The sequence below is a fragment of the Microbacterium hydrocarbonoxydans genome, from assembly GCF_011752045.1.
Classification (GTDB): domain Bacteria; phylum Actinomycetota; class Actinomycetes; order Actinomycetales; family Microbacteriaceae; genus Microbacterium.
Genome location: NZ_JAAKXW010000003.1, coordinates 512822 through 594609 on the forward strand (window position 1 = coordinate 512822; position 81788 = coordinate 594609).

The 81788-nt window shown below is 69.7% G+C and carries 77 protein-coding genes and 2 tRNA genes (1 of these 79 cut by a window edge); 46 read left to right on the top strand and 33 right to left on the bottom strand.

Translation table 11 applies throughout. From position 1 onward, the window contains the following. A protein-coding gene (gene pknB, locus G6G98_RS13420; RefSeq protein ID WP_164234014.1) for a Stk1 family PASTA domain-containing Ser/Thr kinase crosses the window boundary here: on the top strand, positions 1-1308 show its 3' portion. 387 nt of this gene lie to the left of the window's left edge; the window shows 1308 of its 1695 coding nt (coding positions 388-1695); its start codon lies beyond the left edge, outside the window; its stop codon occupies positions 1306-1308. A 3-nt stretch (positions 1309-1311) separates the two neighbouring features. On the opposite strand, the gene G6G98_RS13425 is transcribed toward pknB, so the two are convergent. Genes G6G98_RS13425 through G6G98_RS13435 form a run of 3 tightly spaced genes read right to left on the bottom strand, consistent with a single transcriptional unit; the run spans position 1312 to position 2918 of the window. Beyond that, positions 1312-1947, bottom strand: a complete 636-nt coding sequence (locus G6G98_RS13425) for an anthranilate synthase component II (RefSeq protein WP_164234013.1) — start codon at positions 1945-1947, stop codon at positions 1312-1314. Then, a complete protein-coding gene (locus G6G98_RS13430) occupies positions 1944-2099 on the bottom strand; it encodes a hypothetical protein (protein WP_166706104.1) in 156 nt (51 codons plus the stop codon). The genes G6G98_RS13425 and G6G98_RS13430 overlap by 4 nt, the downstream gene beginning before the upstream one ends. A 24-nt stretch (positions 2100-2123) precedes the next feature. Next, positions 2124-2918: a class E sortase gene (locus tag G6G98_RS13435; protein WP_164234012.1), complete on the bottom strand. Its 795-nt coding sequence runs from the start codon at positions 2916-2918 to the stop codon at positions 2124-2126. An 83-nt stretch (positions 2919-3001) separates the two neighbouring features. Here G6G98_RS13435 and G6G98_RS13440 point away from each other — a divergent pair, with 83 nt between their 5' ends. Further along, on the top strand, positions 3002-3241 hold the full coding sequence (locus G6G98_RS13440; protein ID WP_067356962.1) for a cell division protein CrgA: 240 nt from the start codon (positions 3002-3004) through the stop codon (positions 3239-3241). Positions 3242-3527: 286 nt separating this feature from the next. Here G6G98_RS13440 and G6G98_RS13445 read toward each other — a convergent pair whose 3' ends face one another. Together G6G98_RS13445 and G6G98_RS13450 are read right to left on the bottom strand one after the other, a co-directional pair. Continuing rightward, positions 3528-4418, bottom strand: coding sequence for a rhomboid family intramembrane serine protease (locus G6G98_RS13445; protein ID WP_164234011.1), 891 nt, complete (start codon positions 4416-4418; stop codon positions 3528-3530). A gap of 21 nt (positions 4419-4439) precedes the next feature. Next, a complete protein-coding gene (locus tag G6G98_RS13450; protein WP_067356969.1) occupies positions 4440-4997 on the bottom strand; it encodes a peptidylprolyl isomerase in 558 nt (185 codons plus the stop codon). A 143-nt stretch (positions 4998-5140) separates the two neighbouring features. Between G6G98_RS13450 and G6G98_RS13455 the strand changes: the two genes are divergently transcribed. Further along, positions 5141-5641, top strand: coding sequence for a DNA helicase (locus G6G98_RS13455; protein WP_067357353.1), 501 nt, complete (start codon positions 5141-5143; stop codon positions 5639-5641). A gap of 50 nt (positions 5642-5691) precedes the next feature. Beyond that, entirely contained in the window at positions 5692-6153 is a 462-nt protein-coding gene (locus G6G98_RS13460; protein WP_208321502.1) for an aminoacyl-tRNA deacylase, read from the top strand. Positions 6154-6176: 23 nt separating this feature from the next. Here the strand turns inward: G6G98_RS13460 and G6G98_RS13465 are convergent, their stop codons facing one another. Further along, the gene (locus G6G98_RS13465; protein ID WP_164234010.1) at positions 6177-7556 is read right to left on the bottom strand and encodes an APC family permease; all 1380 of its coding nucleotides are present in this window, start codon (positions 7554-7556) and stop codon (positions 6177-6179) included. Positions 7557-7579: 23 nt separating this feature from the next. Next, a complete protein-coding gene (locus tag G6G98_RS13470) occupies positions 7580-9232 on the bottom strand; it encodes an amidohydrolase (protein WP_164234009.1) in 1653 nt (550 codons plus the stop codon). 104 nt (positions 9233-9336) lie between these two features. Between G6G98_RS13470 and G6G98_RS13475 the strand changes: the two genes are divergently transcribed. Continuing rightward, the gene (locus tag G6G98_RS13475) at positions 9337-9975 is read left to right on the top strand and encodes a TetR/AcrR family transcriptional regulator C-terminal domain-containing protein (RefSeq protein ID WP_164234008.1); all 639 of its coding nucleotides are present in this window, start codon (positions 9337-9339) and stop codon (positions 9973-9975) included. Positions 9976-9988: 13 nt separating this feature from the next. On the opposite strand, the gene G6G98_RS13480 is transcribed toward G6G98_RS13475, so the two are convergent. Then, the gene (locus tag G6G98_RS13480) at positions 9989-10411 is read right to left on the bottom strand and encodes an NUDIX hydrolase (protein WP_164234007.1); all 423 of its coding nucleotides are present in this window, start codon (positions 10409-10411) and stop codon (positions 9989-9991) included. A gap of 127 nt (positions 10412-10538) precedes the next feature. On the opposite strand from G6G98_RS13480, the gene G6G98_RS13485 reads away from it, so the two are divergent. Continuing rightward, entirely contained in the window at positions 10539-10985 is a 447-nt protein-coding gene (locus G6G98_RS13485) for a hypothetical protein (protein ID WP_164234006.1), read from the top strand. A gap of 194 nt (positions 10986-11179) precedes the next feature. Continuing rightward, complete coding sequence (locus G6G98_RS13490) at positions 11180-12256, top strand: 3-deoxy-7-phosphoheptulonate synthase (protein WP_164234005.1); 1077 nt, start codon at positions 11180-11182, stop codon at positions 12254-12256. Between the two features lie 3 nt (positions 12257-12259). Here the strand turns inward: G6G98_RS13490 and G6G98_RS13495 are convergent, their stop codons facing one another. Further along, positions 12260-12535 (bottom strand): hypothetical protein, encoded by a 276-nt coding sequence (locus G6G98_RS13495; RefSeq protein ID WP_067356990.1) that lies wholly within the window; start codon positions 12533-12535, stop codon positions 12260-12262. A 44-nt stretch (positions 12536-12579) separates the two neighbouring features. Here G6G98_RS13495 and G6G98_RS13500 point away from each other — a divergent pair, with 44 nt between their 5' ends. After that, the gene (locus G6G98_RS13500) at positions 12580-13695 is read left to right on the top strand and encodes a M24 family metallopeptidase (RefSeq protein WP_208321496.1); all 1116 of its coding nucleotides are present in this window, start codon (positions 12580-12582) and stop codon (positions 13693-13695) included. Positions 13696-13728: 33 nt separating this feature from the next. On the opposite strand, the gene G6G98_RS13505 is transcribed toward G6G98_RS13500, so the two are convergent. Continuing rightward, complete coding sequence (locus G6G98_RS13505) at positions 13729-14859, bottom strand: aminotransferase class V-fold PLP-dependent enzyme (RefSeq protein ID WP_164234003.1); 1131 nt, start codon at positions 14857-14859, stop codon at positions 13729-13731. 134 nt (positions 14860-14993) lie between these two features. Continuing rightward, a complete protein-coding gene (gene ilvD / locus G6G98_RS13510; protein ID WP_164234002.1) occupies positions 14994-16895 on the bottom strand; it encodes a dihydroxy-acid dehydratase in 1902 nt (633 codons plus the stop codon). 76 nt (positions 16896-16971) lie between these two features. Between ilvD and G6G98_RS13515 the strand changes: the two genes are divergently transcribed. The 6 genes from G6G98_RS13515 (at position 16972) to ptsP (ending at position 23779) form a co-directional block, all read left to right on the top strand. Beyond that, positions 16972-17799: a helix-turn-helix transcriptional regulator gene (locus tag G6G98_RS13515; protein WP_164234001.1), complete on the top strand. Its 828-nt coding sequence runs from the start codon at positions 16972-16974 to the stop codon at positions 17797-17799. Positions 17800-17922: 123 nt separating this feature from the next. Beyond that, the gene (locus G6G98_RS13520) at positions 17923-18684 is read left to right on the top strand and encodes a DeoR/GlpR family DNA-binding transcription regulator (RefSeq protein ID WP_164234000.1); all 762 of its coding nucleotides are present in this window, start codon (positions 17923-17925) and stop codon (positions 18682-18684) included. After that, on the top strand, positions 18681-19634 hold the full coding sequence (gene pfkB / locus G6G98_RS13525; RefSeq protein ID WP_067357005.1) for a 1-phosphofructokinase: 954 nt from the start codon (positions 18681-18683) through the stop codon (positions 19632-19634). The genes G6G98_RS13520 and pfkB overlap by 4 nt, the downstream gene beginning before the upstream one ends. A 36-nt stretch (positions 19635-19670) precedes the next feature. After that, positions 19671-21770 (top strand): PTS fructose transporter subunit IIABC, encoded by a 2100-nt coding sequence (locus G6G98_RS13530; protein WP_164233999.1) that lies wholly within the window; start codon positions 19671-19673, stop codon positions 21768-21770. Between the two features lie 48 nt (positions 21771-21818). After that, complete coding sequence (locus G6G98_RS13535) at positions 21819-22088, top strand: HPr family phosphocarrier protein (protein WP_067357012.1); 270 nt, start codon at positions 21819-21821, stop codon at positions 22086-22088. 2 nt (positions 22089-22090) lie between these two features. Then, on the top strand, positions 22091-23779 hold the full coding sequence (gene ptsP / locus G6G98_RS13540; RefSeq protein WP_164233998.1) for a phosphoenolpyruvate--protein phosphotransferase: 1689 nt from the start codon (positions 22091-22093) through the stop codon (positions 23777-23779). 249 nt (positions 23780-24028) lie between these two features. On the opposite strand, the gene G6G98_RS13545 is transcribed toward ptsP, so the two are convergent. From G6G98_RS13545 to G6G98_RS13565, 5 genes are all read right to left on the bottom strand, one after another. After that, positions 24029-24101, bottom strand: a tRNA-Ala gene (locus tag G6G98_RS13545). A gap of 25 nt (positions 24102-24126) precedes the next feature. Then, positions 24127-24200 (bottom strand) — tRNA-Ile (locus G6G98_RS13550). Positions 24201-24297: 97 nt separating this feature from the next. Next, positions 24298-25242 carry a DUF4097 family beta strand repeat-containing protein gene (locus tag G6G98_RS13555; RefSeq protein WP_164233997.1) on the bottom strand — a complete coding sequence of 315 codons (945 nt, stop codon included), beginning with the start codon at positions 25240-25242 and terminating at the stop codon, positions 24298-24300. After that, positions 25239-25943, bottom strand: coding sequence for a LuxR C-terminal-related transcriptional regulator (locus tag G6G98_RS13560; protein WP_164233996.1), 705 nt, complete (start codon positions 25941-25943; stop codon positions 25239-25241). Before G6G98_RS13560 ends, G6G98_RS13555 begins: the two co-directional genes overlap by 4 nt. Then, positions 25931-27196, bottom strand: a complete 1266-nt coding sequence (locus G6G98_RS13565; protein WP_164233995.1) for a sensor histidine kinase — start codon at positions 27194-27196, stop codon at positions 25931-25933. Before G6G98_RS13565 ends, G6G98_RS13560 begins: the two co-directional genes overlap by 13 nt. Positions 27197-27354: 158 nt before the next feature. Between G6G98_RS13565 and G6G98_RS13570 the strand changes: the two genes are divergently transcribed. Next, the gene (locus G6G98_RS13570; protein WP_067357025.1) at positions 27355-28065 is read left to right on the top strand and encodes a VIT1/CCC1 transporter family protein; all 711 of its coding nucleotides are present in this window, start codon (positions 27355-27357) and stop codon (positions 28063-28065) included. Positions 28066-28227: 162 nt separating this feature from the next. Here G6G98_RS13570 and G6G98_RS13575 read toward each other — a convergent pair whose 3' ends face one another. The 7 genes from G6G98_RS13575 to dnaA form a co-directional block, all read right to left on the bottom strand. After that, complete coding sequence (locus G6G98_RS13575) at positions 28228-28632, bottom strand: DUF3566 domain-containing protein (RefSeq protein ID WP_067357028.1); 405 nt, start codon at positions 28630-28632, stop codon at positions 28228-28230. Next, entirely contained in the window at positions 28629-31184 is a 2556-nt protein-coding gene (gene gyrA, locus G6G98_RS13580) for a DNA gyrase subunit A (protein ID WP_067357031.1), read from the bottom strand. The genes G6G98_RS13575 and gyrA overlap by 4 nt, the downstream gene beginning before the upstream one ends. A 56-nt stretch (positions 31185-31240) precedes the next feature. Next, positions 31241-33328: a DNA topoisomerase (ATP-hydrolyzing) subunit B gene (gyrB, locus tag G6G98_RS13585; protein WP_164233994.1), complete on the bottom strand. Its 2088-nt coding sequence runs from the start codon at positions 33326-33328 to the stop codon at positions 31241-31243. 118 nt (positions 33329-33446) lie between these two features. Beyond that, positions 33447-33950, bottom strand: a complete 504-nt coding sequence (locus G6G98_RS13590; protein WP_067357034.1) for a DUF721 domain-containing protein — start codon at positions 33948-33950, stop codon at positions 33447-33449. After that, the gene (gene recF, locus G6G98_RS13595; protein ID WP_164233993.1) at positions 33943-35133 is read right to left on the bottom strand and encodes a DNA replication/repair protein RecF; all 1191 of its coding nucleotides are present in this window, start codon (positions 35131-35133) and stop codon (positions 33943-33945) included. Before recF ends, G6G98_RS13590 begins: the two co-directional genes overlap by 8 nt. Positions 35134-35475: 342 nt before the next feature. Continuing rightward, positions 35476-36618: a DNA polymerase III subunit beta gene (gene dnaN, locus G6G98_RS13600; RefSeq protein WP_164233992.1), complete on the bottom strand. Its 1143-nt coding sequence runs from the start codon at positions 36616-36618 to the stop codon at positions 35476-35478. A 513-nt stretch (positions 36619-37131) separates the two neighbouring features. Further along, positions 37132-38607 (bottom strand): chromosomal replication initiator protein DnaA, encoded by a 1476-nt coding sequence (dnaA, locus tag G6G98_RS13605; protein ID WP_432207076.1) that lies wholly within the window; start codon positions 38605-38607, stop codon positions 37132-37134. 237 nt (positions 38608-38844) lie between these two features. Here dnaA and rpmH point away from each other — a divergent pair, with 237 nt between their 5' ends. The 10 genes from rpmH (at position 38845) to G6G98_RS13655 (ending at position 47183) form a co-directional block, all read left to right on the top strand. Then, a complete protein-coding gene (rpmH, locus tag G6G98_RS13610; RefSeq protein WP_022879826.1) occupies positions 38845-38982 on the top strand; it encodes a 50S ribosomal protein L34 in 138 nt (45 codons plus the stop codon). Positions 38983-38989: 7 nt separating this feature from the next. Further along, the gene (gene rnpA, locus G6G98_RS13615) at positions 38990-39334 is read left to right on the top strand and encodes a ribonuclease P protein component (RefSeq protein WP_084788459.1); all 345 of its coding nucleotides are present in this window, start codon (positions 38990-38992) and stop codon (positions 39332-39334) included. Further along, on the top strand, positions 39331-39681 hold the full coding sequence (yidD, locus tag G6G98_RS13620) for a membrane protein insertion efficiency factor YidD (RefSeq protein ID WP_164233991.1): 351 nt from the start codon (positions 39331-39333) through the stop codon (positions 39679-39681). Before rnpA ends, yidD begins: the two co-directional genes overlap by 4 nt. 3 nt (positions 39682-39684) lie before the next feature. Then, on the top strand, positions 39685-40752 hold the full coding sequence (gene yidC, locus G6G98_RS13625; RefSeq protein WP_067357052.1) for a membrane protein insertase YidC: 1068 nt from the start codon (positions 39685-39687) through the stop codon (positions 40750-40752). Further along, positions 40749-41240, top strand: a complete 492-nt coding sequence (locus G6G98_RS13630) for a protein jag (protein ID WP_067357055.1) — start codon at positions 40749-40751, stop codon at positions 41238-41240. Before yidC ends, G6G98_RS13630 begins: the two co-directional genes overlap by 4 nt. Before the next feature lie 34 nt (positions 41241-41274). Beyond that, positions 41275-41898, top strand: a complete 624-nt coding sequence (rsmG, locus tag G6G98_RS13635; protein WP_164233990.1) for a 16S rRNA (guanine(527)-N(7))-methyltransferase RsmG — start codon at positions 41275-41277, stop codon at positions 41896-41898. 1411 nt (positions 41899-43309) lie between these two features. Next, complete coding sequence (locus G6G98_RS13640; protein ID WP_164233989.1) at positions 43310-44230, top strand: ParA family protein; 921 nt, start codon at positions 43310-43312, stop codon at positions 44228-44230. Beyond that, positions 44230-45207, top strand: coding sequence for a ParB/RepB/Spo0J family partition protein (locus G6G98_RS13645; protein WP_084788460.1), 978 nt, complete (start codon positions 44230-44232; stop codon positions 45205-45207). The genes G6G98_RS13640 and G6G98_RS13645 overlap by 1 nt, the downstream gene beginning before the upstream one ends. Positions 45208-45332: 125 nt before the next feature. Continuing rightward, positions 45333-46793, top strand: coding sequence for a sugar porter family MFS transporter (locus tag G6G98_RS13650; protein ID WP_164233988.1), 1461 nt, complete (start codon positions 45333-45335; stop codon positions 46791-46793). Positions 46794-46853: 60 nt separating this feature from the next. Then, on the top strand, positions 46854-47183 hold the full coding sequence (locus tag G6G98_RS13655; RefSeq protein ID WP_164233987.1) for a tryptophan synthase subunit alpha: 330 nt from the start codon (positions 46854-46856) through the stop codon (positions 47181-47183). A gap of 165 nt (positions 47184-47348) precedes the next feature. On the opposite strand, the gene trxA is transcribed toward G6G98_RS13655, so the two are convergent. The 4 genes from trxA to G6G98_RS13675 all read right to left on the bottom strand — a co-directional run bounded on the left by trxA (position 47349) and on the right by G6G98_RS13675 (position 52527). After that, the gene (gene trxA / locus G6G98_RS13660; protein WP_067357070.1) at positions 47349-47672 is read right to left on the bottom strand and encodes a thioredoxin; all 324 of its coding nucleotides are present in this window, start codon (positions 47670-47672) and stop codon (positions 47349-47351) included. 67 nt (positions 47673-47739) lie between these two features. After that, positions 47740-48714, bottom strand: a complete 975-nt coding sequence (trxB, locus tag G6G98_RS13665; RefSeq protein WP_067357073.1) for a thioredoxin-disulfide reductase — start codon at positions 48712-48714, stop codon at positions 47740-47742. Between the two features lie 86 nt (positions 48715-48800). After that, positions 48801-50417 (bottom strand): murein biosynthesis integral membrane protein MurJ, encoded by a 1617-nt coding sequence (murJ, locus tag G6G98_RS13670; protein WP_164233986.1) that lies wholly within the window; start codon positions 50415-50417, stop codon positions 48801-48803. Further along, complete coding sequence (locus tag G6G98_RS13675; protein WP_164233985.1) at positions 50410-52527, bottom strand: DUF6049 family protein; 2118 nt, start codon at positions 52525-52527, stop codon at positions 50410-50412. Before G6G98_RS13675 ends, murJ begins: the two co-directional genes overlap by 8 nt. Before the next feature lie 98 nt (positions 52528-52625). Between G6G98_RS13675 and G6G98_RS13680 the strand changes: the two genes are divergently transcribed. The 5 genes from G6G98_RS13680 (at position 52626) to G6G98_RS13700 (ending at position 59011) form a co-directional block, all read left to right on the top strand. Continuing rightward, positions 52626-54152, top strand: a complete 1527-nt coding sequence (locus G6G98_RS13680; RefSeq protein WP_208321497.1) for a DUF7059 domain-containing protein — start codon at positions 52626-52628, stop codon at positions 54150-54152. Positions 54153-54304: 152 nt separating this feature from the next. Further along, positions 54305-55750 carry a S8 family peptidase gene (locus G6G98_RS13685; protein ID WP_164233983.1) on the top strand — a complete coding sequence of 482 codons (1446 nt, stop codon included), beginning with the start codon at positions 54305-54307 and terminating at the stop codon, positions 55748-55750. 112 nt (positions 55751-55862) lie between these two features. Next, positions 55863-56921 (top strand): LLM class flavin-dependent oxidoreductase, encoded by a 1059-nt coding sequence (locus G6G98_RS13690; RefSeq protein ID WP_164233982.1) that lies wholly within the window; start codon positions 55863-55865, stop codon positions 56919-56921. 238 nt (positions 56922-57159) lie between these two features. Beyond that, complete coding sequence (locus G6G98_RS13695; RefSeq protein ID WP_067357088.1) at positions 57160-57444, top strand: hypothetical protein; 285 nt, start codon at positions 57160-57162, stop codon at positions 57442-57444. A gap of 139 nt (positions 57445-57583) precedes the next feature. Further along, entirely contained in the window at positions 57584-59011 is a 1428-nt protein-coding gene (locus G6G98_RS13700) for a CCA tRNA nucleotidyltransferase (protein WP_067357091.1), read from the top strand. A gap of 237 nt (positions 59012-59248) precedes the next feature. Here the strand turns inward: G6G98_RS13700 and G6G98_RS13705 are convergent, their stop codons facing one another. After that, on the bottom strand, positions 59249-60319 hold the full coding sequence (locus G6G98_RS13705) for a hypothetical protein (protein WP_164233981.1): 1071 nt from the start codon (positions 60317-60319) through the stop codon (positions 59249-59251). After that, complete coding sequence (locus G6G98_RS13710) at positions 60319-60669, bottom strand: PadR family transcriptional regulator (protein ID WP_067357097.1); 351 nt, start codon at positions 60667-60669, stop codon at positions 60319-60321. The genes G6G98_RS13705 and G6G98_RS13710 overlap by 1 nt, the downstream gene beginning before the upstream one ends. A 181-nt stretch (positions 60670-60850) precedes the next feature. On the opposite strand from G6G98_RS13710, the gene G6G98_RS13715 reads away from it, so the two are divergent. From G6G98_RS13715 to G6G98_RS13725, 3 genes are all read left to right on the top strand, one after another. Further along, positions 60851-62176 (top strand): GAF domain-containing protein, encoded by a 1326-nt coding sequence (locus G6G98_RS13715; RefSeq protein ID WP_164233980.1) that lies wholly within the window; start codon positions 60851-60853, stop codon positions 62174-62176. Between the two features lie 313 nt (positions 62177-62489). Beyond that, complete coding sequence (exaC, locus tag G6G98_RS13720; RefSeq protein ID WP_067357103.1) at positions 62490-64040, top strand: acetaldehyde dehydrogenase ExaC; 1551 nt, start codon at positions 62490-62492, stop codon at positions 64038-64040. Between the two features lie 64 nt (positions 64041-64104). Next, complete coding sequence (locus tag G6G98_RS13725) at positions 64105-64494, top strand: DUF779 domain-containing protein (RefSeq protein WP_164233979.1); 390 nt, start codon at positions 64105-64107, stop codon at positions 64492-64494. A 220-nt stretch (positions 64495-64714) separates the two neighbouring features. Here the strand turns inward: G6G98_RS13725 and G6G98_RS13730 are convergent, their stop codons facing one another. Further along, positions 64715-65836, bottom strand: a complete 1122-nt coding sequence (locus G6G98_RS13730) for a DUF898 domain-containing protein (protein ID WP_164233978.1) — start codon at positions 65834-65836, stop codon at positions 64715-64717. Further along, positions 65833-66801 (bottom strand): hypothetical protein, encoded by a 969-nt coding sequence (locus tag G6G98_RS13735; protein WP_067357112.1) that lies wholly within the window; start codon positions 66799-66801, stop codon positions 65833-65835. The genes G6G98_RS13730 and G6G98_RS13735 overlap by 4 nt, the downstream gene beginning before the upstream one ends. A 70-nt stretch (positions 66802-66871) precedes the next feature. Here G6G98_RS13735 and G6G98_RS13740 point away from each other — a divergent pair, with 70 nt between their 5' ends. Continuing rightward, on the top strand, positions 66872-67441 hold the full coding sequence (locus G6G98_RS13740; protein WP_164233977.1) for a GNAT family N-acetyltransferase: 570 nt from the start codon (positions 66872-66874) through the stop codon (positions 67439-67441). Between the two features lie 7 nt (positions 67442-67448). Next, entirely contained in the window at positions 67449-67808 is a 360-nt protein-coding gene (locus tag G6G98_RS13745; RefSeq protein ID WP_243842127.1) for a hypothetical protein, read from the top strand. Between the two features lie 14 nt (positions 67809-67822). Here the strand turns inward: G6G98_RS13745 and G6G98_RS13750 are convergent, their stop codons facing one another. Continuing rightward, positions 67823-68362 carry an Lrp/AsnC family transcriptional regulator gene (locus G6G98_RS13750; RefSeq protein ID WP_164233976.1) on the bottom strand — a complete coding sequence of 180 codons (540 nt, stop codon included), beginning with the start codon at positions 68360-68362 and terminating at the stop codon, positions 67823-67825. A 197-nt stretch (positions 68363-68559) separates the two neighbouring features. On the opposite strand from G6G98_RS13750, the gene G6G98_RS13755 reads away from it, so the two are divergent. The 5 genes from G6G98_RS13755 to G6G98_RS13775 are packed head-to-tail and all read left to right on the top strand — an operon-like array spanning position 68560 to position 73819. Continuing rightward, positions 68560-70146 carry an ABC transporter substrate-binding protein gene (locus G6G98_RS13755; protein ID WP_164233975.1) on the top strand — a complete coding sequence of 529 codons (1587 nt, stop codon included), beginning with the start codon at positions 68560-68562 and terminating at the stop codon, positions 70144-70146. Positions 70147-70159: 13 nt separating this feature from the next. Next, positions 70160-71221, top strand: a complete 1062-nt coding sequence (locus tag G6G98_RS13760; RefSeq protein ID WP_164233974.1) for an ABC transporter permease — start codon at positions 70160-70162, stop codon at positions 71219-71221. Continuing rightward, positions 71218-72129, top strand: a complete 912-nt coding sequence (locus G6G98_RS13765; protein WP_164233973.1) for an ABC transporter permease — start codon at positions 71218-71220, stop codon at positions 72127-72129. The genes G6G98_RS13760 and G6G98_RS13765 overlap by 4 nt, the downstream gene beginning before the upstream one ends. Beyond that, complete coding sequence (locus G6G98_RS13770) at positions 72126-72983, top strand: ABC transporter ATP-binding protein (RefSeq protein ID WP_164233972.1); 858 nt, start codon at positions 72126-72128, stop codon at positions 72981-72983. Before G6G98_RS13765 ends, G6G98_RS13770 begins: the two co-directional genes overlap by 4 nt. Continuing rightward, positions 72980-73819 carry an ABC transporter ATP-binding protein gene (locus tag G6G98_RS13775; RefSeq protein WP_067357134.1) on the top strand — a complete coding sequence of 280 codons (840 nt, stop codon included), beginning with the start codon at positions 72980-72982 and terminating at the stop codon, positions 73817-73819. The genes G6G98_RS13770 and G6G98_RS13775 overlap by 4 nt, the downstream gene beginning before the upstream one ends. Positions 73820-74173: 354 nt before the next feature. Here the strand turns inward: G6G98_RS13775 and G6G98_RS13780 are convergent, their stop codons facing one another. Beyond that, positions 74174-74875 carry a hypothetical protein gene (locus G6G98_RS13780; RefSeq protein ID WP_164233971.1) on the bottom strand — a complete coding sequence of 234 codons (702 nt, stop codon included), beginning with the start codon at positions 74873-74875 and terminating at the stop codon, positions 74174-74176. A gap of 225 nt (positions 74876-75100) precedes the next feature. Between G6G98_RS13780 and rpsF the strand changes: the two genes are divergently transcribed. The 6 genes from rpsF to G6G98_RS13810 all read left to right on the top strand — a co-directional run. Next, entirely contained in the window at positions 75101-75466 is a 366-nt protein-coding gene (rpsF, locus tag G6G98_RS13785; protein WP_067357141.1) for a 30S ribosomal protein S6, read from the top strand. 5 nt (positions 75467-75471) lie between these two features. Continuing rightward, complete coding sequence (locus G6G98_RS13790; RefSeq protein WP_067357144.1) at positions 75472-75981, top strand: single-stranded DNA-binding protein; 510 nt, start codon at positions 75472-75474, stop codon at positions 75979-75981. Positions 75982-76031: 50 nt separating this feature from the next. Next, complete coding sequence (rpsR, locus tag G6G98_RS13795) at positions 76032-76286, top strand: 30S ribosomal protein S18 (protein ID WP_029146075.1); 255 nt, start codon at positions 76032-76034, stop codon at positions 76284-76286. Between the two features lie 11 nt (positions 76287-76297). Continuing rightward, positions 76298-76750: a 50S ribosomal protein L9 gene (rplI, locus tag G6G98_RS13800; RefSeq protein ID WP_067357146.1), complete on the top strand. Its 453-nt coding sequence runs from the start codon at positions 76298-76300 to the stop codon at positions 76748-76750. Between the two features lie 339 nt (positions 76751-77089). Next, complete coding sequence (locus tag G6G98_RS13805) at positions 77090-78145, top strand: hypothetical protein (protein WP_164233970.1); 1056 nt, start codon at positions 77090-77092, stop codon at positions 78143-78145. Between the two features lie 100 nt (positions 78146-78245). After that, positions 78246-81788: beta strand repeat-containing protein (locus tag G6G98_RS13810; RefSeq protein WP_166706108.1), on the top strand; the 3543-nt coding region annotated here is incomplete at its 3' end.

The window sequence follows — 81788 nt, forward strand, 5'->3', positions numbered from 1 at the left end:
GACTATTCGCACCGCGCCGGCGTCGTGCACCGCGACATCAAGCCGGGCAACGTGATGGTGACCGACAAGGGTCAGGTCAAGGTGATGGACTTCGGCATCGCCCGTGCCGTCTCCGACTCCTCGTCCACGGTCGCCGAGACCACCCAGATCATCGGCACCGCCGCCTACTTCTCGCCCGAGCAGGCCAAGGGCGAGCCGGTCGACGCCCGGGCCGATCTGTACTCCACGGGTGTGGTGCTCTACGAGCTCCTCACGGGGCGCCAGCCCTTCCGCGGCGAGTCCCCGGTGGCGGTCGCGTACCAGCACGTCAGCGAGACGCCGGTGCCGCCGACCGAGGTGAACGAGGCGTCCCCTCGTGCCCTCGACCCGATCGTGCTGCGGGCGCTCGCGAAGGACCCGTATCAGCGCTATCCCGATGCTGCGCACTTCCGCGCCGCACTCGACGCCGCCGTCGCCGGCCGCGCGCCGAGTCGCAAGGAGATCGGTGCGCTCACCAGCGAGCTCTACGGTCCGAGCCCGCGCCAGGCGCAGGAGACCGCGCGTTCGCTGCGCCAGCTCAGCACCGACACGACGATGGCGCGCACCCAGTCGGGACCGCCGGTCGCCTGGGTCTGGGCGGGCGTGGCCCTGCTCATCGTGCTGCTCGCCTCGATCCTGTTCTGGGTCGTCACCATCAGCATGCGCCCGGACGTGCCGACGACAGCCCGCATCGTCCCCGACCTCGCAGGCGTCTCCGCCGAGCGCGCGCAGGAGGACCTGGGCGAGCTCGACCTCACCGCGAAGCTGGTGCTGGAACCGAGTTCCGAGATCGTGGAGGGCAACGTCATCCGCACCGACCCGGAGGCGGGTACGTCGCTGGAGGAGGGGGACTCGGTCACGATCTACGTCTCATCCGGCAAGGAGACGGTGGTGGTGCCGACCCTGGAGGGCCTGTCGCTCGAAGCGGCGAAGGCGGCGCTGAAGGAGGCCGGGCTCGAACCGGGCACGGTGATCCAGCGCAGCGACAAGAGCCTCGCCGCGGACACGGTGATGGAGGCCAGCGAGGAGGCCGACTCCGAGGTGGAACCCGGGACGGTCGTGAACCTCGTGGTCGCGAGCGGCAAGGTCACGCTGACCGACGTCACCGGCTGGACCCTGGACGCCGCGAAGGCGGAGGTCGAGAGCATCGGCCTCACGGCCGCGCCCGTCGAACTGCAGGACTGCACCGCGACCAGCCCGCCGACGATCGTGTCGATGTCGGCGGCGCCGGGAGATGTGCCCATCGGCTCGACGATCGAGCTGCGCTACTGCGCCGCCGCCGCCGGCTGATCCTCAGCGCCCGCGCAGCGGATCGAGGTGCGCGGAGCGGGCGACGGCATCCGCGTCCCCGCAGATCGCGAGCCAGTTCGCGAGGAGCCGGTAACCGCCCTCGGTGAGCACGCTCTCGGGGTGGAACTGCACGCCGAGGATGGGCAGCTCGGCGTGTGCGAGCGCCATCACGGTGCCGCCCTCCGCGCGCGCGGTGACCACGAGCTCGGCGGGCAGTGCGGAGGAGGCGAGGGCCAGCGAGTGGTAGCGGCCCACGTCGAAGGGGGAGCGGATGCCGTCGAAGAGCGCCGAGCCGTCGTGGCCGACCGACGACACCATCCCGTGCATGAGCTCCGGGGCTTCGGTGACGGGGGCGCCGAAAGCCTCGCCGATGGCCTGGTGACCGAGGCAGACGCCGAGCAGCGGCATCCGCCGCCGGGCCGCGATCCGCACGGCCTCGACGGACACCCCGGCGTCCTTCGGCCTCCCGGGGCCGGGGGAGAGCAGGAGGGCGTCGAACGCGGGGAGCAGGGCCTCGAGGCCGTCGGCGTCCGTCGCGTCCGATTCGATGAGCTCGACCTCGGCGCCGAGCTCGCGGAGGTACCCGACGAGGGTGTGCACGAAGCTGTCGTGGTTGTCCACGACGAGGACCCTGGTCATTCGAGATCCACCTCGCCCGGCGTGACCAGCGGACTCACCCAGGGGAAGACGTGGAAGAAGAGCCCGTAGAGCACTGCCGCGACGAGCGCAAGCAAGATGAGCAGCCGCACCCACCAGGGTCCGGGAAGCAGGCGCCAGAGCGCGGCGTACATCGTGTTCTCCTTCGTCGCTCGGGTCTACACCGAGGGGGCGGCCGGGGGCGGGGGCGGGTCGGTGAGAGACGCGGGCGGTCCCTCGGCCCTGGGCTGGAAGCTCTCGAACACGCCATACGCGACGATGCGCTCCGCGAGGGAGTACAGCGGAGAGCAGGCGGTCAGCGTGATGTAGCGCTCCCCGGTCGAGACGCCGGGCATCTGCGGCACGTCCAGCAGCACGTCGACCTGGCTCGGCTTGACGTACTCCAGGGTGCGGAACCGGTATGTGTACCAGCCGTCAGGGGTCTCGACGACGATCGCGTCGTTCAGGTGCAGCTTGTCGAGCTGGTTGAACGGCTTTCCCCACGTCGTGCGGTGGCCGGCGAGGGCGAAGTTGCCCACCTCTCCCGGCATCCTCGAGTCCTTGTAGACGCCGATGCCGAGCTTGTCCAGGGTGCGCGCCCGGCTGGTGCCGCCGAACACCCCGACGTTGTAGTCGGCGCCGAAGCGGGGGATGTGCATCTGCGCGAGCCATTCGGCATCCGCCGGAGGCTCGGGGATCACCGGCTCGTAGTAGGTGGTGCCGTCGTCCTTCTCGATCAGGGGCGGCGGCTCGGGCGCCGGAGCCTCGGCCAGCTGTCGGGAGATCGCGGCGCCCTCCTCGTTCTTCTGGGCGGCGATGATGATGTCCCCGATCCACATCTGCCACGCCACGAAGAGCAGGAGGACCACTCCGAACGTGAGCAGCAGCTCGCCGAGCACGCTGGTGACGGTGGCGCGCGACCGCAGCCGGGCGCGGCGGGCGCGCCGGATGCCGGAGTCCACAGTTGCGGTCATGGCGCGATCCTATCCCGCGGCGCTGCGCCGGAGCGGGCGCGGGGCGCTCGGTGGCGCCGGACCGTCACGGGTATGATGTCGGCATGGCACGAGACCGCAAGACCGAAGAACCCGAAGCGCCGCGCAGCGAAGGCGAAGCCGCGCCCAACGCCGTGTGGTTCAAGCCGGTGATGATCGGCTTCATGCTGCTGGGGCTCGCGTGGATCCTCGTCTTCTACATCTCCGGCATGCAGTTCCCGATCCCGGGCCTGGACAACTGGAACCTGGCGATCGGCCTCGGCATCGCCCTCATCGGCTTCCTGATGACCACGCGCTGGCGCTGACCGGCATCCGACTCTTGTGAAGGGCCTCCGCATCGCGGGGGCCCTTCTTTTTGTGTGCAGCGAGCCCTGACCTCGTGCGACCGAGGACGGAGGGATGTTCCCGGAGTGAGCATCGGGAGGGGCCCGCGAAGCGGGAGGGAACCCGCTCTGCGAACAAAGGGAACATCCCGGAGTCCGACCCACGCAGGTCATGCCGAGCGAGAGTTATCCACAGTTCTATACACAGCTGGGGAGAATTACACCGGTGTTATTCACAGGGGTTGAGAACTCTGTTAACAACTCTCGATCAGGCCAAAAGAATCAGCGGCGGAACGACGAACACCACGACTGTCAACAGAATGGTGATAACTCCGAGCAGGATGATCTGCCAGATCCGCTGCTCGCGGCGCCGGGTGCGCGTGAGGGCGAAGGCGATGAGGGCTCCGGTGATCGCTCCGCCGAGGTGCGCCTGCCAGGAGATGCCGCCGGCGAAGAAGCCGAACGCGAAGTTGATGCCGAGGACCACGAGGATCCCCGTCACGTTGGCGCCGAGGTGGCGGCCGATGATGAGCAGCGCGGCCATGAGTCCGAAGATCGCACCGGAGGCGCCGACCAGTCCTGTGAGAGGGGCGAGGCAGGCCGCCATGACCGAGCCGCCGAGCCCGCTGATCAGGTAGAGCGCGAGGAAGCGGGCGCGGCCCAGCATCGGCTCGAGAGTCTGCCCCAGCATCCACAGCGCGAGCATGTTCAGCGCGAGGTGGATGAAGCCGCCGTGGACGAACACTGCGGTGAGCAGACGCCACGGCTCGAACGGGAACACGGAGAGCTGCGGGAAGAGGTACGGGGCGGCGAAGTAGAGCTGATCGGTGATGGCGTCGCCGACGCCAGGGATCAGCTGGAGCAGCCCGATGAACGAGGTCACAGCGAGGAGCGTGTAGGTGACGACGGGCCTGCCGTGGCGCACGGCGGCGATGGTGCCGCCGCTTCCTCCCCAGCGGCGGGCGGCGCGCTTCTGCGCGGGGGTGCGGTTCTTGCGCTCCTCTTTCATGCACTCGGGGCAGATGACCCCGACCGGGGCCTGTGTCTGGCACTCCGGGCAGATCGTGCGGAGGCACCGCTGGCAGAGCACGAAGCTCTGCCGATCCGGATGCCGGTAGCAGAAGTTGTCGCGGTTGTCCGCGAACTCAGGCGTCGTCATCCGGATCGGCCAGCCGCGGCGTCAGGCGGCGACGATGTCGATCGACTGCAGGACGACCGGCTCGACGGGGCGGTCGCCGGCGGCGGTCGGGACGGCCGAGATCGCGTCGACGACGGCCTTCGAGGCATCATCCGCGACCTCGCCGAAGATGGTGTGCTTGCCCTGCAGCCACGGGGTCGGGTCCGTGGTGATGAAGAACTGCGAGCCGTTGGTGCCCTCCGCCTTGCCGGTGATGGCGTTGCGACGAAGGCCGGCGTTGGCCATGGCGAGGATGTACGGGGAGTTGAAGTTCAGCTCCATGTTGATCTCGTCGTCGAAGTTGTAGCCCGGGCCGCCGATGCCCTGGCCGAGCGGGTCGCCGCCCTGGATCATGAAGTTCGGGATGATGCGGTGGAAGATGACGTCCTTGTACAGGGGGCCCTCGCCCGGCTTGCCGGTGGCGGGGTCGGTCCACTCCTGGGTGCCGTCGGCGAGGCCGACGAAGTTCTTGACCGTCTTCGGGGCGTGGTCGCCGAAGAGGTTGATGACGATGTCACCGTGGTTGGTGTGCAGGGTTGCGACGTGAGAAGCGTGAGGCATGCCCACATTCTCGCAGAGCTTCCGGTGAGTCGGCCGGATGTACCCCTTCGCGGGCGATGACGCAAGGGGCGGCGATTCCCTCCCCCCATCCAGGCAGGCGTGGCAAGATGGTGAACCCGTACTCCAATGGACAGGAGAGCATCGTGAGCCTCAGCCGCAAGCGGAAGAAGGAACTGCGTCGTCTTCAGGATGACGCCACCCACCTCTGGGAGGCGCAGCAGGTGCTCGTCGGGCACGCCGCCGATGTCGCCCGCGAAGCCGGTCGTCAGCTCGGCAACTTCGGCCGCGAGCAGGTCGGTCCCGTCGTCCAGGACACGATCAACCGTCGCGTCGCCCCCGTCGTCGACCAGGGCGTGCGCTTCGGCAGGCACGTCGTCGACGACAAGGTGGTCCCGATCGTCGGCGGTGTCGTCGGCACCGCGCTCTCGGCCTGGGACGTCGCCAACGCCAAGCGCCACGGCGTGGTGAGGACGGTGCGCAAGGCCGCCGTTCCCGAGAAGAAGGGTCCGGGCCTCGGCTCGGTCGTCGCCCTCGTCCTCGGCGCGGCCGCGGCGATCGGCGTGCTCTACGCCGCCTGGCAGACGCTGCGCGCCGACGACGAGCTCTGGGTGGCGGACGACCCGCTGGCCGCGCCCGACGCGTGAGCACGGAGGCCCTCGCACCGGCCCCTGAGCCCGTCGAGGGGCACACCAGGGTGACGGATGCCGCGGCATCCCGCGGCCTGGAGATCGAGATCCGCGAGCGGCCCGCCGCGCGCAGTCTCGTCGAGGCCGCCGAGATCCTCGGCATCCCGCCGTCCGGCATCGTGAAGACCCTCGTCGTCAAGCGCTCGGACGACACCTACCTCTTCGCACTGGTCCCCGGCGGACGATCCATTTCGTGGCCGAAGCTGCGCGCTGTCGTCGGCGTGAACAAGCTGCGGCTGCCGGAGCCGGAGCTGGCGCTGGCCGCCACGGGTTACGAGCGCGGCACGATCGTGCCGATCGGCAGCACCACCGACTGGCCGGTGTACGCCGACGAGTCCATCGTCGGACAGCGCATCGCCATGGGCGCGGGCGCGCACGGGTACAGCCTGTTCGTGGACGCCGACGCGCTCATCGCAGCGTACGGCGCGACGGTGGCCGACATCACCGTGCCGGAGGAGGATCGCTCCTAGGCGCTCCTCCTCCGGATCGGGGACTACTCCTTCAGGTCGAGCTTCGGCGTCGGCCGGCGGAATCCGCGGGTGACGATGGCCAGGATGACGACGCCGAGCGCCAGCCACGACAGGCCGACGATGAACGTCCGTCCCGACAGGCTCGTCCACAGCCACATCGTCAGTCCGAAGCCGATCAGCGGCAGGATCAGGTTCCTCAGCAGCAGGATGCCCGCGCGCTCCCCGCGGTCGATGAAGTAGTGCTTGATCACCGAGAGGTTCACCGCAGAGAAGGCGATGAGGGCGCCGAAGCTGATCATCTCGCTGAGCAGGGTCAGGTCGAACACGAGCGCCAGCAGCGACACCGCGGAGACGATCAGGATCGCCACGACTGGGGTGCCGTAGCGCTTGTTCAGACGGCCGAAGACGGCACGCGGCAGGACTCCGTCGCGACCCATCGCGAAGAGGATCCGGGAGACGGACGCCTGCGAGGTGAGCGCTGAGCCGAGGCAGCCCGCGACATAGCCGGCGACGAACAGGCTGGCCAGCAGCTGACCGCCGACGGCGGTGACGACGTCGATGGATGCCGTGTCGACCGACGCGAAGTCGTTCGACGGGAAGCCGACCTGGGCCGCGTACGCGAGCAGGATGAAGAGCAGCCCCGCGGAGATCGTCGCGATCATGATGGCCCGCGGGACGGTGCGCGTCGGGTCCTTCGCCTCCTCGGAGAGGGTGGAGACCGAGTCGAAGCCGAGGAACGACAGGCAGAGGATCGCGGCACCGGAGAAGAGCGGGGCGAGTCCGTCGACGGTGCCGTCACCGGCGAACGGAGCGAGCGGGTCGACGCCGTTGCCCGCCGCCGCGGCGAACGCGAAGGCGAGGAAGAGCGCGATGAAGACCACCTGCACGAAGATGATCACGAAGTTCGCGCGGGCGATCGAGACGATGCCCACGATGTTCAGGACGGTGACGATCGCGATCGCGCCCACGACCCACAGCCAGGACGGGATGCCGGGGAACGAGGCGCCCATGTACAGCCCGAGCACGAGGTAGTTGATCATGGGCAGGAACAGGTAGTCCAGCAGCAGCGCCCAGCCCGCGAGGAAGCCGACGGCGCCGCCGAAGCTCTGCTGCGTGTACGCGTAGGCGGATCCGGCGAACGGGTACGCGACCGACATGCGGGCGTAGGAGCGGGCGGTGAAGATCATCACCACGAGCGTGATGATGTACGCCGAGGCCACCCGTCCGCCGGTCAGCTGGGTGACGATGCCGTAGGTCGTGAACACGGTGAGCGGCACCATGTAGACGAGCCCGAACAGCACGAGCGATGGCACGCCGAGCACGCGGCGGAAGCGGCCGGCTGTGACCTGGGCGGTCGCCTCGGTCGCCGGCGTCGGCGCCGGGGGAATCGGTTCCTGGGACATGGCGGATCCTTTCTGGCGCACCACTACGGTGTGGCGCGGTATCGGGCTTCTCCTGCGAGGTATGTGGCGATGATGCCGACGGCGGCGAGCTCAGCGGCCGGGAGATCCCGCGGATCGCGGGCGAGGTGCACCAGGTCGGCGCTCGCACCTGGCTCGATGCGCCCCCAGCTCTCGCGTCCGTGCGAGGCGTCGTCGGCGAAGGCCTGGTGGGCGACCGCCGTCGAGTACGCGTCCAGCGCGACCGGGACCGGGACGATCTCGTGCGGCGTCCAGCCGCCGTCGGGCACGCCGTCCGCGGTGCGTCGTGAGACGGCGATGGCGAGGCCGTCCAGGGGCGCGCCCGAGCTGACCGGCCAGTCGCTGCCGAACGAGAGCAGCGCCCCCGTCTCGTCGATCGAGCGGAGCCGGTACTGCCGGTCTGCGCGCTCCTGGCCGAGCCTCGGCACGGTCAGCACGGTCATCAGCGGGTCGAGCTGCGCCCACAGCGGCTGCATGCAGGCGATGACGCCGAGTTCGGCGAAGCGGCGGAGATCGGCGTCGTCGACGAGCTGCGCGTGCGCGATCACCGGGCGCCGGTCGCGCGGTCCGTTGACTTCGATCGCCCGCTCGATCGCATCCAGCGCCTGGCGGACGGCCGCGTCGCCGATCGCATGGATGTGGACCTGGAAGCCCGCCGCGTCGACGGCCCGCACGGCGTCCTCGAGTGCGGAGCCCGGCCAGACGGACATGCCGTGATCGTGCATCCCGGAGCAGTACGGCTCGAGGAGCGCGCCGGTGCCCGACTCGATGACGCCGTCGGCGAAGAACTTCACCGTGTGCGCCGTGAGCATCGGAGAGCCGAGCTCCTCCACGCGGCGGCGTGCGTCGCGCATCGCGGGCAGCTGCGCCGGGAAGCGCCGCGGGTCGGCGTACAGGGCCAGGTTGAACCGCACGGGGAGGAGTCCGCGCTCGGCGGCGGCCAGGTAGGTGTCGACGTCACCTGGCTCGACCCAGGCGTCCTGCACCCAGGTGACCCCGCGCTCGAGGTAGTAGGCGCCGGCGCGCTCCAGCGCCCGCATCCGCTGCTCCCGCGGCCGGGGCCCGGCGGCGTCCAGCACGAGGTCCACGGCACCCCACTCGCGCAGCGTGCCCAGCGGGGTCCCGTCCGGCCGGCGCGGGATCTCGCCGAGCACGGGCTCCGGCGTGGCGGCGTCGATGCCCGCGAGCTCGAGCGCCCTCGAGTTCACCCACACCGTGTGGTAGTCGTGCGCGCGCAGCACGACCGGCCGATCGCGCACCGCCTCGTCGAGCCACCGCGCATCGAAGAGTCCCTCCTCGACGATGGCCGGATCGTAGGAGGCGCCGAAGATCCAGCCGTCCCCGGGGTGCTCCTGCGCGTACCGGGCGACGGCCTCCTGGATCCCGGCGACGGTCGTGCAGGTGCTCACCGCGGGTCCCTCGGCCTCGAGTCCGCCGAACAGCGGATGCGCGTGCCCGTCGCCGAACGAGGGCATCAGGAAGCCGTCCGCGAGATCGACCGGCTCGACGGCGCCCTCGGCCCGTCGAAGGGCCTCGGCTGCGGCATCCGCCTCCTCGTCGAGCGCGACGATCACGCCGTCGCTCACGAGGAGGGATCTCGCGGGGGCGTTGCCGGCCCCCCGCCAGATGGTTCCGCCGGAGAAGTGGATCGCGGTCATTGCGTCGCTCTCGATCGATGGGCTTCCGCCGTACGAACAATGTTCGTACGATGGACGCGAGGTTACACTCTCCACTGCCGCAGGGGGAAGAGCCGAGGGGGAACATGTCGACCGTCAATCGCGAGCAGCTCGTCACCGCCGCACTCGCGATCGTCGACGAGCACGGCAGCGAGGCGCTGACCATGCGCTCGCTCGCGGCGAGGGTGCACCGCCAGGTGTCCTCGCTCTACAACCACGTGGGCAGCCGCGAAGAGCTGATCGAGTTCATGCGCGGCAGGATCGTCGAGAGCATCGACACGTCCGCGTTCTCGGTGCAGGCTTGGGATGCCGCGCTGGAGAGCTGGGCGCGCTCGTACCTCACGGCGTTCGCCGCGCACCCGAACCTCATCCGCATCCTCGCGACGTCCCCGATCCGCGACATCTCGACGTTCGCGATGTACGACGTCGTCATCGGAGCCCTGATCGCCGCGGGCTGGCCGCTCGGCGACGCGGTCGCGGTGATGCGCACGGTCGAGGCGCACGTGCTCGGCTCGGCGCTCGACATCGTCGCACCGAGCGACATGCTCGCCCAGTCGTCGGTGCCCGGCGAGCTCACCATGGTGCACGCGGCCCTCGCCCCGGAGCACGAGGAGTCCACCAGTGCCGTCGCCTCGTTCGAGCTCGGCTTCGCCGCCCTGCTCGACGGACTGCGCCTCCGCCATGCCGCCGTGGTGGGCGGCGCGGCGGGGAGATCCTCGTCGTGAGCTGACGGCCGCGTCAGAAGATGCCGGCCATCCGCAGCGCGATGTCGACGAGCTTCACCCGCTGCAGCTCGGCCACCGCGCTGCGCGAGAACCACTCGGCCATGTCGGTCGACCCGTCCCGCTCGAAGCGCAGCCGTCCGCCGGTGACCGTGGCGCGATAGACGATCCGGAGCGTGTGCAGCGGCTGATCCGAGGTCGTCACCCGCTGCGTCGCCGGGATCACCCGGGAGTGGATGCCGAGCAGCTCTCCGACCTTGACCGTGTAGCCCGTCTCCTCGCGGAGCTCGCGTCGCACGGCCGCCTCGGGGTCCTCGCCGGGTTCGAGTCCGCCCCCCGGCATCGTCCACGCCACCCGGCGCCCCTCGGTCCAGCGGGCCAGCAGGATCCGGTCGGCGTCGTCGGTGACGACCGCATATGCCGCGACGCGCATGTCCATGGCTCACACCCTATCCGCCCGCGAGCACAGGCCCGGCCGCAGTCGCACGGCATCGATCAGGAATCGAGAAGCACCCGGTGGAGCGGCATCCGTAGTCTGAGGACGACACCCCAGGAAAGGACTCCCCATGGCCGACCACGAGAAGAACTTCACCGCCGAGGAGCGCGACGCCATGAAGGCCGCCGCCGCGGAGAAGAGGACAGCGCGCTCGCGCGCCAAGAAGTCGCCGGAGGAGGTCCGCGCCGAGGGCGAGACAGACATCAAGGCGGCGATCGAGAAGCTCACCGCTGCCGACCAGGCCATCGCCACCGGGCTGCACGAGCTCGTCTCCGAGGTCGCCCCCGAGCTCGTCCCGCGCACCTACTACGGCATGCCGGCGTGGGGGAGGGACGGCAAGGTGCTCTGCTTCTTCCAGCCGGCGAGCAAGTTCAAGACCCGCTACGGCACCTTCGGCTTCGAGCAGCAGGCGAACCTCGATGACGGCACCCTGTGGCCCACGGCCTACGCGGTGCTCGAGCTCACCCCCGAGAACCGGGAGTTCCTCGCCGAGCGCATCCGTCATGCGGTGAGCTGAGGTCCGCGCGATGGGGTAGGGTCTTCTTCCATGACCCGTTGGTATGCGTATTTCGAGTCGGCTCTGGAGGGGCCGTCGCGGGACTGACGCGTACCGACACCTTCAGAGCCGACAGGGCAGAGCATCCGCTCTGCCCTTCGCCGTTTCGGCGGGCTCTGCATCGGGTCCGCCCTCATCAGGACAGGACCCACAGCATGAACCAGCCCGCCACGCTCGACGCCACCGCCGACCTGCACGTCGCGAGCTTCACCACCATCCCGTCTCCGGCCGAGATCGAAGCGGAGCTCCCCGTCGGAGATGAGCGCGCCGCTCTCGTCTCCCGCACCCGCGACGAGGTCCGCCGGATCATGGCCGGTGAGGACGACCGTCTCCTGGTCGTCGTCGGCCCCTGCTCCATCCACGACCCGGAGGCGGGACTCGAGTACGCCGGCCGCCTGGTGCGCGAGGCCGAGAAGCACCGCGACGACCTGCTCATCGTGATGCGCACCTACTTCGAGAAGCCCCGCACCACGGTGGGCTGGAAGGGCCTGATCAACGACCCGCATCTCGACGGCAGCCACGACATCCGGGCCGGGCTGCGGATGGCGCGGGCCTTCCTCCGCGACGTGACCGCCCTCGGCCTGCCGTGCGCCACCGAGTTCCTCGAGCCGATCAGCCCCCAGTACACCGCCGACCTCATCAGCTGGGGTGCGATCGGCGCGCGCACCACCGAGAGCCAGATCCACCGTCAGCTCGCCTCGGGCCTGTCGATGCCGATCGGGTTCAAGAACGGCACCGACGGCGGACTCCAGGTCGCGCTGGATGCCGCCGCCGCGGCATCCGCTCCACAGGCGTTCCTCGGCATCGGCGCCGACGGGAGGGCGAGCCTGGTGACGACGACCGGCAACCCGGACGCGGGGATCATCCTGCGCGGCGGAGCGGACGGGCCGAACTACGACGCCGAACACGTGCGGCGGGCCGCGGAGCGTCTGTCGGCGTCCGGACTCGCAGACCGGCTCGTCGTCGACGCAAGCCACGGCAACAGCGGCAAGGATCACCTGCGCCAGGCGGAGGTCGCCGCCGAGCTCGCCGAGCAGATCGCGGTCGACGGCGCTGCGGTCGCCGGCGTGATGCTGGAGAGCAACCTCGTCGCCGGCGCCCAGAAGCTCGACGTCACGCGGGGCCCGGCCGGCCTGGTCAGGGGGCAGAGCGTCACCGACGCCTGCATGGGCTGGGATGCCACGGCGACGGCGCTCGCACAGCTCGCCGAGGGGGTGCGCCGGCGGCGCTGAGCGTCAGGCCTTCCGCACGTTCAGAAGCTGCCAGCCGTCGGGAACCTTCGCGAGAAGGGCGTCCAGGTCCTCGGCCTCGACCTCGGTGACCTGGTCGCGGCGGGCGAAGGTGCCGACGGCCTTCAGCACCGCGGCGCCCTTGATCATCTCCACCGGGGACGACACGATGTCGAAGCCCTCCGGCCGCTGCGCCTCGAGCTGCGCCTGGATGTCAGCGAGATCCGTTCCCTCGACGGAGACGGACTGGACTTCGACGGGACGCATCAGACCGATCAGCACCCTCCGATCCTACGGGCGACGCCGGCGGGGGTAGCGTTGTGCCGGTGAGCACACCGCCGTTCCCCGCCTCCGTGTACGCCGCCCGGCTCGACCGCGCCGCCGCCCTCGCCGCGCAGGCGGGGCTGGATGCGATCGTCGTGGGACCGGGCCCCGACCTGCAGTATCTGGTCGGCGTCGAGGGCGACACCATCGAGCGCCTCACGGCGCTCGTGCTCGGCCCCGGCATCCGTCCGGAGGTCGTGGTGCCGCGCATGGAGCTGGCGAAGGTGCGCAGCACCGCCGTGGGCGAGCTCGGTCTCGCCGTGTCCGACTGGGTGGACGGCGAAGACCCGTACGAGCTCGTCGCCGCCGTGGTCGGCGCGGTCTCCCGGGTGGGCGTCTCCGACGCGCTGCCGGCCCTGCACGTCATCCCGATCGGCGACCGCCTCGGGGTCGGCCTCGAGCTCGCGACGCCGGTGCTCCGCGAAGGCCGGATGATCAAGGACGCCGCCGAGATCGCGGAGCTTCGTCGCGCCGGCTCTGCCATCGACGCCGTGCACCGCCGAGTGCCGGAGTGGCTGCGGGCCGGCCGGACCGAGCGCGAGGTCGCCGCCGACATCGCCGAGGCGATCGTCGCAGAGGGCCACCGCACGGTGGAGTTCGTCATCGTCGGTTCGGGCCCGAACGGCGCAGACCCGCACCACGAGGTCTCCGACCGGGTGATCGAGGACGGGGATGTCGTGGTCGTCGATATCGGAGGCGCCGTGCCCAGCGGCTACAACTCCGACAGCACCCGCACTTACGTCGTCGGCTCCGCGGACCCGGAGGCGGCCGAGCGCATCGCCGTGCTCGTGCGCGCGCAGCAGGCCGCCGTGGATGCCGTGCGCCCAGGGGTGACCGCTGCGCAGGTGGATGCGGCCGCCCGTCAGGTGCTCGCGGATGCCGGGCTCGCCGAGGCCTTCCTGCACCGCACCGGTCACGGCATCGGCGTCTCGGTGCACGAGGAGCCGTACATCGCCCCCGGCAACGATCTCGTGCTGCGCGAGGGCATGGCGTTCAGCGTCGAGCCGGGCATCTACTTCCCCGGCCGGTGGGGTTCGCGGATCGAGGACATCGTCGTCGTCACCGCCGAGGGCTGCGAGCGGCTGAACACCGTCGCGCACGGGCTCACCGCGGTCTGAGCATCCCCCAGCCGGTCGCGACGACGTGCGGACTCAGCGACCGATCGCGTCGAGGGCGGCCCCGAGCCGGGCGACGGTGCCGTCGACGTCTCCGAGCTTGTCCAGCCCGAACAGGCCGACGCGGAACGTGGAGAAGCCCTCCGGCTCGCCGCAGTGCAGCGGCACGCCGGCGGCGATCTGCAGCCCCTGCTCGCGGAAGCGCGCGCCGTTCTTCAGCGCCGGGTCGTCGGTGTGCACGACGACCACGCTTGGTGCGGCGAACTCGTGTGCGGCGACGGAGGGGAGTCCGCGGGCCGAGAGCAGGGCGCGCACCCGGCCGCCGAGGTCGATCTGCGCCTCGCGGAGGATGCCGAACCCGCGATCGCGGGTCTCGATCATCTGCGCGAGGTTGCGGGTGATCGAGTCGGTCGGCATCGTCGCGTGATAGCCCGCGGAGCCCTCGCGGTAGCCGTCCGAGATCGACAGCCACCGGCCGAGATCCATCGCGAAGCTCGTCGCAGTGCCCGCCTCGACGGCGGCGCGTCCGGCGGCGCTCAGCATCACGTAGCCGGCGCCCGGCGTGCCGGACCAGCCCTTCTGCGGGGCGCTGATGAGCACGTCCACGCCGAGCGCGCCCATGTCAACCCACATCGCGCCGGAGGCGATGCAGTCGAGGACGAGCACGCCGCCGACCTCGTGCACGGCATCCGCCAGCGCGCGCACGTACTCGTCGGGGAGGATCATCCCGGCGGCGGTCTCCACGTGCGGGGCGAACACGACCTCGGGCTTCCCGGCGCGGATGGTCTGGACGACCTCCTCGATCGGCATCGGGGCCCACGCGGACTGCAGCCCGTCATCTGCCGGGCGGGCCTGGCAGACGGTCGTGGCCGCACTGATGCCGCCCATCTCGAGGATCTGCGACCACCGGTACGAGAAGAGCCCGTTGCGCACGACGAGCACTCGCCGCCCGGTGGCGAGCTGACGCGCCACCGATTCCATCGCGTAGCTGCCGCCGCCGTTCACGATCGCCGCGCTCTCCGCCCCGTACGCCTCGCAGAGGATGCCGAGGGTCTGCTGCATGACGCCGATGAAGCGGGCGGACATGTGGTTCAGCGACCGGTCGGTGAACACGACCGAGTACTCCAGCAGTCCGTCGGGATCGATGTCGGCGTGGGGAAGGCTCATGTGCCCAGTCTGGCAGTGACCGTGGGGAAAGAGGAGGCCGCGACATCCCTCGGCCCGGGAGGAGAAGTCCCGTTCGGGCTGGGGAATCCGTGCGGATGCTCCTCCCGAGCGGGCGTTCTCCTCCCGAGCGGGCGTCAGACGAGGGCGGCGGCGCGGAGCTCCTGCTCGCGCATCGCGCGCTCGACGGCCTCGACGTCGCGCACGGCGCCGCGGTCGGCCGAGGTCGCCATCGCCGCGTACGCGCGCAGCGCGAGAGACACCGGGCGCTGCCGCTCGACCGGGCGGTAGCCGCCGTTCTCCAGCAGGCGCGCGCGGCGCTCCTCGAGCACGGCGTCGTCGACGCGCAGGCTCATGCCGCGGTTCGGGATGTCGATGTCGATGATGTCGCCGTCCTCGACCAGCGCGATGATGCCGCCGCTCGCCGCCTCCGGGGAGACGTGGCCGATGGAGAGACCCGAGGTGCCGCCGGAGAAGCGGCCGTCGGTGACGAGCGCGCAGACCTTGCCGAGACCGCGGCCCTTGAGGAACGAGGTCGGGTGCAGCATCTCCTGCATGCCCGGGCCGCCCTTCGGGCCCTCGTAGCGGATGACGACGACGTCGCCGGGCTGCACCTTCTTGCCGAGGATCTTCGCGACGGCCTCCTCCTGCGACTCGCAGACCACGGCGGGGCCGGAGAACACGAGGATGGACGGATCGACGCCGGCGGTCTTCACGACGGCGCCGTCGACCGCGAGGTTGCCGCGCAGCACGGCGAGGCCGCCGTCCACGGAGTAGGCGTGCTCGGCCGAGCGGATGCAGCCGCCCTCGGCATCCGTGTCCAACTCCGCCCAGCGCTCGGACTGCGAGAACGCGCTCGACGAGCGCACGCCGCCGGGAGCCGCGTGCCAGAGGTCCTGCGCGGTCTCGGTCGCCGTTCCTCCGCGGATGTCCCAGTCGGCGAGCCAGCTCGCCAGCGACTCGGAGTGGATCGAGGAGACGTCCTCGTTGAGGAGTCCGGCGCGGTGCAGCTCCCCGAGGATGGTGGGGATGCCGCCGGCGCGGTGCACGTCCTCCATGTAATACATCCGGCCGTACGCCGGGTTCGGGGCGATCTTCGCCAGGCAGGGGACGCGGCGCGAGATGGCGTCGATCTCGTCGAGGCCGAAGTCGATGCCGGCCTCGTGCGCGGCGGCGAGGAGATGCAGGATCGTGTTCGTCGACCCGCCCATGGCGATGTCGAGGGCCATGGCGTTCGCGAAGGCGGCGGGGCTCGCGACGGCGCGGGGGAGCACCGAGGCGTCGTCCTCGTCGTAGAACGCCTTCGTGATCTGCACGGCGACCTCGCCGGCCTTCTCGTAGAGCGCGCGGCGGGCGGTGTGGGTAGCGAGCACCGAGCCGTTGCCGGGGAGGGCGAGGCCGAGCGCCTCGACGAGGCAGTTCATCGAGTTCGCCGTGAACATGCCGGAGCAGGAGCCGCAGGTCGGGCAGGCGTTCTCCTCGATGCGCTGGATGTCGGCATCCGACACCGTGTCGTTCGCGGCCTCGGAGATCGCGTCGACGAGGTCGAGGGTGCGCACGGTGCCGTCGACGAGGGTCGCGCGTCCGGACTCCATCGGGCCGCCGGAGACGAACACCGTGGGGATGTTCAGGCGCAGCGCCGCCATGAGCATGCCGGGGGTGATCTTGTCGCAGTTGGAGATGCAGACGAGCGCATCGGCCTGGTGCGCGTTGACCATGTACTCGACGGAGTCGGCGATGAGGTCGCGGGAGGGCAGCGAGTAGAGCATCCCGCCGTGGCCCATCGCGATGCCGTCGTCGACGGCGATGGTGTTGAACTCGCGCGGGATGCCGCCGGCGGCCGAGATGGCGTCGGAGACGATGCGGCCGACGGGCTGCAGGTGCGTGTGGCCGGGGACGAACTCGGTGAAGCTGTTCGCCACGGCGATCATCGGCTTGCCGAAGTCGGCGGCGTTCACGCCGGCGGCACGGAACAGGGCGCGGGCACCGGCGGCGTTGCGGCCGTGGGTGACGGTGCGGGAGCGAAGAGGGGTGGGCATTCTTCCACTGTGGAGCGTGGTCGGTGACGGGGGAAGTCGGCGTTGATACTAGTAGTGAGAGCACTAGGTTTGTGTCATGGCCACCGACGAGCAGCAGCGCAAGGAGCTCGGCGCCTTCCTGCGCGCTCGGCGCGAGAAGCTCGACCGGGCCTCGTTCGGCCTCCCGCCGGCGGGGCGCGGGCGCACGGTCGGCCTGCGTCGCGAGGAGATCTCGTTCCTCTCCGGCGTGAGCGTCACCTGGTACACCTGGCTCGAGCAGGGACGCGACATCAACCCGTCACGGCAGGTGCTGGATGCCGTCGCCACGACGCTGCACCTGACCGTCGCCGAGCACGACTACGTGCTCACCCTCGCCGGCTTCGCCCCCACCAGGCCGGGCGCGGTGACCGCGGTCGAGACGGCGCCGGCGCATGTGCAGCGGTTCCTCGACGCGCTCGATGAGCATCCGGCCTACGCGCTCGCGCCGGACTGGGGGATCGCCGGCTGGAACTCCGCGTACGAGGCGCTGTATCCCAGCGTCGGCACGATCGCACCCGAGGACCGGAATCTGCTCTGGCTCATCTTCACAGACCCCGCGGTGCGGGAGCTGCTCGACGACTGGGACGACACCAGCCGCCGGTTCCTCGCCGAGTTCCGCGCCGAGGCCGGTCCCCGGCTGGGCGACCCCCGCTATCGCGACCTCGTCGGCCGGCTCATGGAGGCCAGCCCCGAGTTCCGCGAGCGGTGGGAGAGCCACGGCGTGGGCGGCTTCGAGTCTCGCGAGCGCGTGTTCCGGCATCCGTCGCTCGGCCGTCTCGTGTTCGAGCACCACCAGCTGCGCCCCTCGGACCTCGCCGATGTGCAGCTCGTGGTGTACGTGGCGGATGCCGGCACGCGGGAGCGGTTCGCGGCGCGGAATCGCTGACCTCCAAACCAACACAAACAAACTTCTGAATTTCTTTACTTCGGTTTGAGTGTGTGTCACAATCGTGGCTACGGCGGCCGCGATCACCGAAGACGCGGCGCCGACAGGACGAAGGGGCCCGGAATGTACGCAGCCGAGCGACAGCAGCGCATCCTCGAGATGGCGCGCGCTGCGAGCCGCGTCGAGGTGGCCGGCACGGCCGAGGCCCTGGACGTCACCCCGGAGACCATTCGCCGCGATCTCTCCGCGCTCGAGCGCCGCGGACTCCTGCGCCGCGTGCACGGCGGAGCGATCCCGGTCGAGCGCCTCGAGGCCGAGCCGACGTTCGACGCACGCCTCGGCCGGCGCACCGAGGCGAAGCGGCGCATCGCGACTCGCGCCCTGGAGGAGATCGCCGAGGGGGCGACCGTGCTCCTTGACGCCGGATCCACCACGCTCGCGATCGCCGAGGCGCTGCCGCCGGGACTCGCGCTCACCGTCGTGACCAACAGCCCGGCGATCGGCGCCCTGCTGGCCGCACGGCCGTCGATCGAGCTGCTGCAGCTGGGCGGTCGCGTCCGTCCGACCACCGGTGCGGCGGTCGGACCGTGGACCGAGACGGCGCTGGCAGGCCTCCGCGTGGACGTGGCCTTCCTCGGTGCGAACGGCTTCGGTGCGACAACCGGCGCGACCACCCCCGACCACACCGAGGCGGCCACCAAGAGCGCCATGCTCCGGGCCGGTCGCACGACCGTCGTCGTGGCGGATTCCAGCAAGGCCGACGCGGTGCAGCTGCACTGCTTCGCCACCCTCGAGGAGGTCGACGTGCTCATCACCGACGCAGAGCTCGACGCCGACATCGCCGAGGAGATCCGCGCCGTCGGCCCGAAGGTGGTGCTCGCATGATCGTCGCGCTGACCCCCAATCCCAGCATCGATCGCGCGGTCGCCGTCGATGCGCTCACGCGCGGCAGGGTGCTGCGCGCCGAGTCCAGCCGCATCGACCCGGGAGGCAAGGGCGTCAACGTCGCACGCGCGCTGACCGCCATGGGCGCGGATGCCGTCGCCGTGATTCCGGTCGGCGGTCCCGAGGGCGCACTCCTCGACGCCCTGCTGGATGCCGCCGGAGTGGCGCGCCGCGCCGTGACCGTCTCCGGCGCGATCCGCATGAACACGAGCATCCTCGAACCCGACGGCACCACCACCAAGCTCAACGAGCCGGGTCCGCTTCTCACCGCCGCCGAGGCCGACGCGCTGCTCGACGCCACGCTCGACGAGGCGGTCGCACGCGGGGCCTCCTGGGTCGCCGGCTGCGGCAGCCTGCCCCCCGGCGCACCGGCGGACCTCTACGCGGGGCTCGTCGAAAGGGCGCGCGCCCGCGGCATCCGCGTGGTCGTCGATTCTTCCGGTGAGCCGTTCGCGGCCGCCGTCGGCGCCCGCCCCACCCTCGTGAAGCCCAACCGCGAGGAGCTCGCCGAACTGGCCGGCCGCGAGCTCGACACCCTCGGCGCGGTGATCGACGAGGCCAGGCGGCTCATCGCCGGCGGCATCGAGCTCGTCGCCGTGAGCCTCGGCCGCGACGGCGCCGTGCTCGTCGGCCCCGGCGTCCTCGCGCATGCGCGTGCCGTCATCACCGACCCCGTCTCGACGGTCGGCGCCGGCGACTGCATGCTCGCGGGCCTCCTGCACGGCCTCGAATCCGGCCTCGCACCCGCCGACGCTCTCGCCGAGGGCGTGCGCTGGGGCGCGGCCGCCGTCCGGCTGCCCGGCAGCCAGGTGCCCTCGCCGGCCGATCTCGACGGCATCCACGTCGAGCTCGCCCACGACCTCGACCCCACGCTTCCCGTCCGCGACTGACCGCGGGCCGCACTCTCCCCCACGAAAGGAACCGAAATGCCACTGATCGAAGAAGAGCAGGTGGTCCTCGAGCTCACCGGCGCCGACCGGCACGAGGCCACGCGAGCGCTGGCCGAGCGCCTGGTCGCCACCGGCCGATGCACCGACCTCGAGGCGTTCCTCGCCGACGTCCGCGAGCGCGAGACCAAGATGGCCACCGGACTCCCCGGCGGCATCGGCATCCCGCACGCCCGCAGCGCCGCGATCACCGAGCCCTCCCTCGTGTTCGGCCGTACCCTCGACGGCATCGACTGGGGAGCGAAGGACGGCCCCGCCCGGCTGGTGTTCCTCATCGCCGCCCCGGTCGACGGCGGCGATGCGCACATGCAGATGCTGCCGAAGCTCGCCCGCGCGCTGATGCGCGAGGACTTCCGCGAGGCCCTGCTCGGCGCGACCACCGAGGCCGAGGTCGTCGAGATCGTCGGACAGCACGTCCAGCTCGACGCACCGAAGGCCGCGGAGCCGAAGGCGGCGGAGACCCCGGCGTCCGAGCCGGTGGCGGATGCCGCGGCCCCCGCTGCGCCCTCGGCCGCTGGATCCACCTCTCGCCCGCTTCGCTTCGTCGGGGTGACGTCCTGCCCGACCGGCATCGCGCACACGTACATGGCGGCCGAGGCGCTCGAGCGGGCCGCCGCGGCGGCAGGGCACTCGATCAAGGTCGAGACGCAGGGCTCGGCAGGCTCGACCCCGCTGACCGCGGCGGAGATCGCCGAGGCGGACGCCGTGATCTTCGCCCACGACCTCGAAGTGAAGGACCGCGGTCGATTCGCCGGCAAGCCGACCGTCGACGTCGGCGTGAAGCGGGCCATCTCCGACGGCCCCCAGCTCGTCGCGCAGGCGGCCGACCTCGCGGCCGAGTGGGCCGCCGACCCGTCCAAGGCCGCCGCGGCGAGTGCCGGAGCCGCCGCCTCGGCCGGAGGACTGACCACCAAGGTCGACGAGGGCGCCAAGTGGGGCACGAAGCTGCGGCAGTGGCTGATGACCGGTGTCTCCTACATGATCCCGTTCGTCGCCGCCGGCGGCATCCTCATCGCCCTCTCGTTCATGCTGTCCCAGATCGCCCTCGGCGAGCAGGGCGCCATCGAGATCGTGAAGTACAACCTCACCTCCGGTGACGCGTACGACATCGCGCAGAACTTCAACCCGGTGAGCCTCACCTCGTGGGCCGCACTGCTCTTCGTGATCGGCGCCGCCTCGTTCGGGTTCCTCGTGCCGATCCTCTCCGGATTCATCGCCTTCGGCATCGCCGACCGCCCCGGCCTCGTGCCGGGCATCGTCGGCGGCGCCATCGCCTCGACCATGAACGCCGGCTTCCTCGGCGGCATCGTCACCGGTCTGCTCGCCGGTTTCGTCGCCCGCTGGATCTCGAGCTGGAAGGTCCACAAGGGCGTCCGCGGCGTCATGCCGGTGGTCGTCATCCCGCTGCTCTCCACCCTCATCATGGCGGGCCTGTTCATCACCCTGCTCGGCCGCCCCATCGTCGCTCTGATGAACGCCATGAACGACGGGCTCAACGGCCTCACCGGCGGCGGCGCCCTCGTGCTCGGGCTCATCCTCGGCGCGATGATGGGCTTCGACCTCGGCGGGCCCGTCAACAAGGTCGCCTACGGCTTCGCCACCGCCGGGCTCGCGAGCGCCGGTGCCGCGACCGATGCCCCGCAGCTCAAGATCATGGCAGCGGTCATGGCCGCCGGCATGGTCGCCCCGCTCGCGATGGCCCTCGCGACGACCCTGCGGGCGAAGCTCTTCTCCGAGCCGGAGCAGGAGAACGGCAAGGCGGCGTGGCTGCTCGGCGCCTCGTTCATCTCGGAGGGCGCGATCCCGTTCGCGGCCGCCGACCCGGTGCGCGTCATCGTGGCGTCCGTGATCGGCTCGTCGGTCACCGGCGGCCTGGCGATGCTGTTCGGCGCGACGCTGCGCGCCCCGCACGGCGGCATCTGGGTGCTCCCGCTGATCGGACAGCCGCTGCTGTTCCTCCTCGCCCTCGTCATCGGCGTGGTGATCATGGCGGTCATCGTCATCGCGCTGAAGTCGCTCGCGCAGAAGCGGGCGATCGCCACGGCCCGCCAGGACACCGCCGAGACTGTCGCCGCCTGATCCGGCGGCACTACGATTCGATTCACTGAACCTCAAGGAGACATCATCATGGCAACCCGCACCGTCACCATCGCCTCGTCCGTCGGTCTGCACGCCCGTCCCGCCGCGCTCTTCGTCGAAGCTGCCGCGGAGTCCGGCCTCGACGTCACGATCGGCCGCCCCGGCGAAGAGGCCGTCGACGCCGGCAGCATCCTCGGTGTCATGGCGCTCGGCGCCACGCACGGCGAGGAGGTCGTGCTGACCGCCGAAGGCGACGGCGCCGACGCCGTGCTCGACCGGCTGGTCGAGCTGCTCTCGACGGACCTGGACGCGGAGTAACGATGTCGGCGACCGGCTCGGGGCTGCGGCAGGGCATCGGGGTCAGCCCGGGCAGCGCGTACGGTCCGGTGGTGCAGGTCGCACCGCCGGTCCGGCCGCCGGCGAACGAGCCGGCGCCCGCCGATGCGGACGCAGCCCGCGACCAGGTCACGGCCGCCTTCGCTTCGGTAGCCGCCGCGCTGGACGAGAAGGCCGGCCGCGTGCACGACACCGCGCAGAGCATCCTGAAGGCGACCGCGATGATCGCCCGCGATCGCTCGCTGCTGAAGTCCGCCCACGCGCAGCTCGAGGCCGGTCGCGGTCCCGCCACGGCGATCGCGGCGGCCGTCGAGGAGTTCGCGGCGAAGTTCGAGGCCCTGGGCGGGTACTTCGCAGAGCGCGTCGCCGATCTGCGCGATGTCGGCTCCCGGGCGATCGCCACGGTGCTCGGCGTACCCGTGCCCGGGGTTCCCGACTTCGACGAGCCGAGCATCATCGTCGCCGAAGACCTCGCCCCCGCCGAGACGGCCACGCTGGACCGCGCCCTCGTGGCGGGGATCGTCACCCAGGGCGGCGGGCGCACCAGCCACACCGCCATCCTCGCCGCGCAGATGGGCATCCCCGCCGTCGTGCAGCTGGCGGGTGCCACCGAGATCGACGCGGGGACGCCGATCGCGATCGACGGAGACTCCGGCGAGGTCATGATCGCCCCCGACCCGGAGTTCGTCGAGGCCCAGCGCGTGCGCCGCGAGCGCCGGGCGGCGGCCCTCGCCGCCTCCTCCGGACCGGGTCGCACGGCCGACGGCCTGCACATCGCGCTGCTGGCCAACATCGGCGGGGTGGAGGATGCCGTGCTGGCGGCGGCCCAGGACCTCGAGGGAGTCGGCCTGTTCCGCACCGAGTTCGTCTTCCTGTCCGCCGATCGGGCGCCGACCGTCGAAGAGCAGACCGAGATCTACCGGCAGGTGTTCGAGCCGTTCGGCGAGCGGCGCGTCGTCGTGCGCACGCTCGACGCGGGCGCCGACAAGCCGCTGACGTTCGCGGATCTCGGCCCCGAGGAGAACCCGGCCCTCGGCCGGCGCGGCCTCCGGCTCTCCGCCGAGCGTCCCGAGCTGCTCGATGCCCAGCTCGAGGCCCTCGCGAACGCCGCGCGCTCCACCGGTGCCGACGTGCGCGTGATGGCGCCGATGGTCGCCACGGTCGAGGAGGCCGCCTGGTTCGCCCGCCGCGTCTACGAGAACGGGCTCGCGAAGGCGGGCGTCATGATCGAGGTGCCCGGGGCCGCGCTGCGCGCCGCCCACGTGCTGGGAGAGGTCGACTTCGGCAGCCTCGGCACCAACGACCTCGCGCAGTACACGATGGCCGCCGATCGGATGCAGGGGGAGCTCTCCGACCTGCTCGATCCGTGGCAGCCGGCGGTGCTCGACGTGATCGCCGCCGCGGCCGAGGGTGCCAGGGGCGCCGGGAAGCCGATCGGCGTGTGCGGAGAGTCGGCCGGAGATCCGCTGCTGGCGCTCGTGCTCGTCGGTCTCGGCGTGACCAGCCTCTCCATGGCGCCGGGGAAGGTGCCGGCCGTGCGTCTCGCGCTGGCCGCGCACTCGCAGCTCGAATGCCAGCGTCTCGCCGCGGCCGCGCGCGAGGCCCGCACGGCCGCCGAGGCACGGGAGGCTGTGCGCTCGCAGGCATCCGCCGCGGTCGCCGAGCTGCTCTGACGCGCCGGGTCGCGGCAACCGCCTTCTCGTCGTTCGGGAGGAGAACACGCGTTCGGGCTGAGGAATCCCGAGGAATCCTCCGCCCGAGCGTGCGAACTCCTCCCGAGGTGCGTTCAGGACGCGGATGCTCACGAGGGGCGAGGCGAACCTCTTCGTCAGAGTCGAGGCCAGGCGCCCGGTGGTCGCGCCCCCCGAAGACGAGAAGGCCCCGCACACGGCGGGGCCTTCTCGAACTGTCTCAACACAGTGTGGAGCCTAGGAGATTCGAACTCCTGACATCCTGCTTGCAAAGCAGGCGCTCTACCAACTGAGCTAAGGCCCCGGAGGGGATTTCTTGAGTTACAGGGTGGGGCTACCAGGACTTGAACCTGGGACCTCTTCATTATCAGTGAAGCGCTCTAACCGCCTGAGCTATAGCCCCGTCAACCTCCAAGACTTTACCGGAAGATCGCGAAGAATCCCAATCGAGGAGGGTGCACGACGGATGCCGGGCGTTTCGTCCCGGCATCCGTCCCCGTTCAGCTGCCCGGACGCAGCGTGACGGTGCCTGCGGAGACCGAGACGTCGATGGTGCGACGGGAGTCGGAGTCCTGGTCCAGCTCGTTGTCGAGGGTTCCTGCGGAGACGCTCTGCGTCACCCTGTAGCCGCCCTCCGGAACGGTGAGGTCCAGCTCGCCGGCGCTGACGTCGATCGTGGTGTCCGTGGGCGCGGTTCCGGTGAGCTCGACCGCGAGGTCTCCCGCCGAGACGCCGAAGACCGCGGTCTTCACGCCGTCGAGGAGGATGTCCGCGCCGCCCGCGCTGAGCTGGGCGTCCAGCACGGTCGCCGCTCCGTCGACGGTGAGATCCCCGGCCGTGACCTCCACGTCGAGCTCGTCGAACGTCCCGGAGACGGTGAGGCTCCCCGCGTTCAGCGTCAGCGACGCGTCGAGGCCGCCATCCTGCAGCTCCTCGGGGAGGGTCAGCACCACGGTCTCCTCGTCGTCGAACCAGTTCCCGAACCACCAGCCGAACCGCGTGTCCGGGCTGCGGACGAGGAGCTCGTCGTCGTCGCGCTCCAGCGTCCAGATGCGGCCCCGGCCGCTGGTGACCGCGAGCTCCGCCTCGGAGACGTCGCCGAACTCGACGCGGACATCGGACGCGTTGACGTCGAGGTCGAGACCGGAGATGCCCGTCACGTCGAGCGTCTGCACGGTGTCGGTGCGCACGAGGTCTCCGGACGCGGCCACCGCCGCCGTGGCTCCGGAGCCGAGCAGCGCGATCCCGCCGATCACCGCCGTGACGACGGTGATCGCCGTGGCTCCGGGGATCCGCGAGGCGGACGCAGGATCCGCCGGGAGCGGCGGAGTGGCCGGCGGTGCGGACGGGGCCGGCGGGGTCGCCGGGGTCGCCGGCGGCGGGGTCAGCGGAGTGTGCCCGCCCTGCGTGCCGGTGACTTCGGGGGTCTGGTCTTCGGTGCTCATCGTGTGGCTCCTGTCTGGCCGGCGGGAGGAGTGGTCCCGCCCGTGTTCTCGATGTGGGCGAGGGCGGCGAGCACGCGGCGGTTTCCCGACTCGTCCGGCTCGAGGCCCAGCTTCTGGAAGATGGAGGTGATGTGCTTCTCGACGCTCGCCTCGGAGAGGAAGAGGAGCGCGGCGATCGCCTGGTTCGACTTGCCCTCGGCGATGAGTGCGAGCACGGTGCGCTCGCGTTCGGTGAGCCGCAGCATCCGATCGTCCCGGTTCCGCCGCGTCAGCAGCTGCGCGACCACCTCGGGATCGAGCACCGTCGCCCCCTCGGCGATCCGCTGCACGGAGGCGAGGAACTCCGAGACGTCGGCGACCCTGTCCTTGAGCAGGTAGCCGAGAGGTCCGCTCTGCGCCGGTCCGCTCTGGGAGGCGATGAGATCCGAGGCGTAGCGCTCCTCGACGTACTGCGAGAGCACGAGGAGGGGGAGCGCCGGGTTCGACGCTCGGAGGGCGAGCGCCGCACGGATGCCCTCGTCGGTGAAGGTCGGGGGGAGCCGCACGTCGAGGATGCAGAGCTCGGGCCTCTCCTCGGCGACCGCCTCGGTGAGGCCGTCGGTGTCGGGGAGGGCGGCGACGACCCGGTGGCCGGCGTCCTCGAGGAGGCGGACGAGTCCTTCCCGGAGGAGGACGCTGTCTTCGCAGATCAGGATGCGCATGGCACGTTCACCTCCAGGCTCGTCGGCCCGCCCTGCGGGCTGTCCAGCCGGAACGTGCCGCCGGCCGCGAGGATGCGGTTGGCGATGCCGTCGAGTCCTCCGCCGGGCTGCACCTGCGCGCCGCCCATGCCGTTGTCCTCCACCCGGGCCCAGAGGGTGTTGCCCTCCCGGATCCGCACGGTGACGCGCGCCTCGCTGGCACGGGAGTGCTTGGCCGCGTTGGTGAGGGACTCGGCGATGGCGAAGTAGACGGCGGCCTCCGCCTCACGGCTGCAGCGCCCGTCCATCCGGACGTCGAGGTTCACGGGGATGTGCGAGCGGCCCGCGAGCGCCGACAGTGCGGCGTCGAGACCGCGGTCGTCGAGCACGGAGGCGTGGATGCCGCGGGCGAGCTGCCGCAGCTCGGTGATCGCGGCCTTGGTGGAGGTGTGCGCCTCCGCGATCAGCGCCTTCGCGGTCTCCGGGTCGTCCTCGATCTTCTGCTGGGCGAGGCCGAGGGTCATCCCGACGGAGACGAGACGCGGCTGGACGCCGTCGTGCAGGTCCCGCTCGATGCGGGTGCGCTCCAGGTCGGCGGCGCGCACGGCGCCCTCGCGCTGCGCGGTCGTGGTGCGGACCCGCTCGGTGAGCTCGGCCTCGCGGCTGGGGACGACGATGGCGAGGGAGAGCACGCGGTGCAGCAGGGCCACCCCGATGATGCCGGCTGCTGCCGCCGCCGCGCCGAGGATGCCGACGAGCGGCGCCCACGCGGTGGCGATCACGCTGCCGAACGGACCGGCGACGGTGCTCTCGCCGCTGAACGGTGCGAAGGAGATGATCGCCGACCAGATCATGCTCCAGAACAGTCGCAGCACGATCGCGCCGCCGAGGCAGGCGAGGGCGAAATTCGCGATCGCGCGCCACATGCGCCCGTCGATCGACTGCCGCCCGAGGGAGCGGAGCCAGCCGCTGAAACCGGGGCGGCCGCTCGATCGCAGACCCAGCGGGGCGAGCGGCACGCGGTACAGCGCGCCGACCCGTGCCACCTCGAACCAGCCGACGCCGAAGAGGGCGTAGACGAGGCCCACGAGGAGGATGACGCCGACCCCGAAGGCGAAGAGGAGGCCGAGGCCGGCGCCGAGGAGTCCGCCGAGCATCCCGAGGATGGCGCCGCCGATGACGCCGAGGGCGGCGAGGTGCAGGATCGTGAGGAGGATCCGCAGGGGCGGTCGTGCCGCCTTCGGCTGCTGTGTGATCGCAGTCTGTGTGGTCATAGTCCCAAGGTACGGGCGGCGGTACCGCGGCGACACGGAGCCATCCGGACAACGCGCTTCGGGTTTTCCCTACCGTTCGAATCGCTCATGTTGCGGTCACCGGACCCGCCTCGGGGTCATTCGCGCGATTCGAACGCGAGGAGGGGGACACTGGGGTCATGAGCGCACATGATGGAGAAGAGCACGGCGCAGGGATCGGCCAGCGCCTCAACTGGCTGCGCGCCGGCGTCCTCGGCGCGAACGACGGCATCGTGTCGGTCGCGTCCCTGGTCGTCGGCGTGGCCGGTGCGACGACGTCCAGCGCGGCGCTGCTCACCGCCGGACTCGCCGGGCTGGTCGGCGGCGCGATCTCCATGGCCCTCGGGGAGTATGTCTCGGTGAGCAGCCAGCGCGACAGCGAGCGCGCGCTCATCGCGAAGGAGCGCGAGGAGCTGCGGACCATGCCGGATGCCGAACTCGCGGAACTCACCTCCCTGTACCGCGACCGCGGTCTCAGCGAGGAGACGGCTCACAGGGTCGCGGAGGAGCTCACCGCTCACGACGCCCTCGCCGCCCACCTCGAGGTGGAACTCGGCATCGACCAGCACGACCTGGTGAACCCGTGGCACGCGGCGCTCTCCTCAGCGGTCTCGTTCACCCTCGGAGCCCTGCTGCCGCTTCTCGCGATCCTGCTGCCGCCGCCGGAGTGGCGGGTGCCCGTCACCTTCCTGGCGGTGCTCATCGCCCTCGCCGCCACCGGCGCGGTCTCCGCGCGCATCGGAGGCTCCCGGCCGCTGCGAGCATCCGTCCGCCTGGTCATCGGCGGCGGGCTCGCCCTGCTGGCCACCTGGCTGATCGGCACCCTCCTCGGCACCACCGGCATCGTCTAGCCCCATACCTCAGAGCAGCTGCCTCGGCGGCTGCGAAGCCATGCCTCCCTACGGATGCGGAGGGCGCAGTGATGCCCTCTTCAGATGAATCGGGGTAGGGGTCCCCGCTCTTCATCTGAAGAGGGCATCACGGAGTCCGACCCACAAGGGCCGAACGAGAGACTAGTTCGACATGAAGCCGACGAGCAGCCCGCCCGTCACCTTCACCGCGACGTTGTAGATGCCCGCGACCACGGCGCCGAGCACCGTGAAGACGATGAGGTTCAGGATCGAGACGACCGCGGCGAACGCCATCACCTGCGGGAGTCCCGCCACCTCGGAGAGCTTCACCGCGTCGTCGGTGAGCGTTGCGATGAAGCCGTCGGCCTGGGTCAGGATGCCGGTGGCCTGGAGCACCAGGTAGATGAGGAAGAACGACACCATCGTGACGATGGCCAGGGCGACCGCTCCCAGGAAGGAGAGCTTCACGGCCGACCAGAAGTCGACGTAGACCAGGCGCAGCCGGACCTGCTTGCCACTGGTCTTCCGCGTGGACTTCTTCGCCAGCTTGTCGGCCACTGTGCTCATGCGTCTGCTTCCTCAGGGTTCTGTGTGGTCTCGGAGGCGTTCGGGTCGGCCTCCGCCTCACCCGGTTCGTCTTCCTCGGTGAGGCCCCGCTCGCCGTTGCGGGCGATGGCGAGGATACGGTCGGCTTCCGTCGTCCGTGCGAACACCACTCCCATGGTGTCTCGGCCCTTGGCGGGCACCTCGGCCACGGCAGAGCGTACCACCTTGCCGCTGGACAGAACCACCAAGACCTCGTCGTCCTCTGCCACCATCAGACCACCCGCGAGAGTGCCCCGATCGTCGTTGAGCTTCGCGACCTTGATGCCGAAACCGCCACGACCCTGCACGCGATACTCCTCGATCGCCGTGCGCTTCGCGTAGCCGCCGTCGGTGACGACGAACACGTACTGGCCGGGGGCGGCGACGGATGCCGAGAGCAGGCTGTCCCCCTCGCGGAACTTCATGCCCTTCACGCCGGCGGTCGCGCGGCCCATCGGCCGCAGCGCCTCGTCGGTCGCGCTGAACCGCACCGACATGCCCTTGCGGCTGATGAGGAGGATGTCGTCCTCCGCGTTCACCATCAGCGCGCTGACCAGCTCGTCCTCGTCGTTGAGACGGATCGCGATGACGCCGCCCTGACGGTTCGTGTCGTAGCTGGACAGGGTGGTCTTCTTGACCAGGCCGTCACGGGTCGCGAGAACCAGGTAGTCGGCGACCTCGTAGTCCCGGATGTCGAGGATCTGCGCGATCTTCTCGTCGGGCTGCAGCGCGAGCAGGTTCGCGACGTGCGTGCCCTTCGCGTCGCGGCCCGCCTCCGGCACCTCGTAGGTCTTGGAGCGGTAGACCCGGCCCTTGTCCGTGAAGAACAGCAGCCAGTGGTGCGTGGTCGTCACGAAGAAGTGCTCGACGATGTCATCCGCCCGCAGCTGCGCGCCCTTCACGCCCTTGCCGCCGCGATGCTGAGAACGGTAGTTGTCGCTGCGCGTCCGCTTGATGTAGCCCTCACGGGTGACGGTGACGACCATCTCCTCTTCGGCGATGAGGTCCTCCATCGAGACGTCGCCGTCGAAGCCGTGCAGGATGTGCGTGCGGCGCTCGTCGCCGAAGCGGTCGACGATGCCGGTGAGCTCCTCGCGGATGATGTCGCGCTGGAGCGCCTCGTCGACGAGGATCGCGTTGTACTGCGTGATGAGCGCCTCGAGCTCCTCGGCCTCGTCGAGGATCTTCTGCCGTTCGAGGGCGGCGAGGCGGCGCAGCTGCATCTGCAGGATGGCGTCGGCCTGGTCGTCGTCGATGTCGAGCAGCGCCTTCAGTCCGACCCGGGCCTCGTCGACCGTGGGAGAGCGGCGGATCAGCGCGATGACCTCGTCGAGGGCGTCGAGCGCCTTGAGGTAGGCGCGCAGGATGTGCATCCGCGCCTCGGCCTTGGCGAGGCGGAAGCGCGTCCGGCGCACGATGACCTCGAGCTGGTGGGTGATCCAGTGCGTGACGAACCCGTCGATCGCGAGGGTGCGCGGCACGCCGTCGACGATCGCGAGCATGTTCGCGCCGAAGTTCTCCTGCAGCTGGGTGTGCTTGTACAGGTTGTTGAGGACGACCTTCGCGACGGCATCCCGCTTGAGGACGACGACGAGACGCTGGCCGGTGCGATCCGAGGACTCGTCGCGGATGTCCGCGATGCCCGTGATCTTGCCGTCACGGGCGAGGTCGCCGATCTTCACCGCGACGTTGTCGGGGTTGACCTGGTACGGCAGTTCGGTGATGACGAGGCAGGTGCGGCCCTGGATCTCCTCGACGTTCACGACCGCGCGCATCGTGATCGAGCCGCGCCCGGTGCGATACGCCTCGTGGATGCCCTTGGTGCCGAGGATCTGCGCGCCGGTCGGGAAGTCCGGCCCGGGGATGCGCTGGATGAGGCCGTCGAGCAGCTCCTCCCTGCTGATGCCGGGGTTGTCGAGCGCCCAGAGCGCAGCCGCCGACACCTCGCGGAGGTTGTGCGGCGGGATGTTGGTGGCCATGCCGACCGCGATGCCGACCGAGCCGTTGACGAGCAGGTTCGGGAAGCGGGCCGGCAGGACGGTCGGCTCCTGGGTCTGGCCGTCGTAGTTGTCGGTGAAGTCGACCGTGTCCTCTTCGATGTCCCGCACCATCTCGAGCGCGAGCGGGGCCATCTTGGTCTCGGTGTACCGGGGGGCGGCGGCGCCCATGTTCCCGGGGGAGCCGAAGTTGCCCTGGCCGAGGGCCAGCGGGTAGCGCAGCGACCACGGCTGCACGAGGCGGACGAGGGCGTCGTAGATCGCCGAGTCGCCGTGCGGGTGGTACTGGCCCATGACCTCGCCGACGACGCGGGCGCACTTGGAGAACGACTTGTCGGGGCGGAACCCGCCGTCGTACATGCCGTAGATCACCCGGCGGTGCACCGGCTTCAGGCCGTCGCGGACGTCGGGCAGAGCGCGACCCACGATGACGGCCATCGCGTAATCGAGGTAGCTGCGCTGCATCTCCGACTGCAGATCGACCTGGTCGATCTTGCCGTGGTCGTGTTCCGGCTCGGGGCGGATGTCGTCAGTCATGTGTTCTCTTCAGTTTCCGGTCGTTGAGCGAGCGAAGCGAGACGAAACGCTCTCGTTCAGATGTCGAGGAAGCGGACGTCCTTGGCGTTGCGCTGGATGAAGCCACGGCGGGACTCGACGTCCTCGCCCATCAGCACGCTGAAGATCTCGTCGGCCGCCGCCGCATCGTCGATGGTGATCTGGCGGAGCGTGCGCGTGGTGTGATCCATCGTGGTCTCCCACAGCTCCTTCGGGTTCATCTCGCCGAGACCCTTGTAGCGCTGGATGCCGGCATCCTTCGGGATCCGCTTGCCGTTCTCGAGCCCGTGCTTGAGCAGGGCGTCGCGCTCGGCGTCGCTGAACACGTACTCGTGCGCGGAGTTCGACCACTTCAGGCGGTACAGCGGCGGCATCGCGAGGTAGACGAAGCCGGCCTCGATCAGACCGCGCATGTACCGGAACAGCATCGTCAGCAGCAGCGTGGTGATGTGCTGGCCGTCGACGTCGGCATCCGCCATCAGCACGATCTTGTGGTACCGCGCCTTCTCGATGTCGAAGTCCTCGCCGATGCCGGTGCCGAAGGCCTGGATCATCGCCTGGACCTCCTTGTTGCCCAGCGCCTTGTCGAGGCGGGCGCGCTCCACGTTGAGGATCTTGCCGCGGAGAGCGAGGATCGCCTGCGTGTGCGGGTCGCGGCCCTGCACGGCGGAACCGCCTGCGGAGTCACCCTCGACGAGGAAGATCTCGCTGATCGACGGGTCCTTGCTCGTGCAGTCCTTGAGCTTGTCGGGCATCGCGGCGGACTCGAACACGCTCTTCCGGCGCGCGGTCTCCCGTGCCTTCCGTGCCGCGAGGCGGGCGGTCGCCGCGTCGATCGCCTTGCGGATGACGTTCTTCGCCTGGCTCGGGTTGCGCTCGAACCAGTCGCCGAGCTGATCGCCCACGACCTTCTGCACGAACGCCTTCGCCTCGGTGTTGCCGAGCTTGGTCTTCGTCTGGCCCTCGAACTGCGGCTCGCCGAGCTTGATCGAGATGACGGCGGTGAGGCCCTCACGGACGTCGTCGCCGGAGAGGTTGTCGTCCTTCTCCTTGAGGAGGTTGTTCGCGCGGGCGTACTTGTTGACCAGCGTGGTCAGGGCCGCGCGGAAGCCCTCCTCGTGGGTGCCGCCCTCGTGGGTGTTGATCGTGTTCGCGTAGGTGAACACGTTCTCCGTGTACGAGGTGGTCCACTGCATCGCGACCTCGAGGGAGATCTTGCGCTCGGTGTCCTCCGAGTCGAAGGCGATGATCTCGTCGTTGACGACCTCCGCGTGACGCACCTTGTTCAGGTACTCGACGTAGTCGACCAGGCCGCGCTCGTAGAAGAACACGTCGTTCGGCTGCTTGAGGACGGTCTGCCCCTCGACCTCCACCTCGTAGGCGGCTCCGGGTCGCTCGTCGTGCAGCTCGATGCGCAGCCCCTTGTTCAGGAACGCCATCTGCTGGAAGCGGGTGCGGAGGGTGTCGTAGTCGAACTCGACGGTCTCCTGGAAGATCTCGGCATCCGGCCAGAACGTGATGCTCGTGCCGGTCTCCTCGGTCGCCTCGCCCTTCTCCAGCTGCTGCTGCGGGGCGCCGCCGTTCGCGAAGCTGTGCCGCCAGACGAAGCCCTTCTGCTTGACCTCGACCTCGAACCGGGTCGACAGGGCGTTCACCACCGACGAGCCGACGCCGTGCAGGCCGCCCGAGACCGCGTAGGCGCCGCCGCCGAACTTGCCGCCGGCGTGCAGGATCGTCAGGACGACCTCGACCGTCGACTTCGTCGGGTCGGAGGAGTGCGGGTCGACCGGGATGCCCCGGCCGTTGTCGATGACGCGGACGCCGCCGTCCTCCAGCAGCGTCACGAGGATCGTGTCGGCGTAGCCGGCGAGAGCCTCGTCGACGGAGTTGTCGACGATCTCGTAGACGAGGTGGTGCAGACCGCGCGGACCCGTGGATCCGATGTACATGCCGGGGCGCTTGCGCACGGCCTCGAGACCCTCGAGGATCTGGATGGAGTCGGCGCCGTACTCGGCGTGCTCCTTCGCGGGTGCTTCCGATGCGGGCTGGGTCCCTGAGCCCGCCTGCGGGGCGGGGGTTCCCCCGATGTTCGATTCCGTCTCGTCAGCAGGGGATTCAGGCGTCATCAGAGGGCATTCTCCACATCGATATCACGAACTCCCAGTCTAGCCGGGTTTTGTCGCGAGATGCGGCTCAGAAGCCGCGTGTGGCCCTCTGAGCGTGTCAGACCCCTTGCGTGGTGTCCTACCCGTAGGTATCGCGCGGGCCCCGCCCTGGAACGACTCTGGGACCCCATTTCCAGGAGGGGACGTCCGGTCCGATGAAGCGGAGGTTCTCGACACCGGCATCCGGATACCTCCGGCCGATCTCGGTGAGGATCGTCGCACGCATGTACTGCAGGTTCTTCGCCCAGGCCGTCGAGTCGCACTTCACGGTGAGCAGTCCGCGCTCGAGAGACACCGGTTCGGAGTGCTTCGCGGTGTCTGACCCGGCGAGATCCGCCCACTGGCGGACCAGATCCTCCCTGGCGAGGGTGATCTGCCATCCGGAGTCGCGGCTGAGCTTGTCGAGGACGGCGCCGAGCGATCCCGGGTCCCGCCCCGGCGTGAAGGGCGCGTTGTCGTCGTCGGTGACGATGCGTCGCTTGCGCTTCCAGTTCTTCGAGCTCGGCTGCAGCCCGCGCAGACGCAGGTAGGTGGCGACGGTCTCCGGCGCGTCGGATGCCGGGGGCGTCGTGATGTCACTCATCCTGACCCGGTTCCTGAGCCGCTCGAACGGCCCGCTCGTCGCTGATCGTGCCGGCGCTGATCCGCACCACGTGCGCATGCAGCACCTCGGGGATATCCTCCTCCACCGCGGCGGTCACCACCACCTGCTCGTAACCCGCGGTCAGCGCGGCGAGACGCTGGCGACGATCGGCGTCGAGCTCGGCGAAGACGTCGTCGAGGATGAGGACGGGGTCGCCGGCCGGAGACTCCGACCGCAGCAGCTCGGCCGAGGCGAGCCGGAGCGCGAGGGCGACCGACCACGATTCGCCATGGGAGGCGTACCCCTTCACCGGCAGGTCGCGGACCCTCAGGATCAGGTCGTCGCGGTGCGGACCGGTGAGCGTGAGCCCCCGATCGAGCTCCTGGCTGCGCTTCGCGAGCAGCGACGCGCGGAACATCGCCGCGATATCCGCCTGATCAGGCTGAGAAGCGGATGCCGCCTCCTCGCCTTCTTCCGGGTCACCGCCTCGCACGGACAGCGCCCATTCCAGCTCCGGACGGTGATCGGCGCCGGCGATCGCGGCGTAGGCGTCGGCGACGGGCTGCTGGAGGTCGGCGGCCAGCCGCTGCCGCGTGGCGATGATCTCGGACCCGAGCGCGACGAGCTTGTCGTCCCACACGTCGAGCGTGCTCAAGCCCTCACCGCGGATGCCGCGGGCGCGCGCGGACTTCAGCAGCGCGGTGCGCTGCTTGAGCACGCGGTCGTAGTCGCCGAGCACGGCAGCCATGCGCGGAGTGCGCTGGATCAGAAGCTGATCGGCGAACCGCCGGCGCGACGACGGATCGCCGCGGACGATCTGCAGATCCTCCGGAGCGAACAGCACCACGTGTGCGTACCGGGGGAGCTCGCTCGTCTTCGACGGCGAGCCGTTGATGCGCGCCTTGTTCGATCCCTGACGGTTGAGCTGCACCTCGACGAGCACCTTCCGCTCGCCGTGCGAGAGCCGGGCGCGGATGATCGCGAACTCCTGACCGTCGCGCACCATCGGGGCATCCGAGGACACCCGGTGCGAACCCAGCGTCGCGAGGAAGACGACCGCTTCCGCGAGATTCGTCTTGCCCTGGCCGTTGCGGCCGACGAGGACGTTCGGTCCGCGGTGCAGGGCGAGTTCAGCGGTCGCGTAATTGCGGAAATCGAGCAGGCTCAGGTGTTCCACAATCACGGGAGTCAGCCTACCTTCGGGGTCCGACAGTCGCGTGGTGGGCGGTGCGGGGCTTCGCGAACGGGGCTCCGGGATGCTCTCTTCGCTCGCAGAGCGGGGACCCTCCCGCTTCGCGGGCCCCTCCCGATGCTCGCTCCGAGAGCATCCCTGCGCCCTGACGAGCGCGGAACATCCGGGTGAGACCGGTGTGAGCAACCGCGATCGTTCGGATTATGGGGGTGGCAGCGTCTCGCTTCGCTCGACGGCTGCGGGCGGTCAGATTGTGCGGGACTTCAGCAGACTCCGAGACGCGGTGACGTGCGCGCGGACCGGGTCACGGCATCCGCTCGTGAAGATCCGAGATCAGCGGAGGAGGAGGTTGGGCTGGAGGAGGTACTTGAACGAGTCGAGTCCCGCCTGGTCCACGGAGGTCTGGCTCGTGATCAGGACGGGGCTCAGCTTGTTCGCGTTGTCGCTCGACGTGAACGTGATGCGCACGAACTCGCTCTTCACCGCCCCGAGCGCCTCGGTGAGGTACTGCGGGTTCAGTCCGAGAGTGACCTCGTCGCCGCCGGACAGGATCGCGTCGACGGACTCGGAGGCGCGGGCGTGCTCGCTGCCCGAGGCGTCCATCGTGACGCTGTCGCTCGTGAACGTGAAACGCAGCGGCGCGGACCTGTCGAGCACCAGCGACACACGGCGGACGGCCTCGATGAGGTCGGCGGTGTTGACGACCGCGTAGTGGTCGGTCTGCTCCGGGAACAGCCGGCGAACCGGCGGGAAATTGCCCTTGATCAGGAGAGAAGTCACGGTTTTGTTGCCCGCGGTGAAGGCGATGATCTCGCGGTCGCCGGCACCGGAGAACGCGATCTGGATCGTCCCTGCATGGCCGAAGGTCTTTCCGACCTCGACCAGGGTGCGAGCGGGGACCAGGGCGGTGGTCTCCACGGTCTCGCCGTCCCACGGGACGTCGCGGAGCGAGACCCGGTAGCGGTCGGTGGCGACGAGGCTGAGGCTCTGACCTGAGACCTCGAGCTGAACGCCGGTGAGCACCGGGGTGACGTCGTCGCGCGAAGCGGCGAATCCGACCTGCGAGATCGCCGTGCCGAATTCGTCGGCGGGAACGACGCCGGAGGACCCGGAGACCTCCGGGATCGACGGATATTCCTCGACCGGCATGGCGGCCAGCGTGAAGCGCGCGGAGCCGCAGGTCACCGCGATGCCGCCGTCGTCCTCGACGGCGATCTCGATCGGAGCGTTCGGAAGGCGGCTGGCGATGTCGGAGAGCAGGCGTCCGTGCACGAGGATCGTGCCCGGAGTGTCGACGGTGGCCTCGATGGTCGTGCGCGCCGATGCCTCGTAGTCGAAGGCCGACAGCGTGAGCCCGGATCCGTCGGCCTCGATCAGCACTCCGGCGAGGATCGGCTGCGGGTTCCGCTGCGGGAGGAGCTTGACGACGAAGGACACAGCCTCGCTGAAGACATCGCGGTTGACCTGAAACCTCACGGGTGCTCCTCGTCGCTCTCTCCGTCACGTCGTCACGAATGACACGACGCGCTCGCTCCTGCCGGTGCAGGGCTTCCCATGCTAGCCCCCAACTCCGCGGTATCCCTACGCTCGGCGGGTTTTGGGATTCCGGGGCCGCTGTCCCCACGGTCTGGTGATCGGATCGCGCCTGAAACGGGTTAACTCCTTAACGGTGTTAACAACTGTGGATACTGTGGATAAGTCGGTGGAAAGCAGACGCGAGTAGGGAACTACACGGCTGTCACTTGTGGAATCCCTGAGGAATCCGCGGGTTCGCGGCATCCACAGCCAGTTCGGGTTTCTCGTGGTTATCCACAGGTTCCACCGTTTCGCCCACATCCGTCCCGACCGGATCCGGATTCATCCACAAGTTATCCACATGTGCAAAGTGGCATTTACCGGATGCCTCCGAGACGGGTCAAGTCAGCCGAAAGGGGGACACGGCCCCCGAACGGATGCCGTGTCCCCCTTCCAAGGAGACGAGAAGCGCGGTCAGCGACGACCCAGCTGTGTGGTGATCTCGGTGACCTGGTTGTAGATCGACCGGCGCTCCTTCATGAGCTCGCTGATCTTCTTGTACGCGTACATGACCGTGGTGTGGTCGCGGTTGCCGAACAGCTGGCCGATCTTCGGGAGGGAGAGGCTCGTCCGCTCCCGGCACAGGTACATGGCGATCTGCCTTGCCGTGGCGATCTGCTGCGACCGGCTCGATCCGTAGAGGTCGTCGACGGTGAGCTTGAAGTACTGCGCCGTCGCCGTGATGATGTCGGTCGGCGAGATGATGTTGTCCTCGGCCGTGTCGATGATGTCGCGCAGCACCGTCTGGGCGAGGGAGATGTCCAGCGCCGACCTGTTGAGGCTGGCGAAGGCGGACACCCGGATGAGAGCACCCTCGAGTTCGCGGATGTTCGACGAGACCACGGTCGCGATGTACTCGAGCACCTCGTCGGGGATGTGCAGCGACTCGCTCTGCGCCTTCTTGCGGAGGATCGCGATGCGGGTCTCCAGGTCGGGGGCCTGCACATCGGTGATCAGGCCCCACTCGAACCGGCTCCGCATCCGGTCTTCGAAGCCGGTGAGCAGCTTCGGCGCCACATCGCTGGTGATCACGACCTGCTTGTTGTGGTCGTGCAGCGTGTTGAAGGTGTGGAAGAACGCCTCCTGCGTCTCCGCGCGTCCCTGGAGGAACTGGATGTCGTCGATGAGGAGGATGTCGACCTCGCGGTATCGCGCCTGGAAGGCGGCGCCGCGGTTGTTCGCGATCGAGTTGATGAAGTCGTTCGTGAACTCCTCGCTGGAGACGTACCGCACCTTCACCCCGGCGTAGAGGGACTGCGCGTAGTCGCCGATCGCGTGGAGGAGGTGCGTCTTCCCGAGTCCGGAGTCGCCGTAGATGAAGAGCGGGTTGTACGCCTTCGCCGGCGCCTCGGCCACCGCGACCGCAGCGGCGTGCGCGAAGCGGTTGGACTGACCGATGACGAAGTTGTCGAAGGTGTACTTCGGGTTCAGCCGCGATTCATGCCGGATCGGGGTCGGCTGCTGCTCCATCGGGGATTCCGTGCGGGACTGATCCTGGCGGCCGAAGTCGGGAACGGCGATCGGGGAGTTCGGCTGCTCGGCGAGCTCGTGGTTGACGACGACGCGATAGGAGGTGACCTCGTCGCCGACGTGGGACAGCGCCTCCATGATCGGCAGGCGCAGGCGCTTGTTGATCTGCGCGGCCGTCAGGTCGTTGGGCACCTCGAGGTAGAGCGTCGCCGCCATGACGCCGGCCGGGACGGCGAGGCTCAGGAAGCCCTGGAGCTGCGGGGTGACGCGGTCGTCCGCCTCGAGCAGCTCCTGCACCGTGGTCCAGATCGGAACGTCGGGCTGGGCAGGTGAGGACATGACGCTCCGGGCGGGGGATCGCGGAGGGCCGCCGTGGAACACGTCCCCCCTGTGGATAACTTCGGATGCCACGGTAGTCATCCCGGCTGTGAACGGCAACCTGCCCTTGAAAATCCGCGCGCGTGTTGTACGCGCGACGGGGGATGAGGTTGTGGATAATGGCTGTGCGGTAAGCGGCGGAGAGAGCACCGGGCAGCGCGCAGATTTGCTCTGCGCGCCGGCAGGACGTACCCTTAATCGGTTGACTTATGCCTGAACGGCAGTTCCCTATGTCTCCGGTCGAAATGGTTCCGGTGGCAGCATTCCCGGAGTGATTCCATGAGCAAGCGCACCTTCCAGCCCAACAACCGTCGTCGCGCCAAGAAGCACGGCTTCCGCGCCCGTATGCGCACCCGCGCCGGCCGCGCCATCCTCTCGGCACGCCGCGCGAAGGGCCGCACCGAGCTCTCCGCGTAATTCCGCTGTGCTCGCCCGCCCGTTCCGGCTGACCCGCGGGAGCGACTATCGACTGGTCGTTCGACGCGGTTCGCGGTGTGGAGGGGCGCGCGTCGTCACCTCGATGCTGACGACGGGCGAGAGCAGAGCCGCGAGGTTCGGATTCATCATCAGCAAGCAGGTGGGTGGCGCCGTGGTGCGCAACACCGTCCGCCGGCGGCTCAAAGCCGTCTGTGCGGAGGCGCTGCCGCGGGTTCCCGAGGGCACGGATGTCGTCATCCGTGCCCTTCCTGCATCCGCGACGGCGACCTACGCCGAGCTCAGCGCCGATGTGAACCGGTGTCTCGGTCGTCTGACGCGGGTCTCGCCGTGACCGCGCTCCCCGCTTCGTCGGTGGGAACGGCCCGGCTGCACGGGGAGGATCTCCTCCGAAGCATCCCGCTGATCCCGCGGAATCTGGTGCTGGGCTTCCTGGCCGGGTACCGCCGGGTGATCTCCCCGATGTACGGAGACGTCTGCGCGTACTACCCCTCCTGTTCCGCCTACGCTGTAGGTGCGGTGCAGCAGCACGGCGCCGTGCGGGGCGCGCTGCTCTCGGCATGGCGCATCCTGCGCTGCAATCCCTGGACTCGAGGCGGCGTCGACGACGTCCGCCCGCATGAACATTTCCGCTACGACCTGACCGCACACGGTTTCGTCGTCCCTGCCCGAAAGGACTGATCGGTGGGTCTTGACCTTCTGTTCGCTGAAACCACGCCGTCTCCCGACGCTGGCGGTGGTTTCGACCTGATCGGGACCATCCTCTGGCCTCTCAAGTGGCTGGTCGAGCTCGTGCTCGTCGCCTGGCATTGGCTGCTCACCACGGTGGGGATGCCGGCGGCATCCGGCCTGACCTGGGTGCTGTCCATCGTCGGCCTTGTCATCGTCGTGCGCGCGGCACTGATCCCGCTCTTCGTGAAGCAGATCAAGAGCCAGCGCAAGATGATGGAAATTGCTCCTGAACTGCGAAAAGTCCAGGAGAAGTACCGCGGCAAGAAGGATCAGCTCAGCCGTGAGGCGATGAGCCGAGAGACCATGGCGCTGTACAAGAAGCACGGCACCACACCCATGTCGAGCTGTCTGCCGCTTCTCGTCCAGATGCCGGTGTTCTTCTCGCTCTACAGCGTGCTCAGCGATGTGAGCAAGCATGCCAGGGACGGTATCGGAGGCGTCGGCTTCCTGACGCCCGAGCTCACCAAGGAGTTCTACGACGCCAAGCTGTTCGGCGTCGCCTCCCTGCACCAGACCCTCGGTGACGCGGTCGACGCTCAGAACATGACGGCGATCATCATCCTGGTCACGCTCGTCGTGCTCATGATCGCCTCGCAGTTCATCACCCAGCTGCAGATCATCTCGAAGAACCTGTCGCCGGAGGCCAAGACCGGTCAGGCGTACCAGATGCAGAAGATCATGCTCTACGTCCTGCCCCTGGGCTTCATCTTCTCCGGTGTGTTCTTCCCGCTCGGCGTCGTCATCTACTGGTTCATCTCCAACCTGTGGACCATGGGCCAGCAGTTCCTGGTCATCCGTGAGATGCCCACTCCGGGTTCCGAAGCGGCCAAGGCTCGTGAAGAGCGACTGGCTCGCAAGGGCAAGGCGATCAGCGCCTCGGGCAAGGTCGTTCCGATGTCCGTCTACGAGGCGGAGCAGCAGCGCCTGGTCGAAGAGGTCGAGAAGGCGAAGGCTGAGGCACCGAAGCGTCAGCAGCCGGTGGGCAAGAAGCGTGCGAAGAAGAAGGGCGGCGCGGCATGAGCGAGCACATCACGGAGACCGCCGAGCCGACGGTCGCTCAGCTGGAGCACGAGGGGGATGTCGCTGCCGACTACCTCGAGGAACTGCTGGACATCGCGGACATCGACGGAGATCTGAACCTCGACGTCCGACAGGGCCGTGCGTACGTGTCGGTCGAGGCGGAGGGGGACTCCCTCGCGCTTCTCTCCGCGCCGGACACGGTCCAGGCGCTGCAGGAGCTCACCCGCCTGGCGGTGCAGAACAAGACCGGTTCGTTCTCGCGACTCATCCTCGACATCGGCGGCTCGCGGGACGCCCGGCGCCGGCAGCTTGAGACCCTGGTGAACGCGGCGGCGAGCAAGCTCGATGAAGGAGCCTCGCAGGCGTCTCTGCCTGCGATGTCCAGCTACGAGCGCAAGCTCGTGCACGACATCGCCGCGGAGCGTGGTCTCGTCTCCGAGTCCTACGGCGAGGGTGCGGACCGTCACACCGTCCTGCGTCGCCGCTGACGTTTCACGTGAAACATTCGTGGAAGGGATGTTCATGAGCCCTGTCGAACCCGAACCGGAGAACGCTGCGGAACTCTTCGGCGACCGTATCGATGTCGCCCGCGCGTTCACCGCGGCTCTCGCGGATCAGGGTGAGGAGCGCGGGCTGATCGGTCCGCTCGAACTGCCGCGGCTCTGGACACGTCACATCCTCAACAGCGTCATCGCGGCACCCCTGTTCCACGGCTCCGTCGCGGACATCGGCTCTGGCGCAGGGCTGCCCGGACTGGTCCTCGCGATCGCCCGACCCGATGTGCAGTGGACCCTCATCGAGCCGATGGAGCGCCGCGTCACCTGGCTCAATGAACAGGTGTCCTCGCTCGGCCTGTCGAACGTCGAGGTTCTCCGTGCGCGCGCCGAAGAGGTGCGTCGGCCGGAGGGATTCGACGTGGTCACCGCTCGCGCGGTCAGCGCACTGCGCACACTGATTCCGATCACCGCGCCGCTCGTCCGCGATGGGGGAGAGCTCACCCTCCTCAAGGGCATGAACGCGGCGAACGAGATCGACGCGGCGCAGAAGCAGATCAAGAAGTTCCGGCTGTCGGATGTGCGCGTCGAGGTTCTCGGTGAGGGAGTCCTGCCGGAGACGACCCGGGTGGTTCGGGCCACGGTGCGGTAGTTCCGCCTACGGAGTGTTTCACGTGAAACATTCGTGGGTGTGGGGGGCAGCGTCGTGCTTCGCTCGACGGCTGCGGTTCTAGGGATTCTGCGGTGGCGGGCTCCGGGATGCTCCTCCTCATTCGCAGAGCAGGTTCCCTCCCGCTCCGCGGGTCCCTCCCGATGCTCATTCGGAGGACATCCCTGCGCCCTGACATCCCGAGCATCATGATGCTCTTCGGTGATCAGTGACTGCACCCTCCTCTCTTGGAGATATGGGTAGGGCAGCGTCTCGCTGCGCTCGACGACTGCGTGCGTAGACACGCAGACGTTGCGTGGGTAACCCTCGCTTTTGAAGCACTGAGTGCGGGCATTCTGGGAAGGTCGGGCTTTGAGTGAGGGGAGGAGCGAGGAACGCCCCGGGGGTGATGTGTTTCACGTGAAACATTGAGGCATTGGGCTCGATGCTCGTTGGTATGCGACCGCAGTAGAGATCATGGTGCGGCTGGCGGGCCGGTGCTGAATGTGGGTGTGGGGGAGAGGGGATCGTGTTTCACGTGAAACATCGGCAGGATGAGTGCCGTGGAGTATCTGAAGATCGCTGTCCCTGCGGGCCTCTGGACACGAGTGGACAGCTGTGTCGACAACACGATGGCGACCGATGTCGTTGAGCTGAATATGGAGTCCGTGATCAACGGTGCCTGTGTGCGAGATGTGGGCTGGAGAGCATCGGCTGCTTTCGACGGTGAACGCGATGAATGGGGCCTGCCTCCCCTGGACCATCTGCTCCCGGTCGTCCTTCAGCGTTCCCACTGGGAGTGGACCATCGAACAGCTGGACAGATGGATGATGTACGAGAGTGACAAGACGCTGGTCCGCGCGCGACCACGTCCTCAACGCCCTCCGCTCACTCTGACTCCACGCGAATCTTCCCCGGTCGTATCCCTCGAAAGACGCGAGGAGAGTCATACCGTCGGGCACTCCATCGCCTCACATGCCGACCCGTCAGGCGCCTGGGCACACGAGGGCACCGCAAGTCCATGTTTCACGTGAAACATGACACCGTGGGCCGACTCGCCTCCTCCGGCCCACCCAACGACCACGAGCTGTTCGCACGCAGTCGTCGAGCGCAGCGAGACGCTGCCCACCCATACTTCCAAGGGAGGGTGTAGTCACTGATCACCGAAGAGCATCATGATGCTCGGGATGTCAGGGCGCAGGGATGTCCTCCGAATGAGCATCGGGAGGGGCCCGCGGAGCGGGAGGGAACCCGCTCTGCGAATGAGGAGGAGCATCCCGGAGCCCGTCACCGAGATTCCCTGGAAACCGCAGCCGTCGAGCGAAGCACGACGATCCCCCCGATCGCCACCCACTCACCGCTCAGCAACGTCCTCAACAGCGATTAGAGTGGAACACGGCCCCGAAAGGAGTGGATGTTTCACGTGAAACAGTCCGAAAAGGCATCACCGAACACCTTCGGGATGGACACACCCCTCGCACGGGAGCTCGCAGACCTCTCCGCCCGCCGAAAAGTGCTGGAGTCGGTCACCGTGGAGTTCTCCGGCGAGACCCGGGTGCTGACCGTCTCCAACCAGAAGGGCGGGGTCGGCAAGACGACGACGGCGGTGAACATCGCCTCGGCCCTCGCCTCCCTCGGCGCCAAGGTGCTGGTCATCGACCTCGACCCGCAGGGGAACGCATCGACAGCGCTGGGAGTTCCGCACAGCGGTGACATCCCCAGCGTCTACGACGTGCTGATCGAGGAGTTCCCCCTCGCGGACATCGTGCAGCAGAGCCCGGAGAGCGAGAATCTCTTCTGCGCGCCGAGCACCATCCACCTCGCCGGCGCCGAGATCGAGCTCGTGGCGCAGGTCGCCCGCGAGCACCGGCTCCGTCGGGCGCTGCTGGACTACCTCGAGACCTACCCGATGGACTTCGTGATCATCGACTGCCCGCCGTCGCTGGGGCTCCTCACGATCAACGCCTTCACGGCGGCATCCGAGGTGTTCATCCCGATCCAATGCGAGTACTACGCACTGGAGGGGTTGAGCCAGCTGCTCGGCAGCATCCAGATGATCCAGAAGCACCTGAATCCCGCACTTCACCTGTCGACGATCCTGCTGACGATGTACGACGGTCGGACCCGTCTCGCGCAGCAGGTCGCCGACGAGGTCCGCAATCACTTCCCGACCCAGGTGCTGAACACCGTCATCCCGCGCTCGGTGCGGGTGTCGGAGGCGCCGAGTTTCGGGCAGACCGTGATCGCCTACGATGGGCAGTCGGCCGGCGCTGTCGCGTACCGCGAAGCCGCCGTCGAGATCGCGTCGCGTGCGACGCAGAGCAAGGAGAGATGATGGCCAAGCGCACAGGACTGGGCCGGGGGATCGGCGCCCTGATCCCGACGGCCGATCAGGCGGAGCGTCCCGTCGACGTGTTCTTCCCGGGGGCGAACCTCCGGCCGGTCCCGGACGGGCCCGCAGCCGAGACGACCGTCGCAGAGGAGGAGCCCGCACTCGAGAGCGTGCCCGGCATCCATCTCATCCAGGTCGATCCGCTCAAGATCGTGCCGAACCCGCGACAGCCGCGTACGCACTTCGACGCCGAGGACCTCGCTGAGCTGGTGCACAGCGTCCGCGAGTTCGGCGTCCTGCAGCCGGTCGTGGTCCGCAGGAACAACGACGGCGACTATGAGCTCATCATGGGTGAGCGCCGCACGCGCGCCGCTCGGGAAGCCGGGCTCGACCTCATCCCGGCGATCGTCCGCGACACCGCCGACGAGGACCTCCTTCGTGACGCGCTGCTCGAGAACCTGCACCGCTCGGAGCTGAACCCGCTGGAGGAGGCGTCGGCGTACCAGCAGCTGCTCGAGGACTTCGGCATCACGCAGGAGGAGCTGGCTACCCGGATCGGACGCTCCCGACCGCAGATCAGCAACACGATCCGTCTTCTCAAGCTGCCCGTCCCGGTGCAGCAGCGCGTCGCCGCCGGAGTGCTCACCGCCGGACACGCGCGCGCGATCCTCAGCCTTGAGACCCCCGAGGCCATGCAGCGTCTGGCCGACAAGGTCGTGAACGAGGACCTCTCGGTGCGTGCCACCGAGGTGGCGGCGAAGACCGAGCCGACCTCTCCCGGTCGCAGCGCGAAGGCGACTCCCGGTGCACGCCGCGCCTACCTCGACGAGGTGGCCGGCAAGCTCGGCGACCGGCTGAACACGCGGGTCCAGATCTCTCTCGGCGCTCGGAAAGGCCAGGTCAAGATCGATTTCGCATCGATCCAGGATCTCAATCGCATCCTCGGCGAGCTCGGCGAGGAGAGCTACGGCCGCGGCTGACGGCATCCGCTCGATCGAAGAACCGCGTGTCGCAGATCCCTGTGGCGCGCGGTTCTTCGTTGTGTCAGGGTGTTGACCACCGGCGTCTCGCCGATGGTCGACGAAGACTGATCGGAGGGGTGGCGATGGCCGGACACGGAGGGGCAGCAACCGAAGAGGAGTCGATCTTCGAAGAAGAAGGGGACTCGCGCAGCGCGGGGGTCATCCGGATCGCCGTCGTGGCGGCGCTGGGTGGATTCCTGTTCGGGTACGACAGCGCGGTGATCAACGGGGCGGTGGCCGCGGTCGAGAAGACATTCGAGGCGGACCCCATCGCGCTCGGGTTCGCCGTGGCATCCGCTCTCATCGGCGCCGCCGTCGGCGCACTGATGGCGGGCCGCATCGCCGACCGGGTCGGCAGGCTCGCCGTCATGAAGATCGCGGCGGTGCTGTTCCTCGCCTCGGCGATCGTCACCGGGCTGGCGCCCGATCTCTGGGTGCTCGTCGCCGGGCGCATCGTCGGCGGTCTCGGAGTCGGGATGGCGTCGGTGATCGCGCCGGCCTACATCGCCGAGATCGCTCCGGCGCGCATCCGCGGCCGGCTGGCGTCGCTGCAGCAGCTGGCGATCGTCACCGGCATCTTCGTCTCGCTGCTCGTGGACTTCCTCATCGCCACAGCGGCCGGTGGCTCCGCTGAGCCGTTCTGGTGGGGGCTGGACGCCTGGCAGTGGATGTTCCTCGCGATGGCCGTGCCCGCGATCGTCTACGGGGGACTGGCCCTCACGATCCCGGAGTCCCCGCGCTACCTGGTCGCCAACCACCGGGTGGAGGAGGCGAAGGCCGTCCTGTCGAAGCTGATGGGGCCGGACAAGATCGAGACGACCGTCATCCGCATCCGGGAGACCATGGAGCGCTCGACGAAGCCCTCCTGGGCCGATCTCAAGACTCCCGGCGGCAGGATCGCGGGCATCGTCTGGGTGGGTCTGCTGCTGTCCGTGTTCCAGCAGTTCGTCGGCATCAACGTGATCTTCTACTACTCGAACATCCTCTGGGAGGCCGTCGGCTTCGACGAGTCCCAGGCGTTCGTGATCACCGTCATCAGCGCGGTGATCAACATCCTCACGACGCTCATCGCGATCGCGACGATCGACCGGTTCGGTCGCAAGCCGCTGCTGCTCATCGGATCGATCGGCATGACGGTCACGCTCGCCACGATGGCCGTGATCTTCGGGACGGCCCCTGTCGTGGACGGCGCGCCCGTGCTCGACGGCGCATCCGGACCGATCGCCCTGATCGCGGCGAACCTGTTCGTGATCGCCTTCGGCATGTCGTGGGGACCCGTCGTCTGGGTGCTGCTCGGCGAGATGTTCCCGAACCGGATGCGCGCGGCGGCGCTGTCCCTCGCGGCGGCGGGGCAGTGGGTGGCGAACTGGGTCATCACGGTGTCGTTCCCCGGCCTCAAGGACCTGTCGCTCGGCCTCGCCTACGGCCTCTACGCGACGTTCGCTCTGCTGTCGCTGCTGTTCGTCTGGCGGTTCGTGCAGGAGACGAAGGGCAAGTCGCTGGAGGACATGACGGGGAGCGTCGCGGCGCCTGGCAGCCATTGAGCACAGAGCGGATGCCGAGGCGGTGGACCCCGGCATCCGCTCTGCACGTAGGCTGGAACCATGAGCGAGTCCGTTCCCCGCCGCGCCAGCCTCGAGGTGCTGCGCGCCGAGGCGGCCGACGAGCTCGCGGTGCTCATCCAGGAGCGCCTGCTCGGGGGAGAGGACCCCTGGGAGTTCATGGAGGAGCTGCCGAGCGTCGACGAGCTCGTCGTCTACCTGCTCCGCGCCGACAACATCGCTGCGAACGACGGGGTACGGCCGAACGAGGCCCGTCACTACCGGGTGCTGCGGCAGATCGCGCTCGAGTACCCGGAGCTCACGCCCGCGGTGTGGGGGCTACTCGACGAGAAGCAGCGGCACCGTCGCTGGGATCCGACCGTCGCCTCCTGAGCCCATGCCGCGGATGCTCGTCGGATCGGAACCTCGGACGCCAGGTCGAGAACCGCATCCGACCCGACCGGTGTCGGACAAGGGCTGAACGACGAAAGGGCCGTCACTTCCCCGGGAAGTGACGGCCCTTCGCTTCGCCGGGCTCGACGGCCCGCGGGAAGACGCTCAGCCGATGTAGGCGGCGAGATCCTGCTCGAGGGCGAACTTCGGCTTGGCGCCGATGATGGTCGTCTTGACCTCTCCGCCCTGGAAGACCTTCATCGCAGGGATGGAGGTGATCTGGTACTGCATCGCCAGCTGCGGGTTCTCGTCCACGTTCAGCTTGAGGATGGTGATCTTGTCGGGGTTGTCGGCCTGGATCTCGTCCAGCACGGGCGAGACCATGCGACACGGTCCGCACCACTCGGCCCAGAAGTCCACCAGCACGGGACCCTCGGCCTTCAGGACGTCCTGCTCCCAGGTCGCCTGGCTCGTCGCCTTTGCACTCATCAGAGTTTCTCCTTGATTCGAGGTTCGCCAGCTACAACAGCCGGCGGGAGGAAAGTGTTCCCCGTCGTCAGGCGGTGAGGATCTCCGCTGCCTCGGCGGCCGGGACCTCCACCGAGGCGTCTTCAAGATCCGCGAGGAAGTGCTCGGCGTCGAGGGCCGCGACGGTGCCGGAGCCGGCGGCGGTGATCGCCTGGCGGTAGGTCGGGTCGATGACGTCACCCGCGGCGAACACGCCGGGGACGGAGGTGCGCGAGGAGCGGCCGTCGACCCGGATGGTGCCCTCCGCCGTCAGCTCGAGCTTGTCGTGCACGAGGTGCGTGCGCGGGTCGTTGCCGATCGCGACGAACAGGCCGTCGAGAGGGAGGTCGCGCAGCGATCCGTCGACCGTGGAGCGCAGCTGCACGCCGGTCACCGCCGTGTCACCGAGGATCTCGGCGACCTCGGAGTTCCAGATGAACTCGATCTTCTCGTTCGCGAACGCGCGCTCCTGCATGATCTTCGAGGCGCGCAGGGTGTCCTTGCGGTGGATGACGTACACCTTCGACGCGAATCGGGTGAGGAAGGTCGCCTCCTCCATCGCCGAGTCGCCGCCGCCGACGACCGCGATGGTCTTCTCGCGGAAGAAGAAGCCGTCGCAGGTGGCGCACCAGGAGACGCCGTAGCCGGAGAGGCGCTCCTCGCCCTCGATGCCGAGCTTGCGGTAGGCGGAGCCGGTCGCGTAGATGAGAGTCCGGGCCTCGTGCGTCGCGCCGCTGCCGAGGGTGATCTTCTTGACGGGACCTGCGACGTCGAGCTCGGTGACGTCGTCGTAGACGACCTCGGTGCCGAACCTCTCGGCCTGCTCCTGGAACTTGGCCATCAGCTCCGGACCCTGGATGCCCTCGGGGAAGCCGGGGTAGTTCTCCACCTCGGTGGTGTTCATCAGCTCTCCGCCGACCTCGACCGAGCTCGCGATGAGCAGCGGCTTGAGGTTCGCCCGCGCCGCATAGATGGCGGCGGTGAAACCGGCGGGGCCGGAGCCGATGATGATGACCTGACGCATGTGCTCTCTCTCTTCCCTGAAAAGGGGTTCGGCTGCTTCAACCAATGGTAACCGCGGGCCATTCCCGCGCGACGGCCGGTGACGGATCAGCGTCCGGGGAGGAACCGCCGCACGAGGGCGCCGGCGACCGCGAGCTCGGGGGCGCGCAGGAGAGCGAGGATGCCGAGGTAGACGACGACCACGACGGCGGCGACGATCCCCGCGCCGACCGCCCCGAGAACCTGCCCGCTCATGGTCCAGCCCGACGCGCCCCCCAGGAGCAGGAAGACACCCCAGCCGGCGAGGCCTGCGGGGATGGCTGCGACGGCGAACCGCAGGATCGACCGCATCCAGGTGCGGATCTGCAGGCCGCCGATCTTGCGATGCAGCAGCCAGGTCGCGACGATCGTCTGCAGGATGCTGGCGATCGACTGCCCGAGCGCGATCGCCGCGGCGAGGGAGGTCAGCGGAAGCACGCCGGCCTCGAGCAGCGCCCACGCGCCGAGAGCCGTGGCGACGATCACCCCGCACTGGAAGATCGTGAACCAGAACGGCGTGCGGGTGTCGTCGTAGGCGTAGAAGGTGCGCTGCACGATGAACAGGATCGTCAGCGGCAGGAGCCCGAGCAGGTAGCAGAGCAGCACGAGAGCGGCCGCCTGCGCGTCATCGGCCGAACGGGTGAAGACGCGGGAGGCAGGGACCGCGGCGGCGGCGACGGCGGCGATCGAGGCCGCGATGAAGAAGAGCAGGGTGCGGATGCTGCGCGCGATGTCGGCGCGCACCTCGTCGTCGCGCCCGGCGTGGGCGTGCTCGCTGATCTGCGTGAAGTACGGGGTGCCGATGGACAGCACGATCACCGAGTACGGGAGCATGAAGATCAACCACGCGTTCGCCGTCACGGTCACCGAGGCGCCGGCGCCGGAGGCCTCGCTGACGATGAAGCCCTGCAGCACTCCTGCGGCGAGGCTGGCGAACGCCATCAGGAAGGTCCAGCCCGCGAGCCGGCCGACCTGGCCGAGCCCGACGCCGCGCCAGCGGAAGTCGGGCCGCAGGGAGATCCCGGTGCGTCGCCAGAACAGCAGGAGCACCAGGGCCTGCAGGGCGATTCCGCCCGTCGCGGTGGCACCGAGGACGGTGATCATCTCGGGCGTCCAATCGGCCGCCCGCGTCGACACCGGTCCGAAGAGCGCACCGAGGGCGAGGAAGCCCGCGATGGACACGATGTTGTTGATCACCGGCGCCCAGGTGAACGGTCCGAAGATGCGGCGGGCGTTCAGCGCCTCGCCGAGGAGCGCGTAGAGGCCGTAGAGGAGGATCTGCGGGAGGCACCAGTACGCCAGCGCGGTGGCCAGCGCGAGGACGTCCTCTTTCGCCCGCCCGGCGACGAGATGCACCAGCCAGGGGGCGGCGGCCGTCGCGAGGGCGGTCGTGACGACGAGGACCACGGTGCCCAGCGTGAACAGCTTCGAGATGAAGGCGCTGCCGCCGTCGGCATCCGCCGCCGCCTTGACGATCTGCGGCACGATCACGGCGGTGAGGACGCCCACCGAGATGAGCTGGAACACGCTGTTCGGCAGCTGATTGGCGAACGTGAACGCGTCGGCGGCCTGCGAGCTCACCGAGCCCAGGACCCCCACGAGCACGATGCTACGCAGGAGTCCGGTGAGTCGCGACACCATCGTGCCGGCGGCCAGGACGGCGCTCGCGCGCCCGAGGCTACCCATGCGACTCCTCGCCGGTCTCTTCGGCCGTCGCCCCGTCGGCATCCGCTTCCTGCCGCTTGCGGCGCACCGTGCGGTACACGCCCAGGCCGAGCAGGATCACGATGAGGCTGCCGAAGACGACCAGCCCGATGGTCTCCCACTCGGCGCGGACGGCGACTCGCACGACGTCGTTCGGCCCGATCGGCACGCCCGTGGAACTGGTCAGAGACAGGCGAAGGTCGACCTCGCCGCTCCCGACGCGCGCCGACACGGGCACCTTCACCCGGGTGTTCGTGTTACCCGGGATCACGGCCTCGGTCACGCGCTGCACGTCGAGACGGGGGTCGCTGGGGGAGACGTGCAGCAGCACCGTCACCGGCCAGGGAAGGTCGTTGCGGACCTGGAAGGGGAGGTCGGCGTTCGCCGTGAGCAGCTGGATGGTGCTGGACGGGGGGATGGCGACGGCGTCGAGGATCTCGCGCGTCTCCGCCTCGTCGGCCGCGACGAACGCGTCGAACTCGGCGTCCGACGGGCCGACGCCGATCGTGCGGAGCAGCTCGATGCGCTCCGGGCTCAGCAGGACCTGGGGATCCGTGAGGATGCTCGAGAAGCTGACGAGTGTGGTCTCGTCGGCGAGCAGCGACTGCAGGACGGCTGCGCGCGTGGTGTCCGGCTCGGAGGTGAGCGCGGCCTCTGTCGCCGGGGCGGCGCGCAGAGCGGACAGGCCGAAGCCCGGGCTGTCCGCCGCCTCGATCGCGTCGCGCAGCGCCTCCTCGGTGCGGCTGTCATCCCGGTCGAGCGCGACGAGGAGCGGAACAGCGGGGGCCGCCTGCTCGGAGAGGTACAGGTGGGCGACGGCTTCGGCGAGGGCCTGCTGGCGTCCGGCGGCGGAGACCGTGCCGGCGGCGTCGGAGAGAGCGGCCGACGCCGCGGCGTGCGCGATCAGCACGTCGTGCCCGCCGATCGTGGCGTGCCCGCCGGGCGGGCCGCTCACGGAGGAGGAAGGCAGGATCGTCGTGGCCTCCCCGCCGAGATAGCCGGCGAATGCCGTGAGGTTCTCGGTGGATACGTCCCCGCGAGGCCAGAGGATGCCGGTGGTCTCGCCGTCGACGGCGCGGAGCATCGCGTCGTCCGGGAGCTGCGGACCTGCGGTGGGGGCGGGCGAGGGGGTCGACGAGGGCTCCGGAGTGCCCTCCGGCGCCGCAGCGAACCGTGCCGGGTCGAGGAAGTTCGCGAGAGTCGTGGGCTGCAGCAGCTCGGGCAGTCCGGCCTGCGCCTGGGTGGCGGCATCCGCGTCGCCGAACTGCAGGGCGAAGCGCTCGTTCGGCAGTGCGTCGAAGCGGCTGAGCCACTCGACGGCGCTGGCGGGAGCCGCCGAGCCGAGCACCCTGATCGCCGCGGGGATCGACGGGTCGATCGCGATCACCGCGGAGGTGCCGGCGATCCCGTCCAGCTGCGCGGTGAGCGCGCCGTCGGCCGCGGTGAGGGCGGCGAGCTCCTCGGCACCGAGCAGGGCCGCCCCGTCGGCGGGCGTCGCGGTGATCGGGACGATCACGGCCACCGGCGTGGTGGACGCCGGCGAGACCACGAGGACGCTGGTGGCGGTGATGTCCCGGGAGGCGCGCTCGTCGGCATCACCGCCGGTCGTGTCGCTCAGGGTCGCGCGCAGCGGGTAGACGCCCGGCTGCAGGGCGGTCAGGGCCTCCTGCGGCACCGGGACGCTCGTCGACCCGGATCCGCCCGCGTCGATCGGCTCAGTGGTCTCGGAGCCGAGCGCATCGAAATCGCCGGTCGCCTCGCCGTCGCCGAGCCAGGCGGCCAGCGCCGTCTCGTCGGAGAGAGGCGAGTGTCCGATCTCGACGAGCACACGGCCGTCGGACAGATTCGTGGTGGTGTCGTTGCGCACCGTCACCGCGGCCGTGGTCGAGGAACCCGGAGCGACCGTGCCGGATGCGCCGGCGGAGACGAGCAGCTCGACCGCGCCGTCTTCGGCATCCCCTTCCGCCGCCATCGCGCCACTCGCGCCGATGCCGGTGCTCCACGCACTCAGAGCGATCGCGAAGACCACGGTCCCGCGGGTGAGGCGCTGCACGCGCGCGCGGAAACCGCTCTCGGGGGTGGTCACGGTCATCAGAAGTCTTCCTCGAACGCCCGGATGCCGGCTGCTCGTGAGTGTTGACCTTGTGATTCTAGGTGTCCGGGGAGAGGAGAACCCTGAAGACGCGTAGAGTGACGGCCGTGTCCGACGCCCCCGCCCCCGTGCCGGAGCCGCTGCTGTGCAGTGCGCTCGCCGCTGATCTCGACGCCGCCGACCTCCGATCGGAGCCGCTCCGGCGCCTCTGGGGAGAGGAGGCGGACGACGCTCTCGCCCGCGGCCTGCGGGAGCCGATCCTGCGAGCGGTCGCCGGCGACGACGGCGTCCTCGCCACCCTCGGACGTCTGCTCGTGCTCGGCATGCCGCAGCCGCGCGACGCCGTGGCCGCGGCGCTGCCGCGGCTCGGGGTCGACGGCCTGGTCGGACTCGGCCTCGCGGCCGCGGAAGGGGACGCCGTGGTGCCCCGCTCCCTGCTGCGGCCGCAGTCCTTCGTCGATGCGGAGGGCATCGGCGAATGGTGGATCGCCAGCGACCTCGACGAAGTCGCCCTCGACGGCCCCCTGCCTGCGGACCACGTCCTCGGCGTCGGCGGCGCCTCCCGCACGCTCGCCGAGATCGTCATGCCGATCGAGGTGGACCGTGCCCTCGATCTCGGCACCGGCTGCGGCATCCAGGCGCTGCTCGTCGCACGGCACGCCGGCAGCGTGATCGCGACGGACATCTCCGCGCGGGCCCTCGCCTACGCCGAGCTGAATGCCCGCGTCAACGGCGTCTCGAACATCGAGTTCCGCGAGGGCAGCATGTTCGAGCCGGTCGCGGGGGAGGCCTTCGATCTCATCGTCTCGAACCCGCCGTTCGTCATCACCCCGCGGGCCGAGGGCGTTCCCGAGTACGAGTACCGCGACGGCGGGCTCGTCGGCGACGCGCTCGTCGAGCAGTTCCTCCGCTCCGTGCCCGACTTCCTCACCGCGGGCGGCGCCGCTCAGCTGCTCGGCAACTGGGAGTCCCGCGCCGATGGCGCCCGCAGGGCGGGCCTGGACCGCGTCGCCTCCTGGGTTCCCGAGGATCTCGACCTGTGGGTGATCGAGAGGGAGCAGCTGTCCCCGCTCGCCTACGCCGAACTGTGGATCCGCGACGGCGGCACCACCCCGCGCGACGCCGCCTTCACCCCTCTTCTGTCCGCCTGGCTGGACGACTTCGCCGCCCGCGGGGTCACCGCGATCGGCTTCGGCTACGTGCTCGTCCGGCGAGGTGCCGGCGCGCCGCTGCGTCGTCTCGAGCGCCTGCCGCAGCCTGTGTCGAACGTGGGCGGGGCGCTGCGACACGGCCTCGCCGCGCACGACCTGCTCGCCGACGGCATGCCGGCGACCTTGGTCACGGCATCCGACGTCACCGAGGCGCGCCACCTGCTGCCGGGCAACGACGACCCCAACGTGATCGAGCTGCGGCAGGGCGGGGGCTTCGGTCGGACGATCTCCGTCGACACCGCGCTCGCCGCCTTCGTCGGGGCCTGCGACGGCGAGCTCACCGTGGTGCAGATCGCGTCCGCCCTCGCCGACATCTTCGAGGTGCCGCTCGCCGACCTGTGGGCCGACCTGGAGCCGCGCATCCGTCAGCTCGTGCTCGACGGGCTGCTGGTGCCGGCGGAGACTGCCGAGTAGCCCTGGTCGGGGGGTGCCCGGTCGCAATAGGATCGCGAACATCGGCCGGGCGGTGGCGACGATGCCATCCGCTGTCTCGTGAACAGCGAGTCGGCCGGTCCCGGTCGGCGACGTCGGCCGAGCATCCATACCCACTCGAACGGAGACAGGGAATGAATCGCAAGGTGATCGGGACGGCATGTGCCGCCGCCCTCGCCATCGGACTGCTGAGCGGGGCCGGCATCCCGGCCGCGGCGGCAGGTCCGGAGCACAGTTATCTCGTGGTCGGCCAGAACGGCGCCAGCACGGCGCGCGCGCAGGAGCGCGTCGCGGCGGCCGGTGGCACCGTGGTCGCCGCCTACGACCAGATCGGCGTCCTCGTCGTGAGATCCTCGGCCGCGGACTTCGCGTCGCGCGTCGGCGGCGGCCTGCAGGTCGCGTCGACCGAGGGCCTCGGCACGACGCTCATCGACGACGAGGCATCCGTCGCCGTCGAATCCGCCACCGTCGAGGCGAGCGGCGACCCGACGGGCGAGCCGCTGTGGGCCCAGCAGTGGGACATGGCCCAGATCGACGTGGCCGAGGCGCACGCGGTCACGACCGGCGATTCCTCGGTCGTCGTCGGAGTGCTCGACTCGGGCATCTCCTCGACCCACCCGGACCTCGCGTCTCAGATCGCCTTCGACCAGAGCGCCTCGTGCCTCGGCGGCGTCGTCGACACCAGCGAGGCGGCGTGGAACCCGACCACCTCCGACCACGGCACGCACGTCGCCGGCACCATCGCCGCGGCCATCAACGGCGTCGGCATCGCGGGTGTCGCGCCCGGGGTGAAGGTCGCCTCGGTGAAGGTCGTGAACGACGACGGCTTCATCTATCCGGAGGCCGCCGTCTGCGGGTTCCTCTGGGCGGCCGACCACGGGATGCCGGTGACGAACAACAGCTACTTCATCGACCCGTGGGAGTTCAACTGCGTGAACGACCCGCGCCAGCGGCCCGTGTGGGAGGCCGTGCAGCGCGCGATCCGCTACTCGGCGGAGAAGGGCACTCTGAACGTCGCCTCGGCGGGCAACAGCAACGTCGACCTGCAGCACAAGTTCGTGGACTCCGGAAGCCCGAACGACGGCAGCTACCCCGTCGAGGACCGCACCATCACGGGCGCCTGCCGCGATCTGCCCGCTGAGGCGCCCGGGGTCGTGACGGTCTCGGCCGTCGGCCCGACCGAGCAGAAGAGCTACTACTCCTCCTACGGCCAGGGCGTCGTCGACGTGACGGCACCCGGTGGCGACACCCGCTTCCGCACCGGCGGCGCCTCGTCGACGATCACCGACGCGGTGCTCTCGACGACCTGGAGCCCGACGACGGGCGACGGCTGGGGCTACAAGCAGGGCACCTCGATGGCGGGGCCGCATGCGGCCGGCGTCGCGGCACTCGCCCTGTCGGCGCACCCCGGCATGAAGCCCGGTGAGCTCGCCTCGTTCCTCGAGCGCACCGCGACCGCTCTGACGTGCCCCGACGGCGTCTACGAGCCCCGTCCCGGCTGGCCGGCGACCTGCACGGGGGGCGCGCGCAACGGGTTCTACGGCGCGGGCAACGTCAACGCGTTCAACGTCGTGAAATGAGGCGATGACGCATCCGACCGTGGGGCCGGGTCCTGTACCCGGCCTCACGGTCGGTCCCGGCGCCGCGTCACACCGCGGAATAGCGCCCGGCATCCATGCGTTCGAATAGATCATGAAGGCTTTCGGATTCCTCTCGTTCGGGCACTACGGCGACGTGCCCGGTTCGGCGACCCGCACCGCGGGGGACATGCTGAACCAGACCATCGCCATCGCCGAGGGCGCCGACGAGATCGGGGTCAACGGCGCGTACGTGCGCGTGCACCACTGGGCGCGCCAGGCGGCCTCGCCGATGCCGCTGCTGTCGGCGATGGCGGCGAGGACGACCCGGATCGAGGTCGGCACCGGCGTGATCGACATGCGGTACGAGAACCCGCTGCAGTTCGCCGAGGAGGCCGCGGCGCTCGACCTCATCGCGGGCGGGCGCATCGCGCTCGGCGTGAGCCGCGGGTCACCCGAGACGGCGCTGCGCGGCTACGAGACGTTCGGGTACGTCGACCAGGAGGATCCGGAGCGCGGCAGCGTGCTCGCCAGGGAGAAGTTCGACATCTTCCTCGCTGCCATCGAGGGCGAGCGCATCGCCCCCGGCGACCCCCGCATGGTCGGTGCGGGCCGCTACCTCGCGATCGAGCCGCAGTCGCCGACGCTGCGCGACCACATCTGGTGGGGCGCCGGCTCCCGTGCGACCGCCGAGGAGACCGGCCGCAAGGGGCTCAACATGATGAGCTCCACGCTGCTCACCGAGGCCACCGGCCAGCCGTTCCACGAGCTGCAGCGCGAGCAGATCGACCTGTTCCGCGCCGCCTACAAGGAGGCCGGCCACACCGGCAGCCCCCGCGTCTCGGTCAGCCGCAGCGTCTTCCCGCTGGTGTCCGACATGGACCGCGCGTACTTCGGCCTGCGCAGCGAGGAGAGCGCCGATCAGATCGGCGTCATCGACGGGTTCCGCTCCACCTTCGGCAAGACCTACGCCGCCGAGCCCGACGTGCTCATCGAGCAGCTGCGCGCCGACGAGGCGGTCATGGCCGCGGACACCCTCATGCTCACCATCCCCAATCAGCTCGGCCCGGACTACAACCTGCACGTCCTCGAGTCGTTCGCGAAGCACGTCGCCCCGGCGCTCGGCTGGAAGCCGAACACCGAGGGGCCGGTGCGGGGCGAGCCCGTCGCCTGACGCGGGCGGTGGGGCGCCGTCGGCCGGGCCGGCGGCCGCATCCGCCCCTTGGTCCGCGCCCTCGTCCGCACCTGGCGTGCGAAAGGTCGGAGTTCCGGCGCGCGACGCCGGTGACGGATGCCGCCGCGCGGCGTGTCGCGCATCCGCTCCGACTTTTCGCACGTGCGGCGCAAGCGCGAGACCCCCGACCGAGGCGGCGGACGACAGGACACGGACACGCCCCCGGTACCGTGGAGACATGAGCTACCCCGGCGAGTCCACGGTCGATGCCCGCGTCCGCGCTGTCGAGCAGGAGTATGCCGCCCGTCAGGCGAGGCTGTTCCTGCGGTTCGCGCTGATCGAGGCCCCGCTGCTGGCGGCCGGGATCGCCGTCTACGCCTTCGTGGACGCCGACCTCGGACGGGCCGTCCTGGCCGGCATCGCCGTGCTCGGCGGAGTCATCCTTGTGCTTCTCCTCAGAAAGCACACGAAGGACCGCGCGGCCGCCGTCGCGCAGGCGCGCGGCGAGAACCCGCTCTTCTGACCTCCCGCCCCCGGGAGCACAGCTTCGGAGATGGCGGCCGGCACGCCGGCGGCAAGGGGGGATGCCGCGGCGTGTCGCCGTCGTCATCCGCAGCCGTGCACGCGGAAGCCCCCGGTCCCCGGCCGGTACGCTGGAACCCATGCTCAACATGGCTGACGGCCTCGCCCGTCTCGGCGCGCTCGCCGAGAATCCGGTCGTCCGCACCCTCGCCGAGGCGTTCGCGGCCGCCGGCTTCGACCTGGCCGTCGTGGGAGGACCGGTGCGCGACGCGCTGCTCGGCCGCACGACCCACGACCTCGATTTCACGACGAACGCGCAGCCCGACGACATCCTGGCGGTCGTCAAGCCGATCTCGACCGCGCACTGGGACATCGGGCGCGCGTTCGGCACGATCGGCGCGCGCGTGCAGGGCGAGCAGGTCGAGATCACCACGTATCGCGCCGACAGCTACGACGGCGTGACCCGCAAGCCCACCGTGGAGTTCGGCGACACGATCGACGGCGACCTGCTGCGCCGCGACTTCACCGTCAACGCCATGGCCCTTCAGGTGCCGGCCGTGAAACTGATCGACCCCACCGGCGGCGTCGAGGACCTCGTCGCCGGCATCCTGCGCACGCCCACCGACCCGCATGTGTCCTTCGGCGACGACCCGCTCCGGATGCTCCGCGCCGCCCGCTTCAGCGCCCAGCTCGGCTTCGCCATCGACGACGCGACAGCCGGCGCGATCGCCGAGCTGCGGGAGACGCTGAAGATCGTCAGCCCCGAGCGCATCCAGTCCGAGCTCGTGCGCCTCATGCAGACGGACGACCCTGTGCGCGGCATCCGCGCCCTCGTCGACACCGGCCTCATCGAGGAGTTCCTCCCCGAGGTCAGCGCCCTGCGCCTCGAGGTCGACGAGCACCACCACCACAAGGACGTCTACGAGCACTCGCTCACCGTGCTCAGTCAGGCCATCGAGCTCGAGCAGGCGCGGCATCCCGGTGCCGAGCCCGACGTCGCGCTGCGCATCGCCGCATTGCTGCACGACATCGGCAAACCCCGCACCCGCAAGCTCGAGGCCGGGGGAGCGGTCACCTTCCACCACCACGACGTGGTCGGCTCGCGCATGGCCCGCAAGCGGATGCAGGCGCTGCGGTTCGACACGGCCACCACCGACTCCGTAGCGATGCTCATCGAGCTGCACCTGCGCTTCTTCGGCTACGCGGAGGGCGCCTGGACCGACTCCGCGGTGCGCCGCTACGTGCGCGACGCGGGGGAGGAGCTGGAGCGGCTGCACATCCTCACCCGCGCCGATGTCACCACCCGCAACAAGCGCAAGGCGGCCCGTCTCGCCGGAGCCTACGACGACATCGAGTCGCGCATCTCGGCGCTCCGCGAGCAGGAGGAGCTCGACAGCATCCGTCCCGAGCTCGACGGCAACCAGATCCAGCAGATCCTCGGCATCACGCCCGGCCGCGAGGTCGGAGAGGCCTACCGGTTCCTGCTCGACCTGCGCCTCGACGAGGGCGTCATCGGACCGGATGCCGCCGAGCAGCGGCTCCGCGACTGGTGGGCCGCCCGCGGCTGAGCCGGCCGGCGACCTGCGCCCGCGGCATCCGTCCGTTCCCACGTTCCGTTGCAGGATCGATTCACGGATGCAGGTCGAAGAAGCGCTTTCTGGACCTGCATCTGTGGATTCCGCCTGCGATCCGCACCCGGAAGGTCACTCCTCCGGGTCGTCGGGTTCAGGGTGCTGCTGTGCCAGCGCGGCTGTGACGAGGTGAGTGATGTCGATCGAGATGATCCTGTCGGCCATGTTCGCCCCTCACGGCGCCGGGGTCTCAGTGGGCTGCGGCTCGGTGACGCCGGGAGTGGGCGTGGGACTCGGTGCAGTCGAAAGGATGCTCGGGGCCTTCTGGAAGGGAGGCTCGGGTTGCCGCTTCGTCGACATCTTCGGAAGACCGCGGGTGTTGTCCATCTGTGCTTCGTCGAGCGGGTAGACGTTCCAGATGGCCTGACCGCGGTAGTCCTCCAGCGGGATCGTGGCGAGTTCCCCGTTGTCCTGGGTGCCGAACTCCGACATGGTGCCGTCACCGAAGATCGTGTTGGTTCCATCGGCACCGTATAGGTTGAGCGGCGTTCCCTTGCCCGTGAACAGCTGGACCTGGTCTATGGGATTCCCGTCGGCGTCGTAGGCGAAGATGTTGTTGACCTGGACGCCGTCGAGAAGCAGGCCTTGCGGCATGTATCCGCCGTCGTCGACGTACTCGACCCGCGGACTGAAAGCTGCGACGAGGGCGAAGGGAAGAACCAGGACAGCGACGACGCTCGTGACCGTGCGGACGTGTCGGAGCCACATGCCGGGGAGCCAGTTCCCGCGACCCCACTGGACGCTGGTGATCACCAGAGCGAGCAGCGGAAGCCAGCCGAGAGGCGAGGATGGCAGGACTCCGTACTGATCGCTGCCGAACGGGTACCCGAATGGACTGATGCGCAGGAGACCGCCGAGCGCTGCGAACATGCCGAACCCACGCAGCACCCACCACACCGGCCGCAGCGACACGAGCAGGTCGAGCAGCCAGGCGCCGAACGGATTGCGCCGGATGCCGTCGGCGATCCCGCGCCGCCACGCCGTGAACCGCTCGCCGAACGGGGGACGCTTCACGGCCTCGCCGCGCGGCGGGAACCCGGCCGCGCTGCGCAGCTCCTCCGCGTAGTCCGCCGGATCGCCCAGCTCGAGGACACCGCCGTTGTCGGCGGCCTGCTCGGCGAGGTCGGCGGTGAGACCGCCGAGGATCTCGTCGAGCTCGTCCTCGGGAAGGTCGTCGAGGTGCCGCCGGACGGAGGCGGCGAACGAGCGGATGCGCTCGTCGATGGAGACGTCGGTGTCGTTCATCAGTTCTCTCCGTTCACGGATGCGCCGGCGCGGTTCTCATCGAGGAGGGCGGACATCGCGCCGGCGAAGTCCAACCAGGTGACGGTCTGGGATTCCAGGGCGCTGCGGCCCTGAGCGTTGATCGCGTAGTACTTGCGGTGCGGTCCGCCGTCGGACGGGACGACGTAGCTGGAGAGGCTGCCCGCCGCGTACAGGCGGCGGAGCGTGCCGTACACGGATGCGTCGCCGACGTCGCCGAGTCCGGCATCCCTGAGCCTGCGGACGATGTCGTAGCCGTAGCCGTCCTCGGTGCGGAGCACGGCGAGCACGGCCACATCGAGCACGCCCTTGAGCAACTGCGTGGTGTCCATCGGACCTCCTTCGATGCAGTGCACACTACCACGCAGTGCACAGTAGTGCGCGAAGTGTGGATCCGGCGCGCCGCGGCATCCGCTCCGAACCACGCGCACCCGAGCGCAGGCAGGCGCGGTTCCGCCCGCATCCCCCTGCTCGTACACTGGGAACGCTCCCCCGCCGACGATCGGAGACGCTGTGGCCGCGCCGTGGCATGCCTCGGGTGACGCCGATCCGAAGGCGTCCCGGCTCCTCATCGAGCGCGCCCACGAGGAGCTCATCGCCGGCAACCTCGACGACAAGAGGCTGCAGCAGGTGCGTCCGCTGATCCGGGAGTCCTGGGAGCGATCGTGGCGTGGCCGCGTCGGCCCGGAGGGCGCGCCCCCGCTCGAACTCGTCACCGAGGAGCTGGAGGCGTACCGGCTGTCGCACCCGCTCGCCTCCGTCATGGACATGATCCGCGCCCTGCTCCTCCCCGGCTCCGGGGAGGACTCCGGCGTCGTCATCGCCGTCGGCGATCAGGCCGGACGGCTGCTGTGGGTGGAGGGCGACCGGCAGCTGCGCTCGCTCACCGGCGACATGGGCTTCGTCGCGGGCGCGAACTGGGCCGAGGACGCCGTCGGCACGGCCGCACCCGGAACCGCTCTGGCCCTCGGCCAGTCGGTGCAGATCCGCGGGGCCGAGCACTACAACCGGCTCGTGCATCCGTGGTCGTGCACGGCGGCTCCGGTGAGGGACCCGGAGACGCAGCGCGTGCTCGGCGTGATCGACATCACCGGCGGTGAGGAGGTGGTCTCGCACCAGGCGCGGCTCCTCGTCGATGCCACCGCGCGTGCCGTCGAGTCGGAGCTGCTCGTCGCCCGGCTCCGGGAGCGCAGCGAATCGCATCGCACCTCCGCGCCGGCGCCGCGCGCGAAGCCGACGGCACGCGCCACCCTTCACGTGCTCGGCCGCGACCGTGCCCGACTGGAGACCGAGACGGCCCTCGAGGAGTCGGTCATCGAGCTCAGCGCCCGGCATGCCGCCATCCTGCTCATGCTCGCGGTGCACCGGCAGGGCCTGTCGGCCGAGCGTCTCGCGGAGCTCGTCTACGGACCGGATGCCTCGCCCGACACGCTCCGTCCCGAGATGGTGCGGCTGCGCAAGGTGCTCGAGCGTCATGCCCCAGGGCTCGTGCCCGAGTCTCGCCCGTACCGGCTGCCGGTGCCGCTCGACACCGATGCGCACGACGTGCTGTCGCTGCTCGACCGGGGTGCGCATCGGGTCGCGCTGACCTCCTACCGCGGACCGGTGCTTCCCGAGTCGACTGCGCCCGGGGTCGAGGACTTCCGTGACACGGTGCGGGCCGCCCTCCGGGAGGCGATGCTGTCGGAGGCGAGCATCGACGTGCTGCTCGCCTACGCGGAGATCCCCGAGGGACAGGCGGATGCTCAGGTGCTGCGCCTCGCCCTCGAGATGCTCCCCGCCCGCTCGCCGAAGCGCGCCGGACTGGTCGCCCGGATCTCCCGCCTCGAAGAGGACTGAGCACCCGCCCGCTCCGGGCCCTCGGCGTGCACTCGCGATTCCGACCGGAGCGAGGCGCGGGTGATCAGGTTCGGCTTCCGGTCGCAGTTGAGCACAGTGTCGGCGTTCCGGACTGTGCCGAGCTGCGACCGGAGCGAGGCGCGGGTGATCAGGTGCGACCGGAACGGGCGCGGGTCGGATGCGCAGGCCGGCGGCGACTCCCGAGACCCCGCAACTTCTCGCAACGTTGCGCATCGGGACGCAACCTCGCGCGGCCTACCGTCGGGAGCACAGCCGCAGAGCACCGACGCCGCGGCCCGTCGAAGGAGTCACGATGACCATCGTCGAAGAAGACGTGTCCACCGCCTATGCCGCTCCCGGACAGCCCGGAGCCCTCGCCAGCTACCGCCCCCGCTATGGCCACTACATCGGCGGCGAGTTCGTCGAACCCGTGAAGGGCCAGTACTTCGAGAACGTCAGCCCCGTCAACGGCAAGCCGTTCACCGAGGTCGGGCGCGGCACCGCCGAGGACGTCGACCGCGCGGTCGACGTCGCCTGGAAGGCGTTCGCGAGCTGGGGCAAGACCAGCCCCGCCGAGCGGGCTGTCATCCTCAACCGGATCGCCGACCGCATGGAGCAGCACCTCGAGGAGATCGCGATCGCGGAGACCTGGGAGAACGGCAAGCCGGTGCGCGAGACGCTCGCCGCCGACATCCCGCTCGCGATCGACCACTTCCGCTACTTCGCCGGCGTGCTCCGCGCCCAGGAGGGCGGCATCAGCCAGCTCGACGACAACACCGTCGCCTATCACTTCCACGAGCCGCTCGGCGTGGTCGGGCAGATCATCCCGTGGAACTTCCCGATCCTCATGGCGGTCTGGAAGCTCGCGCCCGCGCTCGCCGCAGGCAACTGCATCGTCATCAAGCCGGCCGAGCAGACGCCGGCATCCATCCTGTTCCTGTTCGAGATCATCGGCGACCTGCTGCCTGCCGGCGTCGTGAACATCGTGAACGGATTCGGCATCGAGGCGGGCGCTCCGCTCGCGCAGCACAAGCGCATCCGCAAGGTGGCGTTCACCGGCGAGACCACGACCGGCCGGCTGATCATGCAGTACGCCTCGCAGAACCTGATCCCGGTCACGCTGGAGCTCGGAGGCAAGAGCCCCAACGTCTTCTTCGAGGACGTCGCCCGCTCCACCTCCGACCCGTACTACGACAAGGCGCTCGAGGGCTTCACGATGTTCGCGCTGAACCAGGGCGAGGTGTGCACGTGCCCGTCGCGGGCCCTGATTGCCCGGTCGATCTACGACGGATTCCTCGCAGACGGCCTGGAACGGGTCAAGAAGGTCGTTCAGGGCAATCCGCTCGACCCCGCCACGATGATCGGCGCCCAGGCGTCGAACGACCAGCTGGAGAAGATCCTCAGCTACATCGACATCGGGAAGCAGGGCGGCGCGAGGCTGCTCACGGGCGGTGAGCGCGTCGACCTCGGCGGCGATCTCAGCGACGGCTACTACGTCGCGCCGACCGTGTTCGAGGGCACCAACGACATGCGGATCTTCCAGGAGGAGATCTTCGGGCCGGTGCTCTCGGTCACGAGCTTCGACGACTTCGACGACGCGATCTCGATCGCGAACGACACCCTCTACGGCCTCGGCGCCGGCGTCTGGAGCCGCGACGGCGACACCGCCTATCGCGCCGGCCGGGCCATCGAGGCCGGTCGCGTCTGGACGAACACCTACCACCAGTACCCGGCGCACGCCGCGTTCGGCGGGTACAAGCAGTCGGGCGTGGGCCGCGAGAACCACAAGATGATGCTCGATCACTACCAGCAGACGAAGAACCTCCTGGTCTCCTACGCCGAGGGGCCGATGGGCTTCTTCTGATCCGCCACCGGGCGGGCGCGCACTCGGGACGCGCCCGCCCGGCACCATGCAGGAAGGCAGAGACATGGTCAGCATCGGCACCTACCAGCGGGTCGACGTGACGGATGCCGCGGCATCTCTCGTCCGCGAGCTCACCGCACAGCACGGACCGCTCATGTTCCACCAGTCCGGCGGATGCTGTGACGGCTCGTCACCCATGTGCTACCCGGTCGGGATGTTCCTCACCGGACCGGGGGACGTGCTGCTCGGCCGCCTCGACGTCGGGCTCGCGGAGCCGGTCGAGGTCTACATGTCGGCGTCGCAGTTCGAGTACTGGAAGTTCACGCACGTGACGATCGACGTGGTGCCGGGGAGGGGAGCCGGGTTCAGCGTCGAGGGTCCGACCGGCATGCGATTCCTCATCCGCTCACGGATGCTCAACGACGCCGAACTGGACTGGTTCGGCCTGCGCTGAGCGTGGTGGCAACCGGGCCGCAACCGGTTGCAACGTGCCTCGGTATACCCTTTCCGCATACGCGTGCACGATGTCAGTCCCCAGCTGATCGCACGCGCGGGCGGCCGCGCCGCCATGCGGAGGGAGAGCGTTCTTCTTCTGTTCCCGAGGGGGGAACGGGGTGGGTGACTGGTCCCAATCGGCACCCACCCCCAAATATCCGCCGTCGGCCCAGAGCCGTTCAGAGCATCCTGCTCCACAGCCAGAACGCGGCGATGAGGATCACGAACACGATCGGCAGCCACTGCACGCGACGCTTGAGGCGACGGCCCTCGTGCGCGACACCAGGCGGAGGGGTGAGCAGGCCGGCAGGGGGAGCGAACGGGAGCCGCTCGTTCGCGGATGCCGCGTCCACGGGTGCCGGAGCGGAGAGCCCAGGGTTCTCGGCGAGCAGCCGCTCGTCGCGCCAGCGCGCCCACTGGTCGAACTTCGCGATCAGCGCGCCGACGGTGCCGAACAGCCATGCCCAGGTGGCGGGGTCCAGCGTCGACACCTTCCGGCGCGTGTAGAGGAACAGCCAGTCGTCGACGATCTCCACGTCGAGCTCGGCCGCGTTGTCGATGAACCGCGCCATGATGTCGGGCGTGAACAGGTAGAGCGCATCGCGCTCGTAGCCGGCGGGGCAGTAGAGGGTGAAGTGCTGGTCGAAGTCGCCCTCGAGCGACAGCCGCTGCTCCTTGTCGAAGGCGGCCGGGAGGTTGGAGCCGAAGCCGTTGTTGCCCGTCGCATCGAGGACGATGTTCGGCAGCGGCACGTCGAGCTTCACGGCGACGTACCCCCAGCGGTAGGTGGTGGAGTTCTTCCCCGACTTCACCGTGTACTGGTAGTTCCCGAACTCGACGAAGCGCGGCTGCGTGCCGCGCAGGAGGTCGGTGGAGAGCCGCCCCGAGCCCAGGCTGAAGATCATCCCGGGCAGGGGAGGGTCGGCGATGCGCTCCTCGTAGGACATGCCGTTCGCCTGCGCGAACCGGTTCAGGCGATAGCGGGTGACGCGGGCGGAGCGCCACCCCGCCCAGGCGATCCCGCCGCCGACGAGGATCACGAACAGGATGAACAGCATCGGCAGCGCGGCGACCACGGGTGCGTGGCCGGACTGCCCGATGCCGATCAGGAGGGAGAACACGGTCGGCACGATCACCATGCCGGCGACGATGACGAACGCGAGGATGATGATCGCGGCCACCGAGATGCCCGACCTGCGCCGCGCGCGGAGTTCGGCGGCGAAGGCGCTCACAGCCCGCGGGTCGACCGGCTCGGTGAGCGCGGAGGCGTCGAAGGAGAGCTGAGGTGCGGGCGTGGTCATCGGTTCGCCTCGTCGGAGTCCCAGGTCAGTGCGGCGCCCTCGGAGATCGGCAGCGCCTCCAGGCACGGGTCCGCGCACAGCGCGGCGATGAGCTCCGGGGAGCCCGCGACGATCGTGGAGTCGAAGTCGATCTCACTGACCATGACCCACGCGCGGTCGGCGGGCCAGAGGATGCTGGGGCTGTGGGCGCTCGGCGGGAAGCCGTGCTCCTCGGCAGGACGGTCGCGCCAGGGCGCGCGCAGAACCCAGCCGGGGTCTGCGAAGTCCGTCGCGGATGCGGAGAACAGCACGTACCCTCGGCCGGGGAGCTCCAGGCGGGGCGCCTCGGAGATCTCCCGCGACAGGATGCCCTCCTGCCAGGTGGGCTTGCGGAAGACGTTGTTGAAGGAGTCTCGGAAGCTGCGCCCGAGGACCCTTTCGTGCGCCGGTTCGTCGGAGAACGTGAGGAACGCACGCGACGGCTCGTGGCCGAGATGCCCCAGCAGGTCGCCCCAGCCCTCCCACAGCGCGGCGGCGCCCGCATCCGGCGTGGTGGTGTGCGCCGCCAGGTGGCCGGCGACGACGGCGAGGGCTTCGGGGGCGAGCCGCCCCTCCTCCGGCGCCGTGAACTCGCGTCCGTCCGGCGAGACTCGCTGATGCCAGTCGGATCCCTCCGGCGTGCGCACGATCCGCTGCCACTGGGCGAGCGGATGCCGCACGCTCCCGAACGCGGCCGCCGCCTCCGCCCAGGTCGCCGGCTCGTCGCGTAGGAGCCCGAACAGGCGCTCGCGCTCGCCGTCCGGCATCCGCTCCCACTCCTCGCCCGTCGGCACCGGGCGATCGGGCAGCGAGCGGACCGCCGCCGGATGCAGGACCCGCGCGTAGGCGGCGTAGCCGCGTGGAACCACGACGTGCATCGAGTCCCATTCGTCATCGAGCCGCTCTCGCAACCATGCCCCCGCCGAGGGATCGGCAATCCACTCCATGCGACCCACGGTACCCCGCGTTACGGTGGGAGCCGCGTCGGCAGCGCGCCGCCGCGGAAACGGAGAGCCGATGTTCGAGCCCGCGTACCCGCTCCGCACCGAGAGACTGCTGCTGCGTCCGCTCACGCGCGAGGACGCCGTGCCGATGCTCGGGTACAAGTCGGATGCCGAGTCGGTGCGGTACGTGCCCTACGGGCCGCTCACCCTGGCCGAGATCGAGGAGCGGATCGCGACCCGCTGGGCGGGCACCCGCTTCGAGAAGGAGGGAGACGGCATCTGCCTCGGCATCGAGGAGCGGGAGACGGGCCGCCTGGTCGGCGACGTCGTGCTGATGTGGCGCAGCGAGAACGACCGCGAGGGCGAGGTCGGCTACATCCTCGATCCGGCCTTCTCCGGCCGCGGCTACGCCACGGAGGCGGTCGCCGCGCTCCTGGACCTCGGCTTCGACGGATGGGGCCTGCACCGGATCATCGCCCGCGTCGACGAGCGGAACACGGCATCGGCCGGAGTGGTCGAGCGGCTGGGCTTCCGCCGGGAGGCGCGCCTCGTGGAGAGCTCCTGGTTCAAGGGCGAGTGGACGACGCTGCTGATCTTCGCCCAGCTCGAGGGCGAGCGGCGGCGGCTGCGGGATCGTCCATAATCGAGGGGTGAGCGCCACAGCAACCATCCCCTCCCTCGACGGCCGCCGGTTCCGGATGGTGTCGTCGACGACCTCGGCGGTCGATCCCGAGGCGCCGAGCGAGTTCACGTACTGGGAGCGCGACGGCGCGATCTGGGGCGACTACCACGGCGACACCGTCACGTTCGGGCGCTTCGTCGGCACGCGCACGGGCGACTCCATCTGGGTGTCCTTCGTGCACGTCCTCGTCGCCGACGGCACGGTCGTGATCGGCGAGGGCGAGAGCGAGCTGGAGCTCACCGACGACGGGCTCATCCGCCTCGTCGAGCACTACGAGATGCACGGGGCCCCGCAGCTCAGCGTGTGCGAGGAGATCCCCGCGCGCTGAGTCCGCAGCGGAGCTCAGCGCGGAGGCAGGGCGTCCCGGCCGGGCGACGCCGGGGTCCATCGCGTCATGCCGAGGGGGATCTCGACCTCGCGTTCCGGCAGGTCCGACGGCAGCAGGTACGGCCGGCGGACCACCTCGTCGAGCACGACGACGCTGACCACGGTGCGGACCTCCGGGAGCTGGGCGATCACGCCGGTGGAGAACTCGTGCACACCGCTGACGTCGACGGCGCGGATGAGGAGCATGGCGTCGTGCTCGCCGGTGGTGATCGCGCACCACTCGACGTCCGGCATCTCGACGATCCGCTCCCGGAACGAGGCCCAGGCCTGCGGGAACACCGTGACGAACACGAGGGCGCCGATGGACAGCCCTGCCTTGGCCGGATCCACCCGCGCGCTGAACCCCGCGATGACGCCGTCGTGCACGAGCGACTCCACCCGCGTGTAGGCGTTCGCGCGCGAGATGCCCACTCTGTGGGCGAGGGCCGCGATCGACACGCGGCCGTTGTCGCGCAGCACGTCGAGGATTCTGTACGACACATCGTCGAGCGGCATGGCACTTCGTCCAGATTGCTTCGGGACTTCGGTGTCTCTGCTGGACATATTGCTCCTGAACTCGGGGGCTGACATCAGATCCTGTCAGCGTTACGCATTCTTGATAGACGGATCGTCGCATAACGTGGGAATCTGATCCCGGTCGTCCACAACGGTGTCGACCTACCCGAATGTACTCCTCGCCCTTGGAGGTCACCATGGTGTCGCCCCGCAGCACATCGTTCATCGCCCTGGGAGCGGTCGCGCTCCTGGCTCTCGCCGGATGCTCCGGAGGCAACTCCGCGAACGACGGCGGCGGCTCGAACGGCGGCGACTCGCTCGTCATCGACACGGCCTTCTCCATCGAGACCGGCGACCCGGGCCACACCTACGACCCGACCGGCAACATGATCGCGAAGGCCCTCTACGAGACCCTCGTCGACTTCGAGGGCTCCGACGTCTCCACCCCGGTGCCCGGCCTCGCCTCCTGGGAGCAGAACGACGCCGCCACCGAGTTCACCTTCACGCTCGAGGGCGACCGCGTCTTCTCCGACGGCTCGCCGATCGAGGCCAAGGACGTCGTCTTCACCCTGCAGCGCATCCAGGGCATGACCGACGCCAAGCCGAACTTCCTCCTCGGCGGCCTGACGGTCAGCGAGGTCGACGAGAAGACGATCTCGATCACCTCCGAGACCCCGCTGCTCCAGCTCCCGGCGATCCTCGCCAACCCCGCGCTCGGCATCGTGAACTCCGATGTGGTCATCGAGAACGGCGGCACCGTCGACGGCGCGGACAGCGCGCAGAAGTACCTCGACGGGGCGTCGGCGGGCTCCGGGCCCTACGTGCTCGACAGCCTCGACCTCACCTCGCAGGTCGTGCTGACCAAGAACGAGGAGTACAACGGCGATGAGGAGGCCGGCTACGACCGCGTGGTCGTGCGCAACGTCTCCGAGAGCGCCACGCAGCTCGCGAACCTCAAGGGCGGCGACTCGATGGTCGCGATGGACCTCAACGGCGACCAGGTCGCCGGCCTCGGCGACGGCCTCCAGGTGGAGTCGGTCCCGTCCGGGCAGACCATCTTCCTGCTGCTGAACCAGTCCGAGGCGGTCGCGGGCGAGCTCGCGAACGTGAAGATCGCCGAGGCGATCCGCTACGCGCTCGACTACGACGCTCTGCTCGAGCTGGCCGGCGCCGGCGCGGTGCAGGCCACCGGCGTCATCCCGCCCGGATTCGAGGGCGCGCTGGAGGGCGGCGTCGAGCAGGACCTCGACAAGGCCGAGGCCGCGCTCGCCGAGGCGGGCTACGCGGGTCAGACCCTGACGCTGCAGTTCCCGAACGACTACCCGGTCGGCGGCGTCGAGTTCACCCCGCTCGCCGAGCGCATCCAGGCGCAGCTGGCGGATGCCGGCATCACGGTCGAGCTCGCACCGCAGCCGTTCGCCACGGAGCTGGACGCCTACGTCAACGGCACCGAGGGCTTCGGCCTCTGGTTCTGGGGCCCCGACTACGCCGACTCGGCGAACTTCCTGCCCTTCGGCCCCGGCCTGAAGGTCGGCCTGCGCGCCGGCTGGACCGCCGAGGCGAACCCGGAGATCGCGGGCATCGCGGCCGGCGCCGCCAGCGCTTCGGATGCCGGCACCCGCAGCGAGGCGTTCACCGCCTTCGCGGAGGCCATGCAGGAAGAGGGCCCGTTCGTGCCGCTGATCGTCCCCGGACGCAACATCGCCACGGCGGATGCCGTCACCGGCGCCGTGTACAACTCGGTGTGGGAGATGGACATCGCCGAGATCAACCCCGCCGGCTGAGAGGCGCGGTCTCATGACGACAGTGGCCGTGCAGCGGCAGGCGCAACGGCGCCGGTCGCCGCTGGTCGGGTACCTGCTGCGCCGGATCGGCACCTCGCTGCTCCTGCTCGTGGGCGTCACGATCGTGACGTTCGCCCTCACCAACCTGGTGCCGGGAGACCCGGTCTCCGCGGCACTGGGGGAGGGGGCGTCGCAGAACCCGGCGACGCGGGAGGCCTTCATCAAGGCGCACGGACTCGACCAGCCGCTCGTCGTGCAGTACTTCATCTACATGGGGAACCTGCTCCGCGGGGACCTCGGCACGTCGCTGGTGACCGGTCGTCCGGTCACCAGCGACCTCGCCACCGCGGTGCCGGCGACGATCGAGATCGCGATCGGCGCCATCATCGTCAGCCTCGCGGTGAGCACCGTGCTCGGCACCCTCGCTGCGTACCGCCGCGGGCTCGTGACCGACCAGGTGATCCGCGTGGTCACCCTGGTCGGGCTCAGCGTGCCGACGTTCTGGCTCGCGCTGGTCAGCTTCTACGTCTTCTTCCTGCAGCTGCACATCGCCCCCGGCTCCGGACGGATCTCCCCGTCGATCACGCCGCCGCCGCGCGTGACCGGCATGTACACGATCGACTACCTCCTGAACGGAGACGGCGTCGGCTACTTCGACGCCCTCGCGCATCTCGCCCTGCCGATCCTGGTGCTGTCGCTCGTGACGATCGGCCTGCTCACCCGCTTCATCCGCACCTCGGTGCTCGAGGTCCTCGGCAGCGACTACGTACGGGCCGCGCGGGCGAAGGGCCTCCCGGCGATGCGCGTGATCCTCGACTACGTGCTCCGCGGCGCCTCCCTCCCGATCCTCACCGTCGTCGGCGTCGCCTTCGGATCGCTGCTCTCCGGAACGGTGCTCGTCGAGTCCGTGTTCGCCTGGCCGGGCCTGGGCACCTACGCCTACAACTCCGCGGCGAACCTCGACCTCACCGGAATCATGGGCGTCGGCCTCGTGGTCGGACTCATCTACCTCCTCATCAACTTCGTCGTCGATCTGCTCTACGGCGTCCTGGACCCGAGAGTGAGGATCGCATGAGCCGCATCGACTCGGCATCCGGGCCCTGGCGGTTCCGCTTCCGCTGGCCGCGCGCCTGGCGCACGCCGCTCGGCGTGATCGGCACCCTGATCGCCGCCGCCTGGATCATCGTCGCCTTCACCGCGCAGTGGTGGGTGCCGTTCGAGCCGAACGCGCAGGTCCTGCCGCGGCTGCAGCCGCCGGGGGTGGACACGCTGCTCGGCACCGACGGCAACGGCCGCGACATCTTCTCCCGGCTGATGACCGGCGCGACCGTGAGCCTGCCGCTGGCGCTCATGCTCGTGATCGCCGCGATGGTCATCGGCACCGTGATCGGCGCCGTCGCCGGCTACTTCGGCGGCTGGGTCGACGAGACCCTGATGCGCATCACCGACCTGTTCATGGCCTTCCCCACGGTCATCCTCGCCATGGTGGTCACGGCGTCGCTCGGCCCCTCGCTGTTCAACGCGGTGATCGCGGCGATCGTGGTGTCCTGGCCGCAGTACTCCCGCGTCACCAGGAGCATCGTGCTGGGCCTGCGCGGACAGAACTACGTGATCGCCGGTCGCCTGCTCGGGCACTCGCCGCTGCGCACCCTGTTCGTCGACATCCTGCCGAACATCGCCGGTCCGGTGCTGGTGCTCGCGACGCTCGACATCGGCGCCGCGATCCTCCTGCTCTCCGGCCTCTCCTTCCTCGGTCTCGGCGCGCAGCCCCCGACGGCGGAGTGGGGCTCGATGATCTCCGCCGCGATCCAGAACTTCGACGCCTGGTGGCTCGGCGTCTTCCCCGGACTCGCGATCCTCACCGTGGTGCTCGCCTTCAACTTCCTCGGCGACGCGATGCGCGACGTGCTCGACCCGACGGCCGAGATGGCGCACGAGAAGCAGGCGGAGCATGCCGCCGACGCGAAGGTCGTGACCGCATGAGCGCCGTGCCGAGCCCCCGCAAGACGCTGAGCATCCGCGATCTCACGATCGACATCGGGCGCCCGCTGGTGCGGGGCATCTCCCTCGACCTCGAGGCCGGTCGCATCCACGGCCTCGCCGGCGAGTCCGGATCGGGCAAGACGCTCACCTCCCTGGCCGTGCTCGGCCTGCTCCCTCGACAGGCCCGCACCGGCGGATCGATCACGCTCGCGGGGGAGGAGCTCCTCGGCCTGCGCCGGCGCGCGCTCAACCGCGTCCGCGGGAAGCGCATCGCCATGGTGTTCCAGGATCCGTCCTCGTCGCTGCATCCGCAGCTGCCCGTGGGGCGCCAGCTCACCGACCACATGCGCGTGCACCTGGGCCTCCGCGGCGAGGCCGCGAAGGCCCGTGCGATCGACCTGCTGCAGACGGTGCAGGTGCCGAACCCGGCCGAGGCGCTGAAGCGCTACCCGCACCAGTTCTCCGGAGGCCAGCGCCAGCGCATCGCGATCGCGTGCGCGCTGGCGTGCGACCCTGAGGTGCTGCTCGCTGACGAGCCGACCACCGCCCTCGACGTGACCGTGCAGGCCGGCATCCTGCGCCTGCTCCGCGACCTCGCCACCGAGCGGAGCCTCGCGGTGCTGCTGGTCACGCACGACCTCGGGGTGATGAGCGCGATCGCCGACGAGGTGGCCGTGATGAAGAACGGGGAGATCGTCGAGCGGGCCGACCGCCGGACGCTCTTCCTCTCCCCGCAGCACGAGTACACCCGCACGCTGCTCGCCGCCCTGCCCGGCTCGCGGATCGAGGAGCCGCCGGCGGCGTCCGGAGCGGACGCCGACGCGGATGCCGTCGCCGAGGAGGACGCCGAATGAGTGAGACCGCCGTCCTCGACGCGCAGGACGTCGTCGTGCGCTACCCGGGCAACCCGCCGGTCGTCGCCGTGAACGGCGTCTCCCTGACGGTGGCGCCGGGGGAGACCGTCGCGCTGGTGGGGGAGTCGGGCAGCGGCAAATCCAGCCTCGCCAGGGCCGTCGTCGGCATCGAGAAGGTCGCCGCGGGCAGCGTCCGCTTCCGCGACGCGCCCGTCACGCCGCTCGGCATCCGCCGCCGCGCCGTCGCGCTCACCGGCATCCAGATGGTGTTCCAGGATCCTTCCACATCGCTGAACCCCCGTCGCCGCGTGGGCGACCAGATCGCCGACGGCATCGCCACCGCCCGTGCCCGCGGTGCCGAGGGATCGCGCGTGGAGGAGTGGCTGCACCGCGTCGGCCTGCCGGCGACAGTCGCCACGAGGTTCCCGCACCAGTTCTCGGGCGGGCAGAAGCAGCGCATCGCGATCGCCCGCGCGCTCGCCGCGCGCCCGTCGCTGCTGGTCGCCGACGAGCCGATCTCGGCCCTGGACGCCTCGACGCAGACCAGCGTCGCCGCGCTCATGCGCGATCTCGTCGCCGAGTCCGGCGCGGGGATGCTCTTCATCTCGCACGACCTCGCCGTCGTCCGCCGCATCGCCGACCGCACCTTCGTGATGTACTCCGGCCGGGTGCTGGAGGCGGGGGCGACCGAGCGCGTGTGGTCGGCGCCGCAGCATCCGTACACCCAGGCCCTGCTCGCGGCGATCCCCGAGCCCGACGGCGCCGGCCGGATCCCGGTCGCGCCGACGACGGAGGAGCGGATCCTCTGGTCGGAGATCCCGCCCGTCGTCGACTGAGCCGATGCGAGAAGACCCCCTGCAGCGTTGCTGCAGGGGGTCTTCGTGTGCCGGTGGGCGAGCTCAGCCGCCGATGCCGCCGAGCAGGCCGAGGATCGTCTGGAGGAGCGAGGTGATGAGGCCGAGGACAGCGTCCATTTTTCATTCCTTCTTTCTGAGAGCTGGGAATGCTCTCGTGGGGACCGCGCCCAGGTGAGCGCACCTCTTACTCTGGGCACCGGTATATCGGAATACAAGTCTTAATCTTCGGGATCCCGCTCGCTATAGTTCGCGCCGCGCCGGCGCCCGGATGCACGGGCGCCGGATGCACGAAGGGCCGGAGCATCCGCCCCGGCCCTCCGCGTCGGCTCCCGATCAGAGCGGGGCCACGATCTCCTGCGGGACGTCCCACTCGGTGACCTCCATGACGGTCTCGACCGTCATGCCGTTCGCCTGCGTGGTGCTCGTCGAGGCGAGCGGCACGTAGTCGGCGGTGAGCTCGTACACGACGTCGACGGAGATGCCCTGCACCTCGACGACGCCGCTGACGAGGAACACCTCCTGGCCGAGGCGCGAACCCGTGCCGGTCACCGTGAACTCGCCGGCCAGGGACTGCATGACCGTCGTCGGGTCGGTCTGCGCGACCGCCGCGGCACCCATGCTGAGACCGGCGACGACCGGGTCGCTCGAGTTCGGGTCCGCCACCTGCCAGTCGCCCACCGGCGACTTCACCCACAACTGGTCGCCGATGACCACCAGCGACCCGGCGACGGAGGTCGACTCGATCGCGTCCTCCGACGGGTTGTAGCGAGCAGTCGACTCGATCCCCATCACCGTGGTCTTCGCCGCGTAGCCGGCGGTCTCCGCGAGCACATCGGCGACGCATCCGCCGAGCGCGGCGCCGTCGACGGCGGCACCCTCGCTGAGCGCGGGGCAGTCGGACGACGTGGTGGTCTCCTCCTGCGAGGCGGTGGTCGGCTTCTCATCGGCCGGCTTCTCGGATGCTCCGGCAGAGCATCCGGCGAGCAGGACGGAAGCGGCGAGAACGACGCCGACTCCCCACTTGTTGACGCGCATGGCGTTCCCCCTTCGGTCGTGCGCCCGGTGGCTGTCACCGGGCACCACACCAGCATGTCAACCTCCAGGGCAGGGCCCGGGAGGCGGCTCGGAGGTTTCTCCGCTAGACTGTGGAGGTTGTCTGCCTTCCGGCGTCCATCGGATGCTCGGGCGGATGACGTGCTACACACCCTCCTGCTTCCGGGAAAGTCCCGGGAGCCGTTCTAGTCCGAAGGAGGTGGGTAAGTGACGCACCAGTACGAACTCATGGTCATTCTGACCCCCGAGATCGATGAGCGCACGGTCGCCCCCACGCTCGACAAGTTCCTGAAGGTCATCACCAACGATGGTGGCTCGATCGACAAGGTCGACATCTGGGGCAAGCGCCGTCTCGCTTACGAGATCCAGAAGAAGAACGAGGGCATCTACGCCGTCGTCAACTTCACCGCTACCAGCGAGGCCACGCAGGAGCTCGACCGTCAGCTCAAGCTGAACGAGTCGATCATGCGCACCAAGGTGCTGCGTGCCGAGGAAGCGATCGCCCAGGTCGCCGCCGAGGCCAAGCGCGCCGAGGAGAAGGCAGCTCGCAAGCCCAAGGCTGCGAAGGCGTAAGTCTCATGGCCGGCGAAACAGTCATCACCGTGGTGGGCAACCTCACGGCCGACCCCGAGCTGCGCTACACGCAGAACGGACTGCCGGTGGCGAACTTCACCATCGCGTCGACGCCTCGGAACTTCGACCGCGCCGCGAACGAGTGGAAGGACGGCGAAGCACTGTTCCTCCGCGCGTCCGTGTGGCGTGAGTTCGCCGAGCACGTGGCGGGTTCGCTGACCAAGGGCATGCGGGTCATCGCGACCGGCCGCCTGCGTCAGCGCTCCTACCAGGACCGCGAGGGCAACCAGCGCACCGCGATCGAGCTGGAGGTCGATGAGATCGGCCCCTCGCTCCGCTACGCGACCGCGCAGGTCACCCGTGCAGCTTCGAGCGGTGGCAACTTCCAGGGCGGCGGCGGACAGTCGCGCCCGCAGCAGCAGGTGTCCGAGGAGCCGTGGTCCACGCCCGGTTCTTCGACCAGCGCCGATGCCTGGAGCACTCCGGGCAGCTTCGGCGACGACACCCCCTTCTGATCAAGGATCTCGGGATGCTCCGGCATCCGTCTCATAACTAAGGAAACACAATGGCTGGAAAGTCGAGCGGCGATCGCCGCAAGCCGCGGAAGGGCGCGAAGAACGCCGCCCCCGCGAAGTCCATCCGCGTTGGCGTCATCGACTACAAGGATGTCGCGACCCTTCGCAAGTTCATCTCGGAGCGCGGAAAGATCCGTGCCCGTCGTATCACCGGTGTCTCCGTGCAGGAGCAGCGTCTGATCGCCCGTGCGATCAAGAACGCTCGCGAGATGGCTCTCCTGCCCTACGCCGGCGCCGGCCGCTGAGGGGTACCGACATGGCAAAGCTGATTCTCACGAACGAGGTCGCCGGGCTCGGAAGCGCCGGTGACGTGGTCGAGGTCAAGAACGGGTACGCCCGCAACTACCTCATCCCCCAGGGCTTCGCTACGGCGTGGACCCGCGGTGGCGAAAAGCAGGTCGCTTCGATCCAGGCTGCTCGTCAGGCTCGCGCGATCCACGACCGCGACGAGGCCGTGGCCCTGAAGAACACGATCGAGGGCACCAAGGTCCGTCTCGCCGTCAAGGCGGGCGCCGAGGGTCGCCTCTTCGGTTCGGTCAAGACCGCCGATGTCGCGGAGGCCGTCGCGGCCGCCGGTCTCGGCACCATCGACAAGCGCAAGGTGCACATCACGTCGGCGATCAAGTCGACCGGTGAGCACGAGGCCACCGTCCGTCTGCACGACGACGTGACCGCTGTCATCACGCTGCAGGTCGTCGCCGCCAAGTAAGGCACGACACCCGCTCGAACGCCCCCTGTCCTCCGGGACAGGGGGCGTTCGGCTTTCCCGGTACCCGACCGTCGGCGGAGGGGGCTTGCGGGCGGGTGGGCGAGAAGTCGGAGCCTGGTCGTGACGCGCCGACGACGCCGCTCGCGGCGCGGCGTGTCCGAGTGCGACTCCGACTTCTCACATGGCAGAGCCGAGCGCCGGGGTATACCGTCGCGGCTTCGATTTTCGTCACAACGGAATATCGGTGGTGACAAACATGTGGAACCGGGTGTATGTTCCGAGTTAGGACTGGGGGGTCACCTGCTGGAGTCCCCCCGTATCGATCGCGGGGGGTGAACGATGTCGGCTGCACAGGTCGAGCGACGCAGGAATGCGACGTTCCCTGGCGCGCGACTCGGTCTCCTCGGTCTCGCCGTCGGCATCGGCTGGCTGCTCCTCACCCTCTTCACGGGCGGCTCGAGCGCCTCGGCCGACACCGCCGACGGGCAGGAGGGGCTCCTCGGCTCCGTCGTCGGCTCCGTCGCGCAGACGACTCAGACCGTGACGAACACGACTCAGACCGTGACGCAGACGGCGGCGGCGGTCGTGCAGACGGCATCCGCGCCCGTCCAGCAGACGGTCCAGGCCGTGCAGCCGGCGGTCGCCGCGGCGTCGCAGGTCGCCCCCGTGGCACCCGCCGCGACCCCCGTGGTCAGCACGGTGGCGCAGGTGGCCACGCAGGTCATGACCGCGGTTCCCGACGTCACGACAGCGGTCGTGGAAACAGCCGCTGATCTGGCCGGAAGCGTGCAGGTCGGCACGGTGGTCGCACCGGTCGCCGACCTCGTCGACACGGTCGTCGGCGGAACCGCTGAGATCCCCGTGGTCGGAGAGGTCGTCGACGAGCTGCTCGGCGCGACCACCCCCGGTGACGTGATCGACTCCATCGCCGGTGACGTCGACTCGACGGTCGACGATCTGCTCGGGGACACGACGACCGGCATCGTGCGCGGGCCGCAGCCGAGCGACGACCAGGTCTCGGCCGCGAACCCGGCGGCGGGCGAGGACAGCGCGCTGAGCCTGCCCGCTGCGACAGCGGCTGTCTCGCTCTCCGGCTCTGCCGGTCACGAACTCGCCTCCGCCGACAGCGCCTCGAGTGCGCCCGGCGGAGGCCTGGGCGCGCCTGTCGCGCCCGCTCCCGGCCGCTCCGGCGTTCCCGCTGCGACTGCGCCCGCGCCTGGTGGCTCCGGCCCCGGCGGCGCGCTGAACGGCGGCGGCTCCGCCGGAGCATCCTCGGTCTCCGACGCGGTCCTCTCCGCGTACGGCCACGGGGCTGCGGCCTCGCTGGTGCTCGGCACCGTGAGTGACGAACTGCCTTCGTCGCCGGTGTTCGACACCGACTCCACCCCTGACTGAGTGAGGGGGCGTCGCGCTGCGTGCGCGACGATCGCGCTCCGTGCGCGATGACGGCGGTCCTGTGCGGACCGCATGTTCCTCCTACTCAGAAAGGTTTGGCATGAACAGATATGTATCCCGAAGCCTGCTTCTCGCAGGCCTCGTGGGCGGCTTCTGGGCCGCGGGTACGGGTATCGCCAACGCCTCCGAGACTCCGGCCGGGGAAGACGCCTCGGCCATCGTCAACGTCGAACTGCCGCTCACGCTCTCGGGCCAGGCGGTGTCGGCGACGGGTGAGTCCACTCAGGACGAGCCCGCGCCGGTGACTGCGCCATCCGCATCGATCGACCTGAACGCCGTCACAGGCGTTCTCTCCGGTCAGCAGGCGGTGGCGTCGGTGTCCGCTCCGGTGACGGCGGCGGGCAACGCGGTCAGTGTGCTGGGTGACGCCTCATCGACGGATTCGTCGGTGAGCAGCACTCCGGCGACGACGGATGCAGCGGGAACGACGGATGCCGTGGGGGTCCTCTCGGGGGTCCAGGGCGTCGTCGATGTCGCAGCTCCGGTGACGGTCTCGGGCAACGCGGTCTCGGTCTTCGGAGACGCGACAACCGACGGTTCCTCTGTCTCGACGGCGAACGCCGGCGGGGCGGGCGACGGTGGTGCGTCGAACTCCGGAGTCGGCGTCGGATCGGGCCTGCAGGCTCCGGTCGACGTGCTGGCGCCGGTGACGGCATCCGGCAACGCGTTCAGCGTGTTCGGCGATGCGGAGTCCCAGGACTCCACGGTCTCGGTGGCGAATGACGCCGGCACCACCAGTGGCGGGGGCGAGGTCTCGAACTCCGGGACCGGACTCAACTCCGGGTGGCAGATCCCTGCTGATGTGACGACGCCCCTCACGGCATCCGGCAACGCCGGCTCCGTGTTCGGTGACGCCACGTCTGACGGATCGTCGGTGACGGTGGTCGATCAGTCCGGGGTCTCGAACTCCGGGGGAGAGGTCACAGGCTCCGGCATCGGCAAGGACTCGGGCTGGCAGATCCCCGCTGACGTCACCGCCCCGGTGACGTTCTCGGGCAACGCGTTCTCGGGCACGGGTGAGGCAGTCACCACGGGCTCCGACGTCGACGTGGTCGATCAGGCCGGTGTCGCGAACGGCGGCGGCGATGTGACGAATGGCGGCATCGGCTGGGGGGTCGGCTGGCAGATTCCTGCAGACGTGACCGCTCCGGTGACGGCATCCGGCAACGCGATCTCCGGATCGGGAGACGCGGTCACGTCGGACTCCGATGTCTCGGTGGTCGACAGAGCCGGTGTCGCGAACGGTGGCGGCGAGGTCGGCAACGCCGGCTACGGTGTCGCCTCGGGCTGGCAGATCCCTGCCGACGTCACCGCCCCGGTGACGGTGTCGGGCAACGCGATCTCGGGCACGTGTGACGCTGTCACCACGGGTTCGGACGTCTCGGTGGTCGACAATGCAGGCGTCGCCGACGGCAACGGCGGGGTCTCGAACTCCGGGTACGGTGTCGGCTCCGGCTGGCAGGTGCTCGGTGACGTGACGATGCCGTGGACGTTCTCTGGCAATGCAGTCTCGGGCACCGGCGAAGCTGTCGCCGACTCGTCCGAGGTGTCGGTGACCGACAACGCGGCCACCGTCGATGACAACGGCGACGTCTCCAACACCGGAATCGGCCTCAACTCCGGTTGGCAGGTCGTGACCGACTGGACGACGCCGGTGACGGCATCCGGCAACGCGATCTCGGGCGTGGGTGACGCTCGGACCGCCGGCACGGACGTGTCGGTGACCGACAACGCCGGTGTGGTCGACGGCAACGGGCAGATCTCGAACATCGGCATCGGCAAGGACTCGGGCTGGCAGGTCGCCGGCGACGTGACCGCGCCGGTGACGTTCTCGGGCAACGCCGGTTCGCTCGTCGGTGACGCGGATGCTGTCGATTCCGACGTCACAGTCGTCGACAACGCGGGCGTGATCGGCGGGAACGGTCAGGCCGACAACTCCGGCGTCGGCTTCGGCACCGGGTGGCAGGTCGTGGGTGACCTGGTCGTCCCCGTGACGGGCTCGGGCAACGCGGCGTCGATCGTCGGCGGTGCGGAGTCGGACGACTCGGACGTCGACGTGATCACCGAGGGCGGCTCGATCGTCTCCGGTGACGCCGACAACTCCGGCGTCGGGGTGGCTTCGGGGTGGCAGGTCGTGGGCGGCGTGGTCGCTCCGATCACCGCCGCGGGCAACGCCGCGACGATCGCAGGCGGCGCCGAGTCCGACGACTCGTCGGTCACGGTGCGCGGGTCGGACGGCTTCGGCGACCTCGACAACGAGGGCATCGGCGTCGGCTCCGGCTGGCAGCCGGTCGTCGGGATCACGACCCCGGTCACGGTCTCCGGCAACGCGGTCGCTCCGGTGGGCGCCGAGTCGGATGGCTCGACCGTCGTCATCGAGCCGGGTACGCCCGGTGCGGTGAACCCGGGTCTTCCGGGTGTTCCGTCCCTTCCGGTTCCTGACCTCGGCGACGCCGCGGGCGGGATCATCGGTGTCATCCCCGGTCTGCCGGCGCTGCCCGGCACTCCGGAGCTGGGTGGCGTGATCGGCGACATCGTCGGCGGCGAGCCCGGCGACCCGGCGGTGCCGGGCGCAGGCGACCTCATCGACGGTGTCATCGGCAGCGTTCCCGTCGTTCCTTCGATCCCCGGTGTGCCGGAGGTCGGCGGTTCGCTCGGCGACGCGGTCGACTCGGTCGGCACGATCGTCGGCGGTGGTCTCCCGGTGCTGCCGGGTGAGCCGAACGGGCCGATCATCGATCTGGACGGACTGCTGGGTTCGGTGCTCCCGGAGCTGCCGGGTCTGCCCGGTACGCCGGGTCTGCCGGGCCTTCCCGATGTCGGCGGCGTGGTCGGTGACATCACCGATTGCGCGTGCGACGCGGTCGGCGATGTCGTGGACGCGGTCGGCGACGTGGTCGGCGGGCTTCCGGGTGGCGAGGTTCCGGGTCTCCCGGGTGTTCCTTCGCTTCCGGGTGTTCCGTCCCTGCCGGGTCTGGGTGATGTCACTGACATCGTCGGTGGTCTGATTCCGGGTCTTCCGTCGCTGCCGGGTCTTCCCGGTGGCGAGCTCCCGGGTCTCCCGGGAGTGCCGTCCCTGCCCGGCCTGCCGGGTCTCCCGGGTCTCGGTGTGATCGGTGATGTCGTCGACTCTGTCGGTGACACTGCGGGTCAGCTGCCGGTGGTGGGTGGTCCCGCTGGTGAAGTCGTCGACACGGTCGGTGACCTGGTCGGCGGGCTTCCGGGCGGCGAGGTCCCGGGTCTCCCGGGTGTTCCGTCTCTGCCGGGTCTGGGTGACGTCACCGATCTGATCGGTGGTCTGGTCCCGGGTCTTCCGGGGGTTCCGTCCCTGCCCGGGCTTCCGGGTCTGCCGGGTCTGGGCGATGTCACCGATCTGATCGGTGGTCTGATCCCGGGTCTTCCGTCGCTGCCGGGTCTTCCCGGTGGCGAGCTTCCGGGTCTTCCGGGGGTTCCGCCCCTGCCCGGGCTTCCGGGTCTGCCGGGTCTGGGCGATGTCACCGATCTGATCGGTGGTCTGATCCCGGGTCTTCCGTCGCTGCCGGGTCTTCCCGGTGGCGAGCTTCCGGGTCTTCCGGGGGTTCCG

What these genes read in the sequence shown, in the direction of transcription:
- G6G98_RS13685 (WP_164233983.1), top strand. Translation starts at nt 54,305, where the DNA reads ATGAATCGCAAGGTGATCGGGACGGCATGTGCCGCCGCCCTCGCCATC.
- G6G98_RS13775 (WP_067357134.1), top strand. Translation starts at nt 72,980, where the DNA reads ATGAGTGAGACCGCCGTCCTCGACGCGCAGGACGTCGTCGTGCGCTAC.
- G6G98_RS13790 (WP_067357144.1), top strand. Translation starts at nt 75,472, where the DNA reads ATGGCCGGCGAAACAGTCATCACCGTGGTGGGCAACCTCACGGCCGAC.
- G6G98_RS13630 (WP_067357055.1), top strand. Translation starts at nt 40,749, where the DNA reads ATGAGCGAGCACATCACGGAGACCGCCGAGCCGACGGTCGCTCAGCTG.
- G6G98_RS13650 (WP_164233988.1), top strand. Translation starts at nt 45,333, where the DNA reads ATGGCCGGACACGGAGGGGCAGCAACCGAAGAGGAGTCGATCTTCGAA.
- ptsP (WP_164233998.1), top strand. Translation starts at nt 22,091, where the DNA reads ATGTCGGCGACCGGCTCGGGGCTGCGGCAGGGCATCGGGGTCAGCCCG.
- G6G98_RS13475 (WP_164234008.1), top strand. Translation starts at nt 9,337, where the DNA reads ATGTCGACCGTCAATCGCGAGCAGCTCGTCACCGCCGCACTCGCGATC.
- G6G98_RS13445 (WP_164234011.1), bottom strand. Translation starts at nt 4,418, where the DNA reads ATGACGACGCCTGAGTTCGCGGACAACCGCGACAACTTCTGCTACCGG.
- G6G98_RS13485 (WP_164234006.1), top strand. Translation starts at nt 10,539, where the DNA reads ATGGCCGACCACGAGAAGAACTTCACCGCCGAGGAGCGCGACGCCATG.
- G6G98_RS13570 (WP_067357025.1), top strand. Translation starts at nt 27,355, where the DNA reads ATGAGCGCACATGATGGAGAAGAGCACGGCGCAGGGATCGGCCAGCGC.
- G6G98_RS13690 (WP_164233982.1), top strand. Translation starts at nt 55,863, where the DNA reads ATGAAGGCTTTCGGATTCCTCTCGTTCGGGCACTACGGCGACGTGCCC.
- murJ (WP_164233986.1), bottom strand. Translation starts at nt 50,417, where the DNA reads ATGGGTAGCCTCGGGCGCGCGAGCGCCGTCCTGGCCGCCGGCACGATG.
- G6G98_RS13700 (WP_067357091.1), top strand. Translation starts at nt 57,584, where the DNA reads ATGCTCAACATGGCTGACGGCCTCGCCCGTCTCGGCGCGCTCGCCGAG.
- G6G98_RS13440 (WP_067356962.1), top strand. Translation starts at nt 3,002, where the DNA reads ATGGCACGAGACCGCAAGACCGAAGAACCCGAAGCGCCGCGCAGCGAA.
- G6G98_RS13555 (WP_164233997.1), bottom strand. Translation starts at nt 25,242, where the DNA reads ATGAGCACCGAAGACCAGACCCCCGAAGTCACCGGCACGCAGGGCGGG.
- G6G98_RS13515 (WP_164234001.1), top strand. Translation starts at nt 16,972, where the DNA reads ATGGCCACCGACGAGCAGCAGCGCAAGGAGCTCGGCGCCTTCCTGCGC.
- G6G98_RS13695 (WP_067357088.1), top strand. Translation starts at nt 57,160, where the DNA reads ATGAGCTACCCCGGCGAGTCCACGGTCGATGCCCGCGTCCGCGCTGTC.
- G6G98_RS13430 (WP_166706104.1), bottom strand. Translation starts at nt 2,099, where the DNA reads ATGTACGCCGCGCTCTGGCGCCTGCTTCCCGGACCCTGGTGGGTGCGG.
- G6G98_RS13780 (WP_164233971.1), bottom strand. Translation starts at nt 74,875, where the DNA reads ATGCGCGTCAACAAGTGGGGAGTCGGCGTCGTTCTCGCCGCTTCCGTC.
- dnaA (WP_432207076.1), bottom strand. Translation starts at nt 38,607, where the DNA reads ATGACTACCGTGGCATCCGAAGTTATCCACAGGGGGGACGTGTTCCAC.
- G6G98_RS13750 (WP_164233976.1), bottom strand. Translation starts at nt 68,362, where the DNA reads ATGCCGCTCGACGATGTGTCGTACAGAATCCTCGACGTGCTGCGCGAC.
- G6G98_RS13535 (WP_067357012.1), top strand. Translation starts at nt 21,819, where the DNA reads ATGGCAACCCGCACCGTCACCATCGCCTCGTCCGTCGGTCTGCACGCC.
- G6G98_RS13765 (WP_164233973.1), top strand. Translation starts at nt 71,218, where the DNA reads ATGAGCCGCATCGACTCGGCATCCGGGCCCTGGCGGTTCCGCTTCCGC.
- G6G98_RS13805 (WP_164233970.1), top strand. Translation starts at nt 77,090, where the DNA reads ATGTCGGCTGCACAGGTCGAGCGACGCAGGAATGCGACGTTCCCTGGC.
- trxA (WP_067357070.1), bottom strand. Translation starts at nt 47,672, where the DNA reads ATGAGTGCAAAGGCGACGAGCCAGGCGACCTGGGAGCAGGACGTCCTG.
- G6G98_RS13675 (WP_164233985.1), bottom strand. Translation starts at nt 52,527, where the DNA reads ATGACCGTGACCACCCCCGAGAGCGGTTTCCGCGCGCGCGTGCAGCGC.
- G6G98_RS13450 (WP_067356969.1), bottom strand. Translation starts at nt 4,997, where the DNA reads ATGCCTCACGCTTCTCACGTCGCAACCCTGCACACCAACCACGGTGAC.
- rsmG (WP_164233990.1), top strand. Translation starts at nt 41,275, where the DNA reads ATGAGCCCTGTCGAACCCGAACCGGAGAACGCTGCGGAACTCTTCGGC.
- G6G98_RS13740 (WP_164233977.1), top strand. Translation starts at nt 66,872, where the DNA reads ATGTTCGAGCCCGCGTACCCGCTCCGCACCGAGAGACTGCTGCTGCGT.
- G6G98_RS13425 (WP_164234013.1), bottom strand. Translation starts at nt 1,947, where the DNA reads ATGACCAGGGTCCTCGTCGTGGACAACCACGACAGCTTCGTGCACACC.
- G6G98_RS13520 (WP_164234000.1), top strand. Translation starts at nt 17,923, where the DNA reads ATGTACGCAGCCGAGCGACAGCAGCGCATCCTCGAGATGGCGCGCGCT.
- G6G98_RS13575 (WP_067357028.1), bottom strand. Translation starts at nt 28,632, where the DNA reads ATGAGCACAGTGGCCGACAAGCTGGCGAAGAAGTCCACGCGGAAGACC.
- G6G98_RS13530 (WP_164233999.1), top strand. Translation starts at nt 19,671, where the DNA reads ATGCCACTGATCGAAGAAGAGCAGGTGGTCCTCGAGCTCACCGGCGCC.
- exaC (WP_067357103.1), top strand. Translation starts at nt 62,490, where the DNA reads ATGACCATCGTCGAAGAAGACGTGTCCACCGCCTATGCCGCTCCCGGA.
- gyrA (WP_067357031.1), bottom strand. Translation starts at nt 31,184, where the DNA reads ATGACTGACGACATCCGCCCCGAGCCGGAACACGACCACGGCAAGATC.
- G6G98_RS13770 (WP_164233972.1), top strand. Translation starts at nt 72,126, where the DNA reads ATGAGCGCCGTGCCGAGCCCCCGCAAGACGCTGAGCATCCGCGATCTC.
- rpsR (WP_029146075.1), top strand. Translation starts at nt 76,032, where the DNA reads ATGGCTGGAAAGTCGAGCGGCGATCGCCGCAAGCCGCGGAAGGGCGCG.
- trxB (WP_067357073.1), bottom strand. Translation starts at nt 48,714, where the DNA reads ATGCGTCAGGTCATCATCATCGGCTCCGGCCCCGCCGGTTTCACCGCC.
- G6G98_RS13435 (WP_164234012.1), bottom strand. Translation starts at nt 2,918, where the DNA reads ATGACCGCAACTGTGGACTCCGGCATCCGGCGCGCCCGCCGCGCCCGG.
- G6G98_RS13725 (WP_164233979.1), top strand. Translation starts at nt 64,105, where the DNA reads ATGGTCAGCATCGGCACCTACCAGCGGGTCGACGTGACGGATGCCGCG.
- G6G98_RS13470 (WP_164234009.1), bottom strand. Translation starts at nt 9,232, where the DNA reads ATGACCGCGATCCACTTCTCCGGCGGAACCATCTGGCGGGGGGCCGGC.
- G6G98_RS13705 (WP_164233981.1), bottom strand. Translation starts at nt 60,319, where the DNA reads ATGAACGACACCGACGTCTCCATCGACGAGCGCATCCGCTCGTTCGCC.
- rplI (WP_067357146.1), top strand. Translation starts at nt 76,298, where the DNA reads ATGGCAAAGCTGATTCTCACGAACGAGGTCGCCGGGCTCGGAAGCGCC.
- G6G98_RS13710 (WP_067357097.1), bottom strand. Translation starts at nt 60,669, where the DNA reads ATGGACACCACGCAGTTGCTCAAGGGCGTGCTCGATGTGGCCGTGCTC.
- G6G98_RS13590 (WP_067357034.1), bottom strand. Translation starts at nt 33,950, where the DNA reads ATGAGTGACATCACGACGCCCCCGGCATCCGACGCGCCGGAGACCGTC.
- G6G98_RS13755 (WP_164233975.1), top strand. Translation starts at nt 68,560, where the DNA reads ATGGTGTCGCCCCGCAGCACATCGTTCATCGCCCTGGGAGCGGTCGCG.
- G6G98_RS13730 (WP_164233978.1), bottom strand. Translation starts at nt 65,836, where the DNA reads ATGACCACGCCCGCACCTCAGCTCTCCTTCGACGCCTCCGCGCTCACC.
- G6G98_RS13560 (WP_164233996.1), bottom strand. Translation starts at nt 25,943, where the DNA reads ATGCGCATCCTGATCTGCGAAGACAGCGTCCTCCTCCGGGAAGGACTC.
- rpmH (WP_022879826.1), top strand. Translation starts at nt 38,845, where the DNA reads ATGAGCAAGCGCACCTTCCAGCCCAACAACCGTCGTCGCGCCAAGAAG.
- G6G98_RS13505 (WP_164234003.1), bottom strand. Translation starts at nt 14,859, where the DNA reads ATGAGCCTTCCCCACGCCGACATCGATCCCGACGGACTGCTGGAGTAC.
- G6G98_RS13490 (WP_164234005.1), top strand. Translation starts at nt 11,180, where the DNA reads ATGAACCAGCCCGCCACGCTCGACGCCACCGCCGACCTGCACGTCGCG.
- G6G98_RS13565 (WP_164233995.1), bottom strand. Translation starts at nt 27,196, where the DNA reads ATGACCACACAGACTGCGATCACACAGCAGCCGAAGGCGGCACGACCG.
- G6G98_RS13735 (WP_067357112.1), bottom strand. Translation starts at nt 66,801, where the DNA reads ATGGAGTGGATTGCCGATCCCTCGGCGGGGGCATGGTTGCGAGAGCGG.
- G6G98_RS13465 (WP_164234010.1), bottom strand. Translation starts at nt 7,556, where the DNA reads ATGTCCCAGGAACCGATTCCCCCGGCGCCGACGCCGGCGACCGAGGCG.
- G6G98_RS13640 (WP_164233989.1), top strand. Translation starts at nt 43,310, where the DNA reads ATGTTTCACGTGAAACAGTCCGAAAAGGCATCACCGAACACCTTCGGG.
- G6G98_RS13480 (WP_164234007.1), bottom strand. Translation starts at nt 10,411, where the DNA reads ATGGACATGCGCGTCGCGGCATATGCGGTCGTCACCGACGACGCCGAC.
- pfkB (WP_067357005.1), top strand. Translation starts at nt 18,681, where the DNA reads ATGATCGTCGCGCTGACCCCCAATCCCAGCATCGATCGCGCGGTCGCC.
- G6G98_RS13655 (WP_164233987.1), top strand. Translation starts at nt 46,854, where the DNA reads ATGAGCGAGTCCGTTCCCCGCCGCGCCAGCCTCGAGGTGCTGCGCGCC.
- gyrB (WP_164233994.1), bottom strand. Translation starts at nt 33,328, where the DNA reads ATGACGCCTGAATCCCCTGCTGACGAGACGGAATCGAACATCGGGGGA.
- G6G98_RS13645 (WP_084788460.1), top strand. Translation starts at nt 44,230, where the DNA reads ATGGCCAAGCGCACAGGACTGGGCCGGGGGATCGGCGCCCTGATCCCG.
- ilvD (WP_164234002.1), bottom strand. Translation starts at nt 16,895, where the DNA reads ATGCCCACCCCTCTTCGCTCCCGCACCGTCACCCACGGCCGCAACGCC.
- G6G98_RS13760 (WP_164233974.1), top strand. Translation starts at nt 70,160, where the DNA reads ATGACGACAGTGGCCGTGCAGCGGCAGGCGCAACGGCGCCGGTCGCCG.